This window comes from Allorhizobium sp. GW101-3B10, from assembly GCF_059424725.1.
Genome location: NZ_JBWKZR010000003.1, coordinates 1 through 112034 on the forward strand (window position 1 = coordinate 1; position 112034 = coordinate 112034).

The following is a 112034-nucleotide window of genomic DNA, read 5'->3' on the forward strand; positions in this document are numbered from 1 at the left end:
GTGAGTGTGGCAAAAAACGTGAACCGACACGCACTTCCTAGTGCTGATGAAACAATCGGTGAGCAGGCGGAACTGCTGACCTCGCAGCTTCAGTCGATGAGTGAAGCTCTGTTTCCACCGTCATCGCAAAAGGTGCTTCGTAAGTTCACGTCAGGCGAGGCTGCACGGCTAATCGGCGTGTCTGACTCAACATTGCGAAAGATGACTTTAGCAGGTGAAGGTCCTCAGCCCGAAACTACAAGCAATGGACGGCGACTCTATAATTTGGCCGAAATTAATCAGATTCGTCGTTTGCTGGCTCAATCGACGCGCGGCAGAGAGAGTATCGAATTTATTCCTCATCGTCGTTCTGGCGAGCACCTCCAGGTCTTGGCAGTAACGAACTTCAAGGGCGGCTCAGGGAAGACGACAACGACCGCACATTTGGCACAGTTTCTGGCGCTTCAGGGCTATCGTGTGCTCGCGGTGGATCTAGATCCTCAAGCGAGCCTGTCTGCGCTTCTTGGGGTGCTCCCGGAGCTGGACGTTGCGTCGAATCAAACACTTTACGCTGCCATTCGCTACGATGAAGAACGTCGTCCACTGTCTGAAGTGATCCGGCCCACTTATTTTGACGGCTTGGACTTGGTTCCGGGTAATCTTGAACTAATGGAGTTCGAACACACGACACCGAGAGCCCTTAGCACCGGGGCGTCGGGCGAAACCCTGTTCTTTACGCGTGTTGCCTCTGCGCTGGATGAAATCGCCGACAATTATGACGTCGTTTTGATTGATTGCCCCCCACAGCTCGGCTTTCTCACGCTAAGCGGGCTATGTGCCGCGACTTCGATGATCATTACCATTCACCCTCAGATGCTCGACATTTCGTCAATGAGTCAGTTTCTACTAATGACACGCGACCTCCTTGGCGTTGTGCGTGATGCTGGCGGGGATCTGAAGTACGACTTCATCCGGTATCTCCTCACGAGATACGAGCCGCAGGATGCACCTCAGACAAAGGTTGCGGCGCTCCTTCGAAACCTCTTCGACGATCATGTGCTCACCAATGCCATGGTGAAATCAGCGGCCGTTTCCGACGCGGGTCTGACGAAGCAAACGCTCTACGAAATAGGTCGAGAAAACATGACACGGTCTACCTATGATCGAGCCATGGAATCCCTGGAGGCGGTCAATTCGGAAGTAGAGGCATTGATCAAGCAAGCTTGGGGGCGGGCATGAGCTGCCGTCTTGGTCGCTTCCATCGTCAAGAGTGCGGTGTTGTTGGGAGCTCCCAACAATGAAATCGATCAAACATATGCAAGGTGCGGCTCTCTTTCAGTTGGGAGCTCCCAACAACGACAGAACGTCTGGCATATATCGCTCAGGAGAAGCGCCATGAGCCGCAAAGATTCGATTGATTCTCTGTTTCTCAAAAAGCCTATTGCTAGCGCATCATCGGCGGCGAAGTCGCCAGACCGAGTCCGCACTGGCGCGATCTCAGCGATGGGGTCCTCGCTTCACGAAATGGCGGAGAATGCGAAGCAAGCGACTAAGCTTCAGCAACAACTAGCAGAAGGCGAATCGGTTATTTCAGTCGATACATCTTCGATTGATAGCTCAAAAATTGTCGATCGCATCCCGTTCGATATTGATCCGGACTTCAATGCATTAGTCGAGAGTATCGCTGAACATGGTCAGCAGGTCCCTATTCTGGTTCGGCCGAACCCCCAAGTTTCAGGCCGCTTCCAGATTGCATATGGGCGTCGGAGACTTAAAGCAGCCGAGAAACTCGGCCTTCCGGTTCGAGCGATTGTTAGAAGCCTGTCGGACAGCCAGCTCTATATCGCTCAGGGTCGCGAGAATTTGGACCGCAAGGACCTCTCCTTCATCGAGAAGGCATTTTTTGCGAAGAATCTGGAGGATAATGGGTGCGATCGGGCCACCATAGTTTCGGCTCTTGTGACCGACAAGGCGGATGTCAGTCGCTATATCGCCATTGCTCGCCAGTTGCCCGAGAATTTGGTCAAACTCATCGGCCCCGCGCCTAAAGCCGGCCGCGCTCGGTGGATGGCATTGGTAGAACAATTGGCAACGTCGGCCAAGGTGACTACGGCTCACGAACTGCTGTCTCGCTATGCCGAAGAACAGTTGAGCAGTGACGCTCGGCTCGACGCGCTACTTCGCGCTCTCAATGAGAGCGGCAAGAAAAGTAAACGCGGCAAGGTCGAAGCATGGAAGACCCCCTCAGGCAAGCGCGGAGCCCGGATCGAGGCCAAGGAGGGCAAGACGACAATCACCTTTGAGGAAAAAGCCGTTCCTGACTTTGCCCTCTTCGTTTCCGGCAGACTAGACGCGCTCTATGAAGAGTTTCGAGAGCACGATACGGAAGGAGATAATCCCTGAACTGAGCCGTTCGACGTTTATCAAACAAAAAATAAACGGCAAAGAAAAAGCCCCCCGAAACGAATTCCGAAGAGCCTTCTCCACTTTGGTCAGTTGTGAGACTCGCACTTCCAAGAATCCACGTCAAGAGTTTTTGACGCCGTTTCGGTGAGGGTTTTTCTATTGCCTGACGAAAGGTAAGAGAAAATGCGGACCGAAAACGTATCGACGCCCTTTGGGCGGCGGCCGGCTGTGCTTGCTCTCGTGAAGAGACAGCTCCAGACGTCCGAGACGAAACCAAACCGCCCGGTCGAAAAATGGAAAGTGTTTCGCGACGCCTGTGAGGCCCGTGAACGCCTTGGCCTCCAGGACAGGGCGTTGACTGTGCTGGACGCATTGCTGACGTTTTATCCCGAGAGCGAGCTCAACTGCGATAGTGGATTGGTGGTCTTTCCATCCAATGCCCAGCTGTCTGTCAGAGCGCACGGCATTACCGGAACGACCTTGCGGCGGCATTTGGCTGCCTTGGTCGAAGCCGGGCTCATCCAGCGCAAGGATAGTCCGAACGGCAAGCGCTACGCTCACCGTGACAAGGGTGGCGATATCGAGCAGGCCTTTGGATTCGATCTTTCTCCACTTTTGGCTCGCGCTGCGGAACTTGCAGCACTGGCACAGGAAGTCGCTGCTGAGCGCCTGCAGTTCAGACGAACTAAAGAGGCGCTGACTATCTGCCGGCGTGATGTACGCAAGCTAATTTCCGCCGCGATGGAGGAGGGGGCTGACGGCGACTGGGAAGCCATCGAAGACATGTATGTCGGCATTGTCAGCCGACTTCCCCGCAATCCTGACCGTTGCCAGGTGGAGTCAATCCTCGACGAGATGCAGCTTTTGCGCACCGAAATCCTCAACCTTCTGGAAAATCAGTTAGATTCTCAAAATATGGACGGCAATGCTGTTCAAAATGGCTGCCACATACAGAATTCAAAACCCGAATCCATCCATGAACTTGAACCTAGCTCTGGAAAAGAGCAGGGCGGAGCCGTCGAGCTGGAAGTAGCACCCAAAGCGGTTGCTCAGCCGTTGGCAAAGCCGGAACAGATGAAGGCGTTCCCGCTGTCGATGGTCCTGAAAGCCTGCCCGCAGATTTCGAACTACGGGCCCGGGGGCACGATCTCCCATTGGCGCGAGCTGATGGGAGCCGCGGTGGTGGTTCGATCAATGCTTGGCGTTAGCCCGTCGGCTTACCAAGAAGCTTGTGAGGTGATGGGGCCGGAGAACGCGGCGGTTGCCATGGCTGCAATCTTGGAGAGGGCAGGGCATATCAATTCGGCAGGTGGATATCTCCGAAACTTGACAAAACGTGCGGCAGTTGGTGAGTTTTCTCTTGGTCCGATGATCATGTCACTTCTCCGCGCCAACTCAGAAAATGGCAAGCGAACGGCATGAGTGAGGCGTATGTTATCTACTCGGAAGCGCGGTCGGCCGCAGGGAGGGGCAGCGACAGCCTGAAACGCGCAAGACGGATAGGTCCTGCATTGGAGTCGGGACTCAGAAAGCTTGGGGGTAGGGAGCGTGGTCGTTCAGTAGTGGCGCGGCGTTTTTGCAGCTTTCGTCCCACGGTTTGTTGATCTGCTATGAGTTGAGAGGCACCAAGGACGTCTCAATAGCTTCTAGACCTGCCCTCAGTGTTGTCCCATAAGTCGAAAACCGACCTAAATGATACACTGATTGGTGTCTCACGGAGATTGTCTCAGTGGGTATGCCCTAGTGAAGCGTAAGCGGTGTTGCGCTCGCACCTTGACTGAGACTTGAGTTTCGATGCCTTGAACCTCAGCGTCGATGAGCGCGGTAACTCTAGGTCATTGTCGACGTAGTCATGTCAGCCAGCCAGTGCCAATCCTCCCTGACGACCGATGTCCCTCTCAATTTCTCTGACCAAGCTATCGAGTGCTGGATTTCTCGACTTGCGAGCCCGCCGGATAACGTATGCCAAGGACGGGGGCAGAGGCAGGCGGTCGGTCATTATCTGCATCTCCCCTCGGAGATGGCGGTCACTCAGCAACGCTACGCCCATTGTGGCGTTGACGGCGGACACGATCCCGGCCGCGCTTGAACACTCGAACGCGGTTTCGAGAATTGAGTTCTCCTGGCCAATGTCGAGTGCCCATTGTCGATAGAAGCATTCATCGTCGAACGACAAAAAGGGTATCGGTTCATCCTCCCGGATCAGCAACTCTGGATGCTTCACCCAGTGAAGGCTCTCTCTGTACAGGACCACGTCGTTCGGTCGCACCTCGTGGCTAAAGACCTGTACGATTGCAGCATCAAGTTCTCCGCGCTCCAGCATGGCGCGGAGGACCAAGCTCATGCGGACCTTGGTTCGGACCGCGACATTTGGGTGAAGCCGCTTGAAGCGGCCAAAAATGCGAGCGAGATCAGTACATGCAGTGTCTTCGGTGAGCCCCAGTAGAAGTCTCCCCGCGAGTGGTGTCTTGGACAGACTTATCAGCGCCTCGTCGTGCAGCCCAAGGATGCGGCCAGCGTAGTCCAGCAGGTCTTCGCCAGCGGCTGTGAACATCGGTCCTCCCGACCTCCGTCCGAGCAGCTCGCAATCCAGGCTAACCTCAAGCCTTTTGATCTTGTGGCTCACCGCTGATTGGGAGAGACCGAGTGCGGCGGATGCTTTCGTAATTCCGCCATGTTGGCGGATTGCGCAAAGCGCCCGCAAAGCGTCGATTTCGAGGCGGCGACTGTTCAGTTCGTTCATGGTCATATCCGTCTGATTGTCCGTGGAACGAGCCTACCACGAACCTTGTAAACCATGACAGGGATTCAAAGAATGTCATGCGTCCATCGATATTTGTCATGTGCGATTTCCGCGCTTTGCCCGTACCCGTAGATCGTGTTCCTCGCGATAGAGCCCCAATGACCGACACCTCTCTACCTTCCGTCTCTGCCAGTCGCCATCCTCTGTTATGGCCATTGCTCGCCACGCTTCTTATCATCGGATGGAGTTCCGGGTTTGTCGGTATTCGATATGCCAACCAGGAGGCGAGCGTCATGCTTCTGCTCTTCTGGCGGACCTTGCTCTCGGGTTTGATCCTCCTGCCCTTCGCGTTGGCCATCGGACCAAGGATATCGATGCGTGCGGTCAGGGATCAGGCGCTATTCGGCATCATGGCGGTCTTCCTTTATCTGGGAGGCTTCGCGCTTGCCATAGAGCAGAAAGTTCCAACCGGGTTGGTCGCGCTTATCGCCGACCTTCTTCCGCTCGCCATAGCCGCCCTTTCCCAGCCCGTCCTCGGTGAGCGGCTGACGCAACGGCAATGGCTGGGCACCGCGATTGCCGTCGTCGGCGTCTTGATCGTCTCCTTCGACAGCCTCAGTTTCGGCACCGCTCCGATCTGGGCGTACGGTCTGACGGCAGGTTCGATGCTGGTGTTCGCCGTCGCCTCGGTCCTGCATAGGAGACGCAAGACTCAACACATGCCGGTCCACCAGAGCCTTTGCATCCAGACGCTGATGGGGTCGGTTCTCTTCGGCCTGTGCGCATTGACGCAAGGGAGCCTTGCTCCCCCGATGACCCGAGACTTTGCAATCGGGATGGTCTGGCTAGTCCTGATCGCAACGTTCCTAGCGTATGCGGTCTACTATACCAGTCTTCGGCTGTTCCCGGTTGCCAAGGTGAGCGCCGCCATCTACCTCAGCCCACCCGTGACAATGCTATGGGCCTGGATGTTGTTCTCGGAGCCTCTGACCTTCGCGATGTTCGCCGGGCTGGCGGTGACCTTGGTTGGCGTATGGCTGACCTCACGGGGCTGACCACTGCGCAATCGGCGGCTACAATACAATTGGAAGAACATTGGTGGGCCTATCGCTGTCCCTGACAAACGTTACGCGGCCAGATGATTCCAGGGAAGCAGATCATCGATCTGTCTCTGCTTGTGCCCTCTGACGATGGCTGAGAGCGTGCGGGTCAGGTAGACTTGTGGGTCGACGGTATTGAGTTGGGGTCGGAACAAGAGCAGTGCAAAATCGTACGCTAAGGTCGAACGGACCGTGAACCCTCGCCGCGAACCCGCATAATGGTCTGCCGGCTGGTCCCGAATTTCCTGGCGATGGCCGAAACGCTCATCTCTTTCGCAAGATCGTCGCGTACATCCTGCTTCTGCTTTTCGTTGAGCGTCGAGGGGCGGCCGAGGGCCTTTCCTTCCGACTTGGCGCGCTTGAGGCCGGATTGTGTCCGCTCGATCAGCAAATCCCGCTCGAATTGGGCGACGGCATTGAGCACGTTCATGGTCATCGTGCCGGCCGAACTGGTGAGGTCCGCGCCGCCGAGCGCGAGACAATAGACGCGTACGCCCATTTCGGTAAGCCGCCTGACGGTGGTGCTGACGTCGATCGCGTCGCGGCCGAGGCGGTCGAGCTTTGTGACGATGAGAATGTCGCCGGACTCCAGCTTGTCCATGAGCCGGGAAAAGCCGCGGCGCTGCGCGATGGCGGTACTGCCAGAAACCGTCTCGGTGACAATCCGGCGCGGCTCGACATGAAAGCCGGCGGCTTCGATTTCCTGAATCTGGTTTTCGGTGGTCTGGCCGGTCGTGGAGACGCGGACATAGGCAAAGGTGCGTGGCATGGTGTCAATGTCGTCCGAATAGGATGTCCGAAATATCGCTGCTGTTCGAAAGCCTGTCAAGATAATTTGTGGACAGGGTGTTTTGCCCCTGTACGGAATCGTCCGTTTTCGGACAGAGGATCGGCCACCCAGCGCGTACTAAAGGAGTGAAACGGTGGCCCGACGAAAGCTTCTTCATGCACAGGATCGACGGGGGCTGTTTGATATTCCGACGGATGAGGAAAGCCTGATCCAGCACTACTCTCTGTCGCCAGCCGATCGGCTGGAAGTCGAGCTTCGCCGACGGGGACATAACCAGCTCGGGTTTGCCGTGCAGCTCTGCCTGATGCGTTATCCCGGTCGGACACTGCTACCAAACGAAACCCCGCCCGCTGCGATGCTCAATTATGTCGCTGGGCAGTTAAACGCCGATCCTCGCCTATTCGAATTTTATGCCCGGCGTGAGGAAACCCGCCGAGAGCATACTGCTTACCTTCTCGGATATCTCGGGATGAAAAGTGCAACGGCGCAGGACCGTCGCGCCGCCTTGCTGGCGGGGATCGAAGCTGCGGCGACAACAGATAAAGGAGTGACGATCGCCAAGGCAATTGTCGGTTCCCTTCGAGATCGTCGAGTTCTGTTACCGGCAATCAATACGATCGAGCACCTGGGTCTGACGGGTCGCCGCATCGCCCGTCGTCGCGCCGAGAGCGCATTACTTTCGGGTCTCGATCCGGAAAAGCTCGAAACCCTCGATGCATTGTTAGAAGTTGATCCTGCGATCGGGCAGACGCGCCTTCATTGGCTGCGGTCCGGTCCCGACGCTCCGGGCGCCGACAACCTGGTCGGATTGACGGAACGCATCGCGTTCCTGCGCTCGCTCGGGATCAATCCCCGGTTACAGGCCCGCATTTCCTCCGGGCGATGGGAGCAGATGGTTCGCGAAGGCGACGCAGCGCCGGCCTGGCTGGCCGAAGACTATAGCGCCAGCCGGCGGCGCGCGACGATCGTGGCGCAGATCATCAAGATCGGCCAGAAGCTCACCGACGATGCAGTGATGATGTTCATTAAGCTGATGGGCCGGCTGTACTCGAAGGTCAACAACCAGAAAAAGCAGCGCCATATGGACGTTCGCCTTGAAACATCCCAGGCACTCCGGTTGTTCCTCGACACGATTGTCGCCCTGCAGACTGCCAATGACACCGATGAAGATGCACTTGCGACGGTCAATCGGCAAGTTGGCTGGCATCGACTGCTTCAGATCAAGCCCGGTCTTGAAGCGATGGTTGAAAGTGCCGGTGCTTCGCCTCTCGTGCTGGCGGTCGAGCAGCATGGCAATATCCGAAAGTTTGCAGGGTCCTTCCTTCAGGCGTTCACATTTAAATCTCGCCGCCGACACGACCCGCTTCTGGCGGCGGTCGCCGCTCTGCAATTGCTTTATGCAGAGGGCCGGCGCCTTCTGCCGGATCGCGTGCCTGTCGGCCATCTCGGGCCAACCGAGAAAAAGCTCATCTTCGAAGAAGGAAAACCGGATCGGCGGCTTTACGAGATTGCAACGCTCACGCATCTGCGCGACCGACTGCATCGGCGAGACGTGTGGGTCGAGGGAAGTCGATCGTTTCGACCGATCGATGAAGATCTGATGCCGAAACCCACCTTTGCCGTCCTGAAGGAAGAAAACCAGCTCGGTCTTGGTGTTCCCAGCGATGGCGCTGCCTGGTTGGCAGAGGTTGGGCAGACGATGGACACCAACCTCAAACGCTTGGCCTGGCAGGCCCGTTTCGGGAAACTCGATGGTGTGAGGATGGAGAATGGCACGTTGATCGTGACGCCGCTTGCCAGCAATGTACCGGCCGCAGCCGCAGCCGCAGCCCTCAATGCCGAAATCACGGAGATGTATCCCCTGGTCGAGGTCCCCGATCTCTTGCGGGAAGTGCATGAGTGGACCGGGTTTGCGGACCAGTTCACCCACGTCCGAACTGGCGATGTGCCCCAAAACGTCGCTGCCATGCTGGCCGGTGTACTTGCCGACGGCACGAATCTCGGCCCAAAAAGGATGGCCGGAGCCTCGAAGGGCATCAGCGCTCATCAGATCGGCTGGATGCGTAGCTTCCATGCCCGCTCCGACACCTACCGGGCGGCACAGGCGGCCGTGACCGACGCCCACACCAGACATCCGCATTCGCAAATTTGGGGCGAAGGAAGGACCGCTTCATCCGATGGGCAGTTCTTCCGAGCCAGCGATCGGGCTGCCAGACGCGGCGACATCAATCTTCACTATGGCAGCGAGCCTGGCACGAAATTCTACAGCGGGCTTTCCGACCAATACGGCTACTACAGCATCCTGCCGATCAGCCCGACGGAAAGCGAGGCCGTGTATGTTCTCGACGGCTTGTTCGACCGCGACACCATTTTGGAGATCGAAGAGCTGTTTACGGATACCGGCGGCGCTAGCGACCATGTCTTCGCGCTGTTCTGCCTGATTGGCAGGCGCTTCTCGCCGCGTCTTCGCAACATCAAGGACCGGAAGTTCCACACCTTCGAGAAGGCCGATAGCTATCCGACGTTGGCAAATCATATCGGGGCGCCCATCAATACCGCGCTCATCATGGAGCATTGGGACGAACTGCTGCGCCTTGCGGCCTCGATCATGACGCGTGCCGTCGCACCATCGACGATCCTCAAGTGGTGCTCGTCATCGAAATCCAGTGAGTTGGCCAAGGCATTGCGTGAGCTCGGTCGCATCGAGCGCACCATGTTCATGATCGAATGGTATTCCAGCCCGGCGCTGCGCCGGCGTTGTCAGGCAGGCCTCAACAAGGGAGAAGCCGCGCACAAGCTGAAACGCGCCGTCTTTTTCCATGAGCGTGGCGAAATCCGCGACCGCTCTTTTGACAGCCAGGCGTACCGTGCCTCCGGGTTAAATCTGGTGGTCAGTGCCATCGTGCATTGGAACACCGTTTATCTCAGCCGGGCGACGGCCCACCTGCGTCAGCAGGGTCGGCATATTCCTGACGAACTGCTGAAACATGTCTCGCCGCTCAGTTGGGAGCACATCAATCTCACCGGCATCTACTCGTGGGACGCTGAGCAGCAAATGCCAGACGGCTTTAGAGAGCTGCGGTTTCCGGGAAGAATCCTGCGCGCCGCATGAAGTTCACGCTTCGTTCGACCTTAGCGTACGATTCTCCGCAAATCTTGTCCTGACCCCGAAAGGGGAGGGGACTGCCCAGCTCCTCGATCACCTGAAAAAAGGTGAGATGGCCAGTGAGGCCGAGCGCTTGCTGAAGGGCAGCGGCTGGTTGCCCGAGGTCCTGCGCCGGAACGATCTCGTGGCGCTGGACGGTGAGGACTGTGCCGAAGCGACTGACAGCGTCAGTGAAGCTGACCTTACTGCATTCCTGACGGATGACCTGCCTGCTGAAAGCGCGTCGATGCTGGCCGCCGAGTAACGAAGTCCAGCAGGGGGCGGATATTCCGCCCCCAATCACCCTATAATATAACAATATCAATAAGATGAGTGCGATTGCTCGCATTCGGAATGAGGAATCATGTCTGCAACAACCATCATCGACACCGCCCCCCTCGGGGCGCTCATTCGCTACACCGACGGTAGTCCCAAGCCGCCGGCACGCTTCACCAAGAAGCTGGCGGCCTGGGAGCGCTCGAACGGCGTTGGCCGTCTTGTGAAAAAGGAGCCACCCCGACCTTACCCGACATGGACGGCTCCCGCGTCGTTCACGCTGCATGAGGGCAATTTCTCCTCGGACGGGGTGATCCTCGTCACCATCATGCGCAGCCATTCGGCTGACAGCGCCCTGGTCTTCGAGGTGGCCGAGGAGCCGAAGCCCGGGCAGGTGCGCGTGCTCCTCGACTTCAGCGGCAACACCGAGCTGCTGCATCTGGCGGAATCTGTCACTGCGGCCGAGCTTTGGATCGCCAAGGAAGGATACCGCAATGCGCGACTTGAAATCGTTGGCGATGAAGAGGGCGAAAGGGCAGGGGGCGCGGACCTGGCCGCTTGAGCCCAACTGAAACCGAGGGGCCCGCCAAAGTTCGGGCCTCTCATCCATCACAACCCTGTCCTTTGAGTTCGCGGGGCACCAAAGGATCCATCCCCAAAGAAGAAGTCTTCAACCAAGAGCGTGGCCGGGAGGCTGGCGGCGTTCCAAGCATCAGCGGGACAACCGGCTCCTGATGTTGGGGGACCATCCCCCGCTCGCCATTCCCTTCCTTGGCCCGAATCCCGTCTTCGAGATCAACCCGCGAGGGGTCGGACTACGGGCAAGCCCGTGCCGCCGGATGGATTCGGGCAAGCCGAACGTACCCGGTGATGTCAGCCAGTATTCGGGCCTGCGGGGTCCTGTCGCGCGGGGGATGGTCCCCCGCCTCCAAGACAGGAGCCAAACAGATGTCCCGCAAAGATGCACACGCCTTCGCAGCCTCCCTCGCCGCCACGCTCATGGTCTCGATCGTCGTCTTCCAGGCAGGGGATGGAACCTTCGGCGCCGTCCCCGCCGATGAAATCGACGGCGACGAGGTCGTGATCGTCTCGGAATACGATCCCTTCGGGTGAGGCTTCGGCCTCACTTCCCGAGGGCTTGGCGCAAAAGCGGCTATCGCCGATAGCGGGCCTGCTCTACAGAGCAGTCCTAAGTGCAGAAAAAATATAAGAAAATAGCTCTCCTATAAGAAAGCTTTCCTACGTTTCTGCGATTTTCTTCAAACGATGACGTCGCCGGTGATGCGTCAGACTTCAAGGCCAATGCTCCCGATCTTTCACATGGGCATTTGGAGCATCTGTTGGCAATCTGACGGATGCCTGAAATCCAGAAGTTTCACCGGGACGTGGTGACTGGAGCAAGAGAGAGGTTTCGATCCGTTCTGCGATGGCTGAGACGATAGCGAGGCCAAGCCCGCTACCATCAGTTTTTGCATCTGCCCTCTCGAAGCGCCCTGTCAGGCGTTCGAGTGTTTGGGTTGCTACCGCGGGGCCCTCGTTCGCCACGATCAACTGCCCGTCGCTCGTGAGTGTAACCTCGACTGGGGCATTCTGCGCCCCGTGGCGTAGGGCGTTTTCCACCAGATTCCGGCACAGAATTCCCAATGCGTCGGGGTCGATATCAGACAAGACAGGCGTGTCCGGCAAGTTCAACATAAGGCGCCCGTTCTCTGTGCTGCGCGCAATATCTTCCACCACGACCCGAGTGATGGTTCTGACATCAGCGCTCTGGTCCATCCGAAGTCTACCGCCTTCCGCCCGCGCAAGCTGCAGGAGACGTTCGGACAGCCGAGCGAGACGCTTGAGCGTCGCCTCGATCTCGGCGGCGCGCGCGTCGATGGTCGGATCTTTGGTCTCTGACCGCAGTCGCTGCGCTTGGGCGATAGCGCCCGCCAATGGTGTCCTTAGTTCATGAGCCGCATTGGCTGCAAAACTTCGCTCAGCCTCGAACGCGTCGCGCAACCGAGCCAAAAGGCTGTTCAAGGTTGCAGCCAGCGGTCGGATTTCTGTCGGCAGGTCGGCCGCGGGTACTTCTGACAGGTCGCGCACGCCGCGCGCTTCAAGCCGCGTACGGAACCGATGGAGAGGGGCGAGGCTAAAGCGCACAGCGAGAATAATCGACGCGAGCGCCAACGGCAGCACAACCAGCAGCGGCAGGCCGAGGCTCATCTGGATTTCCCGAGCAACCGAAGCGCGATGCGCCAACGGTTCGGCCACGGTGATGCTGATCGTCCCCTGGAGCGCCGCGTCGCTGTAGAGGCGATGTGTGGCGTTCTGCCCAAATCCCGGACCATCGTATGGAGGAAACACGGCAGGGTCCGCCGCATGGGATTGCAGCAAAATGCGTCCCTCGGCATCGCGTACGATGTAGGTGAAGAACTCGTCATGCTCCCGGATCGGCGCGAGGCGCTGCGTCACACCCTGATCTTCTCGCCCGACGATGTCGGTCACGGCCAGCGGCAGGATGCGCTCGGCGGTTTCGCGTAGGGCGCTGTCGAAGACCTCATCCATCTCGCCCCGAACGATCACCGCGGTAACCGTGGCGGCGGCGAGCCAGAGGATCGTCAGCACAAGGCCGAGTGACAAGCCGAGCCGTACCTGAAGGCTGGATGGCCACATCATGGCTTGCCCAGCCGGTAACCCATGCCGCGCTCGGTCTCGATGATGGCGCTCCCCAGTTTCTTGCGCAGGCGGCTCACGTGCACCTCGATGGTGTTGCTCTCGACTTCGGCGTCGAAAGCGTAGAGCTTCTCCTCCAACTGCGCCTTGGACAGGAGCTGCCCGGGACGCGCCAGGAAGGCCTCGAAGAGCGCCCATTCCCGCGCCGTCAGCGGCACATGTCTGCCATCCCGATGGACGCTGCGCGCGGCAAGGTCGATGTCGAGCGGTCCGTGGGTCAGGATCGGGTTGGGGTTGCCGCTGTAGCGCCGCGCGACCGATCCGATCCGTGCCGACAGTTCCGACAGGTCGAAGGGCTTCACAAGATAGTCGTCAGCGCCCGCATTGAGGCCTTCGATCCTATCGGAGACCTGGTCGAGCGCCGTCAGGATGATGACCGGCGTCACGTCTCCACGCGTCCTGAGGCCCTTGAGGAACCCGATACCACGTCCGTCTGGTAGCATGAGGTCGAGCAGGAGCAGGTCGTAGGAGGTTGCGCTCATCGCGTCTGCCGCCGCGTCTAGCCGCGTGACCCAGTCTACTGACTGGCCATCAGATGCGATCTGGTCGCGCACGGCAGCGCCAAGAGTCGTGTCGTCCTCGATCAGCAATATGCGCATGGTCGTACCCGTCCTTTCCTGATGTCCCTCCATGATCCGTCTGGCTGACACGAAGCTGAAGCTTGTGGGTCGAGCCCCTTCAGGCTGCCGTCAGCTTCGCGGCGCATGAATGGCATCAAGAGGCGAGCCACTAGGAGTGTGCCCCATGAAGAAGACATTGACAATTATCGGCTTTCTCGCGGTCTTTCCGGTCGGCGCGGCGCTGGCTGACGACGATTGCTTCGTGCCGATGGCCGACTGGCAGCCGCGCGATGCTGTTGCCATGCTGGCTGAGGAAAATGGTTGGACGGTGCGCCGGATCAAGATCGATGACGGCTGCTACGAGATCGATGGGAGGGATGCCGAGGGGCGTGCGATCGAGGTGACTGTCCACCCGGCCACGCTGGAGATAATCGAGTTCGAATACGAGGACGACGAGGATGATCGCCGCGAGCGGGATCACGAGAGACGCGACGATGACTGATGCAGCGCGTCGCGACGGTAATGTCCCGGTGCCGGGCCTGCCGCCACTCTCCCGGCTTTCCCTAAACTCTCCTCTAGCTCTGACGGGCCCGGTGCTGGTTGCGTTGCCATGCCTGCTGGCGGCACTGATCGGGTTCAACACCTATGCGCCCTATGGCGCGGATGCAGCACTTGGCATTGCCGTCGGGGCCGCGGCAGTTGTCGCGATGGCACAGACCCTGATCCTCGCCGCACGGCCGCCGCTGGTAGAACCATTGTTCGGCGGTCTCGATCGCATGTACCGTTTCCACAAGTGGCTTGGTATTTCCGCAATGGTCCTGATGATCCTGCACCAGCAGATCGAGCCGGATTTCGAGCGTTTGGTGCGTGAAACCTCCCTTGGTGAACTTGGTGAAGAGGCGGGCGAACTTGCCTTCAACGCGCTTCTCGCCCTGGTTGCTGTCAGCTGGTTCCGGAGATTGCCCTTCACCCCACTGGAAATCCCCTATCAGATCTGGCGGTTCAGCCATCGTTTCATGGGGGCCCTTTTTGCAATCGTGGTCTTTCACCAGTTCTTCGTCGACCTGCCGACAGAGGTAGATCCATCGCTCTCGGTGCTTCTAAACACATTTGGCATCGCGGGAGTGATCGCGTGGATATTCACCGAGCTGGTCGCCCCGTACCTGCGGCGTAGAGAATTCACCGTCACAGAGATCAGCCAGACCAAGGACACCACCACGCTAACCCTCCGCCCCGAGGGGCGGGCCATGCGGTGGCGGCCGGGGCAATTCGCCTTCTTCCGCGCGCCAGAGGCAGGACTGTCCGAGCCGCACCCCTTCACGATCGCCAGCGCCCCGCGCCCTGACGGCACCCTGACGTTCTCCATCCGGGGCTTGGGTGGCTGGACACGAAGCCTGCCCGCCATCTTGCGGACCGGAACGCGCGTGCAGGTCGAAGGGCCATATGGACGGTTCAATTTCCGCAAGGGCGGTGCGCGCCAGATATGGCTGGCGGGCGGCATCGGTATCACGCCGTTCCTCGCCTGGGCCGAAAGCCTGAGCGAAGCGGATAGCCGCGACATTCACCTCATCCACTGCGTTCGGACACAAGAGGAGGCGATTGGGGTAGAGACGCTGCGCGCTGCGGCTGCCCGCAACCCGAGGTTCAGTTTCGAGGTGGTCGTTACGACGCGCGATGGCAGGCTCACGGCCGAGCGCCTGATTGGCGCGGTCCCTTTCGCGATCCGGCAAGCCGATTTGTGGTTCTGCGGCCCAACCGGTCTGAAGGACGGGATTCTCAAGGGCTTGAAAGCACAAGGCCAAACGCCTCGCCGTGTCCGCTTCGAGCAGTTCGAATTCACCTGAACGCGGGGCAGGGCGCATAGCCATGCCAGCCCTGTAGCCTGCGCTCGCATCTTTTTTTGGCCCCGCCCTCATCGGCGGGGCCATTTTCCTGACGGCAAGCTGAAGCAGGAATCGCTGGGGCGTCAGGATGCCCTCAGGTCGGGGTGCCAGATTGGTCTCATCAAACGAAAGGACCCCTTGCCATGAAAAAGACCCTGACCGCCCTTGCCCTGATCGCACTTTTGCCCGCCGGCGCTGCGCTGGCCGACGACGATGATTGCAATGCGCCCCGTGACCAGTGGCAGCCGCGCGAGGCCGCCATGCAGATGGCCGAACAGAACGGTTGGACGGTGCGCGACTTCGAGATCGACGACGGCTGCTACGAAATCGAAGGCCGAGACCAGGATGGCCGCGAGATCGAGGTGAAGCTCGATCCGGCGACGCTGCAGATCGTCGAGATGGACTACGAGGATGATGACGACGACCGCGGTGGCGCCCGCAATCCCGCGCCCGCTGGAACGGTCGCTCCTCCGCAGAACGGCCTCTTCGGAAACGGCGCCCCTCCGCAGGTTCAGGTGAACTGAACAGCTCCGAAGCACCCTGAACAAGGATCATTCCCATGAAATCACTTCTCGCAACGCTCGCGCTGACCACCGCACTCACGCTTCCCGGCCTCGCTATGGCACGGCCCGTGACGCTCACAACCACCCTCAACAACTATGGCGGCGACGGCGCTTACCTCGCGCTTTACGTTACCGACGCCTCGGGCGCCTATGTCGGCAGTCTCTGGATGGCTGGTGGCAAGTCCAAGTACTACGAGCATCTGAGCGACTGGTACCGTGCCACGGGCGGCGATACCGCGCAGGTAAACGGTATCACCGGCGCCAGCGTCGGCGCGGGCCGCAGTCTCGAGATCACGCTCGATCTGGCCGATGCGCTGTTCGATGCGGGCTACACGCTTCACATAGACGCGGCGGTCGAGGATATGCGCGACAGCCCGAACGAGGTGGCCGTGCCGCTGACGACGGCGGGCGCGGGTACGCCGGTGACCGGCCGGCGCTACATCGCCAACTTCTCCTACGACATGTGAGGGGCAGGGCCATGATCCGTACACTCCATCGCTGGCCGGGTCTACTGGCACTCGCGCTCGTCACGATCCTGAGCCTGAGCGGCGCTGCGCTCTCGGTCTTTCCGGCAGTCGAGCGCATCACCGCGCCGCAGGTGGAGACTGGTCAGACAGTCGCCACCCTCGCGGACCGCATCCAGGCCGTCTATCCGGGCGTCGAGCAGATCCGGCGGTCGCCCTCCGGTCGGATCACCGCCTATTGGTTCGATCAGGGCGCGCCGGGTGCTGCCGTGATCGACCCGGCGACGGGCGCGGGCGTTGCCTCGGCCGACCCGAACCAGGCCCTTCGCTGGCTCACCAACTTTCATCGCTCGCTCTTCCTCGGGGATGGCGGGCGCATCGCCATGGCCGCCGGGGCCGCGGCGATGCTGGTCCTCTCGCTCTCGGGTGCTATGCTGGTCGCGCGACGGGCGGGCGGATGGCGGCACTGGTTCGCGTCCTTGCGCGGTCCGTTCGCGGGCAGGCTGCATGTCGAGATCGCCCGGATCGCCGTCATCGGCCTCGTTCTGTCCTCCACCACCGCCCTCTGGATGACAGCCTCCACCTTCGATCTTTTGCCGGACGGTGGCGTCCTGCCGACTGATCCCACCGAAGTGAGCGGAGAGATTGGGTTCGCTCTCGATCAGATGGCCACGCTGCTGCAGACGCCCGTCGCCGAGCTGCGCGAACTGAGCTTTCCCTATCCCGGCGATGCGACGGACGTGTTCACACTGAAGACCGACCGGGGCACCGGCTATCTTGACCAGGGAACCGGCGCGCTCGTGGCATGGGCCGACCTGACCGGGTGGGAGCGCGTCTCGGAAACCATTTACATGCTGCACACGGGGCAGGGGGCCGCGACGCTCGGCCTTGTGCTCGGGATGATGGCGCTCGGAGTGCCGGCGATGGGCGTGACCGGCGTCCTGATCTGGTTTGCCGGGCGGCGCGGGCGGCCGCGCATCCGCGGCAACCAGCCCGCGGGCCGTGCCGAGACGATCCTTCTTGTCGGCAGCGAGGGTGGCAGCACCTGGGGCTTCGCCGCGACCCTGCATGCCTCGCTGACGGCAGCGGGGCAGGGCGTCCATGTTGGCCCGATGTCGGGCTTCGCGCCAGAGCGCTACGCCCGAGCCGAGCGCATCATCGTGCTCGCCGCGACCTATGGCGACGGGGCTGCGCCGGCCTCGGCGAAGGGCTTCCTCGACCGGTTGAACGCCCTCGACGGAGCGCCGGATATTCCCATGGCTGTGCTTGGTTTCGGAGATCGGAGTTTTCCGGCCTATTGCGCCTTTGCCAAGGACGTTGCGGCAGCAGCGCAAGCGAAGGACTGGCCGGAGCTTCTGCCGCTTGACGCAATCGACCGCCAGTCCCCGCAGGATTTCGCGCGCTGGGGCCGCGCTCTTGGCGAGGCGCTTAGCATCTCTCTCGAGCTTTCTCACCAGCCCGTCTCGCCGCGCACCGAAACATTGACCCTCGTCTCGCGGCGCAACTACGGGGCCGAGATGCAGGCGGGGGCCGCGATCCTGCGCTTCGCCTTGCCGCGCACGACGCTGTGGCAGCGGCTGACCGGGGCGGGTTTCGCACGGTTTCAGGCGGGCGACCTGATCGGTGTCCTGCCGCAGGGCAGCGCCGTGCCACGTCTCTACTCGCTGGCCTCGGGTCGCCGCGACGGCTTCGTGGAGATCGTTGTGCGCAAGCATCCGGGCGGGCTGGCCTCGGGCCAGCTGACCGCCTTGGAGCCGGGCGCTAGGGTCACGGCCTTCCTGCGCCGCAATCCCGGCTTTCACGCCGACCGCGGTCGCACCCCGCTGATCCTGATCGGGGCGGGCACCGGCATCGGGCCGCTGGCGGGCTTCATCCGCGGCAATGCGCGGCACAGGCCCGTGCACCTGTTTTTCGGGATGCGGCATGCGGACAGCGATTTCTTCTATGGCGAAGAGATGCCCGGCTGGCAGGCTGAGGGGCGGTTGACCCGGCTTGTCACCGCCGTCTCGCGCGGCGCGCGGCGCAGTTATGTGCAGGACGCCTTGCGCGCCGACGCGGCGCAGGTGGCCCGGCTTATCTGCGACGGGGCGCGTGTGATGGTCTGCGGCGGGCGCGACATGGCCACGGGCGTGAGCGATGCGTTGGCCGAGATCCTCGCACCTGCCGGGCTTACGCCCGCAGTCCTAAAGGCAGAGGGGCGGTATGTCGAAGATGTCTACTGAGCGCGCGCGCATCGCCCTGAACGGCCCCACCATGGGCACGCGCTGGTCGGCGCTGTTCTTCGCGGATCGGGGCCGCGACACGGATGCAATCCGTGCCGCCCTTCAGGCGGCTGTCGACGAGGTGGACAAGCAGATGTCGACGTGGAACGCGGAGAGCGCGCTCATGCGGATCAATGCGGCGCCGGTGGACGATTGGGTGGTGGTGCCGGAGCAACTGCGGGCGGTCCTGCGCCTCGGGCTCGAGATCGGGCGCGCCTCGGGCGGGGCCTTCGATATCGGCATGGGCGATGCGGTGACGGCCTGGGGTTTCGGGCCCGGGGCCGCCGCGCCCGAGGGTATCCGCGCCGTGATGGACGCCCCCCGCCGCCCGGCGCAGGAGGTGCTGGAGATCGAGGGGATGCAGTTGCGCAAGACCGCGCCCATTGCGCTGGATCTGAACGGCATCGCCAAGGGCTATGCCGTCGACCGGCTCGCCGAGACCTTGCGCGATCATGGGATTGCCGACGCCCTTGTCGGCATCGACGGTGAGATGCGTGCCATGGGCCTGCGCCCCGATGGCGAGGCATGGATCATCGCGGTAGAAGCGCCGGACCCTGATCGCCGGACGCCGCATTCGGTTCTGGCGCTGCAGGACGCCGCCGTGGCGACCTCCGGTGACTACCGCCATTGGGTCGAGGTTCAGGGGCGCCGCCTGTCGCATACCATGGATCCGAGACGTGGCGCGCCGCTGATCGCCTCGCCGGCCTCCGTCACCGTGGTGGCCCGCACCTGTGCCGAGGCCGATGCTTGGGCGACGGCGCTCATGGTGCTCGGTGCGGAGAGGGGTGCGGACCTCGCGAGACAACGTGGACTCGACGCCCTGTTTCTTCTGCGCGATGATGAAGGCAATGCAATGGGCGTGGGAGTCGGGCGTCTTTTTTCCGAAGAACCAGCGGCAATCGCCTCAGCCGGGGGAAGATGAGCCGCATGGAACAGACCCGTACCGATCGCTTCAAGACCGCACTCCTGCTGATGGCCGCAACCGGGCTGATCGTGGGACTCGCATTCTACCTTGCGGGCCAACCAGAGATCGCGAACCTGATCTGGATTGCAGGAGTTGTTCCCGCGCTCGCAGCGCTTGTGGTCGAAATCGTCCGGAGCATTGGGCGCGGCGAGGTGGGCCTCGATATCGTCGCCGCGCTCTCCATGACCGCGGCGCTCGTCTTCGGCGAGACGCTCGCAGCGGCGGTCGTTGCGGTGATGTATTCGGGCGGCACCTTCCTCGAAGCCTTCGCAGAGGGCCGCGCCCGTCGGTCGATGCAGGACCTCCTGTCCCGCGTGCCCCGGACCGCGACCCGGCACCGCAACGGTGCGCTGGAGGAGGTGCCGCTCGACGAACTCGCCCCCGGTGATCGCCTGCTGATCCGGCAGGGCGACGTGGTGCCGGTAGACGGCACAGTGGCCTCCGACACCGCCTTCCTCGACACCTCGGCGCTGACCGGCGAGTCCCTGCCAGTCCGGCTGGCGCGCGGGGCCGACGCCATGAGCGGCTCGACCAATGCGGGCGAGGCCTTCGACCTGACGGCGACGCGCGAAGCCAAGGACAGCACCTATGCCGGGATCGTTCGCCTGGTCGAGGAAGCGCAGGCCTCCAAAGCGCCGATGTCCCGGCTGGCGGACCGCTGGTCGCTGGGGTTTCTGGTCGTCACCGTCAGCATCGCCCTTGCGGCCTGGTGGTTCACCGGCGATCCGATCCGCGCGGTCGCCGTGCTGGTGGTCGCCACGCCCTGTCCGCTGATCCTTGCCGTGCCGGTCGCGCTGGTGGCGGGTCTCTCGCGTGCGGCGCATTTTGGCGTGCTGATCAAGGGCGCAGGGCCGCTCGAGACGATGGCGCGGATCCGCACGCTGATCCTCGACAAAACGGGGACGCTGACCGACGGTCGGCCGCAGATCGTCTCGATCGATAGTCACGACGGCATGGTCGAGGGCGACATCCTGCGCTTCGCTGCTGCGCTCGATCAGGCCTCCAAGCACCCTGTTGCGCAGGCCATTGTCGCGGCCGGGAAGGCGCGCGGCTTCTCGTTGCCCGTGCCATCCGAGGTTGCCGAGTTTCCGGGTGAAGGGGTCATGGGTCATGTCGAGGGCCACAGCGTGATCGTCGGTGGTGACGGTTTCGTTGTGTCCCGCGTTGGGCAGAGGGCGGGCGATCACCCCGCCAAGGGCGCCGGATCGGTCCTTGTCGCAGTGGCAGTTGACGGTCACCTGGCGGGGCATCTGGTGATGTCTGACCCGTTGCGAGAGGGCGCGGGGGCGATGCTGGACGGTCTGCGCCGTCAAGGGATCGTGCGCATCCTTCTGGCTACTGGCGACCGCGCGGACGTGGCCGAGCGCGTGACCGAGGGGCTGGGCCTCGACGGGCTGCGGGCCGGTCTGACGCCGGATCAAAAGGTGTTGCTGGTGCTTTCCGAGCGTAAACACGGGCCGGTGATGATGGTGGGTGATGGTGTCAACGACGCGCCCGCCCTGGCCGCAGCCGATGTAGGCGTGGCAATGGGGGCACGGGGCGCCGCGGCCTCGGCCGAGGCCGCCGACGTGGTGCTGCTCGTCGACCGGATCGACCGGCTGGGGCCCGGCATCGAGATCGCGCGCGCCTCCCGCCGGATCGCAGTCGAAAGCGTTGTCGCCGGGATCGGCCTGTCTGTCATGGGCATGATCGCGGCCGCTTTCGGCTACCTCACGCCGGTTCAGGGCGCGCTTCTGCAAGAAGTGATCGACGTTGCCGTGATCCTGAACGCCCTGCGCGCGCTGCGCATCGCGCCGCAGGAGCCAGCTACGGGCAAATCCCAGGCCATCATGTCAGAGCAAGCAGACATCGTTCAAGGAGCCAAGCCATGAGCCGCCTCTCACATTCTGAAATCCATATGGTGCATCGCATCGGCTGGTTGCGGGCCGCCGTTCTCGGAGCCAACGATGGTCTTGTCTCGACCGCGAGCCTCGTCGTCGGCGTCGCGGCCGCAGGCTCCGGCAAGCCCGAGGTCATGATCGCCGGGCTGGCCGGGCTTATGGCTGGCGCGATGTCGATGGCGGCGGGGGAGTATGTCTCGGTCAGCTCGCAAACTGACGCCGAACAGGCGGACCTCGCCCGAGAGAGCCGTGAACTCGAGGAAACGCCCGAGGCCGAGCTCGAGGAACTAACCCTGATTTATGTTGAAAGGGGGCTGGACCGCGACCTGGCGAAAAAGGTTGCCGTGCAACTGACTGAACGCGACGCGCTCGGATCGCATGCGCGCGACGAGCTCGGCATTTCGGAAACCGTTACCGCCCGCCCTATCCAGGCGGCTCTGGTGTCCGCACTGACCTTCGCAGTTGGGGCCGTGCTACCCCTGATCGTCGTGCTGCTGGTCTCGGAGGCGCAGATCGCTTCCCTGGTGGCGGGATCGACGATCCTCGGCCTTGCGGTTCTTGGCGGATTGGGCGCTTCGGCCGGCGGCGCAGGCGTCGTCCGTGGGGCCGCGCGGGTCACGCTATGGGGAGCGCTTGCAATGGCGGCGACAGCCGGGGTCGGTGCGCTGTTCGGGGTCGCCGTAGGCTAGGGGTCAATGGGGTGTAAACGTGTTGCGAGGCCACGGACACTCCTGGTGTGCAACAAGGTCATGGTCCTAGGGTCAGGATGCATTGATTTCTGTTGCGCTGCGTGATTCACGCCTCCGAAAACGGAGCGGTGACATGAGCGATCTTTTCTGGCTGACCGACGCGCAGATGGCGCGCCTGGCTCCCTTTTTTCCCAAGTCGCACGGGAAGCCCCGGGTTGATGACAGACGGGTGCTGAGCGGGATTATTTTTATCAATCGCAATGGCTTGCGTTAGGCTTTCCGCCAGTGCCGGTGTCAGGAATTCCAGCACGGCGCGGATGCGGGCGGTGTGGCGCAGATCTTCGTGGGTCAGCAGCCACAGATCAAGGCCGAAGGACTCAGGCAGTTCTGCGACGCGGATCAGGTCGGGTTTTTGTTCGGCAATGGCACAGGGCAGAACCGCGAGGCCAAGGCCCGCCTTGGCCAGTTGCACGGTGCAGGCGACCGAGTTTGAGCGGATGGCAGGCCGCACTCCGGGCAAGAGTTGCGCGAAAGGCCGGGTCAGGGCTGCGTGGCCGCCATCAAGGCCGATCCAGCTATGCGTTGCCAGATCGGGGTCGGTATGGGCGGCACAATAATCCGGTGCGCCATAGACGGCAAACTTCAACTGGCCAACGCGGCGCCCCACCAAAGTCTCGGGCGGGGTGTTGCCGATGCGCAGGGCAATGTCGGTTTCACGCCGCGACAGGTCCAGCGTCTGGTTGCCAACGGCGATGCCGACCTCAATCTTGGGATAGGCCGCGCGGAACTTTGCCAGATGGTCCGGCAAGAGCCAGAGCGCAAGCATATCGGTCGCGGTGATCCGCACGGTACCACTAAGCCGCAAATCTTGCCCCGTCACGGTGCGGTCAAGCGTGGCGACGTCTTCCTCGATCCGTTCCACAATGCCCAGCGTCTCCACGCCTGCCGGGGTCAGCGCATAGCCGGTCGGCATCCTCTCAAACAGCCGCACGCCCAGCATCTCCTCAAGCCCGGCGATACGGCGAAAGACGGTCGAATGATTGACCCCAAGGCTGCGCGCGGCCGCTGACAGGCCGCCCTTGCGCGCGACCGCAAGAAACACCCGCAAGTCATCCCAATTCGCAAGCTGTGTATTCATGCAAAGACGCCTTTCATTTTTAGCCAGTTCCTCTGCGCTGATTGTGTAGCCATATCATAAGCAGACGCAACCACGATCCCTTGAAAGGAACCAACCATGGCCGATACAAAAATCCACACAAAACTGCGCAGCGACGAGCTTTCCTGCCCATCTTGCGTGCCGAAAATTGAAAAGGCGCTGCTGGCCTTGCCGGGGGTGACAAAGGCTGAGGTGAAATTTGCCACTGGCCGCATTGAGGTCGAACATGACCCCGCGCAAAGCGATGTGGCCGCCCTCATCAACTCCATCGCCAAGACCGGCTACACCGCCAAAGCGTCGGCATTCTGACCCATAAATCACGCCGCCCCCACCCACCGCACACATGCGGTGGGTTTTTCTTGAAAGGAGAGAGCACATGTTTTCCGGGCTCATGGATATCTACCGACACCCCGCTGATCGGCGCAAATGGCTGACCATCGCCAGCGGCGTGTTCATCACCGCAGCACTGACCGCCTGGTACGGCTTCGGGATCGCCGCCCCCTGGGCACCGCTGATGACGATTGCCGCCGTGCTGGCCGGCTATGACATTGCCCTGCGGGCCTGGGCGTCACTGAAGCTGCGCCATCTCAGCATCGAGTTGCTGGTGATCGTAGCGGCCACCGGTGCGCTGTTCATCAACAACCACTGGGAATCCGCCGCCGTCACCTTCCTGTTCATGCTGGGCGCCTGGCTTGAGACCCGCACCATGAGCCGCACCCGTGGCGCGCTGAAGGCGCTGATCGACGCGGCACCGGCGACCGCAACAGTCCTGCGAAATGGCGAGACGGTTCAAGTGCCCGCCCATGAGGTGCAACTTGGCGAAACCGTTCTGGTCAGGGCCGGAGAGCGGCTGCCGGTCGACGGCGAGGTGGTTGAGGGCACCGCCGCGGTCAATGAGGCCTCGATCACCGGCGAGCCGATCCCGGCCGAAAAATCTCCCGGCTCAAAGGTCTTCGCCGGAACTCTGGCCGAAAACGGTCTGCTGCACCTGCGTGCCACCGGCGTTGGCGCCGATACCACGCTGGCCCGCATCATCACCCGTGTTGAGGAGGCGCAAGAGGCCAAGGCCCCGGCGCAGCGGATGATAGAATCCTTTGGGCGCTGGTACACGCCCGGCGTGTTCGTGATGGCGGTGGTCAGCTATATCGTCACGCGCAACGTCGAACTGGCACTGACGCTGCTGGTGGTTAGTTGCCCCGGCGCGCTGGTCATCTCGACCCCGGTTTCGGTGGTCGCAGGGATCGGCCGTGCCGCCCGCGCCGGTATTCTGATCAAGGGCGGCGAGCATCTGGAGAACGCCGGGCGCATCACCGCACTGGCGCTGGATAAAACCGGCACGCTGACCGAAGGCCAGCCGCGTCTGGCCGAAGTCATCGCGCTGGCAGGCCAAAACAAGGCCGATGTCCTGCTCTGGGCGGGTATCGCCGAGACTGGATCGAACCACCCGCTGGGCCGTCCGATCATCGAGGCCGCGCGCAAGCAGGGCCCGCTGCCCACTGCCGCGTCGCTTGAGGAAATCGCCGGCATGGGGCTGATTGCGCGCCATGACGGTCACGACATCGCCGTCGGCAGCCACCGCCTGTTCGATCACCTCAAGATCGCCTTCAACGCCGAGGCGAAAGACGGCATCGCCCGCCTGCACGGGCTGGGCCATACGGTGGTGATCGTCGCGCGCAATGGCGAAGTGGTGGGTCTGCTTGGTCTGGCCGATATGGCGCGCGCCAGTGCCAAGCCGATGATCGACCGGTTGCACGCCCTTGGGGTGCACCGCGTGGTGATGCTGACCGGCGATCAGCGCCCGGCAGCCGAGGCGATTGCAGCGGCGGTCGGCGTCGACGAAGTGCATGCCGGGATGATGCCCGACGACAAGCTGGAGCGCATTCAGGCAATGCGCGCCGAAGGCCTGCACGTGGCGATGGTCGGCGACGGTATCAACGACGCTCCGGCGCTGGCGGCGGCTGATATCAGCATCGCCATGGGTGCGTCGGGCAGCGACATCGCCATCGAGACGGCGGATATCGCGCTGATGACCGACGATCTGGGCAAGATCGCCGAGGCGATGGAAATCGCCCGCGCCACCTTGGCCAACATGCGCCAGAACCTTGTGATCGCGGTGCTGACGGTCGTGGGGCTGCTGTTTGGGGTCTATACCGGCTCGATCCACATGGCGGGCGGTATGCTGGTGCACCAGCTCTCAGTGCTGATCGTCATCCTGAACGCCATGCGCCTGCTGCGGGTGCCAGCCGCTACGAAAGCACACAGGGCTGAAGCCAAGGCCAAAACAGCCGTGGCATAGCGACACCACCATCAAGACCCGAAAGCCCGCGCCAGATTGGTGCGGGCTTTTCGACTCGTAGCGCGGCGTGTCCGGTCCATAAATGTTTGATGATATTCCAGCCTGCAATGATCTGTCGCAATGACATGAAAATTTCTTCCGATCACCCTTCTTGAAAACAAAATGCCCATAAAGTGGCTTTCCCAGGGGGGGATCAATATGCATTGGATAACCAAAACACTCGCGCCTAGCATCATCTTATGCGGCCTGATCGCCGTTGGCTTTTCGGCCACGGCACAGGAACAGAGAAAGCCCGATCTGGGGAAGATCACCGAGGCGTGGCTCTCCTCGCCCCATGCCGACCGAAGCGCGGAAGCCTTCAAGCACTGGAATGATGAGGACATCCGGATGGTGCCAAAGGAATGTTCGACCTGCCATACCAGTCGCGGGATCATCGACTATCTGGGCACGGATCTGCGCGCGGTGAATGTGATTGAGCAGCCGCAGCCGCTGGGCTCGACCGTGGATTGCGTGACCTGCCACAACCCGAAATCAATGGCGCTGCAAAGCGTGGTGTTCCCCTCCGGCGCGCGTGTTGATGGGCTGGGCAAAGAGGCGATCTGCGCCACCTGCCATCAGGGTCGCGCCTCGGGTACGGATGTAACGGCAGCGGTTGCGGGGCGCGAGGATGATGTGGTCGCGGGCGATCTGACCTTCATCAACGTCCATTACAAAGCGGCGGCGGCAACCCAGATGGGCAGCGTGGCGGCGGGCGGCTATCAGTATGAGGGCCAGACCTATGCCGGCATTTTCATCCATGTGAAAGAGGAACCATCGACCTGCCTGTCGTGCCACAACCAGCACAGCCTGAAGGTAAAACCGATTGACACCTGCGTGACCTGCCACAAGGGGGCGACCAAATATTCCGATATTCGCAGCACAGAAATGGACGTGACCGGAACAGGCGACACGGCGCAGGGTATTGCCCATTCGATCACAACATTGCACGCCATGCTGGGGGCCGCGATCCAGAAATACGCCGCCGAAGTTGCGGGGACGCCGGTTGTCTATGACCCGCACGCCTTCCCGTATTTCTTCATCGACACGGATGGAAATGGCGCAATCACCCCCGGCGAGGCGATCTTTCCGAACCGCTATCAAAGCTGGACACCGCGCCTGCTGAAAGCGGCCTATAACTATCAGTTCATCGCCAAAGACCCCGGCGCCTACACCCATAACCCGCATTACGCGATCCAACTGCTGCAAGACAGCATGGCCGATCTGGGCAAGGCGGTAGAGGTTGATATGGCCGGGATGGTCCGGCCGTAACCTGCGCTACCGTTGATGCTTGCGGCAAGGCTGCCAATCCCCGCCCCGGTTTACTTATCTGACCGGCGTGGGGTCTTCAGCGCCTTACAACAGTCCGTGTTCGCCAGCTTCTGACCATTCACCCTCTTTTGCCAAGCCCTCCGCCGCTTGACCAAACACGCGCCCAACAGGCATACTTCGAATGCTATCCGTATTGTCACGCAGCAAAAACAACGCGTCGAGCCTAAATTGTCGGGCAAGCGTCGCACCATCGTCCAAGCCCATAACCATCAGCGCGGTCGCCCAGGCATCGGCCTCGGCACAGGTCTGGGCAATGACGGTGACCGAGACAGGCGGGGCCAGCAATGGCGCGCCTTTGGTTGGGTCCATGGTATGCGACAGGCGGCGTCCCTGCACATTGACCCAGTGACGGTAATCGCCCGAGGTCGCAACGGCGGCGTCTTGCAGCGCCAAGATGGAATGCGGAGTGCGGCGCGTCATGTCGGGGGCCTCTACCGCGATCGTCCAGGGGGTGCCGTCCGGCCTTAACCCAAGCGCGCGCATCTCGCCGTCGATGCCGACAAGGGCGGAGGTAATCCCAAAACCGGTCAGCACCTCAGTCAGCCGGTCGACACCGTACCCCTTGGCAATCCCGTTCAGGTCTAGCGTGATCGGGGCACGCTTGCGCGCGCGCCCCGCTGCATCAAGGTCTAACACCTCATACGCAGGCAAGCGCGGCGCGCTCATCGCGGCGCGGATGTCTTCGGGTGTTGCGCATTGCGGACCAAAGCCCCACGCTGCCACGGCGTCGCCCATGCCAATATCAAACGCCCCATCTGTCGCCCGCCCAATTTTCAAGCCAAGGCGCAAAACCGTCATCAGCCGCGCCGGAACTGCCACCCATTCATCGACAGGTGCCGCGTTCAGACGCGTCAGATCGCTGGTGGGGTTCCATGTGGACATCTGATCATCCACCTCTCCTACCGCTGCTTGAAGTGCGGCCTGCACGGGTGCGGGGTCAAACCCCTCTGCCCTATAAAACAGCGCAGACCAGCGCGTGCCCATGGTGGGGCCGTTCAGCGCATGGCGCTGCAAGTCAGTAAACATCTTCGACATAACGCCCCTCTGCTTTCAGTGCGATTGGCGTCAGCCCAACGGGGGCGAGAATATCCGCCAGCGCATCGGCGACCCCGACGGCCATCTCTCGGCCGCCGCACACCATCACCCGCGCGCCATCTCGGATCAGTCGGGCAATCTCCGCCCCCTCAGCGCGCAACGCGTCCTGAACATAATGCGGCTTGGCCCCGCGTGATATGGCTGTGACCAGTCGGGTCAGGTGACCCTGCGCCTGCCAGACCCCGAAATCTTCGCCGTAAAGAAAGTCACTGTCGGGGTGGCGCATGCCAAAGAACAGGTGAATCGGGCGGTTGCGGGCATTGGCACGGGTGAAGCCTGCAAGCGGGCCGATGCCGGTGCCCGCCCCGATCAGAATCAGCGGTGCAGCGCTGCGGTCCGCGTGGAACCTGGGGTTGGGGCGCAGGAAGGCGGCCACGCTGTCACCGGGTTCCAACGCCATAAGCTGGCCGGAGCAAAGACCGCCGGGCAGTTTTCGGACCACAACCTCAACAAAACCATCCCGACGTCCCGAGGCCAGCGAATAGAAGCGGGGCAACGTCGCACCCTCGGGCAGGATGCCCAAAAGGTCGCCCGCCTGAAACCGACCAAAGCCACGGCCCGTCAAACGTCGCCAAAGCGAAATCTTCGGCAGGGCAAAGCGCAGGATTGCGGTCTGGGCCTGCACCTCGGCCCCGTAATCGCGGCGGGACATCAGCGTCAAAGGCTGCGATTGCGGCACAACCGGTAGGTGGGTGAGGGCAAGGGTGATGCCCATAGCGGCCCCAAGCGCCTGGCCCCAGCGGGCAAAATCCTGCGGCGATTGGCGGTCGACGGTATCAAAAGCAAGCAGCTCCTGCCAGCCTTTGGCCTCGGCGGCAGTAGATACCTGTAGCGGCTTGCCAACATAAGCGCCTCTGCTCGCAAACATCGGCATTTTCTGCTCGAATTATCTGACAATGGAGCGGGCGTCGTGCTCACGCTCTTTGCCAATGTGCTCGCAAACATCCGGGTCTGCTTGCAAACATCCGCCACGTGCTCAGATTAATTGCCAGCGACGGCATGGTCAAACCGGGACGCCTGCCTGTCGTAGTTGCTCGGTCAGCTGACGGGAATATTCGGGATCAAGGGTGCCCGCCAGGAAGGCGCGGATATACGGACATGCGCTGTGGCTTTCCCTCCTTGGCGCTTCGGGTGCAGGAGGTTCTGCAGCATGATCCGTTGTCAGGGCATCTCTTCGTCTTCAGGGGCCGCAGATCGGATATTTTGAAGATCATCTGGCATGATGGTCTGGGCGCCTGCCTTTTTACCCGGCGGCTGGAGAAGGGCCGGTTTATCTGGCCGAATATGGGATAGCATCCGTCAAGGTGGTGTAGAATTGGGACCGGGCCGTCATGATCAGGCGGCTCTGGGTGAAATTTCTCCATCGCAGCTACGCGAGGAGGTAGAGCTGAGTTTAAGTGCTGTCATTGAAGTTTCACGAGCCTGATAAACGGACGTCATATGTCGCCCATAGTGATGCAAATATTCAATCGATGCACCACTAACGATCAGGATTATTGTGATGCTGGCTCTGAACGGAGTTGCCGTGACCTATGCCAACGGCACCCAAGCTTTGAAGACAACGACATTGACGTTCAACCAGGGTCAGTTCGTCGTGCTCCTCGGTAGATCCGGCGCAGGCAAATCTACCCTCATCCGGACACTCAACGGCTTGGTTGCGCCGACGTCTGGTTCGATCACTTCTAACGATATTGGTGCTCTGGATGCGGAAACTAAGCTTCGCATTCACCGAAGGCGAACTGGGATGATATTCCAGCAGCACCAACTCATAGGGCGCTTGAGCGCGCTCGACAACGTCATGACGGGCCGCCTGGGCTACCACTCTGGCTGGCGTACGTTGTTCCCTATGCCGCGTTCGGATCGAAGGCTGGGGTTGGAATGCCTTGAACGCGTAGGCCTTCTTGATAAGGCTCTCGTCAGGGCGGATCAACTATCCGGCGGTCAGCAGCAACGGGTGGGCATTGCGCGCGCGCTGGTCCAGAAGCCCCAACTGGTCCTTGCAGATGAGCCCGTTGCAAGTCTGGACCCTGAAACGGCTGTCGAGGTCCTGTCGCAGCTTCGCGAAATATGCACAGCCGACGGCATCACTGCTGTGATCAGCCTTCATCAGATCGATCTAGCTCGCCGGTTCGGCGACCGGGTCATTGCTATGCGCGACGGGGAAGTGGTTGCGGACGCCGCTGTCGACGAACTGACCGATCAAATGTGTGCGTCGATCTACCGCAGCGCCCCAAGAAATCCGACCACAACACAAGATTTGTCCAACTACGAGTATGATCAACCTTTAGCTGCCATGGAGGCCGCATTATGAAGAAGCTTCTGTCCCTCGCATTCCTCGCCGTTCTTGGCTGGAGTTCGTTGGCGCATGCTGGCTCAAATCCAGAGACATTGCGCGTCGCGTTGCTACCGGACGAGAACGCCGCCACTGTCATCAAAAACAATCGTCCTCTCGAGGAGTATCTTGAGAAGACACTCGGTCGGGAGATTGAACTGATCGTAACGACCGACTACTCGTCAATGATCGAAGCGATGCGTTTCGGCCGGCTTGAGTTGGCTTATTTCGGGCCGCTCTCTTACACGCTCGCGAAAACCAAGGCTGATATCGAGCCTTTCGCAGCACTTATGAAGGATGGCGAAACTACCTATCGCGCTGTAGTTGTCGCCAATGCAGAGGCTGGCATCGAAAGCCTTGAAGATGCAAAAGGGAAAAAGGTCGCGTTTGGGGACGTGGCTTCCACCTCAAGCCACCTTATCCCGAAATCTATGCTGCTTAAGGCCGGAGTTGAGGCTGGAAAAGACTATAGCGAGAACTTCGTAGGGTCGCATGATGCCGTGGCTATTGCAGTGCAGAATGGCAATGCTCAGATTGGCGGACTTTCGTTGCCCATCTACAATTCAATGGTCGCTCGTGGCACCATTGATCCTAAGAAAGTTATCGCCCTCGCCGAGTCCGATCCGTTCCCGCAGTACCCCTGGACCATGCGGTCGGATCTTGACACTTCGTTGAAAGAGGCGATCACCAAAGCCTTCATCGACCTTAAAGACGAAAAGGTATTGGCATCCTTCAAAGCCGATGGGTTCGCTCCGATCGATGACAAAGCCTACGACGTCGTCCGTGAGCTCGGTAAAGTGCTGAACTTGGACCTGAGTCAGTAAGGCGCGTTCGAGACAGTTTCTCACCTTTCGACGCAGGCGCTGGCCTGCGTCCTTTCTTCCAGGATATGTGATGACACAGCCGTCGGCCGACTACGACTCTATCCTTCAACATCAAAACAAAGCTTGGACCAGAGCTGGCGTGATCGCGTTGGCAATTGCGTGTGTGATCATTGTTAGCAGTTATCACTCCGGTCTTCTTGATCTGGAGCGTCTGGGATCTGGGTTTCCTGCGCTCTGGCAGCTCGGTACGGAAATGTTTCCCCCGGATTTCAACCGAGGCTTGGAGTGGATCAGCCCTCTCATCGACACTCTGGCGATGAGTATAGCTGGGACTGCGATCGCGGTACTGATATCACTTCCAGTTGGCTTTTTCGCCTCAGGGAAAACAGCACCCAACGCTGTCATCTATATGATCTCGCGTGGATTGTTGAATGGTCTACGGTCGATCCCGGAGCTGATTATGGGCATCGTCTTCGTGGCGGCAGTGGGATTTGGAGCGCTCCCAGGCGTGCTGGCTCTTGGTCTTCACTCGGTTGGCATGGTGGGCAAGTTCTTTGCGGAGGCGATCGAGCATTGCGATAATGCGCCTATAGAAGCCGCACGCGCAGCTGGTGCGTCGCCGTTCCAGATCGTGACGCGGGCGATCTTGCCACAAGTTCTACCGCAATTGGCCGATGTGACCATCTATCGGTGGGAGTACAACTTCCGCGCCTCGACAATCCTGGGCACTGTGGGAGCTGGTGGTATCGGTTTCGAGTTGATGACATCCCTCCGGATCATGAATTATCAGGAGGTTCTTGCGATCATGCTCGTTGTCCTTCTGATGGTCACCATCGTTGACCAGGTCGGCGCTCTCCTCCGCCGCCAGCTGCAATAGAAGGATAAATTAAATGCTCCCAAAGGTAGTAATCACCCATCGCGTCCACGAGGAGATTATCTCAAAGCTATCTCCCCACGCTCGTTTAGTTTGCAACGATACTGATGATACATGGCCCCGCGAGAAACTGCTCGCAGAATTGAGCGACGCCAAGGCGATGATGGCGTTCATGCCGGACATGATCGACGCGTCTGTACTCGCGCACGCTCCCGATCTTCAACTTGTGGCATGTGCGCTGAAAGGCTTCGATAACTTCGACATCGAAGCCTGCACGCAGCGTGGAGTCCACGTCACGATAGTGTCCGATCTTCTCACTGACCCGACAGCCGAACTTACAATCGGTCTGATGATTGCTCTTGGGCGGCACATTCTGCCAGGCGACAAGAGCGTCAGGAGGGATTACAAAGGTTGGCGCCCTCGGTTTTACGGCCTTGGGCTGCAGGGCACAGCAATCGGCATTTTAGGGATGGGAGCGATCGGAAAAGCTATAGCACAGCGCCTAAGTACCTTCGGCGCCATTGTGTCGTACTGGGATCGTCAATCCCTGGACAAAGCCGATGAGATCAGACTGAACGTAAAGCCTCTTGAATTTGACCAGTTGATCTCGTCGTCTACCTTTCTTGTGTGTGCACTCCCGCTTTCGGCCGAAACGAAGCATCTCCTCGGCGCTGAACAACTCGCCAAAATGCCCAAAGGAGCACTTCTTATTAATCCTGCACGCGGAAGCGTGGTTGATGAAGAGGCTGTTGTCGCTGCATTGCAGGCGGGGCGCTTGGGAGGCTACGCCGCTGATGTTTATGAGATGGAGGACTGGGCCAGACCCGACCGGCCTGACAAGGTCCACGGGGGTCTCCTCAATCGCGAACATGATTCGATCTTGACACCCCACATAGGCTCAGCAGTGGCGAAGTCGCGTTTGGCTATCGAGCACGAGGCTGCTGACAACATTATAGATTTTGTCCAAGGCCGAAGACCTCGTGCGGCAATTAACGAGGTTCAACTAATTCCTTGATTAGAGAAAGTAATGTTTAGCCTTTCGCATGTCGCAGCATTCATAGAGGTAATCGAAACTGGCAGCTTTCACGAGGCGTCGCGACGGCTTCAGATATCCCAACCGACTGTCTCACATAATGTGAAACGATTGGAGGATATACTAGGGGTGCGGCTGGTCGAGAGGAGGAAGGACAAGTGTGTGCCGACTCGGCAAGGGCTCGTATTCTTGCCATTCGCACGCAGCCTTTTGACCGTCACGAAGAGATCTCTGGACCGCCTGCACAGCGGCCGGATTACGTTGGGTGCCAGTACTAACATCGGTACCTATATTTTGCCAGTCCACTTGAAGCGTTTACAGGATGCTCAAGGCCGGCCACCTGAGGTGGCCGTTGCCTCAAATCCTGAAATCATCGAAAAGCTCTTGAGGAAGGAGATTGATCTAGCCTTTACCGAATGGTGGGACGATCGAAAAGGATATCAAGCCCGCCTTTGGCGGAAGGAAAAGCTGGTAATAATCGTATCCCCACAGCATAATTGGAGGACGCGAAAAACAATTGAAGCGGCAGAGTTATTTCAAGAGTCCCTCATTGGCGGAGAACGTGGAACCGGTACCGGATCCGTGCTCCGCGAGGCCTTCGGCCAAGCGGCAGAGCAATTCCCAATCTCATTCAATGTCGGGAGCACTGAGGCTGTGAAGCATGCAGTTCGAGCTGGTCTCGGCATTTCGATCGTGATGAGGAGCACTGTCCTCGATGAGCTCGCGTCGGGTAGGCTTTATGAGGTTTCTGTTGAGAATGTGGTTCTCGAAAAGTCTGTGTGGGCTGTACATCCCGTACATATGGAGGATGGTTCACCGGAAGCAATCGCGCTTAAGGTTATACTCGATGCGAGCGCCCCTCTGGGTGACCTAGAGCACGTCCACATTACTCGGGGTCATATCCGCAAGATTTGAAGTAGTTGGCGCATTCCTGCGGCTCGAACATGGTAACGGCCTGGCCGACCGCATCCTTTGGTATCGCCGCCTCAATTCCCGGAGTATCCCATACAAGGGGGACAAGATCGGGGACCGCCCGATTTTCGATGCGTAAGGTTCCCTGCTCCATGTCGCGAATATTCGGCCGTCAGACACATAGTTGGTTTCCATGGATCGTTTGTCATAAACGAGGGTTTTTGAGCATGCCATAGCGCATGCCGTCACGCCCCTTGAATGGCGCGATGGAATCTTCTCAAAACTGTTATAGAAACGGTTGTCGCAAAATGCTATGTGTCCAACGACTTTCAAGAACATTTGGATGGCTATGCGGGTCGGGTACGCCAGGGTCAGCACGATCGATCAAAATCCGGAGCTTCAGCTTGAGGCGCTGAGACGCGCCGGTTGCGAGAAGGTGTTTACCGAGCGCGGGTCAGGCGCTCGCGATGACCGCCCGGAATTGGGCCGAATTCTCTCCGACGTGCTTCGCACTGGTGACACGCTCGTTGTCTGGAAACTCGATCGGTTGGCGCGATCGCTAAAGAAGCTCATCGCGACGGCGGAAGAGTTGGAGCGCGCGAAGATCGGGCTCGTGTCCTTGACCGAGAGCATTGATACGACGACGCCGGGCGGCATGCTGACCTTCCATGTCTTCGGTGCGATCGCCCAGTTCGAACGTGCTCTGATCCGCGAACGCACGACGGCTGGACTGGTCGAGGCGCGGCAACGTGGCCGCAAGGGTGGCCGCCCGCCCGCGATGCGCCCGGGCGATATTGCCGCGGCGCGCGCCCTGATGAAGGAAGGCAGCATACCGGTACGCAATATTGCGCAGCGCATGGGGGTTTCTGTTGCAACCCTCTATCGTCATATCGGCAAGAAGGGTGGCTCTCCCAAAACAGTGGAATCCGAGGACGTCCATGGCTGAGCGGAGAAAGCGGCCGCCCGGAGAGGCTCTTGTCGATCTTCGACGCCGATTGTCGCTGCTTTCTCCCCGTGATCCAGGCCGTACCGAGATTGTTGCTCGTGCCGCCGATGCCTACGGCATCTCGATCTGGACCCTGTATCGGGCGCTGCGGGAGTTGAACCGCCCGAAATCCGTACGGCGCGCCGATCACGGAACCTCCCGGATCGCCCCGCAGCCGGAGATGGAAACCTATGCCGAAATCATCGCGGCCCTGAAGATCAGAACGGCGAACCGGAAGGGGCGGCATATCTCCACGGCGCGCGCCATCAAGCTGCTTGAGGAAGACGGCGTGGTGACGCCCGATGGCCTGGTCCGTGCACCGCCCGGCATCTTGAAACGCGCAACGGTCGATCGGCTGCTGCGTGTTTCCGGCCTGGATTATGCGCGCGTCACCCGCCCGGTGGCTGCCGTCCGATTCCAGGCGCGGCGTTCCAACGAACTCTGGCACTTCGACATGAGCCCGTCCGACCTGAAGCAGGTGGAAGCGCCGCTTTGGGTCGAGGAAGGGCGCGGCCGGCCGACGCTGATGCTGTTCTCCGTGGTCGATGATCGCTCCGGCGCGAGCTATCAGGAATACCGCTCCGTCTACGGCGAGGACGCGGAGTCCGCCTTGCGCTTTCTCTACAATGCCTTCGCCGCCAAGCCTGAACCGGAACTGCCGCTTCAGGGGATTCCAACGACCATCCATATGGATAACGGGCCGGTGAGCCGCTCGCGCGTTTTCCAGTCCGTCATGGGTAGCCTTGGTGTCCGGGTTCTCACGCATATGCCCCCGTCGGACAGCGAGCGGCGCACGCCGGCGCGAGCGAAAGGCAAGGTCGAGCGGCCGTTTCGCACGATCAAGGAAGTGCACGAGACCCTCTATCATTTCCACAAGCCGAAGGACGAAGAGGAAGCCAACCTTTGGCTCAGGCGCGCCTTGGTCACCTACAATAACGGCGACCATCGCACAGAGTCTCATGCACGCATCGAGGATTGGCTGCGGCATCTTCCTCCTGACGGGGTGCGGGCGATGTGCTCCTGGGAGCGGTTCTGCGCCTTTGCGCGCGAACCGGAACGACGGACGGTTGCTGGAGACGCGACCGTATCGGTCGAAGGCGCATCCTATGAGGTCGAGCCCGAACTTGCCGGCGAAACGGTGACCTTGCTCTGGGGCCTGTTCGATCAGGAACTGTTCGTCGAGCATGAGGGCAAGCGCTTCGGTCCATTCCAACCTTCGCGCGGGGCGGTTCCCCTCTTTCGCTATCGCAAATACCAGAAGAGCAAGCTCGAAGAGCGGCTCGACAAGGTGGTGCGCCTGGCAGACCAACTTGGGCTCCCCCGCGCCGCGGTCACCGGCGGGGATCGTCCATTGCCTTCGCTGCCCCCGACCACGGCTGGGCTGAGTGTACGGCGGACACCGTTTCCGGAACCCGCAATAGAGACCGCTTATCCAAATGGCCTCGCAGCCCGTGGGGCCATCGCCGACCAGCTCGGCCGGCCGATCGGCGCGATGAATGCCGGTGACCGCGCCTTCATCAATGAACTGCTTGGAGAAACACTCGACAAAAAGATGATCGCGGCCCGTATCCGCGAACGCTTCCAGGCGCGAAGAAAGGAAGAATGATGCTCGCTGACGTTCAATCCAGTTACGGCCTCGACCGGCCTTTCCAAGGGGCCGGCAACTTTGAGACCGAGCATCAGCGCACGATCATCCGCGAGGTGTGTGCGGCCGTCCAGACCGGTCGGCTTGTCGTGGTCTCCGGCCTGGTCGGTTCGGGGAAAACCCACCTTTTGCGCCGCATCGAGGCCGAACTCACCAAAGCCGGCAAGGTCGCACTCGCCAAATCGCTGGCGGTCGACAAGCGGCGCACTTCGCTGCCATCGCTCATTGAAGCCCTGTTCTACGACTTGTCTCCCGGCGATCGTGCGCAGGTCAAGATCCCCAAGCAGGCCGAGCGCCGGGAGCGCGACCTGCGCGACATCATGAAAAAAGGCAAACGGCCGATCGTCCTCGTGGTCGACGAGGCCCATGACCTGCACCACAAGACCTTAACCGGCCTGAAGCGACTGATGGAGGTGGTCGCCGACGCCGGCGTGCTCCTTTCCGTACTTCTTGTCGGGCATCCCCGGTTGCGCAATGATCTGCGCCGGCCGCAAATGGAGGAGATTGGCTACCGCACGACCATTTTTGACTACGAGGGGATCGGCTCCGCGCGCCGCGACTATGTTGCCTGGCTGCTTGGCGCCTGTGCGGCCGAAGGCGTAAAGGTTGGCGAACTCCTCGAGGAAGAAGCCATCGACCTCATCGCCGAACGTTTGCGCACGCCGCTTCAGATCGAGATGCATCTCACCCTCGCATTCGAGCAGGGCTTTCGCCTCGGCGCCAAGCCGGTTACCGCCGAAATCGTCGAGCAGGTCCTGTCCCGCGCCATCGACGATCTCGAACCGACGTTGACCCGAAATGGTTACGATGCGACGGCTCTGGTCACGCACCTCAATGCTCGGCCGTCGGATATCCGCGCCTTCCTGGCGGGCACCCTTGATCCCGAATATTCCCGTCAGCTGACCGAGCAACTACGACAGGCAGGCGTCCCGGTTTGACCATGCCGTCGCTGGCAATTAATCTGAGCACGTGGGGGATGTTTGCAAGCAGACCCGGATGTTTGCGAGCACATTGGCAAAGAGCGTGAGCACGACGCCCGCTCCATTGTCAGATAATTCGAGCAGAAAATGCCGATGTTTGCGAGCAGAGGCGCTTATGTTGGCAAGCCGCTACACCTATCACCTCTCGGATCGTTCGATCTGCGTACTCGAGGCTCTGACGAGCTTCCACCAGGACAAGGAACTGGACGGGCGACAGCCGATCATCGTCTTTCCCTCCAATGCCGAGCTTTCCATCCGCACGCGCGGCATGTCGCCGGCGACGCTGCGGCGCCATCTGGCGGCGCTGGTCGAGGCCGGTCTGGTCTTTCGCCGTGACAGCCCCAACGGCAAGCGCTTCTGCCGGCGCGACGATCGCGGCGAGATCGAGACCGCCTTCGGCTTCGACCTTGCGCCGCTGGCGCTGCGGGCCGGGGAGATTTTTGCCCATGCCGAAGCCGCGCGCGAGGCGGCCCGGCGGATCGCCGTCGTGCGCGCCGAGATCACGCTGCATCTGCGCGACATTTCCAAGATCATCGAGGCGGGCCTTTCGGAGAACCGCGCCGGCGACTGGCTTTCCCTTGCTGCACGGCTTGCCGAACTGTCGGGACGCGTGCCGCGCAATGGCGCGCTTGATGATCTTGCGCATCGCCGGGACGGGCTGGTTCGGTTGCGTGCCGAGGTGGAGAATGCCTACCTCAATTCTCTCACAGAAGACGAAATGAGCGCCAATGAGTCCGATTCTGAGCGCCATATTCAGAATTCAAACACAGACCCATCTTTTGATATAAACGGCCAAAGAGTAAATGAGAGCGGGGCGGCCGAGGACGGTGACGACGGGCCGGCAAGGGCGCCCGAACGCAAGTCGGTCGGTATCAGCCTCAAGGATTTCCTCGCTGCGTGCCCGCAGATCGCCGATTATGCCCGGGGCGGGGTCAAGACCTGGCGGGATGTGGCGGTCGCGGCCGAAATCGTCCGCACCATGCTGGGTATCAGTCCGAGCGCCTGGCAGGCGGCCCGCATAGCTATGGGCGAAACCGCGGCGGCGGTCACCATTGCGGCGATCCTCGAGCGCGCCGAGGCTATCCGCTCGCCGGGCGGCTATCTTCGCGACCTCACCCGCAAGGCCGAGCAGGGCCGGTTCTCGGTCGTGCCGATGCTGAAGGCACTGGGACGATCATGACTTCGGTGCTCGTGGACGTCCCAACCGTGTCTGGGACAGGATTCTGTCGTGCGGTGGTCGGGTCGGTGTCCTGCCTCTGGATGCGAGGACTGGCGGAGCCGCAGGTCTGCCTGAACCGGCCGCGGAAAGGTGGTTGTCCGCGCGACTGGATTATGGAACATTTATCTCGTCGGTCCAACGGCTAGTCAGCCGTTGGCTTCGAACGATGGTGTTCGTCGTGGCATCGTTGCCGACGCGGTATCTTAGCGCGCGATGAGGTTGCCGGTACCGGTTTCCGGCCGAAGTCCTGCCGGAGTAATTGCAGCAAGGCGTGACGTAGGCTGCTCCCATCGCTCGCCTGCTACGCTCGACGAGCCATCAGATCGTCACTTGCGGTTGATTCCTTTGCCGGGAGAGGCGGGGGCAGTTTGTCGGCGACAAGGCGCGCGTTTCGCTGTAACGCCCGGCAGCGAACGGTATAGGAGCAAGAATCACCGCAGCAGGCTGGCCGCCCGACCGCTCCGTCTCTGGGCACTGTTGTAGTAGCTCGAAGCCTGCTGGACGGAGCGATGTCGTGACTGTTCAATGGCTTCGGGGAGCGGGATGCCGCGATTGGCGGCTTCGGTCAGATAGCCGGAGCGAAGGCCGTGGGCCGAAAACTCCTGAGGCTCGAGACCGGCCAGCTTTGCGCGCTGTTTGACGATGTCACTGATCGCCTTGGGGTCCAGAGAACGAGGCGAGACATTGCCCCACCGATCGATGGCGCGAAACACGCTGCCAGTTTCAATCCTCGCCGCAGTCAGCCAGGCATTCAGGGCGTCGACCGGCCGGCCTGTAATGTAGACGATCTCGTCGTTTTCGGCGCCGCTCGTCTTCGTGCGGCCGAGATGAATGGACAGCGAGGGGAGGGGAGTTTCGCCGTCGACAAGGATCGGCTCCTCCTGCGTCAACTGCTCCTTTCTCAAGGCCGCGATCTCGCTGCGCCGGCGGCCACCGGAGGCAAAGGCGACCATCAGGATTGCGCGGTCTCTGATATCGCGCAGGCTGTCGCTATGGCAGGTGGCAAGAAGTCTGGAGAGGATATCGCCGGTGACGGCCTTGGCGCTCTTGCGCTTCCTCGGCCGGGGCGTGGCACGCACGGCCAGCCGGATCGCGGATTTCAGCGCAGGGGAGCCGAAAGGGCCTTCAAATCCGCGCCATTTCGTCAGCGTCGACCAGGTGGCAAGCCGACGGCGCACGGTGTCGGGCGCATGCGGGCCGGATGATCGCAGGAACCGCTGTGAGCGGAGCTTGTCCTCGACCTCGGCGGGCATTCCATGATGGGGATCGGTCAGCCGCTTCTCGACGTCCCAGAGGTGATGGGCGACGAATTTCAGCGCCAGGGCTTCGGGGGCCGGCCAGGGCAGGCTCATTCCCGTGGATGCCAGAGACCAGGCCTGCAGATAGGCGAGATCGGAGGTGAGCGCGCGCAGCGTATTGGCGCCCATGCCCTCGTTGACCAGATGGCGAAGCGTCTCGATGTCCTGGTCCGTCAGCAGCTCGGCCAGCTCGTCGCGCCGGTCCATGGGCAGGACCGAGGCGATCGTGTCGAGTTCGTTGGCACGGCGCGACATGCTTTTTGTGCCTGAGGATGGGTCTTCGGACTTTTTCGTCACGTCATCCGTCCCGGATGCGTATCGGCGGCCTTGTTCAGGCCACCATGCGCCGCCGTGTCGATCTCGCGGGTGAGCCCGGGGCGGATAGACCTGTGGTGGTGATTGCGGCTTGGCAGATGGCGTGTCTGGCCCAGAACGAGCGTGCGCGATGACATTCACATCACCGATGATGACGGATGCAGTTTGAGGTCGGTTTGCGAAAAATCCCGCCCCTTGAACAGGAGGGGAGCCTTGGCGACGGCGGACACCGCATAGGAGAAGCAGTCACCCATGTTGAGACCTGCTGGATGACGCCCTTTTCCAAACCGCTCGAACGCAAGCTCCGCGGCGTGATAATGGCGCTCACCGAACGCGACGGCAGTCACGTTGGGCAGCGCGACCAACTGGGCAATGACGGCTCCAGCACTCGGAAAGTTTTTCCCCGTCAGCACCATTCTCGTCTCCAGGAGGGTCGGCCAACCGACAAGGATTTCTTCGCGGCTGACAAGGGCGTGGAAAAGCTCAGCCTCGGGCTCGCCCAGCGCCGTGGCCACGATCGCTGAAGTATCAAGAACGATCATTTTGGCAGGCCGTGCTCGTCATAGAGGTCATCATGTGCCGATGTCGTGCCTGGCGGCACAGAGCGGCGGCCTTCTGCCATCAGTTCCCAAAGCACATCAGCCGGCGTTTTCGCTTGTTTTTGGCGCAGCTCCTGATCGTAGCGCTCAAGCGCCTGCTCGACGAGCGTGTTAATGGGCTGGCCGGTCCGCCGGGCGAGCGCATGGGCCAGGTCGCGGGCCTTGGTGCTACGAATGGAGAGTTGCGGTTCGGACATGGTTTCCTCGTGGCGTTTGCGTGCCAGATATAGCAATCCGGACGCTAGATAGCAAGGATGGCAAGCGAGATGGCTAATCATCGATAAGCAATACTTATCGATGGTTAGACTTCCAACCCTCAATCATACCATGTGAGGAACTGTAATATTCCAATAGAGTTCGTTTAAGAAATCATTTACCATGATTTCAATGTCTTATGATCTCGCGAAATTGCCCATCCAGAGCCTGCTCAAGGGTAAGCGGGGCTAATCCGGTGGCAGTGCGCGAAAACAAGCCGATCCGTGGGCATCTGGTTGTCTGCCGATGTGCCGATTGGCATGGTGGCGTTGACGATCAACAGGGGAGTGGGGCGGAGCAAATGCGGCAGATCGATATCGACAGCCTTGACGAGGCAACCCTCATCGAACTCAACGCGCGCATCGTCGAGCGTCAGCAGTATTTGCATCACCAGCGAACCACCGCGGCCCTTCAAGACATCAGGGTCGGAAGCGGCGTGGAGTTTGAAGGCCCCGGCGGTGTGCCGGTCCGTGGTGTCGTCATCCGCCGCAACAAGAAGACGGTGACGGTGCATGCCGATGATAACCGTCAATGGAATGTATCGCCGACCCTGCTGAAGCCCACCGGCGTCCACGTGCTCGACACCGCGGATCAGATCCAGTCCGACGACGGCAAGGTCGTGTCCTTCCCAAAGCCAGAACGTCGGTGATGCGCTCAGGACCTGGCAACGATCATGGTGGCCAGTGGGGGAATGGCTGGGTGCGATGTGCTGACCCCCAGCCGATCACCGAGATAGTGCCAGAACGACAGGCCGAGCTTCTGGCAGGTCTTCGAAAGGCCCAGCATGCTGTCTCGCGCTTGGCGTCCGTTTCTACTGACCGTGCCCCCGGAAATCTTCCGCTTGATGACAAAGCCGCGCAGATCGCGCTCCGACGCATTGGTGTGAAGCGGGATCTCCGGCCGCTCGAGAACCCGCAGCAGTTCCGGTTTGCGACGCCTCAGCCGAAACAGCAATTTGTCGAGATCGCCATAGCCGGTGCGGATCGAGAAAATCCGGTCGAAGCGCGCCTGCAGGCCCAGTGCCGCACGCGCGTCAGGCCTTCGTCGATAGGCTTTGAGAGCCTTGTAGAAGTGCCAGATGAGCTCGCGCAGGGTCTCGACGTGCTTCACCTGGCCGGGCGTGGCCGGCATCAGCTTCTGCAGCAGCCGTTCGGCATGGACCCAACACAGCGCGTGTGTACCAACCCGAAACTGCCCGGCATCGTCGGAGACGATCACCGCGTTTCCGACCAGGCCATGATGGCGGATGGCGCCCCATATGCCGGCCTCTGCGAATGGCCGAAGCGTCTCCGTGTCGAAGATGTCGATGCCATGTTCAGCGAGGTGCTGGAGGAAGGGCACCCGGTTGGCAAACCGCAGCGGTTCATGGGTGTTCAACCGGGCAGCAAGGGCAGGGTCGACCTGCCGGTCTTCCAGCAGCGCAAAAGCGGCGTCGTTGAGAACGTAGTCCTGATAGTTGCCGCGCAGCAGGGCGAGGAAGTTCAGCCGCGACTTCGAAGACGCCGTGCGAAAGGCGGTGAAATGCTCGCCGCCAATATGCGTTGTATGGAAATTGCGGTTGGCGTGACGGGCACCAGTATCGTCGACCGTCACGTAAGGCGCAGACACGAGGCCGGCGTGGAGGACGGCTGCATCCTCGGCGTGGAAACCATCCAGCCTCTCTGTCAGGAACCGCACCACCTGGCGCTTAGAGATCTCGACACCGACGTCGTTGAGCAACGTCGTCATTCGCTGCGTCGTGACCTGCCCATGCGCATGCAGCATCAGACAAAACCGCTGCAGGTTGGGCCCAAAGCCACCTCGTATCCCCGCAGGCAGCTGTGCTGTGATGGTGTCTCCGTCCGGCGTCACCCAGCACTCCCGCCGGTAACGAACCACCTCGACCTGCAGAACCAGATCCCGAACGAAGCAGTCCTTGTAGCCCTTGAAGCGCGATCCGGGCGGTACACTGACAGGCAGCACCTCTTCACGCGTCACCCGCTTTGTGTCGTTCTTCGGCCCTCGCGGCCGGGGCGCCGGATCCTTGGCCGAGAGCGGCTTGTCACCCGTTGCTTTCTCCATACCCGACGGTCTGAAGGGTGGACGGGGCGGCAGATTTTTAAGCCGCGCAATCTCGTCGCGCAAAAGCTGGTTGTCGATTTTCAGCCGGGTGTTCTCGAGCCTGAGCTGATCGTTCTCATCGCGAAGCCTTTGGTTTTCAGCTTCGAGCTTCTCAATTCGGGCGTCTGCCCGATCAGCCCTCTCCACCAGGCCGGTCACGAGCTCGCGCAGCGCCTTCAGCGACAGCGTGTCGGCATGCTCGACCATAGGCAGGCGGCGCTTCGTCATCACGGGAGTGAATCATGAATTACCGGAAACAGGAATCCCTGGTGCCACCGGATTTGCTCCAGGTACTGCTCAAGGTAAGCGGGGCTAATCCGGTGGCAGTGCGCGAAAACAAGCCGATCCGTGGGCATCTGGTTGTCTGCCGATGTGCCGATTGGCATGGTGGCGTTGACGATCAACAGGGGAGTGGGGCGGAGCAAATGCGGCAGATCGATATCGACAGCCTTGACGAGGCAACCCTCATCGAACTCAACGCGCGCATCGTCGAGCGTCAGCAGTATTTGCATCACCAGCGAACCACCGCGGCCCTTCAAGACATCAGGGTCGAAGCGGCGTGGAGTTTGAAGGCCCCGGCGGTGTGCCGGTCCGTGGTGTCGTCATCCGCCGCAACAAGAAGACGGTGACGGTGCATGCCGATGATAACCGTCAATGGAATGTATCGCCGACCCTGCTGAAGCCCACCGGCGTCCACGTGCTCGACACCGCGGATCAGATCCAGTCCGACGACGGCAAGGTCGTGTCCTTCCCAAAGCCAGAACGTCGGTGATGCGCTCAGGACCTGGCAACGATCATGGTGGCCAGTGGGGGAATGGCTGGGTGCGATGTGCTGACCCCCAGCCGATCACCGAGATAGTGCCAGAACGACAGGCCGAGCTTCTGGCAGGTCTTCGAAAGGCCCAGCATGCTGTCTCGCGCTTGGCGTCCGTTTCTACTGACCGTGCCCCCGGAAATCTTCCGCTTGATGACAAAGCCGCGCAGATCGCGCTCCGACGCATTGGTGTGAAGCGGGATCTCCGGCCGCTCGAGAACCCGCAGCAGTTCCGGTTTGCGACGCCTCAGCCGAAACAGCAATTTGTCGAGATCGCCATAGCCGGTGCGGATCGAGAAAATCCGGTCGAAGCGCGCCTGCAGGCCCAGTGCCGCACGCGCGTCAGGCCTTCGTCGATAGGCTTTGAGAGCCTTGTAGAAGTGCCAGATGAGCTCGCGCAGGGTCTCGACGTGCTTCACCTGGCCGGGCGTGGCCGGCATCAGCTTCTGCAGCAGCCGTTCGGCATGGACCCAACACAGCGCGTGTGTACCAACCCGAAACTGCCCGGCATCGTCGGAGACGATCACCGCGTTTCCGACCAGGCCATGATGGCGGATGGCGCCCCATATGCCGGCCTCTGCGAATGGCCGAAGCGTCTCCGTGTCGAAGATGTCGATGCCATGTTCAGCGAGGTGCTGGAGGAAGGGCACCCGGTTGGCAAACCGCAGCGGTTCATGGGTGTTCAACCGGGCAGCAAGGGCAGGGTCGACCTGCCGGTCTTCCAGCAGCGCAAAAGCGGCGTCGTTGAGAACGTAGTCCTGATAGTTGCCGCGCAGCAGGGCGAGGAAGTTCAGCCGCGACTTCGAAGACGCCGTGCGAAAGGCGGTGAAATGCTCGCCGCCAATATGCGTTGTATGGAAATTGCGGTTGGCGTGACGGGCACCAGTATCGTCGACCGTCACGTAAGGCGCAGACACGAGGCCGGCGTGGAGGACGGCTGCATCCTCGGCGTGGAAACCATCCAGCCTCTCTGTCAGGAACCGCACCACCTGGCGCTTAGAGATCTCGACACCGACGTCGTTGAGCAACGTCGTCATTCGCTGCGTCGTGACCTGCCCATGCGCATGCAGCATCAGACAAAACCGCTGCAGGTTGGGCCCAAAGCCACCTCGTATCCCCGCAGGCAGCTGTGCTGTGATGGTGTCTCCGTCCGGCGTCACCCAGCACTCCCGCCGGTAACGAACCACCTCGACCTGCAGAACCAGATCCCGAACGAAGCAGTCCTTGTAGCCCTTGAAGCGCGATCCGGGCGGTACACTGACAGGCAGCACCTCTTCACGCGTCACCCGCTTTGTGTCGTTCTTCGGCCCTCGCGGCCGGGGCGCCGGATCCTTGGCCGAGAGCGGCTTGTCACCCGTTGCTTTCTCCATACCCGACGGTCTGAAGGGTGGACGGGGCGGCAGATTTTTAAGCCGCGCAATCTCGTCGCGCAAAAGCTGGTTGTCGATTTTCAGCCGGGTGTTCTCGAGCCTGAGCTGATCGTTCTCATCGCGAAGCCTTTGGTTTTCAGCTTCGAGCTTCTCAATTCGGGCGTCTGCCCGATCAGCCCTCTCCACCAGGCCGGTCACGAGCTCGCGCAGCGCCTTCAGCGACAGCGTGTCGGCATGCTCGACCATAGGCAGGCGGCGCTTCGTCATCACGGGAGTGAATCATGAATTACCGGAAACAGGAATCCCTGGTGCCACCGGATTTGCTCCAGGTACTGCTCAAGGTAAGCGGGGCTAATCCGGTGGCAGTGCGCGAAAACAAGCCGATCCGTGGGCATCTGGTTGTCTGCCGATGTGCCGATTGGCATGGTGGCGTTGACGATCAACAGGGGAGTGGGGCGGAGCAAATGCGGCAGATCGATATCGACAGCCTTGACGAGGCAACCCTCATCGAACTCAACGCGCGCATCGTCGAGCGTCAGCAGTATTTGCATCACCAGCGAACCACCGCGGCCCTTCAAGACATCAGGGTCGGAAGCGGCGTGGAGTTTGAAGGCCCCGGCGGTGTGCCGGTCCGTGGTGTCGTCATCCGCCGCAACAAGAAGACGGTGACGGTGCATGCCGATGATAACCGTCAATGGAATGTATCGCCGACCCTGCTGAAGCCCACCGGCGTCCACGTGCTCGACACCGCGGATCAGATCCAGTCCGACGACGGCAAGGTCGTGTCCTTCCCAAAGCCAGAACGTCGGTGATGCGCTCAGGACCTGGCAACGATCATGGTGGCCAGTGGGGGAATGGCTGGGTGCGATGTGCTGACCCCCAGCCGATCACCGAGATAGTGCCAGAACGACAGGCCGAGCTTCTGGCAGGTCTTCGAAAGGCCCAGCATGCTGTCTCGCGCTTGGCGTCCGTTTCTACTGACCGTGCCCCCGGAAATCTTCCGCTTGATGACAAAGCCGCGCAGATCGCGCTCCGACGCATTGGTGTGAAGCGGGATCTCCGGCCGCTCGAGAACCCGCAGCAGTTCCGGTTTGCGACGCCTCAGCCGAAACAGCAATTTGTCGAGATCGCCATAGCCGGTGCGGATCGAGAAAATCCGGTCGAAGCGCGCCTGCAGGCCCAGTGCCGCACGCGCGTCAGGCCTTCGTCGATAGGCTTTGAGAGCCTTGTAGAAGTGCCAGATGAGCTCGCGCAGGGTCTCGACGTGCTTCACCTGGCCGGGCGTGGCCGGCATCAGCTTCTGCAGCAGCCGTTCGGCATGGACCCAACACAGCGCGTGTGTACCAACCCGAAACTGCCCGGCATCGTCGGAGACGATCACCGCGTTTCCGACCAGGCCATGATGGCGGATGGCGCCCCATATGCCGGCCTCTGCGAATGGCCGAAGCGTCTCCGTGTCGAAGATGTCGATGCCATGTTCAGCGAGGTGCTGGAGGAAGGGCACCCGGTTGGCAAACCGCAGCGGTTCATGGGTGTTCAACCGGGCAGCAAGGGGCTCCGTGGGAATCTCTGCAATATTACCCGCTAAGAGATTTTTGGCGTGACGGAAAACGGATGATTTCCGCGTAGCGGTTCGGCGGGTCGAAATCGACGGGGTGACTGGGCAATTATTTGCGCGACAAACCCTGTCGGAATGTGAGACTGTGCGGCAACACGGAATTTGAGGTTTGTCGTGCATGTTGATCGGTTACATGCGGGTATCGAGCGGTGATGAGCGGCAGTCGGTTGCCTTGCAGCGCGACGCCCTGCTCGCGGCCGGGGTCGATCAGCGTCACCTGCATCAGGATCGCGCTTCGGGCGCGCGCGACGATCGGCCGGGGCTGAAGGCTTGCCTTGCGGAATTGTGCGAGGGTGACGTGCTGGTCGTTTGGAAGCTCGACCGTCTGGGCCGATCACTCTCCCACCTGATCAGAATCGTTGAGGATCTGAAGATGCGCGGGGTCGCCTTCCGCTCTTTGACGGAAGCTATCGACACGACGAATTCGCACGGTGCGTTCCTGTTCAACCTGTTTGGCACGCTCGCCGAATACGAGAGAGTGCTGATCACGGAGCGGGTCAACGCTGGACTGGCGGCGGCACGCCGGCGCGGTCGCAAGGGCGGTAGGCCACCGACGATCGACACCGAAAAGGTTGAGCAGATTCTGGCGGCGCTGGAAGCCGGCGCCAGCAAGGCGTCGGTGTGTCGGACATTCAAGGTGCCGCGCTCGACTCTCATCGATACATTGCGGCGAACCGGATGGACCGGACCGGGCAAAGAAGATGAGCCTGCTCCCCCAGTTTGAGAGCGGGTGTGACCGATGGCCTTCCTCGACGCGCAGTCGCGCACCGTTCTGTTCGACCCACCCGATGTTTATGAAGAGGCCCTCGCGCGCTATGCGCTGTCCGCTGAGGACATCGCTTTCGCCAGGGCGCATCGCCGATCGCATAATCGTCTGGGTTTTGCCATCCAACTCGCCCTGGTGCGTGATCTCGGTCGTCCGCTCCGCGCTGGGGAAGTTCCGCCTCAGGCAGTCGTCTCCGTTGTCGCCGACCAGTTGGGCATCGACGCTGCGGTGTTCGCACTCTATGCCCAGCGGGAGGAAACCCGTCGAGAACATACGCGGGAGATTGTCGTCGCACTGGATCTCCGGCCCGTCCGGGCGAGCGATTATCGATCCCTGATCACCGCGGCGGCACGCGAGGCAGCCGCTACCGAACAAGGCGAGCCGATCACCAAGGCCGTGATCGAAGCCCTGAAGGAGAGGAAGCTGCTCGTTCCTGTGCCGGAACTGCTGATACGTCTGGCGATGGCGGGCCGGGCGGCAGCGCGACGACAGGCTTATCGCGGCTTGATCCGGGGCATGGAGCAACCGTCCATCGAGGCGCTTGATCAGCTTCTCATCGATCGGTCCGGCGATCGGAGCCATCTCGGCTGGATTGCGGAAGCGCCGGAGGGGACGAAACTGAAAAACCTCAAGGGCCTGATTGCCCGGCTTGAGGTTCTGCGTTCGGCGGCGATTTCCGATGAGCGACGTAAAACGATCCATGCCAACCGCTATGGCATCATCGCCCGGGACGCCCGCATTCTGCATGCCCGTGAGATACGACGCCTTACATCCGAGCGCCGCTACGCCACGCTGACGGCGTTCGTCATCGAGAGGCAGGCGGCAATCACCGACCTTGCGATCGACATGTTCTGCAAACTGATCGGCAGCACCCGGCGCAAGGCTGAACTGAGCCGCACAGAACGCCGGCTGAAAGAAGCCGAGATTCTTGATGGGGTGGCGCTCGATCATCTCAAGCTTGGCGAGGCGCTTCTGGCCGCCCGTGAGAACAACACCGATCTCGCATCCGCAATTGCAGTCTCACTCGGCTGGGACGGATTGACCGCCAGCGTGGCCGCAGCCAGGTCCGTCGTGCGCCCCGATCGCAGCGACGAATTCGATGAGCTCATAGAGCGGCACAAATCGCTGCGAAAGCTGGGCAGGCTCATGTTCGGCGCGTTCTCTTTCCGGTCGTTTCGTCCCGATGATCCGGTTTTGAAGGCAGTGGATCATCTGCGTGCGCTCTACAGTGGCAGGAAACTACCCGCGCAGGTGCCGTTCGCGTTCATGACGCGCAAGTGGCGGCGACGTGTGCGCTCGGACGGTGTCACCATCGACCTTCGGGCTTGGGAAGTGGCGGTACTCATTCACCTTCGGGAGCGCCTGCGGGCCGGTGACATATGGGTTGATGGCAGCCGAGCATGGCGCAGTTTCGAGGATTATCTTCTGCCTCGACCGATCTTTGCCCTGATGCGCGCCGAAGGCCGGCTCGGGCTTGCCATCCCTGACAGCTTTGCCGAATGGCGAGCCGAACGCACCGCCACGCTCGACGCGAAACTCAAAGAGCTGGCAAGGGCGGCGGCCGCCAACGCCATTCCGGATGCGGCTATTTCCGACAAGGGTTTGTCGGTCTCCCCGATCCGCGAGGAGGAGCGTGACGGGATCGTCGCGCTCAGCCGGCGTCTTTACATCCTCGTTCCCCGGATCAGGATCACCAGCCTGCTTGCCGAGGTCCACAGCTGGACCAGGTTCCTTGACAGCTTCACACACTATCGCACCGGCGAGACGGCGAACGACGAGCCGGCGCTGATGGCCGCTATCCTTGCCGACGCCACCAACGCCGGTGCTGAACGCATGGCGGAAAGCTCACGCGGCGTCACGATCCACCAGATGATGCTGATGGTAGATAGGCATCTGCGCTCGGAAACCTATGCTACGGCGACCGCCGTGCTGGTCGATGCGCAGCAGGCTCATCCCTTCGCCGCGGTCTGGGGCGACGGTCATATCTCCTCCTCGGACGGGCAGTTCTTTCCGGCAGGCGGGCGCGGTGAAGCCAGCCTCGAATACAATGCAAAATACGGCAAAAGACCAGGTGCTTCGGTCTATGGCTTCCTGTCCAATCGTTTCGCCTCCTTCTTCTCCCGGATGATCCAGGCGTCCGAGAGCGAAGCGCCCTACGTGCTCGACGGCCTCCTTCACAACGAAAGCTCCGTCGAAATCCATGAGCATGCAACCGATACCGCCGGCGCGACCGAAACGACATTCGCTATGTTCCATGGCTTCGGCTATAGGCTCATTCCTCGTATCCGCAATCTCGGCAATCGCAGGCTCTTCGTCATCGATCCCGACGCGGCGTACGACCCGCTCGGGGCGCTGATCTCGGGAGCCGTCAACATGGATGTCATCGAGCAGCACTGGGATGAGGTCTTGCGGCTGAAGTCATCGATTGGCGCGGGCCTCGTGCCGCCGTCCGTCATCCTCAAGAAGCTTGCCGCATCGCCTCGGCAAAATCGGCTCAATCAGGCGCTACGCGAAATGGGCCGGATTGAACGCTCGATCTTCATCTGCGACTGGTTGCTCGACACCAAGCTCCGGCGCAGATCGCATGCCATCCTCAACAAGGGTGAAAGCCGTCACGCCCTTGCCCGGGCGGTCTTCCTCCACCAGCTTGGCGAGCTGCGCAACCGCGTGGCGGAAACCATGGCCTATCGGGCGTCAGGTCTCAACCTCGTCGTCAACGCCATTATCCTGTGGAACACCGTCTATCTCAGCCGCGCTGTCGATTATGTCCGCACCCAGGGCATCGATATTCCCGCCGAGCTGCTCTCCCAAGTCGCACCACTTCCCTGGGCTCATATCGCACTCACCGGCGACTATCTCTGGAACGAAATTGACCGACCCCTCGAACGCTTCAGGCCGATCCGCGCTAACCGTTTCAATCCAAACAACTTCGCTTTCCCTTAGCGGGTATTATTGCAGAAATGCCCACGGAGCCCCGTGTTGAACGTCCAGAGGTTGAAGTCGGTCATTTCCATGATCCGGGGCACGTATGTTCCCGGATCGATGTCATAGGCGCTGAGCAGGAAGACGAAATCCCGATCCACCGGCATGAACTTCGGGTCCCGGGGATGGATGACGAAGAAGCCCATCATCCCCATCGCCATCTGTACCATCTCGTCCGAGTGCGGGTGGTACATGAAGGTGCCGGATTTCACGAGATCGAACTCGTAAACGAAGGTCTTGCCAGAGGGGATGTGAGGCTGCGACAGCCCGCCAACACCATCCATCCCCGACGGCAGGATCATACCGTGCCAATGAATGGTCGTGTGCTCCGGCAGCTTGTTGGTCACGAAAATGCGAACCCGGTCGCCTTCGACTGCTTCGATGGTCGGACCCGGTGACTGGCCGTTGTACCCCCAAAGATATGCGGTCATGCCTTCGGCCATCTCCCGCTCCACCGGCTCGGCAACGAGGTGGAATTCCTTCACCCCGTTGTTCATTCGGAACGGCAAGGTCCAACCGTTGAGGGTGACGACCGGATTGTAATCTGGGCCGACCGTCGGCTTTACCGGGGTTTGCGTGGCCGCCGAGTCCATGAGAGCGGCTTCCGGCAAGCCCATGTTGGACGTTTGCGCCCAGGTCTTACGATAACGCTGCAATGGTGGCAACTAAACCACATATGTGCTAATGTGGGTCCGTCACTTCGGGAGTATGTGAAATGAGCCGCTTGACGATCGACATAACGGACAAACAACATCAAAGCCTCAAAGCGCTAGCCGCTCTGCAGGGCAAGACAATCAAGCAGTACGCACTTGAGCGCCTGTTTCCCGGCGACGTCGAGGGAGAACGGGCCTGGGAAGAGTTAAAGACGTTGATGAATACGCGCATCAGTGAGGGGCTCGCCGGAAAACTGTCGACCAAAACCGTAGGTGAGATCCTCGACGAGGAGATTGCCGAAGGTCGCGCTTGACGGCTTACATCCTGACCGCAGAGGCAGAATCCGATCTTCGCTCGGTAATCCGTTACACACGGGCACAATGGGGTGCCGCCCAGGTACGTCAATACGTCTCGGCTTTGGAGCGAGGAATGGAGGACATTGCCGCGGGCAAAGTTCCCTTCAAGGATCTGAGCGCACTCTATCCGGCGCTGCGGATGGCGCGATGCCAGCACCACTACTTCTTCTGTCTGCCTCGAGAACATGCGCCCGCTCTCATCGTAGCGATTCTTCACGAACGAATGGATCTCATGAGGCGTTTGGCTGACCGTCTAAACGAGTGATGTTTTCACGACGGGAGGAACTCCTGCGCGCGTGCTAGATAAGGGGTCGGTTCCGGTATGGGGCGAAATGACACCCTAAGCGCCCGTCAAGCGGCGAGCGCGTTAAGGATCGGGCATTCCGGCACGTCTTCGCCAGAGCATTGCGAGATCATTGTCACGAGCACCGCTTCAATGCGCTGGAGGTCGGCAATCTTGGCGCGAACCTCGGCTAGATGCGGTTCGGTCCGGCGCTGCACCTCCGCGCAGGTCTGGCTTCTGCAATCGACAAGATGAAGCAGGCCGCGGACCTCGTCGATGCCAAAGCCGAGTTCGCGCGCCCTGAGGATGAAGCGCAGGCGGCGGACGTCGGTTTCGTCATAGATGCGATAACCGCTGGCGCTGCGCGGCGGGTCGGGTAGCAGGCCGATCTTCTCGTAATAGCGGATGGTCTCCAGATGGCAGCCGGTCGCACGGGCCAATTGGTGGCGCTGCAGTCCCTTGGCGGAAAGAAGAGAATTCATGGTGAAAATACCTCTTGAGTCTGTACTGGCTACAGAGCCTATCCTGTTTTCAGTCAGAAATCGAGGATGGTTTGCGATGAACGAAATTGGTAGCAAGACATTGAATTCTTCGAAGGCGGCCGCCGAACCGGATCGGCGCGAGGGCGGGCTCGCGGCGATAAGCGTTATCGGCGCTTTTCTGGCATCGGCCTGTTGCATCGTCCCGCTGCTCCTGGTGACACTCGGTGTATCGGGCGCATGGATCGGCAACCTGACGATGCTCGAACCCTATAAGCCCTATATCGCGGCGGCGACACTCGTGCCGCTCGGGTTTGGCTTCTGGCAGGTCTATTTCAAGCCCAAAGCCGCGTGCGAGCCGGGTTCCTACTGCGCCCGTCCGCGCTCCGCCATCATCACCAAGACCGCGCTTTGGATCGCAACGATCCTCATCGTGCTCGCCAGCACCATCGGCTGGTGGGCGCCGCTGTTCTATTGAAACGAGGAGATAACCACGTGAAATACCTGTCGAAACATCTGGTCGCCGCGGCTGCGCTTGGCTTGAGCGGTACTATTATGCTGCCACTTGCCCTTCCCGCGTCCGCACAATCCGCGTCGGAAACGGTTACCGTCAAGGAGCTGACGCAGACCTTCGCAATCGAGAACATGTATTGTGCCCTTTGTCCGGTCACCGTGCGCAAGGCCATGGAAGGCGTTGCGGGCGTGAAGTCGGTCAAGGTGGATTTCGAGGCCAAGACGGCGACGGTTGCCTATGACCCGTCGACCGCGACGGTCGCGGCCATTGCCGCTGCTTCCACCAATGTTGGCTATCCTGCCAAGGCGATCGGGAGTTGAGTCCGTGCCTGACCGGTCCATGCTTGGCGTCGGAGTGGTTGGCGTCTTGATCGCGGCGCTGTGCTGTCTGGTGCCGATCCTGCTGGTGGCGGCAGGTTTGATCGGCGTGGGAGCGCTGACAACAGCGGTCTACGGTCTGGTGCCAATTCTCATCCTCATCATTGCCGCAGCCGGTTACCTGCTGTGGCGACATCGTTCACACATCGATACCAGGAAACATTAGGAGATTTTCATGTCTGACTGCTGTGCGCCCCAAAAAGGCAATGGCCGCTACGATCTTGCGGTGATCGGTGCCGGTTCGGCCGGGTTCTCGGCCGCAATCACGGCCTCTGAGCAGGGGGCGAATGTCGCCCTGATCGGCCACGGCACGATCGGCGGCACCTGTGTCAATGTCGGCTGCGTACCGTCGAAGACGATGATCCGCGCTGCCGAGGCGCTGCATGGTGCACGCGCCGCGCATCGCTTTCCCGGTCTTGCCGGGGAAGCCAACGTCGCTGACTGGGGCCGTTTGGTCGCCGCCAAGGACGACCTGGTGACCACGCTCAGGCAGAAGAAATATGTCGACCTTCTGCCACAATACAACGGCGTCGCCTATCTGGAAGGGAAAGCGCGCCTGAATGGTCAGGGCGCTCTGATTGTGAACGGCGATCCGATCATGGCTGGCAAAATCATCATTGCTACCGGATCAGCGCCGGCCCTGCCGGACATTCCCGGCATTGGGGATGTGCCTTACCTCACCAGCACGACCGCGCTCGAGCTTTCCGAGCTGCCGCGTTCGCTGCTGGTGATCGGCGGTGGCTATATCGGCTGTGAACTGGCGCAGATGTTCGCCCGTGCCGGGGCGGAAGTGACACTTGTAACCCGCCGCCGCCTGTTGCCGGAAGCCGAGCCGGAAATCTCCGCAGCATTGACCGGTTATCTTCGCGACGAGGGCATTACCGTCCTAACCGGCCTCTCCTATCGCCGGATCGCGCGCACGGACCGCGGTGTCGAACTGACGGTCGCCATCGACGGAGCGGACGAAGTGATCGCGGCCGAGCAGGTGCTTTTGACCACTGGGCGGTCCCCGAACACCGGCGGTCTTGGCCTTGCCGAGGCGGGAGTTAAGCTATGCGGTAATGGCGGCGTCTTGGTTGATGAGCGGATGCGCACCTCAAAGCCTGGCGTCTATGCGGCAGGTGATGTCACCGGTCGCGACCAGTTCGTCTATATGGCAGCCTATGGCGCCAAGCTCGCTGCCCAAAACGCACTGAACGGTGACAGCCTTGTCTATGACAATGCGGCCATGCCGTGGGTGACGTTCACCGATCCGCAGGTCGCGGGCGTCGGCCTGACCGAACAGGCGGCTCGCGACGCCGGCTTCGAGACCAAGACTTCGATCGTATCTCTTGACCAGGTGCCGAGGGCGCTGGCCGCGCGCGACACGCGCGGGCTCATCAAACTGGTTGCCGACGCCAAAAGCGACCGATTGCTTGGTGGACAGATCCTCGCGCCCGAGGGCGCCGACAGCATCCAGACGGTGGTGTTGGCCATCAAGCACGGCATGACGGCGAAGGCGCTCGGCGAGACAATCTTCCCTTATCTCACCACGGTCGAAGGGTTGAAACTGGCGGCGCAGGGCTTCGGCAAGGACGTGGCGAAGCTGTCATGCTGCGCCGGATAGGAGGCTTCGATGGAACCTTCGAACGGATACGGCCTTGCGGGATTGCTCGCGGCTAAGATCGTCTGCTGCGGCGCGATTGTACTGGCAGCAACAGGCGCGATCAGCTTTGCCGGCCTTGCCAGTTGGCTGGTCGGCGGCGGCTACTTCTGGCTGGCAGCGGCCGTCTTGGCCATTGTCGGAATCTACTTGTGGCGGCACCGCGCGCGGGCAAATGGCAAGACCGACGGCAAAGGCCCCGTCGGTCAACCGATATACGGTCGGCGCAAGTAGTTCTGCTCAAAAGCGTCGCCGGATGTCATGTTGAGAAGGGTATTATTGCAGGCAGGGCGTTGCAAACCTTGCTGTGGGGGTTAGGTTTTTTGTCAGGGGGAAAAGTAGTCTTTTAGGAGAGGAGAATTGCATGAGCGATAACAAAAGCTTCGATCTGATCGTGATCGGAGGTGGGACGGGTGGAAATGGTGTCGCCCGGATGGCCGCTGACGCTGGCTGGAAGGTCGCCAGCATCGACGCCCTTCCTTTCGGCGGCACCTGTGCATTGCGAGGCTGCGATCCCAAAAAGATGCTGATCGCCGTGACTGAGGGCATTGACTGGGCCCGCAACTTGAGCGGCAAGGGGCTGGAAGCACAGACATCCGTCGACTGGGCGGACATGATCGCCTTCAAGCGCACGTTCACCGACGCGATGCCTGGTCGCATCGAGGGCGGGCTGGAGAAAGCCGGTATCACCGTGTTGCATGGCGAGGCACGCTTCACCGGGCGAGACAAGATCGAGGTGAATGGCGAGATCTTGTCGTCCCGGAACTTTCATATCGCCACCGGCGCTCGGCCAATGACGCTGAATATCCCCGGCGAGGAGTTGCTGGCGACTAGCACCGACTTTCTCGAGCTGCCCGAACGGCCGGACCGGGTCGTGTTCGTCGGCGGCGGATTCATTGCGATGGAATTTGCCCATATCTCCAAACGCGCAGGGGCGCGGGAAGTCACGGTTCTGGAGATGATGGAGCGACCGCTGGGCAATTTCGACCCCGACCTGGTCGGTATCCTTTCCGAGGCGACCGCCGATCTGGGGATTGACCTGCGGACCGAGGCCAAGGTTCTGAAGATCGAGAAAGACGGGTCGGATTTCACCGTTACCTATAAGACGCCGGAAGGAAAGCAGACGATCAATTGTGATCTGGTGGTTCATGCCACCGGGCGCGTGCCCAACATCGAGCATCTCAACCTGGAGGCCGCGGGCGTGGAATACGGCCGCAAAGGCATCAAGGTCAGCCCCTACATGCGGACCACAAATTCCGCCATTTTTGCAGCCGGCGACTGTGCCGACAGTGGGCCTAATCTGACCCCGGTTTCGGCCAACGAAGGCCGGATTGCAGGCAAGAACCTGCTCGCAGGAAAGGATGAGCGCGCGGTCAGTTATCCGCCGATCCCAAGCGTTGTCTTCACGCTGCCGCAGCTTTCCTCGGTCGGCCTGTCCGAAGCCGCAGCACGCGACAAGGGGCTGGCCTTTGACACGCATTTCGAAAAGACCGCCGGCTGGTACTCGTCGCTGCGGGTCGGGGCGCGCTACAGTGCCTACAAGGTTCTGGTCGAGAACGGGACCGGCCATATTCTTGGTGCACATCTGATCGGCCCCGGAGCGGAGGAACAAATCAATCTCTTTGCCATGGCTATGGGCGCAGGGCTGACCGCGAACAGGATCAAGGGCATCATCTTCGCCTATCCCAGCTATGCGTCGGACATCAGTTCGATGGTGTAGCTGATGCGGCAAGGCTGGCATTTCGATTGCGGGCGTCTCTGAAAACGCTCGACGCGACGGGGAGCAGAGTTTGGGAGGCGCCCCACCGGCAGACACACGATCGTTTCGAACGGCCAACGGCCTTACCATCGAGGACAGCATGAGCAAAGGAATGTCCCCCAGTCAGCGATTCCCGACGGTCGAGCGTCTTAGTCCTGCCCGTTCAGCAGGATTACGCCCATGACCAAGCGCCGGGTCTGTGATTCCGAGGCACCCTACGGCGATCCGGGCATGCATCTCGGCCGCCTCGCACTCGGTCTCTCCGACAGCGCCGCTGCGTCGACCGACGCGCGTGCGGTGATCCGCGATATCGGACGGTTGCTGTCCGCGGCAACGCTTCGCGTCGATCGCATCTTTGTGAGCGCGCAGCCGCTGCATCCGGCCTTCCGTGCCCGGACCTATCTCTGGCTTGCTGACGACGACAGAGTTCGTGTCATCGATTGGCCGCATGGTCTGAAGAACCGACCGGGCTATCTCGCTTCCCCGGATCATCATGTGCACACGACGCGCACGGAGCTCCGCGTTCCTCGCCTGCAGGACGTCCGAGCGTTTCGGTGCGACCTCTACGGCGAACTTAGGGCTGACGGCTTTACCGACTATCTTATCGTTCCGCTGCGCTTCGGTGATGGCACGATCAATACTCTCTCCATCGCGACACGCCGGCGGAACGGCTTTCCGGAGGTGGCTTTGGAGGGTTTTCGGCGGCTGGTCGGTCTTCTGACCGTGATACTGGAGCGCCTGGTCGCGCTCGAAAACATCGATATTACCCTGAGGACCTATCTCGGCGGGGCATCCGGCACCCGGCGGAGCGTCGGGCGACCCGGCGCCGTAACGATCCGGCGATAGAAGCAACTCGCCCGGCCGGTATGGCAACATCCGCCGTCTCCGCCAGCGCGCACCTTGAGCCACACCGCGTCCTGATCACAATCGATGCGCAGTTCCTCGACCTGCTGGACTTGCCCACTCGTCGCGCCCTTATGCCAAAGACACTTGCGGGACCGGCTCCAGTACCAGGCCTGACCGGTCTCGATCGTCTTTTCCAGCGCCTCCGCATTCATCCACGCCAGCATTAGCACCACACCGTTCGCCGCATCCGTGGCGACTGCAGGAATGAGCCCATCCGCGTTGAATTGCGGCGTCAGAATGGAGTTTTCTTCGATCGTTTCCGCGAGGTCCGCGGCCGGCGTGGTCATGGGCAAGGGCGTATCTCCGAGTGTACGGGGTATTTCGCGATTGGAGTGTGCCGGCTCAAAGGATGGTTGGTGGTTGGCGGCTGCCGGGCCGTGCTTTGGGCTCGTCACATGTGCATGTCGGGGAGGCATCTTCCCGACGAGATGAAGCCCGGCGCCAGCGCATGAGGGCATAGCCGGCGGCTCCAGCCAGGAGTGTCAGCACACCCCCTATCACGAGACCTTGCCCGCTGAACCAGCCCAAAACGCCGCCCACCGCCGAGCCGATGACTACCGGTCCAAGGCAGCAAAGCGCGACTAAAGGCGCGATGATGATCGCGGTCACGATGCCGGCGGTCGGTTTGTCGTCCAAGGCGCTCTCCGTTCTGATCGCAGATCCATAGCATCGCTGCGGCGCGGTCCATTAATCACAAGCACGACCGCGTCGGGTATCCCGATGACGCGATCGCTGCCAAAGAGATTCGTTACACCCTGTACTCGGTACAGGGTCAAGACAAAATCTTGATCGCTTGGCCACGTAGGCACTGCGGAAACAGAGATTGGTAGCGCCACGGTTCATGATGCTTGAAAACCCCAGCTACGGTCTTCAGACGACAGCGACTGCTCAACGGGTTCCACTTTCCAACGCCCTCACAGAAGCGTGATCGCAAATCGTTGAAATCCCCCTTGAGTCTGTAGTGACTACAAGGCGTAGGCTACTTCGCAAATCGCTGTTCAACGATGCAGAAAGTGAGCAATTATGGAGGCATCATCAGGTCTCAAAGGATCCCGAACGTCGGCGACCGCCGCCATCCACGTGACATCGGAACACCAGCGGGGCGGACGCCAGCAACTGCTCGCCGCCGGCGGCATTCTCGGGGCGATCGCCGTCTCGAGTTGCTGCGTCATCCCGTTTGCCCTGTTCACCGTGGGCATCGGCGGAGCCTGGATCAGCAACCTCACCGCCCTCGAACCGTATCAACCGATTTTTGCCGCCATGACGTTCGGTATCCTCGGCTACGGGTTCTATCTCGTCTATCGCGAGCCAAAGGTCGCCTGCGCTGAGGGCTCCTATTGCGCCCAGCCCAAGTCGGGACGGATCGCCAAAGCCGGCCTCTGGGTTGCCACCGTCCTCGTCATCGTCGGACTAGGGTTCCCGAGACTTGCGCCCCTGTTCCTCTAAGCCAAAGGAGAATGATCCCATGATCCGCCCTGTCGCAGTTGCCGTTCTCCTCGCTCTGCTTTCCCCGCTCGCCGCCGTGGCCGGCGAGAAGACTGTTATACTGAACGTTGACAACGCCACCTGCGCGCTCTGCGCCCCCATCGTCAAAACGGCCCTCTCTCGTGTCTCGGGTGTCACAGCGGTCCAGGTAAAGGAAGCCGACGCAATGTCGGGTGCTGTCGCCACGGTCTCTTTCGATGACGCAGTCACCGGCGTACCGACCCTCATTGCTGCGACGACCAACGCCGGCTATCCGTCGCATGTGGCGCAATAGCCGCCGGCTGATTGGCGGCGGCGGGCGGAGAGCGGTATCACCTCTCTTCGCTGCTCCACATCGGCACGCTGCTGCCTCAAAGGGTGAACGGCGCCGTCGAAAATATCCACCCGGCGGGTGCGAAGTTGCAGGTGTGTAGGAGACTGCAGCTATGGCCGCGAACACCATCGAGCAAAGTACCTTTTGGAAACGGCACCTGGACAAATTCGGGGCCGCCGGATCGGTCTTCGCGGCGCTCTGCTGCCTCGGTTCCCCGGTACTCCTTTCGATTGTATCGGCCGTCGGGCTTGGCTTCATCAAAAGAGATGCGATCCTGTTCCCATTGTTAGCAGCGTTTCTGGCCGTCACCCTACTCGGGCTATATCTTGGAACACGCAGCCATCATCAACCGTGGGCTCTCATCATCGGGGGGCTCAGTACGCTGGCGATAGCGGTCGTGTTTCTCGGTCTCATGCCAAGCCTTGTCCTGGCCTACGTCGGCATCTCTGGTTTGATCGCCGCCAGTTTTCTCAATGTCTGGCTCAGAGTACGCCAGCTAAGGAGCCGGTAACACCGAAACAATCAGTTCGCTTTTGGCGAACGGGAGACGATGTAGGCGTATCTCTGGTCATGGAGCCGGCGTTGCCCGGCGATCAACCGGCGTTCCGGTTCTCGCTCGATGTCATCGGGACCTTTATCGGGCTCAACGATTTGGCTCGCGAGCGACGATAGCGTTGCGGTTACGTTGCACGATATCGGAGACGGTGTTCTTGCTGAGCCCAAGTTCGCGACCAATGAGCCGATAGCTGCGGCCTTCAGCAACGAGCGCCAGAACTCGCGGAGCCAGACGGTCCGACTTCGGGCGCTGCCCCCGCTGTCGACCGAGTTTCTTGCCGCGCGCTTTGGCAACGGCCAAGCCCGATTTGACCCGTTCGCTGATAAGATCGCGTTCGAATTCAGCGATACCGGAGAGGAAAGTCGCCAGCATACGGCCATGAGGAGATGACAGATCGAAGGTCATGCCGTTCATGGCGATGACTGAGACCTTCCAGCTTTCCAGCTCGCGCAACGTGTTGAGGAGATCGATCGTCGAGCGTCCCCAGCGGGAGAGTTCTGTGACCAGGATGGCGTCGATATGTCTGGCCTGAGCGAGCGCCATGATCTTCTTGCGCTCGGCCCGGTCCAGCTTCACGCCCGAGCCCGTCTCTTTATATATGCCGGCAATTTTATATCCGGCACGTCCGGCGAAGGCGGTCAGATCTCGCTCCTGTCGTTCGCAGGACTGATCAGCCGTCGAAACCCGGCAATAGATGGCCACGCGCTGTCCCAATTGAACCCTCGTGGTTTTGTGGCTCGCAAAGCCTTGATTTGCATGGGGCGATTGTTGTCCAAAACAGACTGTACTTCAACAGGGACAACGCGCGCATGCCAAGACGACATATTCTCGCCGAGCGACAGCGCTCGGCGTTGCTCGACCTGCCGACGGACGAGTTATCACTGCTGAAGCATTACACATTGGGCGACGACGATCTGGCAAACATTCAGGAACGCCGCAGACCAGAAAACAGGCTGGGTTTCGCCCTGCAGCTTTGTGCACTACGCTATCCAGGGCGCGCGCTGGCTCCGGGCGAAATGATTCCGCATGAAGTCCTTTCCTTCATCGGAGCTCAGCTCGGCGTTCCGGCCGATGCGCTTCTCACCTATGCCGCCCGGCGTCAGACCCGCCAGCAACATATGGAGGCGTTGCGCGAGATCTACGGCTACAAGACATTCACGGGGCGCGGGGCCCGTGATCTGCGGGATTGGCTTTTCGATCAGGCTGAAGATGCCAGGTCGAACGAAGATCTGGCGCGGCGCTTCGTCGCGCAATGCAGGAAAATGGTGACCATCCTGCCGGCGGCGTCAACGATCGAGCGTCTGTGCGCCGATGCCCTTGTTGCCGCCGAGCGATGCATTGAGACACGGATAGCGGAAAGGCTCGACTTTAGTGTGCGCGAGCAACTGGACGGGCTTCTGACCGAAATGGTTGACGGAAACATCAGCCGTTTCATCTGGCTTCGCCAGTTCGAAGTCGGCAGCAATTCCGCATCAGCGAACCGCTTGCTTGATCGGCTGGAGTTCCTGCGCGGTCTGGAAGTCGATCCCCAGATCCTCCTAGGCGTACCGCCACACCGCATCGCGCGCCTGCGTCGGCAGGGCGAGCGTTACTTCACGGATGGCCTGCGCGACATCAGTTCGGATCGGCGGTGGGCGATCCTCGCCGTTTGCGTCGTCGAATGGGAAGCCGCGATCGCCGATGCCATCATCGAAACCCACGACCGCATCGTTGGGAAAACTTGGCGAGAGGCGAAACGGCTACATGACGAGCGGATTGCCGGTTCCAAGGCCGCAGTCACCGATACGCTTCGCGCTTTCACGGCATTGGGAGCCTCTTTGCTGGAAGCTCGCGACGATGGTGTTCCGTTGGACAATGTGTTGGCACGGTCGGCCGAATGGCATCAGCTTGAACAGCTGGTTGCCGTAGGGACGCAACTCACCAGTACATTGGCAGACGAGCCGTTGGCTCACGTCGGACAAGGGTATCATCGTTTTCGCCGATATGCGCCGCGGATGTTGCGATGCCTGAAGCTCAAGGCTGCGTCGGTGGCGGAGCCATTGATTGCAGCCGCGAAAGCCATCGGCGAAACACGTGCGCCGACATCAACAGGTATATCATTCCTGCGGCCGAATTCGAAATGGCATCGCCATCTCCGAGCGCAAGACCGAGGCGATGGTCGTTTATGGGAGGTCGCGGTGCTGTTTCATCTTCGCGATGCTTTCCGGTCTGGAGACATATGGCTGGATCATTCCCGCCGCTACGGCGATCTCAAGCAGGTGCTTGTTCCGATGACCTCGGCGCAGGCGAATGCCAGGATGGCTGTTCCTCTCGATCCTCAAGCTTGGCTGGCTGACCGCAAGGGTCGCCTTGCGGATGGTCTGAAGCGGCTGGCACGTGCCGCTCGCGACGGGACCATCCCCCATGGTAGCATTGAAGATGGAACGTTGCGGATCGACCGGTTGACCGCAGACGTTCCCGAAAGCGCAGAGGAACTGGTCCTCGATCTTTATCGTCGAATGCCGCCTGTGCGGATCACTGACATCTTGCTGGAAGTTGACGCGGCGGTCGGATTCTCGGACGCCTTTTCCCATCTCAGAACCGGAGCGCCATGCAGCGATCGGGTCGGCTTGCTGAACGTTCTGCTCGCCGAAGGGCTGAACCTAGGCCTTCGAAAAATGGCGGAAGCCTCGAACACGCATGATTACTGGCAGCTCTCGCGCCTTGCCCGCTGGCATGTCGAAAGCGAGGGCATGAACCAGGCGCTGGCGATGGTCGTGGCCGCGCAGGGCAAGCTGCCGATGTCCCGGTTCTGGGGCATGGGAAAAACCGCATCAAGCGATGGTCAGTTTTTCCCTTCGGCACGACAGGGCGAGGCCATGAACATGATCAACGCCAAGTACGGCAGTGAGCCTGGGCTCAAGGCTTATACCCACGTCAATGACCAGTTCGCGCCGTTCGCCTCACAGACTATTCCCGCAACCGTCAGTGAAGCTACGTACATCCTCGATGGCCTGCTGATGAATGAAGTCGGCCGGCAGGTCGGCGAGCAATACGCCGATACGGCGGGGTTTACCGATCATTTGTTCGGGACCAGTGCCATGCTCGGCTACCGGCTCGTCTTGCGCATCCGCGACTTACCGTCGAAACGGCTTTATGTCTTCGATCCCGCGGGGACACCCAAAGATTTACGCAAGCTGGTGGGCGGCAAAATCCGCGAAGAACTGATTGTGTCAAACTGGCCTGATCTCTTCCGCTGTGCTGCCACGATGGCCGCCGGAAAGATCAGACCGAGCCAGTTGCTCCGGAAACTCGCATCCTATCCCCGACAGAACGATCTTGCGGCCGCGCTTCGGGAAGTCGGCCGCGTCGAGCGCACTCTCTTTATCATCGAGTGGATCCTCGATACCGATATGCAGCGCCGCGCCCAGATTGGCCTCAACAAGGGCGAAGCCCACCATGCCCTCAAGAGTGCCCTGCGCATCGGCCGTCAAGGTGAAATCCGTGATCGAACCACTGAGGGGCAGCATTACCGGATCGCCGGGCTGAATCTGCTGACGGCGATCATCATCTACTAGAATACCGTCCACCTTGGCCACGCCGTCGCCGAACGGCGAAACGAAGGCCTCGATGTGCCACCCGAACTTTTAGCCCACATCTCTCCTCTGGGCTGGGCGCATATCCTGCTGACCGGCGAATATCTTTGGCCCACGGAGGCAAACGCTTAGGGTGTCATTCCGCCCCCAGCCGGAACCGACCCCGATAAGCCCTTGTCTTCGAGCGATCAAAAAGGTGTCGTCGGTTCGGATCCCTTCAAGAGCTGAGGCCATGATCGTCCCATTCACTTTCCCCGTTCTACTCTCGTTGAGGTACGGGTCACGCTCCCTCCACTCGGTGGCGCTATGGCGCTGGCAATGTATCTTCTGTTTTGATAGGCCCTCTTGGGAGCATATGCACTGAAGACGCTGCTTCGCTAAGGTGCATCAGAGAATAACGCAGGTTCGAACAGTTAGGATAACGCCAAAGAATAATGCCAGCATGAATGCTAGACGAATAAATGCGTGCGTTGCCTTACGAATTACCGCAGGCCTTGCACTTCGTCTCATGCGCCGTCGATAGGAAGAGATAAATGTGCTCCGTTGTTACTTCATACCTGGATCAGCATTTTGTGTTCAGTCACCCTGACCAGTAGATATAATAGCTGATAAGGCTCCGCTGATACCGTGGAGGATTGCGAAATGAAGCAAGCCAAGGTGAAGAATGTTCTAGCAGATAAACGAGTGCTTTCCTGCGGTTCCGTTGAGTCCCTTCCGAGAGGGCCGGTACGTTGGACAAAAGTCAAGGGTTTACCCATCGATTTCCAAGCTAGGGAAAGCAATTTTAACCGTGAGACCCGGGGGGATCCCAACAATACACGGCCGTGCAGCATGAAGTTCTGCGATTGCCTTGACCATACTGAGACCCAGCCCGGAGCCGGATGTAGTCCTGCTTTTCTCAAGACGGTAAAACCGTTCAAAGACCCTTTCATGCTCACCCTGTGGTATACCCGGGCCATTATCAGAGACGGTCAGACAGATTGTGTCCGTTTCACGCTGGACTTTCACCGAGATCGTCGTACCAGCTGGGGTGTGCCTCATGGCATTTGTGAGTAGATTTGCTAGCAACTGCCGTATGAGAGCCGGATCACCGAGTATAAAGCATTCACTTTCGTCGTTGACGATAGACAGGCTGTAGCCAGATTCAACTGCAATGGCCTCGTACGCCTCGTAAAGTTCAAATGTCAGAGCTTTGAGATCAAAATTGATAAAATTTGTGGTGCGATTTTGGGCTTCAATCTGCGCTATTCGAAGCAGCGCATCGAAGGTGTCGGCAATAGACTGCAGCTCAGATAGTGCCAGTTCTATGCCTGCTCTTATCTCTTCCGTCTCGGTGAGCTGCAGCGCATCGTCCAGAACTAGAAAGGTACGAGCGATGGGGGTTTTCAGGTCGTGCGCGACATCTGTGGTGACCTGTTTCATAGCGAGAACGCTGGCCTCCAGACGAGCCAGTGCCACGTTTACTTCTGTCGACAGGACATCAATGTCGTCCATCCGGGTCGAGACAGGAAGCCGCTTGGAAAGCTCGCCATGCCCTATTTCGTGAGCCGTGCGGCAGAGGGCAAATATCCTTCTGCGGGTGGTGTAAGCCAGAAATGCAGCTCCAGGTATGCCTACAACGACGATCATGGCAGTTGCCCAGCCGAAGCTTTTCATGACAATTCCGGACAAGTGGTCAGTATCGCCATAGCTGATACCGACCGTCAGATCATAGTCTCCCAGTGATCCGCGAAATAACTTATAATGGGAGGTGGTAGCACGTAGTTCATCAGGAGGTTGAACTGACAACCCAAGGGGAACATTCACCAACTCAGCGTTACCAGCGATCGATGAACCAGATGGATCTCGCAGGGTGTAGACTGTTTCTTCACCTCTTATGGCTGGCCCGTGGCTCTCAATCATTTCGATGGCGCCGTTGATTCCTCCTCCCTCATAAGCTGAGGAAATCTCCCGATAACGTTCCATTACATTTGCGTTCAGCCGATCATCCAGAAAACCCATCACCATCTGGTACGCTATCGTGTTGGCGACCAGATAGGCGGCTGCGAAAAGCCCAATGTAAATGGTAGCAAGCCGTACAGCGGTGCTTTTGAAAAAGTTACCCGCGAGCATGCAGGGTGTACCCGGTATTTTTGATCGTGTGCAGAAGCGGTTTAGGGAACGGCTTGTCTATCTTTGCCCTCAGGCGGCTAATGTGGGTCTCAACTACCGAGCTTTGCGGGTCGAAATTAAAATTCCAGATCTTCTCCAGAAACATTGTTTTGGTCAGAACTCGACCTTCGTTGCGCATCAACAGTTCCAACAATGCGAATTCGCGGGGCAACAGTTCTATGGTCTGGCCATCACGGCACGTGGTTCTTGACACTAAGTCCATCTCTAGATCTCCCACTCGCAACCTCGTCTTTTCTGTCGCAATGGGTGGGCGTCGCACAAGTGCATTGATCCGAGCAGCTAATTCAGAAAACGCAAATGGCTTGATGAGGTAGTCGTCACCGCCAGCATCAAGCCCCTCTACTCTATCGTCTACACCGCTCATCGCCGTCAAAAACAACACTGGTGTGCGAACGGATGCAGCACGCAAACTTCGGACGAGGCTTAATCCATCGAGTCCGGGTATCATACGATCGACGACCAGCGCATCGTATTCGGTGTCTAAGCCGGCCGAAAGTGCGTCGCGGCCGTTTGTAAGCCAGTCTACTGAGTGCCCGGAACTAGTAAGCCCCTTTTGGATGTAGCTACCGGTGATTTGATCGTCCTCAATCAATAGGATCTTCATTCGATTAAGGATCTCCATGAGCTATCCGGCTAGAATAATAGCCGTCAGGTCTGATTTCGGCATTCTTGCGGCAGCCTTTCGGTATGGCGATTACAAATTTGTATAGCAGATGACAGACCCCGGACAACAACGCGGTTTATGTTTCATTTGCTGCAAGTCGCAGTGATTCAGACGAGGATAAAATGATGAAACGTATCATATTCGCAGCCGCCGCCTTTTTCCCCCTTACCTCCGGCGCATTCGCTTTTACGCTTCTTAGCGAAACCGCATCGCCGATCGCGCAGATCACCCAGGGACATGGCAGCCCAGGCGACTCGGCGACGTCACAGTCGGACCCGAACGTGACTTTCCGGGTGTTGGACAACGGCTGGGTCGAGCGTACGAACAGTCGATACGGATCGAGGTCGATCATTGACCCTCAAGCCGAGTACCTTCGCAACAGCAAGACGCGGTAACTTTAACCCGGGTCGGCCTGTGTCGTGGGCGGTGGCTGGGAGGCTCCGAGCGTGGTTGATCTGCAACACGGTCATCATGAACGGATAATGCTTGGGGAATCCAGTTGACAATGGTCAAGCAGACAGCAATCTTTTCTCTCATGAAAGAACGTGGTCGATTCACATCGGCGTTATTGCTGACTTTCCGTCTGGTGATCCTCGTATCACTGGCGGGATACAGTTTGTCCACGGTCAATGCGGCCATGCATCCAGAGAGTCCGTTCAACGAGATGCAGGTCGAGGCCGGTCACCCGGCCTCGCACAAGGGCGGGCCCGCTGCGCTGTCTGACATGAGCGTTCACAGCGATCACCATGAGCGTGGTGAGTCGAAGGTCGCAGACAAAAACTGCTGCCAAGAGTTCTGCGTGGTTGCAGCTATTGAATGCGATGCTGCCGGCCTCCTCCATCTGATCCCGGGGCGGGTCAGTGGGAGCCGTGAGGACGCGCTCTATCTAGGCGTGGCGCCGCGCGTTACTCTGCCGCCGAATATCTGAGCCCTAGTGATCCCCTAGAGGGGTTGTGCTGTGCCTTAGCGCGACCTAGCGCTTTGGCACCTTTCTCTGTCGTATTCGGAATCCAGCCATGAGACATATGTTCCTGGTGGTTGCCATGCCGCTCCTCGCGAGCGGCTGCGCATCCACGCTACCAGAAGTGGTGGCATCTTCTAGCCAAGCAGACTCGGTCGCCGATGTCGTGCCCGTCGCTTACCAGAACCCGGTGGGTGCGTACTCCCATCGTATCCCTGTGGACCCCAAGCCGTGGCGCGGTTTGAACGATGCTCAAGCTCCGAATGGAGGCGCGTGATGGTCGCGCTGAAGATTAAATTGATCTCCACCCTGGTCCTCCCTTTGTTCGCGACTGGGTGTGTGACCACGGGCTATTCAGCCAAGGATGCAGGCTTCGCAGGGTCGTCCGTGAAAAGCGCGGAGGCTACCGGCAAACAAACCGTGTGGGTGCAAAATCGCCAACAAGCAGAGCAGACACGTGAACGGGTAAAGGCTTTGATGGCGAAAAAAACCATCGACGTTGAGACGGCCGTGCAGGTAGCACTACTGAACAATAAAGGACTGCAAGCATCCTACGCGGATCTAGGAGACAGTGCCGCTGATGTTTGGCAGACGCAGCTTGCGGTTCTTCCATCGTTTTCGGTAGGGCTGTCAGGAATCGGAACACCAGGCCTCGAAGCATACCGTGTACTCGAGGGCGCGATTGCTGCAAACATCTTGGCATTGGCCACCTATGACAAGAACATGAAGCTTGCAGAAACGCGGTTCCGCCAAGCCCAGCTCAACGCGGCGCTAGCTTCGATCTCACTTGCCGCTGAGACCCGCGTGGCATGGATCAACGCCGTCGCTGCCTGGGAGAACGTTGCTTACCTCAACCAAGCTAAATCAACGGCAGACGCCGCATCAGACTTGGCCAAGAAGCTGGGTGAGGCGGGGTCTCTGCCCAAGGCAGATCAGGCGCGAGAACATGTGTTCTACGCCGAATTGGCGGGGGAGACAGCGAAAGCACGACTTGCTGCCAAATTGGCGAAAGAAGAGCTTGTTCGGTTGATGGGGCTTTCTGGTTCTGACGTAGAGTTTCAGATACCAAACCGCTTGCCGTCGCTACCGAAGTCTCTGATCAAACGTGACGCTATTGAGGCGGAAGCCATCCAGAAGCGTATCGACCTGCAACTCGCACGCTTGGAACTTGATGCGACAGCTCAGACATACAGGCTGGAAGATGTCACCCGATTTGTTACTGACATCGAACTGGTAGGTGTGCTTGAGCAGGAACGCGAACTGGAGGATGGCAAGATCCATCGCAGCATTTCGCGAACGGGTTCATTGGAGTTCACTATACCGATCTTCGACTCCGGACAGGCTCGGATGCGTAAGGGTGAACTGGCCTACATGCGTGCTGCTAACCAGCTTGCGGAAAAGGCGGTCAACGTTCGTTCGGAGGCGCGGTCTGCTTATATCGCCTACCGGTCAAATTATGACATTGCTCGTCATTACCGAAACAGCGTTCTTCCGTTGCGAAAGGCGATCGAAGACCAGTCCCTGCTCACCTACAACGGAATGATCACCAGCACGTTCGAACTGATCTCAGATGCCCGAGAGAAAATCGATTCAACTATGCTGGCGGTAAACGCGAAACGAGATTTCTGGATAGCCGAGGCAAACCTCGCTCCCGTCATCTATGGCGGAAGCACTGGATCGGCTGCAGCAGAGTCCGAGGTCGCATCAGCTGAAGAAGCGCCTGCAGGCGGACATTGAGAAAGGACATGACAATGTTCAGTAGAAGACAGCTACTTGGGGCCGGCGCGGCGGGTGCGGCGCTCGTTTCATCCAATTCCTGGTCCCAGACCTCAAATATGGGGCTGCCGGAGGCGGCTCTGATGGATTCGGCCGCTACCCAGTCACCAGTCAGACCTTCCACAGGTCCAGACTACAATCCTGTAGTCACACTCAACGGATGGACCCTGCCATTCCGGATGAATAACGGTGTGAAGGAATTTCATCTTGTTGCCGAACCCGTCGAGAGAGAGATGGCGGAAGGCATGACAGCCTATCTCTGGGGCTACAACGGTCAGTCTCCCGGGCCCACCATAGAGGCAGTTGAGGGCGATCGCGTCCGCATTTTTGTTACAAACAAGCTACCGGAGCACACGACCATCCACTGGCACGGAATGATACTGCCGTCGGGCATGGACGGAGTGGGAGGCCTATCTCAGCCGCACATCCCTGTCGGTAAAACCTTCGTCTACGAGTTCGACCTCGTGAAGTCCGGTACCTTCATGTATCATCCCCACTCGGACGAAATGGTCCAGATGGCGATGGGTATGATGGGCTTTTTTGTGATCCATCCAAAAGATCCAACGTTCATGCCCGTGGATCGAGATTTCGTGTTCCTCCTGAGCGGATACGATATTGATCCTGGCACCTATGTGCCGCGGGTAATGGAGATGACTGACTTCAACCTCTGGACCTGGAACAGCCGGGTCTTCCCTGGGATCGATCCGCTCGTCGTTTCGAAAGACGATCGAGTCCGCGTGCGGGTGGGCAATCTCACAATGACCAACCATCCAATCCATATGCACGGCTATGATTTCGAGGTGACCTGCACTGACGGTGGCTGGGTACGGCCAGAAGCTCGGTGGCCTGAGGTTAGTATCGACATCCCCGTTGGTGCGATGCGAGCATACGAGTTTGACGCCAAGTATGTAGGCGATTGGGCGATCCATTGCCACAAGTCGCACCACACTATGAATGCCATGGGCCATGACATCCCGACTTTCATTGGCGTCGACAAAAAAGAGGTCGCAAAGAAGATCCGGCAATTCCAACCAGAATATATGCCTATGGGCACCGCAGGCATGGCCGATATGGGCGAGATGTCCATGGAAATCCCGGAGAACACGGTGCCCATGATGACCGGTTGGGGTCCGCATGGCCCAATCGAAATGGGTGGTATGTTCTCGGTGGTGAAGGTCCGCGAAGGCATATCCGCGGGCGATTACTCAGATCCAGGCTGGTACGAGAACCCACCCGGTACTCAGGCTTGGGAATGGACGGGCGAGCTGCCCGATGTTCCGAAAGCTAAGGATGCAAAGACAAAGCTCACTCCGAAGCACTCGGATCACGGCTGAAAATCAACCCAAGAAAGGACTGAAATCATGAAGACTGCACTCATCGGCCTTATAGTGGCCACTCTCGCGACCCCTGTATTAGCTGCCGGCGAACACGCGGGCGGACATGGCGAGATGGCTGTTGGAGAGCCCGGCGACAAGGCAAAGGCAACACAGACCATCCGTGTCACTATGACCGAAACGGATGACGGCAAGATGCTGTTTACCCCCAGTAACTTCAAGGTCCGAAAAGGCCAGACAGTCGTGTTCGCGGTGAAAAACGCGGGTGAGATTGACCACGAATTCGTCCTCGACCAAGAGGACAAGGTTATGGAGCATAAGGCCGTCATGGAGAAGTTCCCAGAGATGGAACATGATGATCCGAACGCGATCCGCTTGGCTCCAGGCAAAACAGGTGAAATAGTTTGGAGGTTTACCAATGACGGTGTTTTCAAAATCGCTTGTTTGGTGCCGGGTCACTACGACGCCGGCATGCACGGCGACGTGACTGTGGCACAGAAGTAAGATTTAGGAGCCAAACGATGAAATACATGATTCCGTTAGCAGCTGCCTTTGCTGTTCTCGCCACTGGCGCCCTCGCTCAAGAATTCACGAAGGGCACCGTCAAAAAGGTCGATGCAAAGGCGAATAAGGTGACGTTGATTCACGAAGAACTGAAGAGCCTGGACATGCCTGCAATGACAATGGTGTTCAGCGTGTCAGACCCCGCAATGCTCGACAAGATGAAAGCGGGTGCCAACGTTGAATTCGTGGCAGAGCGGGTGAACGGCAAGCTGACCGTCACCCAGCTTAAGTAACAACAGCGGCCGCCCCAAATTTAGGCGGGGCGGCCATTGTCTATGAGGGGAACGCGAAAGTGAAGCGAAAACAGTTTGTTGGTTTTGTACTTGCAGCCGCTCTCGTGCCGCGGATCGCATTTGCAGAAGGTGCGGCTATGACCGTTCACAAGGATCCGGGTTGCGGCTGTTGTGTTGCATGGAGCAGCGACATGACTGAGGAAAATTGCGATTTTCTTCGCCACTTGCCTTGAACCTCAAGCTACTAGAGGGATTAGGACTACTCTAAGAGGTTCTTCAGGGTGAATGTCGGCAGGGAATTAGATGAAAGCTCTCAGAGCGTTTCGACTTGTGGCGTGGTGTGTGGTTGCGATCGTCACATTGCTACTGATTATAGGTTACTTGCTCCAATCGAGTGGCGGCAAACGTGGTGAGCCAGACACGTCCTCTACCCCTTCGATCGGTCGCCCATTTGAGTTGGTTTCGCACCGGGGCCAAGTGATCGATAACGCTGTCCTCAAGGGAAAGCCGTATTTGGCGTTCTTTGGCTTTACCCACTGCCCTGACATCTGCCCCACAACGCTGTTCGAGCTGAGTGACCTGATGAATGAACTCGGGCCCGCTGCGAGCGGTTTCAACGTTGTTTTCATCAGCGTTGACCCAGAGAGAGATACTCAGCAGTTGCTCAACGAGTACATGACATCCTTCGACCGTCGAATCCTTGCCCTTCGGGGAACGCCGGAGCAAACAGCGACGGCTGTCAAAGCTTTCTCCGCCTACGCACGCAAGGTTCCGACCGAAGATGGAAGCTACACAATGGACCATACGGCTGGCGTATACATGATGGACGCCAATGGTAGCTTCAAAGGAACGCTCGACATGCATGAATCCCGCGAGGTTCGCATGAAGAAAATCCGAAATCTGATGACCGGCTCGTAAGCCAGAACTTCAACCGTCGAGAGGAAATACATTGCAGTCTGGCAAATTGACACGACGAGGCTTCGTTATCGGGGGGGCTGGGGCAGCGGCGGCTGTATTGACTGGCTGCTCGGCAACGACCGCAGAGACGACACAGTCTGAAATCGTACCCATATCCCATCCAGTTCTGGAAACCACCTATGGACCGATACTGAACGAACAGTTCCCGCTGCCTGCTATACCCTACCAGAAGATCGCCAAGCGCTATTACCGGCAGATGGTGAGTGATCCGACTGGAGAGCGGCCAGGCACATTGGTCGTGGATACGGCCAACTATTTTCTCTACCTGACTTACGAGGGCGGACAGGCGATGCGATACGGGGTCGGTCTCGGCCGGCAGGGGTTCGAATGGTCGGGCAAGGGGGTCATTCAGTACAAACGTCAGTGGCCGCGCTGGACGCCACCTGACGAGATGGTCGTTCGACAGCCGGAACTTGCGCCCTACAGCATTGCCAATGGCGGTATGCCACCTGGCCTCAAGAATCCATTGGGCGCGCGTGCGCTTTACATTTTCCAGAATGGCGAAGACACGCTTTACCGCATCCATGGATCGCCAGAATGGTGGACGATCGGCAAGTCGGTATCCTCAGGGTGTGTCCGGATGATCAATCAGGACGTGGTCGACTTGTATGGTCGAGTGCCAGGCAAAACCCCCATCGTCGTTACCAGCCTGCCTCGCTTCTCTGAGGCATAGGCGGAGAAAACCGTGAAGTCCCCACCGACAGTTCAGCGGCCTGAAGTCGTGAGGCCAGGCATGCGAGGCCTGTGCCCTGTAGGAGCTGACTCCGATTATCCGCATTCCCCTGGCGCTGTCATGTAGAGGCTGTCGGAAAACACCGGAAGCCTCAGCTCGTGCCCGGGCTATGCCAAACTGAACCAGATGTCCGATGGTCGTGCACTCACCAGGCAGGCCATGAGACGGAAAACATCCGATAGATCGTGTAGATCGTACACAAAAGAGTTTCTGTTTGTGCCTGCGATTTGATTTGGTGAAGCGATATGGACGGTTTGTCTGATCTAGTACGAGAATACGGGACATGGATGTACATCCTGCTTTTCGCATACTGCATGCTGAAAAGCGGTAGTCTCCCGTTGTTCGCGGGCTATGCGGCTCAAACACAAGCTTTGGACTTGTCCCTTGTTTTAGCGGTGACCTTTGCCGGCGGCTATCTCGGGGACGAAGCACGGTTCTTTATCGCGAGACGATACGGGGATGCGTGGTTAACGAGGTGGCCTTTTGCCGAAAAGGCCTATGCGGCCGCGAAAATCCTAGTTGCAAAGTACGGCTGGGCCTACATCTTTCTTTACAGATATCCCAAGGGTATGCGGACCATCGGCGCGCTTCCGGTTGGTCTCGGATCAATGTCATGGGCAAAGTTTACAGTTCTGAATGCAGCATCCGCAATAGTTTGGACCGCCTGCCTGGTTTCGGCGGGCTTCGTTTTCGGCGCACAGATAGAGGAGGCGGTGGAAACCGGCTGGGGCTTTGCAAGTATTGTCTTACTTGCCGCAATGTGAGAGCGGCGGTGCAAAAGTCGGCCACGGTAACGGCGCGATAGTCTCGCCGTAGGGGCGGAGTAAAATCCGGCCACCTATCTTCCTTCTGCATTAAACGCAGGAGGGACAAGGGGATCTACACCGTGGAATTGTATCTCAAGGTTCGCTTGGCCGTCTCGGAAGGGATGAGCCGGCGTCAGGCTGCAAAGCATTTCAACATATCGCGCGACACCGTTGCCAAGATGGTGTCGTATTCGACGCCTCCGGGCTATCAGCGTCAGTTGCCGATCAGGCGACCCAAGCTGGATGCGTTCGTCTCGACAATCGATCACTGGCTGGATGAGGATGTAAAGGTGCCGCGCAAGCAGCGCCATACGGCCAAACGAGTGTTCGACCGTCTCCGGGACGAGCGCGGGTTCACCGGCGGCTACACGATCATCAAGGATTACATGCGCGAGCGAGATCAGCGTCGCCAGGAGGTGTTCGTGCCTCTATCGCATCCGCCCGGCCATGGGCAGGCGGACTTCGGTGAGGCGATGGTGGTGATCGGCGGTGTGGAGCGCAAGGCGCACTTCTTCGTGCTCGACCTTCCGCACAGCGACGGCTGCTATGTGCGGGCCTATCCGGCGGCAGTGGCCGAGGCCTGGGTCGATGGCCACGTCCATGCGTTTTCCTTCTTCGGCGCCGTGCCGCAATCGATCGTCTACGACAACGACCGTTGCCTGGTGGCGAAGATTTTGCCTGACGGCACCCGCAAGCGCGCGACGTTGTTCAGCGGCTTCCTGTCCCACTACCTTATCCGGGATCGCTATGGCCGTCCCGGCAAGGGCAACGACAAGGGGAACGTCGAGGGTCTCGTCGGCTATGCCCGGCGCAACTTCATGGTGCCGATCCCGCAGTTTGCGACATGGGAGGCGTTCAACACCTTTCTGGAGGAGCAGTGCCGGAAGCGCCAGCGCGACAGGCTGCGCGGCGAGAGCGAGACGATCGGCGAGCGCTTGCGGCGCGATCTGGCTGCCATGCGCGCCTTGCCAGCCTCGCCATTTGATGCCTGCGACCAGGCAAGTGCCAAGGTGACGGCGCAGTCGCTGGTGCGCTACAAGACCAACGACTATTCCGTCCCGGTCGCCTATGGCCATCAGGATGTGTGGGTGCGCGGCTATGTCAACGAAGTGGTCATCGGTTGCCGTGGCGAGATCATCGCCCGCCATCCTCGGTGCTGGGAACGGGAAGACGTCGTCTTCGATCCTGTCCATTACCTGCCGCTGATCGAGCAGAAGATCAATTCGCTGGATCAGGCAGCGCCCCTCCAGGGCTGGGACTTGCCGCAAGAGTTCGCTACGCTGCGCCGGTTGATGGAAGGCCGCATGGCCAAGCACGGCCGGCGTGAGTACGTGCAGGTCCTCCGCCTGCTGGAGAGCTTCGAACTCGCCGATCTGCATGCGGCGGTGAAGCAGGCGATCCAGCTTGGCGCCATTGGCTTTGACGCCGTCAAGCATCTGATCCTGTGCCGGGTGGAACGCCGGCCGCCCAGACTGGACCTGTCCATCTACCCCTATCTGCCGAGGGCGACGGTCGAGACGACCTCGGCGAAGGCGTATATGCGTCTCCTGTCGTCGGATGCGGGAGAAGCCGCATGAACACCGAAGCACCCGAGATTGTCAACGGCGGAGTAAAATCCTGCCACGCGGCGGCGCAAAAGTCGGCCACTTGTGGCGCGCGCATGAGACCGCCGGGAGGGCTTAGGCCCGAGCGGGGGTCTCATGTGCGCGTTGCGATTTTCGAAGGGCGTCAGCCGGCCTTTCGGGCGCGGCTTTGGGCGAGACGATAGCTGTCGCCGTTCATCTCGAGGATGCTGACGTGATGGGTGATGCGGTCGAGCAAAGCGCCGGTCAGGCGCTCGGACCCCAAGGTTTCCGTCCATTCGTCAAAAGGAAGGTTGCTGGTGATCAGGGTCGCGCCTCGCTCGTATCGTTGCGAGATCAGCTCGAACAGCAATTCCGCGCCGGTCTTTGACAGCGGCACGAAGCCCAGTTCATCGATGATCAACAGCTGGTAGGCGGCCATCTGCTTCTGGAACCGGATGAGACGCCGCTCGTCGCGCGCCTCCATCATCTCGCTGGCCAGTGCGGCCGCTGTCGTGAACCCAACGGACAGGCCCTTCTGGCAGGCGGCCAGGCCGAGGCCGAGCGCCACATGGGTCTTGCCCGTGCCGCTGGGGCCGAGAGCGATAACGTTCTCCCTGCGCTCGATCCATTCGCAGCGCGCCAGTTCCAGCACCTGCATCTTGTTCAGCTTTGGGATGGCGGCGAAGTCGAAACTGTCGAGGCTTTTGACGACCGGGAACCTGGCCGCCTTGATGCGACGCTCGACCTTGCGACGGTCCCGTTCGATCATCTCCCGCTCGGCAAGTCGGGTGAGGTATCCGACATGATCGACGCCTTCGGTGGCGCACAGCCGGGCCAGCTTCTGGTACTCGCGCTGGAAACTCGGCAGCTTCAGGGTTTTGAGATAATGGGTGAGAAGGATCTCGGGTGCTTCGGTGTTCATGCGGCTTCTCCCGCATCCGACGACAGGAGACGCATATACGCCTTCGCCGAGGTCGTCTCGACCGTCGCCCTCGGCAGATAGGGGTAGATGGACAGGTCCAGTCTGGGCGGCCGGCGTTCCACCCGGCACAGGATCAGATGCTTGACGGCGTCAAAGCCAATGGCGCCAAGCTGGATCGCCTGCTTCACCGCCGCATGCAGATCGGCGAGTTCGAAGCTCTCCAGCAGGCGGAGGACCTGCACGTACTCACGCCGGCCGTGCTTGGCCATGCGGCCTTCCATCAACCGGCGCAGCGTAGCGAACTCTTGCGGCAAGTCCCAGCCCTGGAGGGGCGCTGCCTGATCCAGCGAATTGATCTTCTGCTCGATCAGCGGCAGGTAATGGACAGGATCGAAGACGACGTCTTCCCGTTCCCAGCACCGAGGATGGCGGGCGATGATCTCGCCACGGCAACCGATGACCACTTCGTTGACATAGCCGCGCACCCACACATCCTGATGGCCATAGGCGACCGGGACGGAATAGTCGTTGGTCTTGTAGCGCACCAGCGACTGCGCCGTCACCTTGGCACTTGCCTGGTCGCAGGCATCAAATGGCGAGGCTGGCAAGGCGCGCATGGCAGCCAGATCGCGCCGCAAGCGCTCGCCGATCGTCTCGCTCTCGCCGCGCAGCCTGTCGCGCTGGCGCTTCCGGCACTGCTCCTCCAGAAAGGTGTTGAACGCCTCCCATGTCGCAAACTGCGGGATCGGCACCATGAAGTTGCGCCGGGCATAGCCGACGAGACCCTCGACGTTCCCCTTGTCGTTGCCCTTGCCGGGACGGCCATAGCGATCCCGGATAAGGTAGTGGGACAGGAAGCCGCTGAACAACGTCGCGCGCTTGCGGGTGCCGTCAGGCAAAATCTTCGCCACCAGGCAACGGTCGTTGTCGTAGACGATCGATTGCGGCACGGCGCCGAAGAAGGAAAACGCATGGACGTGGCCATCGACCCAGGCCTCGGCCACTGCCGCCGGATAGGCCCGCACATAGCAGCCGTCGCTGTGCGGAAGGTCGAGCACGAAGAAGTGCGCCTTGCGCTCCACACCGCCGATCACCACCATCGCCTCACCGAAGTCCGCCTGCCCATGGCCGGGCGGATGCGATAGAGGCACGAACACCTCCTGGCGACGCTGATCTCGCTCGCGCATGTAATCCTTGATGATCGTGTAGCCGCCGGTGAACCCGCGCTCGTCCCGGAGACGGTCGAACACTCGTTTGGCCGTATGGCGCTGCTTGCGCGGCACCTTTACATCCTCATCCAGCCAGTGATCGATTGTCGAGACGAACGCATCCAGCTTGGGTCGCCTGATCGGCAACTGACGCTGATAGCCCGGAGGCGTCGAATACGACACCATCTTGGCAACGGTGTCGCGCGATATGTTGAAATGCTTTGCAGCCTGACGCCGGCTCATCCCTTCCGAGACGGCCAAGCGAACCTTGAGATACAATTCCACGGTGTAGATCCCCTTGTCCCTCCTGCGTTTAATGCAGAAGGAAGATAGGTGGCCGGATTTTACTCCGCCCCTACGGCGAGACTATCGCGCCGTTACCGTGGCCGACTTTTGCACCGCCGCTCTCAAGTGTTCATTCCCGGCGGTGTCATCGAGCTCGGCGACTGCGACACGCTTAATCGTCTCGAGGCTTCAGTGAAGTTCCATAATTATGCTTATGCAATTTTTGATAAGATATTGAAATAATTCATATAAAACCACCTCTCCGTCATTCGGATTTTGTGGTGACTTGCCTCTATCGCCACCGGTCTCGAGAGATAGATGATCGGCTTCCTCAGACGATGGCTCGCACATCGCCGGGCAATACGGCGGCGATGGCAGGCTGATGCCAGGCTTCTCGCAATATCGGATCCAGCCGGGTCCTACTACGAAGCACAGCACCGTGCGTCCCATAGCCAGTCCAGTGGTAATATCGACGAGTTCTGGCACTGGTCGAAAGTCGCCAGCGAGATAGCCCGGATAGAGCCACGCGCTGAGATGGACTTCGCTGTTCTCAAAGCCTTGTCCGATCAGGAGAAAGCCGGCCGTCGCTGACTCGTGGGCTGGTCAAACAGATGCTCGGCAACAAATGCTGAGCTGGCTTCTGTGAACCATCTCCGCCGGATACCTCAATTCCCGCCGAAGCAAACCAATCCCGCTCTTTATGGATGGCGTCCTGGACCGTGTCCGGATCTCCGTCGATCAACCCACTATGGGGTCGGCAGCCTGCTGCCGCCGCTTGACTTCGCCTTCGCGGTGATCGCGACCGTCCCCGGTCCTTTGAGGAGCCATCGAGCGGGATCGGCCCGCTCCGGACGGAGGTTTCTCACATGGCACAGGATCTTGCACTCGCCCAAAGCCACGCATTTTCGCTTTCCCGCATCCTCATGGTTCCCGTCACCCTGTTCAAATCCGGCGACGAATTCGGCGTCCTTCCGTCCGACGAACTCGATGACGAAGACGGTCTTGAGATCGTGCACGAGTATTTCCCGCGCGGGTCTCATTGAGACCCGAATGTTCCTGCCGCTGGCGACTTGTTGGCCGCAAGGGAAGCTCCGCCGCGTCCCGGTGCAAATCTGCACCTTGATTGCCGCGCCCTTGCCCCCTCCATTCTTCGCGGCGGAAACGAGGATAGCCGCAGGTATGCGGATTGGAAAAGAAGGGCGATCGACAAGTGATCGGAAAACAATGAAGAGAGAAGAGTTGGAGGCGCTGCGCGCAAAGGTGAGTTGCGAAGCCGTGCTGGAACGAGCCGGTTACGAAATCGATCTGAAGGAAAGCACGCGACGCGCCGTCAAATACCGGCGTAGCGGCAGCATTGTCATTGTCACGCATGACGGGCGCGGCTGGTTCGATCCGCTCAGCGACGAGAAAGGCGATGTCTTCGGCCTTGCCATGTTCCTGGAAGGAATTCCATTCCCGTCCGCGATGGAAGCGGTCGCGTCAATTGTCGGGTATCAACTCTCCCGGACGGAATGGAGGTCATCGCGTTCTTCAGTGCCAGCAAAAGACATTTGCGACCGTTGGCGCAGCCGGCCCACGCCTTCGCCCGGATCCAGTGCCTGGCGCTATCTGTGCTGGGCGCGCTGGATCCCGACGGCCATCGCCCGACAGGCTAATCGAGAGGGTGTCCTGCGGGAAGGGCCCTTCGGCAGTATGTGGGCGGCCCATGTCGATAGCCAGGGACGCGTTGTGGGTTGGGAGGAGCGCGGTCCCGACTGGCGTGGCTTTGCCACCGGGGGCTCGAAGGTTCTCTTCCGTTTTGGACCAAGCGATGCCTCTCGACTCTGCGTTACCGAGGCCGCGATCGACGCGATGAGCCTTGCGGCTCTCGAAGGTCCGCGCGAGCGAACTCTCTATCTCAGCACTGGCGGTGGGTGGTCTCCGGCGACAGATGCGGCGCTTGCCGAACTTGCTGTGCGGCCGGGACTCACACTAGTGGCCGCGACCGATGCCAATTCTCAGGGTGATGTATACGCCGAGCGACTGCGCGCGCTCGCCGAGGCGTCCGGCTGCGACTGGCAGCGGCTCCGTCCGCCGGCGGAGGATTGGAACGAGGTTCTTCAAAACAGGGAAAGTGAAAAACGGGAAAGGAAAACCGCAGGGAATAACGGGGCTTGCCGCATGCGCGCCGGCCGCATCAAGGGAGGCTCCGCCCGGCATGCGCCGGCCCTTGACCCGGTCGGACACGAGGCCGGCAGCGCGGAGGGGGTCATGAAGGACTGAACAGGATGGCGAGGTCGGAACGACTTGTGCTGCCTTCGGTCCAAAACCCCGAAAGGATCAAGCTGATGACCTCGAGAGTCCTTCCCCGCAAAATCTTTCAGGGAGCGGCCAAGCGCGCCGACATGTTCCGGATGTTCGACAGGCACGCGAAGCGCCCCGACCGTTTTGATGGTGACCAGTCTGCAGTCTATGCCGGCGAATGGTTCGAGATCGATGAAACCTCCTATTCCTATATGCTCGACATTCTGCCGCCGCTCTGGATGCGCGGGCCGATCTTTGCGATGCGGGAGTTCATGACCGGTTCGGTGACCTCGGTGTTCTACGCGGTCCGGATCGATGAAGCGGTTCGCTACTTTCACACCTACTGCGACCTCTCGGACCCGAACTCTGTGGAGGCGATGCGGACCGCGATCATCGACCGTGAAACCCGACCGGTCCGGGCCATGAGCCGCGAAGAGCGGCTTGAGCATATCTGGAGCACGACCACCGACGACTATCGTGGCTATGCCGGCGATAGCTGGCCAACGCCGATGCAAGGACATCGCACGGTGATGCTCTACGGTGGCAGTGAAGGTACATTCCTGAAACTGCTCGACACTCTGTCTGACGACGAGATCGCGGCCAAGCTGCCGGTCCATCTACGCCACCTCCCCTCAGCCCTGGCCGCCTGAGCGAGATCATCATTCGCAAACTCCGCGCCGAAAGCGGCCTTTTCCGTGGCCGAGCGATGGCGCACGCCCTCATTTCAAGGAGCTTTCCCATGAGCAACGATCCCTTTACATCAGACATGTTCGGCTCGAGCGTACTTTCGTCGGGCCTCGGACTTGGCGTGACAGCGTTCGGCGGGTTCTCGCCTGATGCCGCCAATGACGACGATCCGGATCCCCTGCCGCCAGCACCTGCACCCGCCCTCCCCGTCGCTGCCACGCCTGCCCGGCGCGCGAGGCTTCGGGCAAACTTCTATCTCGACGGCGACCGCGGGCTGGCCGCCGCCTGGAAGGATCGCGCCCGCGCCAATGTCGCGGCGATCCTTATCGCCGACGGCATTGCCAAGCAGGACCGGCCGGCGACGGCCAAGGAACAGGCGCAGTTGATCCGCTTCATGGGCTTCGGCGCCGGCGAACTGGCCAACGGTATGTTCCGTCGGCCGGGTGATGTCGATTTCCGCCAAGGCTGGGACGATATTGGTTCTTCGCTCGAGAGCGCGGTTTCCGAGAGCGATTATGCGTCGCTTGCCCGCTGCACCCAATATGCGCATTTCACGCCGGAGTACATCATCAGCGCAATCTGGGCTGGGGTCCAGAAACTGGGCTGGCGCGGTGGCCGGGTGCTGGAACCGGGTATCGGCCCGGGGCTGTTCCCGGCCCTGATGCCGGAGCCATATCGCGATGCCGCCTTTGTGACCGGGATCGAGCTTGATCCGGTCACCGCCCGCATCGCCCGCCTGCTTCAGCCGAAGGCACGGATCATCAATGGCGACTTTGCCCGCACGGATTTGGCTCCGATCTACGACCTCGCCATCGGCAATCCGCCCTTCTCCGATCGCACCGTCCGCTCGGACCGCGCTTACCGATCGCTTGGCCTTCGTTTGCACGACTATTTCATCGCCCGGTCGATTGACCTGTTGAAGCCCGGCGCGCTCGCCGCCTTCGTCACCTCGCATGGTACGATGGACAAGGCCGATACCACGGCACGCGAGCATATCGCCAAATCCGCCGACCTGATCGCAGCAATCCGGCTGCCCGAGGGCAGCTTCCGTCGCGACGCCGGTACGGATGTCGTCGTCGACATCCTCTTCTTCCGCAAGCACAAGCCCGGAGAGCCGGAGGGAAATCAGCTGTGGCTCGATGTCGATGAGATCAGGCCGGCCACCGACGACGAAGGCGCCATCAGGGTCAATCGCTGGTTTGGTCGGCATCCGGACTTCGTGCTCGGCACACACGCCCTGACCTCCGGCCCGTTCGGCGAGACCTACACATGCCGGCCCCGCGATGACGAGGATCTCGACACCGCCCTCGCCGCTGCAATCGATCTATTGCCCGCCGATCTCTACGACGGCGAGCCGACGCCCATCGATATCGATCTGGAAGACGAGCTCGGCGAGATCGCCGCCTTGCAGCCCAGAGGCAGCTCCGTTCGCGAGGGCAGCTTCTTCCTCGACCGGTCGAAGGGCCTGATGCAGATGCTCGACGGATCGGCCGTGGCGGTCACCGTCCGCAAGGGTCGCACGGGTGATGGGGTCCCGGAAACGCACGTCCGGATCGTCTCAAAGCTTATCCCGATCCGCGACGCAGTGCGCGAGGTCCTGAAGGCGCAGGAAACCGATCGGCCATGGCGCGATCTCCAGGTGCGATTGCGCATCGCCTGGTCGAGTTTTGTGCGCGATTTCGGGCCGATCAACCACACAACAGTCTCGATCCAGGAAGATGCCGAGACGGGTGAGGTCAAGGAGACCCACCGCCAGCCGAACCTCGCACCGTTCCGCGACGATCCCGATTGCTGGCTGGTCGCCTCGATCGAGGACTATGATCTGGAGACCGACACGGCGAAGCCTGGGCCGATTTTTTCGGAACGGGTGATTGCTCCGCCGGCCGCACCGACAATTACCTCGCCTGCAGATGCACTCGCCGTCGTGCTGAATGAACGCGGCCACGTCGATATCGACCATGTCGCCGAGCTGCTGCACAGCGATCCTGCTGATGTGGTCGACGAGCTGGGCGAGGCCATCTTCCGTGATCCGGCCGATGGATCGTGGAAGACGGCAGACGGATATCTCTCAGGGGGCGTCCGCACAAAGCTCGCCGCCGCGCAGGCCGCAGCCGAGCTCGATCCGACGTATGAGCGCAACGTGCGCGCCTTGGCAGTCGTTCAGCCGGCAGACTTGCGCCCCTCCGACATCACCGCCCGTCTCGGCGCGCCCTGGATCCCGGCCGCCGATGTCGTCGCCTTCGTCAGGCAAAAGATGGAGGCGGAAATCCGCATCTATCATATGCCGGAACTCGGTTCCTGGACGGTGGAGGCACGACAACTCGGTTATAGCGCCGCCGGCACATCGGAATGGGGAACGAGCCGCCGCCATGCAGGCGAGCTGCTTGCTGATGCGCTCAATAGCCGGGTACCTCAGATCTTCGACGTGTTCAAGGATTGGGATGGCGAACGCCGGGTCCTCAATGTCGTTGACACCGAAGCCGCGCGCGATAAGCTGCAGAGGATCAAGCAGGCATTCCAGGACTGGGTCTGGACCGATCCAGATCGAACCGACCGGCTGGCCCGCGATTACAATGACCGTTTCAACAACATCGCGCCGCGCAAATTCGACGGCTCCCACCTGAAACTCCCTGGCGCCTCTGGCGCCATTGTTTTGTATGGGCACCAGAAACGCGGCATCTGGCGGATCATTGCCGATGGCTCGACCTATCTTGCCCATGCCGTCGGCGCCGGCAAGACGATGACGATGGCGGCGGCCATCATGGAGCAGCGCCGGCTTGGACTGATCGCCAAGGCCATGCTGGTCGTGCCCGGCCATTGCCTGGCGCAGGCCGCCCGCGAGTTTCTAGGCCTCTATCCAAATGCCCGCATTCTCGTCGCTGACGAGACCAACTTCACCAAGGACAAGCGTGCTCGCTTCCTGTCACGGGCGGCAACCGCGACCTGGGACGCGATCATCATCACGCATTCGGCCTTCCGCTTCATCGCCGTGCCGTCTGCCTTCGAACAGGAGATGATCCAGGACGAGTTGCAGCTCTATGAGGATCTGCTGACCAAGGTCGACAGCGAGGACCGCGTCTCGCGCAAGCGCCTCGAGCGGTTGAAGGAGGGACTGCGGGAGCGGCTCGAAGGTCTGGCGACCAGAAAGGATGACGTTCTGACCATCTCCGAAATCGGTGTCGATCAGATCGTTGTCGACGAGGCGCAGGAGTTCCGAAAACTGTCCTTTGCCACCAACATGTCGACACTGAAAGGCATCGACCCTAACGGCTCGCAGCGCGCTTGGGATCTCTACGTGAAATCACGCTATATCGAGACGAAGAACTCCGGCCGGGCGCTGGTACTTGCCTCCGGCACGCCGATCACGAACACATTGGGTGAGATGTTCTCGATCCAGCGTCTGCTTGGGTATGCAGCACTTTCTGAGCGCGGGCTGCACGAGTTCGACGCCTGGGCATCGTGTTTCGGCGACACGACCACCGAACTCGAAATCCAGCCATCCGGCAAATATAAGCCGGTCAGCCGCTTCGCTTCCTTCGTCAATGTGCCCGAACTGATCGCCATGTTCCGCTCGTTTGCGGATGTCGTCCTGCCTGACGATCTCAGGCAATATGTGAAGGTCCCCAACATCTCGAGCGGGCGCCGGCAGATCCTGACGGCCAAACCGACGGCTCTGTTCAAGACCTATCAGCAGATGCTCGACACGCGGATCAAGGCGATCGAGCAGCGCGAAGGCCCCGCCAAGCCCGGTGACGACATCCTGCTGTCCGTCATCACTGATGGGCGCCATGCGGCGATCGACCTGCGCTTCGTCATGCCGGCGGCCGACAATGAGGAGAATAACAAGCTCAATCTGCTCGTCCGCAATGCCTACGGGATCTGGAAGGATACCGGCGAGGTGATCTATCGACGCCCCGACGGGAAAGACTTCGATCTACCAGGAGCTGCCCAGATGATCTTTTCCGATCTCGGCACGATCAATGTCGAAAAGTCCCGCGGCTTCTCGGCCTACCGTTTTATCCGCGACGAGCTGATCCGGCTCGGCGTGCCGGCCTCGCAAATCGCCTTCATGCAGGACTACAAGAAGACCGAAGCCAAGCAGCGATTGTTCGGTGATGTCAGGGCCGGCAAGGTTCGTTTCCTGATCGGCTCCTCCGAGACGATGGGCACCGGTGTCAACGCCCAGCTTCGGCTGAAGGCGCTCCATCACCTCGATGTGCCATGGCTGCCGTCGCAGATCGAGCAACGGGAAGGCCGGATCGTCCGCCAGGGCAACCAGCACGACGAGGTCGATATCTTCGCCTATGCAACGGAAAGCTCGTTGGATGCCAGCATGTGGCAGAACAATGAGCGTAAGGCTCGGTTCATTGCCGCGGCCCTGTCTGGCGACACCTCGATCAGGCGACTGGAGGATGTTGGTGAAGGGGCGGCCAACCAGTTCGCCATGGCCAAGGCGATCGCATCTGGCGATGAACGGTTGATGCAGAAGGCAGGCTTAGAGGCCGATATCGCACGGCTCGAACGGCTGCGGGCCGCCCACGAGGACGATCAATACGCCGTCCGTCGGCAGATGCGCGATGCAGAGCGCGAAATCGAGGTCTCGACCCGGCGGATTGACGAAATCGGCCAGGACATCGCGCGGCTACAGTCGACCACCGGCGAAGCCTTCACCATGACGGTGCTCGGTACAGTATATGCCGAGCGCAAGGAGGCCGGCCGGGCGCTGATGAAGAAAATCCTCACGCTTCTACAGCTTCAGCATGAGGGCGATGTGCATCTTGCCACGATCGGCGGCTTCGATCTCGTCTATGAGGGTGAGAGGTTCGGCAAGGGTGACAGCTATCGCTACGAGACGCTGCTCCAGCGCACCGGGGTAGAGTATGAGATCGACCTTTCGATCACGGTCACACCACTGGGCGCCATCTCACGGCTGGAGCACGGACTCGACGGCTTCGAGCAGGAACAGCTTCAGTATCGCCGGCGGTTGGAAGAGGCCGAGTGCCGGCTGGCCTCATACCGTTCGCGAGACGGAGGAGCGTTTGCGTTCGCTGACGACCTGAAACGGAAAAGGCGTGAACTACGTGACATCGAAACGCAGCTGGCGGCTGACCTCGGCAATGAGACCAACGCACTGGCCGCATAGCTGCATTGCACGATAAATGTTTTCCGATTGGTCAAAAATCAGGCATAAAGCCTACAGCTGATGCATATGGCGGTCTCCTCCCAGTTCCGCCGCAGCAGCTGTTCCCCTCTGGAGGTCAAAGATCTCCACACTTTATGGGCCGCGGGTTACTCCGTCGGCCCTTTTTTCTTACATATTATCATCGAAAGATATCTCATTCTGGCCAGGCTGACGAGCACGGTGCTGGTCTTCCTTGAGAGAAAGACTGTCGAGATAGCGCTCGCGCATCGTACGCATGTCGATGTCGCAACTGATCCATGCATCCAGCAGAGCCATAAAGATTGGGTCCTCATTGATTGGCGTACCACGGGACCTCGCGCGATCGATGGCGCGTTGTGCGATGGCCCTCCGGGTTGCGGGATCTGTATTCATCTTTCCTCGACTGGCACTCTTGGACGGCGGCGACATTTATCAGCGGGTGTTCACGGTCGCGACTTGAATTTTCCCGCCATCAACAATATCTGAGCATCACTTCCCGTTCAGATGATGTCCTGCCGCCGCAATCGCTGTGGCTTTCGACGTCGTCCGGGATCTTAAAGGGCGCTCCCCTCGCGGGTCGAGCGCCCTTTTTCGTTTCTGTTTCCGGTCGAGGTTTTTGCATGTCGTTTGCGCCTGCCCGTGCGCGAGCCGGCTCTCCGGTAGAGAAGAGGAAATGAAGGAGGGAAAGAACCGATCGCCGATCGGTCCTCCTGCCGACGCGTGCGCTCAACCGCCGCCTGCGCCATCCCGGCTATTCGTTCTTCGCAGGGCTGTCAGCCCCGCTCGTCCTTCACAGCAGGGATGCTCGGCCGCAGTTGCGTCAGTCCGGCCGCTTGGCAGTCCGGGAGGTGTCTTCGGGAAAAATGAAGACAGGAAGGGCTGGCATGGCGCCGGTCCGAAACCCTCTAGACAAGGACAAATCCCATGCAGATCATCAAGGTTGACCCGCGCGCGCTGAAGGAAAACCCCGACCGGTTGCGCCAGTCGAAGTCGTCGCCGCAGGCCGATGCGCTGATGCTGGCGACCATCAAGGCCGTCGGCATCGTCCAGCCCCCAGTGGTTGCCCCAGAGACGGATGGTGGCAACGGCTACATCATCGACGCCGGGCATCGTCGGGTGCGCCTCGCCATCGCGGCCGGTCTCGAAGAAATCGAAATCCTCGTCGTTGATGCAGCCAACGACAACGGCGCGATGCGTTCCATGGTCGAGAACAGCGTTCGCGAAGCGCTCAATCCGGTAGACCAATGGCGAGGTATTGAACGCCTTGTTGCACTAGGCTGGACAGAGGAAGCGATCGCCGTCGCTCTTGCTCTTCCCGTCCGCCAGATCCGCAAGCTGCGCCTGCTTGCCAATGTCCTGCCAGCTATGCTGGAGCAGATGGCGCTGGGCGACATGCCGTCCGAGCAGCAGCTACGGGTCATCGCGGCCGCGGGCCAAGTCGATCAGAAAGAAGTCTGGAAGGCGCACAAGCCAAAGAAGGGTGATACGGCGCCATGGTGGCAGATCGCCAATGCGCTGACGAAAAAGCGCATGTATGCCAGGGACGCGAGCTTCGGTGACGATCTGGCTCAGGCCTACGGCATCGAATGGGTGGAGGATCTCTTCGCACCGGCCGACGAGGACGGCCGCTACACCACCAATGTCGAAGGTTTTCTTGGCGCCCAGCACGAATGGATGACGAGCAACCTGCCGAAGCGCGGCGTGATCGTCGAGGTCAACAGCTGGGGCCAGCCGGAACTGCCGAAGAAGGGATCCCAAGTTTACGGCAAGCCGTCCAAGTCCGACCATACGGCGCTCTACCTCGATCGTGACGGCAAGGTCCAGACGGTGCATTACCGCATGCCCGAGGCGGCGAAGCCGAAGGGTGCTGTTGGCGACGGATCGGTCACTGGCGGCGATGACACCGACGCAGTCGCCACGCCGAAAGCCCGGCCCGACGTCACGCAGAAGGGCCACGACATGATCGGCGATTTCCGCACTGATGCCCTGCACGATGCGCTCGGTCGCGCGCCGATCGAGGATGATATGCTGATGGCGCTGATGGTCCTGGCGTTCGCCGGCCAGAATGTCCGCATCGACTCCGGCGCAGATGGCACCTTCTACGGCGGCAAGCGCTTCTCGCGTCATGCCGTCGGACTGTTTGACGAGCATGGCAAGCTCGCCTTCGATCAGGACACGCTTCGGGTCGCCGCCCGCTCGGTGCTGATCGACGTCCTCTCGTGCCGGCGGGGCATGTCGAACAGCGGCATGGTCGCGCGCATCGCCGGCGAGGCGATCGGCGCCGACGCGTTCCTGCCAAACATGGGCTCGGAAGATTTCCTCTTGTGCTTGTCGCGCCAGGCACTGGAAGCCTCTTGCGCTGAGGCATCGATCCAGCCGCGCCCGAAGGTCCGCGAGACGCGTACAGCGCTCGTCGAGCATTTCGCAACTAAGCACTTTGTCCATCCGTCGGGTCGCTTCGCACCGCCGGCTGACGAGTTGCTGGACTGGATCCGGGCAGGCGCCGCCACGGATGTCATTGACGCGGGGTCCCAAAATCACGGCGACAGCGATCTCGATGATTTATCAGTAGATCAGCCAGAACACGATACCGACGATGCGGTCGATGGCGAGCCGCAGGATGCGGATTTGCCCGGTCATGATGATTATGATGAAGATGTCGATCTGAGGGATGCAGCATGACCGCCGCCCTCCAGTCGAACATTGCAAACTCCACCCCCGATCTTTCGGGGGTGGAGTTTGCCACCAGCGCAGACGGCCTGCCCCTGGCCCGCATCGGTGACCTGGTCCTTGCCATGGTCACATCACCCAGCGGCTTTGCTTTTGTTGCAAGCGCCGGTGCGATCCGTCGGCCACTCGCCGATCTGACGCGGGCAGAATTCATCGGGCATGACGGCCGGGTTGCCGATGAAGCCGAGTTCCGGGCGCGCGTTGCCGAGACTGCTGGTCACAAACGCGAACTGGCCAAGCTGCACCGCGTGCAAACCCGCATGTCGGTAAGCACACCATGGGGCGGATCGCAGACGGCGGTTGTCTATGCCGAGGGCGTCGTCGCTCACATGACATCAGGGCATGGCGGTTTCCATCTGTCGACAGAGCGTAATGCCAAGGTCCATCCGCTGCTGCGCAAGGATATGCCCTGGTACGAGGAGGACTGCGAATGGGCGATCGTCGCGGTAAGTTTCCCGGACCTCTTCACCGTCTACGAGCGGTCAACGGCAGAAAAGACCATCCGCAATATCTGGCCCGACGCCTGGGAGAAAATCCATGGCCGCACGCTCGCCGAGGGCGAGAGCTGGGCCAAAGATCGCCGTGCGTTCGATCAACGCCATGCGGCGGACTACATCGTTATGTCGGCAATCTTGTCCGATCAGCGCCCCGGCATGACGGAGGTCGTGGCGAAGATCGGCGGAGGCCAGATCCGCGGTGGTGAAGAACGCCGCTTTCTGGTGGCAAGCGACGAATATGCGGGGCGGGGGCGGTTCGGCTTCGTCATCGATCTCGCTCGCCACGCTGCATATGACGGGCCGTCTTCCTTCATCGGCTGGCGAAACCGGGGGAATGGGTCATGATCGACATCCGCACGTCGAAACCGCTGGCCAAAGCGATCGGCGCCCGGCGCGAGACCCAGCAGCATCTCGATTGTCTGAGCCGGCAGATTGCGGCGCGCGCCGGAAGACAGGCGACCACAGTGAAGGTCCGGAGCCGCGCGCGGCGCCGGTCCGGTCACCGAAGCCACTATCTTGAGCTTGTCGACCGCCTTGCCTTCGAGCGCTGGGTCGAACTCGACATGATCGCCTGCAGGCTGGCGATGCAGGAACAGGTCATCGGGGCGTTCCAGCATCGCGACCGCGAGCCTGTGCTGCATCCGGCGATATAGGAGGACCCGAGGCGAAAGGACCTGGCGATGTCCCACCCGGCTTCGATGTCATCGTCATGGGGGGGCTTAGCCATGTCTGTCGCTTGCCTTTGGGTTTGATATCGGACCCGTGCCGGACTGCCCTTCTTGTTCGCTGCGGTCTGAACCGGCAGCCGGTCGTTTCAAGGCCGCTTGCGCGCCGCGGGGCGGCCGATCAGCCTCTCTGCGCGAGGGCAGGCTCGCGGTCTGCTCAGGTCAAGACCTGCTGGCCCGCAACCCTGCCCTGCTGGCTCAGCCGGATCGGACCTGTGAAGCCGCCCGTCCCTTGCCGGTTCTTGGTCGTCCGCATCGAAGGGCAGACCGGCACGGGCCGGAACCGCTTCGGAAACCAAGGAAGGAACAGACATGGCCAAGCCCTCTACCCCCAATCGCTCCAACACCAGGTCGTCGCAATCTCGCCGCGGAACCACCCTCGAAATGGTCCGCCTCTCCTGCCCCGACGCCACCCAGGCGTCCAAGATCGCGACAAGCTTCGGTACGGCAGTCGTCGACAGCGATGGCATCCGCAGCCTTCACGAGCGGCTGATCGTCGAGACAGCCGAAAGCCTGTCCGAAGGCCTCGGCGAGAAGGCGATGCAGATCCACCTGCAGCGCATCGTCGGGGCCTTTGTCGGATCCGCGCATGGCGCCGGGCAATTCTACTCTCGCGCCGTCACCGAGGCGCGTGACGCGACGGCCAAGGCGTCGAATGATGCCCGCGACGAGGATCTCGACGGTCCGGTCGGCTATGACAGCGCCGCCCAGCGCAAGCGGGAGTTCGCGGCCGACATGGGTGTCCAGTCGCACGCGCTGCGCATGGCAGCCGAAGGCGCAGTCGCGGCTTACGAACAGGTCGTCGGCGAGACCTGGAAGCCTTTCGACCGACCCGTCGAAAACCCGGGCGCATCGCTCGACCGCAAGGCGGCCGAAGCTCAGTTGGCCGCTCTCGGATAATACGAACGGCGGGGTCGCACCCCGCCCCTTCCTTCTTGTTCCCTAGCTGGCGCCTGCATGCGCCTGCCTTTTCTCATGTCAAAAATGAACGCTGGGTGCGCGCCTATCGCGGCCCGTCCCGCTCGGCGGTCCTGCAGGAGCCGGGCGCCCATGCAACGGCTTCGCCGTCCTCCACGCTGTTGCGGCCGTTCCGGTGCATGGCCGCACCATCGGCCCCTGACTTCGGACCTCCGTGACGGACCGCGATAGGCGCGGTCCTTAGAAAAGGAGAAGAAGTTATGACGAGGAAAGCGGAATCGAACCGTATCGACATCTATGCGCGGATCACCGATCGGATTGTTGAAGATCTCGAACAGGGCGTGCGTCCCTGGATGAAACCATGGAGTGCCGCCAACACGCATAGTCGCATTGCACGGCCGATGCGCCACAATGGCCTACCCTATTCCGGCATGAACGTGCTGCTCCTGTGGTCGGAGCAGGTATCGCGCGGCTTCTCCTCCTCGATGTGGATGACCTTCAAACAGGCCCTCGAACTGGGCGGGGCCGTGCGAAAGGGCGAAACCGGCTCGACAGTCGTCTTCGCCAGCCGGTTCACAAAGTCGGTGGCCGACGGAAACGGTAATGATGTTGATCGGGAAATTCCGTTCCTAAAGGCCTATTCGGTGTTCAATATCGAGCAGATCGACGGTCTGCCCGACACCTATTATGCTCCGCCGGCCAAGGTCCGGGATCCTGTCGAGCGGATCGAGATGGCCGATCGCTTCTTCCGCAACACCGGCGCGGTCATCCGGCACGGCGGCAACCAGGCCTATTATTCGCCGATCATGGATTACATCCAGATGCCGCCCTTCGAGGCGTTCTGTGATGCTGCCGGATACGCGGCCGTCCTCAGCCATGAGGCGACCCACTGGACGGCGGCGGAACATCGCGTCGGACGTGACCTGTCGCGCTATGCGAAGGACCGGACGGATCGCGCCCGCGAAGAACTTATTGCCGAGCTTGGCAGTTGCTTCCTCTGTGCCGATCTCGGTATCGCGCCGGAGCTCGAGCCGCGGCCGGATCATGCATCCTACCTGCAGTCGTGGCTATCGGTGCTCGCCAACGACAAGCGGGCGATCTTCCAAGCGGCGGCTCATGCGCAGCGCGCTGTAAGTTTCCTGCATTCCTTGCAGCCGGAAGCGGAAGCCAAGGCTGCAGCCTGACGCTCAGTCGCGGTTGTCACCGCCTGTGGCGACCGCGTGATCCTCATCCCGTTCGTCCTTGAGACCTTGTGCGATGTCAGCATCCAGCCTTCCCCAGATTGACGGTTTTTGAGCGTCGGGTTTGGGTTTGCGGGTCGGTCTACGTTCGACAATGAACGGCTTGGTCTGCTGGCGCATTGATCCTCCAGGCTGCGATTCGCGAGTGCAACGATATCGCACAGGGTAAGTTGGGCAAGCGGGCCTATTATGTGAGGTGCTCGTGTCCCCGACTGAAACAAGCAACGACGGTCGAAGCGGGGGATGGCGCAAGATGCCATTCGTGCCTGGGCGAGTGCGGCGGAGCACCATTGCTGTATCCCTTCACGTCAGAGTTTCCGGCAACCCATCTGCGAGCTCGATAAGGCATGTCTGACCGGAGACCGGCTGCGCCTCGATCGTTTTCCCGCAACGGCAAGCCGCAGATTTCTTACCCCGGAAGGCTGCGCCTTCCTCCTCGCCCACTAACAAATCTGCGACTTGCCGCCCTCCATTTCATTGCGGCCCTATTGGGTGCGGTCCGATCGTCACCGGTCTTTTGACAGCTATCGAGGCCGCGATGGGCGCGGCCCGAATAATGAAAGGAATACGACAATGGCAACCATCGGCACATTCACCTCCACCGAAAATGGCTTCACCGGCTCCATCCGCACGCTCGCCCTCAACGTCAAGGCCCGCATCGCCCGGGTCGAAAACCCCTCCGACAAGGGCCCGCAGTTCCGCGTCTACGCCGGGAGCGTCGAGCTAGGTGCCGCCTGGCAGAAAACCTCCGAACAGGGCCGCGACTACCTCTCGGTCAAGCTCGACGATCCCAGCTTCCCGGCTCCGATCTACGCAACGCTCGCCGAAGTTGAAGGCGAGGATGGCCTCCAGCTCATCTGGTCCCGCCCGAACCGGGACTGATTGACATCACGGGGCTCCGCCACCGGCGGAGCCTCTCCTCTTCCGAAAATCAAAGCCGGACCCGGCATCGAGCCAGGTCCGGCTTTTTTGGTGGCATACGGAAAGCGGAGAAGCTGCTCAGAATGAGCGATCATACCAAGCGGGAATCGCGGCCTCAAGGATGAGCGGTTCCCCCATGTGTGGACGGCCCGTGGAATGCAAGACTTTTGTATCGATGGGATCGGTCAGGTTCAGTCATGTGTCCGGCCTTCTATCGTGGCATTGTAGCCACTGGCCCTGATGAAGTCCGCGGATGGAGAGCCAATCAATTTGTCGAGCTCAAGGCTCTGGGGGAACCTAGGCTTTGCTCCATCCCCGGTCCAACCGGTTCGCCATCATTACTCAGTCCTTCATTCCTCCGGTCGACGATTGCCGAGCCGGATTCCTTCAAACGGCTGCGTGCCGGTAAGTCTCCTCTCTTCTCAGAAGAGCCCACGCGACGCGGGCGGTCTTGTTTGCGATCGCTACCGACACCATGCGTGCCGGTTTGCGCTGCAAGAGCTTCGCGATCCATGGGAATGATGGGGCATCAATGCGCGCCCGTCGTATGACGGCAGTGGCGCCGACTACCAGCAAGCGTCGGATTGTCCGATCGCCCTGCTTGCTGATCCGCCCTAGCCTCTCCTTTCCGCCACTACTATTTTGTCGCGGCGTTAAGCCAAGCCAAGCCGCGAACTGTCGCGCTGATTTGAATTCCTCGGCATTGCCGACCGAAGCCGCGATTGCTGCCGCGGTGAGAAAGCCGACGCCTGGGATGGTCATCAGCCTCCGAGCGGCAGCTTGGTCCCGGCACCACTGCATTATGGTGCGATCAAGCTCGGCGATCTTATTGCTCAGCTCTTCTAGCTGCATCTGAATGTGCTTGAAGGGTTGCCACGACGGTTCAGGAAGATGGTCTTTCGCGACGTGTAAGGCTTCGAGAGCAGCTTTCAGCCCGAACTTTCCTTGAGGCGTGATGATACCGAATTCGGCCAAATGGCCTCGGAGTGCGTTGATCAGAGCCGTTCTCTGCCGCACGAAAAGATCTCGGGTCTTGTGCTGCATAAGAAGAGCCTGACGCTCGCAATTTTTCACCGGTACGAAGCGCATGGTGGGACGGGTGACTGCCTCGCAAATCGCTTCGGCATCTGCTGCATCGTTTTTCCCACGCTTCACATACGGCTTTACATATACCGGAGGCATAAGCTTCACATCGAAGCCTAAGGCACCGAGTTCCCTCGCCCAGTAATGTGAAGTCGAACAAGCTTCCATGCCGACCAGGCAGGGTGGCAACTGCTCGAAGAAATGCAGGAGCTGGTTTCGGCGAAGCTGCCGCCGGACAATAACATTGCCGACGTCATCGATAGCATGAACTTGAAACACGTTCTTGGCCAGATCCAGGCCGACGACAGTGATCTTCTCGAAAGTCATGACACGGTTCCTTCTCTGAGTTGCGCAGAATGATCTTAGCATCTCGCGCGACGGGTTCGGAGGGCCGTCCACATCATCAATTTGCTCCACCTTCCCGAAGGGCAGCTTGCGCAAATCGGCTCCCCCACTCCCCGGCTCTGCCGGTCGCTTGCGCGATCCCTGACCCCGCCATCCCCTCTCGGACTCGTCGGTCATCGTTCACAAACGTCAAGGAGACGAAGATGACCTACGAACTCGAAATCCAGATTGAGGAATTGCGGGCTGAACTCAAGAACGCTTTTGACGCTGATGAGCGCCGAGAGATCGCGGCCGAACTCGAGCTGGCCGAGGCCGAGATGATCGTTGCCATGGCCGAACAGCACGGCCTTCTCCACGCCGAGCCGCCCTTCTGAGGGCGGTATATAACGACAGCCAGGCTGGCGGTTTGCGGTGTCGAAAGGAGTTGGACGCGCCATGGCGTTCTTGCCGAGCGAGGTCACCGATATCCAAAAAACTGTCACCGCCAGGTGCGGTCACCATATTCAGCATTTACATCAATGCTGTATTTGCTGTATTTTGCCCCCAACCGAACTATCTATCCTATTCACTGTGATTTTACTGCGAGGAGATGCTCAAATGACCAGCAGCACCGGTTCCTACACCACGAGTGACCTCTCGCGGAAGTCAGGCGACATTATAGCCGAGGCCTTGCGCCATCCAGTTACCATCACTCAGCGCAACAAACCGCGACTGGTGCTGCTGAACATCGAGGACTACGAACGGCTGATGCGCCAGTCCGATATGCGTGCCGCAGGCACGCTTGAGACCATGCCCGACGCATTGCTCGCCGAGTTTGAGAGTGCTGTCGACGCTTACGCCGACAGCGATGAGACAAGCCGATGAGTGGATATGACGAGGTCCAGACGGCTGCCGTCGTCCGGTATCCTTACCTGTGGAGCCGCGAGGCGGGCAAGGGAGAAACGGAGGGACGCAAGAACCGGCCGGTGGCAGTCGGCGTCAGGATCGCGAGATCGGATGGGGACCTCGTACTCTTTTTTCCTATCACGACGAAGCAGCCGGAGCCAAACCGGTTCGCGGTGGAAATACCAGCGATCGAAAAACGCCGCGCTGGCCTCGATGTCGATTTGCGTGTCTGGATCATCTTTGACGAGTTCAATAGCGACATCATCGGACGGTCGTTCTACCTGGAGCCCGAACCGCCACTCGGTCGCTTCAGCAAGGCATTCTTCCTGCCCCTTTTGAAGGAGTTCATTGCGCGCCGGAGATCTTTTCCCGAGATAAGCCGCTCTCGATAGCCCTCGTCCCGAGACGCGGAGCTCATCATCGACCTGGGCGGCGCCTGGTATCATGGCTCTTCAGGTGACATCGGGTCTGCGGAAGTGCTTGTTGCGGCGTCCAGGAGCGGCCGGTCGATACCCTCTTGCGCGCTTCTGACGAAGGAGATCGAGAAACAGGTCCACTGCTTCCTCTTCTTGCTCGAAATGATGGCTGATACATTGACCGCGTTTTCCGATGCGGCCCCACGAGCGGGTCAGACAAGTTTCACCAAACAATGTCGTCGAGATTTCCATGGCGTAATAGCGCGCCATGTTCTTCGACGCGTCGGTGCGTTCGATATAAAGATGATAGGGCTGCGCGATCATGTTGGTAGGATCGGAAATTCTCCAGTCCGCGTCCAACGAGAGTTATGAATCGGTCGAGCCTCATAGATTCAAATCGGTGATGATATTCTTGGCTATCCGGCTGCTGGATACGGCCCTATTCGCTGGGGCGAACAACTCGCTCGCTTGGTCGTTTCCAATCCCGCAAGCGCTCTACCGGCTCACTGTGGGCGCGACCAGCTGCGCATATTTCATGATCAACTCCTCAAAATCATTTGCCAGCTTCGTGTAATATCGCAGCCCCATAAGTTGCTGGACGATTTCATCGACGGATCTGCTCCGTGCAATCCGTCGACGGAGGTTTGAAACACGGTCGTGCTGAACCAACATGATCCAGCCACGATGAGCTCCCCTTTGAATCTCAACCATGGTCGTGGCGTCCTCCCCGATTGCAATCGGGTGTGCGAAGGGCGTAACTTCGTAATCGTGAAAGGTCATGGTCGGTGCGAGGATTTCGAGATCCAGATCGGGGTTCTCGTTGCCGATCCCGAAGAAGACATTCACATATGCCAGCCAGCCGGCTGTCAGCTTCTCGTCCGGCATCCGCTCTGCGGCGGTCTCCAGATCCAGCGTGTGCTGCAAGCCGTTCTCTCTGCTGAGGAACTGGACGTAGCTCTCTGAGAACTCCAACCCGTACTTCGCCTCGTAGGCCCGTATGCGATCCTTGCTGCCGACGAGATAGCGGAGATTGACATCGGGCGAGGTGACAAACCGAGTGATCGGATCTGGATCCTCAGACGGCTGGTGCGGATTGCTCATATTGGCCCTTTCGATGACTGTGTGTGAGGGAGTTCCTCTGTTGAAGGAAACGGCGGGCCGCTGGTTGAACTAAGCGCCGGCCTCCATGAACCGATTGGCATATTCGCTGAAGCGAACGAAGCCCACCTGTGGTCTTCGCCGATCCCGGTAACGATCCTCCCGCGATAACCGACTTCCATTGATCAGTATCCCAGGTAACCGAGAATATCGGCGCCACGATAGTCGGCATGCTTGTCTGGATGAGCGATGACTTCGCCGGTCGTGACATCCACCAAAGCGCTATCACTTTCGCGAACGATTGCCTCAATTTGATGGATGCGGCATTCTTCGATGGCCTCTTCTGCCGTGACCTGTGCCTCGCAGGCTTCCCAATATCTCATCGCTCGATCTCCAGGTCCGGGTTGTCCCTCAGACCTTCATTTCCAAGGTCCAGTTCTCCATGAAAGCGGTTCTCGCCAACGCAGGACTTCATGTCGGCTCGCCGGAACCACATCGCGCGACCGCATCGAAGTGGCGCATTTCCCCCGGTAAACACAATCTGCTCATCGGCGCGCATGCGCAGGACTTCGTGCGGCTGGATCAGCGGACGGCTGGCCAGTTGCTTCGATCGGGTTCGGGACGAACCCCTCGCCTGGACGCTGCGGCTGACCTGATCGATTTCGACTGTCGTTGTTCCACAACGCCGGGAGATATAGTCCGCGGTCTCTGGATCGTTGATCGCTGAGAAACTGATCCAGCTCGCGCTCTCGAACCACTTGCTGGTGGCGTCGCGCCCGCCATAGGTTTCGCGCATCTGACCGATCGACTGATAGATCATCAGAAGCGTGATCCCGTACTTGCGGCCGGCATCGCGTGCCGTCTCAAGGATCCTCATGAAACCCAGGCGAGCGACCTCGTCGAGAAGGAACAGAGCGCGTCCCGGCATCGCCCCGTCACGATTATAGATGGCGTTCAGGAATGAGCCGATGATCACCCTTGCCAGACCACCATGGGTCTCCAGCGTCTTAAGATCCAGCGCGACGAACACGTCGGTCTTTCCCGATGCGATGTCATCGGTCGAAAAGGTCGAACCAGACACGAGACCGGCATAGTTCGGATAGCTCAGCCAATGTGTTTCCTTGATCGCATTGGCATAGACACCGGAAAATGTCTCCGGCGTCATGTTCACGAACGCTGCCACGTTCTCCTTTACGAAATCGGACTCGGAGTTGTCGTAGATTTCCTGAAGCCGCGCCCGCAGCTTCGGCTCCGGTTCCGAGAGGTTCATGCGCACGGTCCGCAGCGTCTGATCCTTCTTTTCCGTATGACCGGAAAGGCAGACATCGGCGATGATCGCAGTCAGCAGCTGCAAGCCGGACGCCCGAAAGAAATCGTCCCGTGCGCCGCTGGCGCGGCCGCTTTCGCTCATGATCCACGAGGCGACCGCAGCGATGTCCTCTTCCTTCGTCCCGCCATGCTGACCGATCCAGTCGAGGGCATTAAACCCGATATCCGGATCCTTCGGGTCGAGCACGATCACATCTCGGCCGGCCTTAATCCGGTGCGCCTTGACCATCGGCGCCACTTCATTGGATGGATCAAGTACGATCAGCGTGCCGCCCCATTTCAGTGCCGTTGGAATTGTCACCGACGTTGTCTTGAAACCGCCGGACCCGGCGAACACGATGCCATGTGACGATCCGAACGAACCGTCGAAGCAGAGCAGCGGTGACTTTCCCCCGGCGCCCCATGTCTCAGGCATATCGGCGCGAAAAGAGAGTACCGCCGTGCTGTCGCGATCGACACGATATCGCTCGCCGATGACGATGCCGCCGTCCTCTGCGAACAGCTTCCCTGCCTCCGGCAGTTTCATCCATTCCGCCTCGCCATGCAGTGCGCGTTTACCGCGGATGCGTTTCGGCTCGGAACGCGAGAATGCGGCGTTGCCGATCACCGCTACGCGCAGCGCGAAGATGCCGGAGAACAGAGCGGCCGTAGCACCTGTCATTGTTGCCGGGTCGATATAGGACAGGATCGACCGGATCGCATTCAACTCTCCGGCAAATTGCGAAAGCCGTATTCCTTCCCGAACGATGGCGAGTGCAATGACGGCCACCGATCCTGCCACGCCGCCCCACCCTGCGGTCTTGATATTGACCGATCCCTGGGCACTGAGGAGAAAGATCAGCCCGATCGCAGCGCTCGCGATATAGGGCAGCGACAGTCCGATTCGGCCGAGCGTCAATTTCGCCTCCGCCGTTTTTCCGAACGTCGCAAGCCATTGTTCGATCCCCGGCAACGCGAGGGCGATGGCAATCATCATCAGCGGCGGGACAACGGCGAGCAGGATCCTAGTCGCTGTCATTGCCGAATGCCTCCGCGCCGATTGCGGTCAGACGGGATCGCTCCGCCTCATCGCCCTTGATTTTCTTTTGCGCTTCGATCAGAACACCCAACAGAAGTGCGCGTTTCTCATAGCGTAACCCGGCTTTGACGATCAGGCCGCCCAACTCGATCTTCTCGCGAGCGTCCTTCTTTCTGGCCTCTGCTGTGGTCAGCCGCTGCATCCGCTCAAGCCTCGCCAGCCTGGCTCGTAGCCGCGCTAGCGCTGAGCGACGTGGCCGACGATGTTCCGGTCGCTCCAGCGGCAGTCTTTCCCTTTCCGTTCGATCCGGCGTTGGTTCCGCGAAACCGCTTCGCCACGTCCTCGAACGCCGCCTGAAGGTCGGCGTCGTCGATTTCGATCTCTCCGAGCCCCGCCTTCAGCGCAATGCGGCCGATGCGTTCGGCGTCGCGTGTTTCCGCCTGCTTCAGCTGTTCCTGCAAACGGGCAAGTTCTTCGCGGATTTTTGACGTTGGCTTCTTCATCGGGATGCAATCTCCAGTGATATCCGTGGAATGGTGGGATGAGAGTCCTCGATTTATCCCCGGCAGGACAGGTACAAATTTGTACCTCGCCAAAGCGTCAGCATTTGGCGAATGATCCCGCCGCTCGACAAGAGCGGATCCAAGGGCGCAATTATACGTCGCTGACGCGACGTTCTGCTTTTGCCCCCTGGCGGGGCCACCTCTTGCGATCAACCAGTTGATTTCATTCGTAAGAAGGAGTGCTCCGCCCGTGGCCGTCCCGCATTTCTCAGTCAGCATCGTCGCCCGTGGCTCTGGCCGCAGCGCAGTGCTGTCAGCGGCCTACCGGCACTGCGCGAGGATGGACTATGAGCGGGAAGCACGCACAATCGACTACACGAGGAAGCAGGGGCTTCTGCACGAGGAGTTCGTGATCCCTGCCGATGCGCCAGACTGGCTACGCGTCATGATTTCCGATCGATCGGTCTCGGGAGCCTCGGAAGCGTTCTGGAACAAGGTCGAGGTGTTCGAAAAGCGGGTCGATGCCCAACTCGCCAAGGACGTCACCATCGCTCTGCCGATCGAGCTGTCCTCCGAGCAGAACATCGCGCTGATGCGAGACTTCGTTGCCGAGCACCTTACGACGAAGGGTATGGTCGCGGACTGGGTCTATCACGATGCACCCGGCAACCCGCATGTCCATCTGATGACAACGTTGCGGCCTCTGAGCGAGGATGGGTTCGGTGCCAAGAAGGTCGCTGTTCTTGGACCAGACGGCCAGCCCATGCGCAATGACGCCGGCAAAATCGTCTATGAACTCTGGGCGGGTGGCGCCGAGGACTTCAATGCCTTTCGTGATGGATGGTTTGCTGTCCAAAATCGGCACCTGGCGCTTGCAGGGCTCGATATCCGCATCGATGGCCGATCCTTCCAAAAGCAGGGTATCGACCTGACACCGACCATTCATATCGGTGTCGGCGCCACAGCCATCGAGCGAAAATCGGAAACGCAAAACGGGCTGGCCACGGCCGGGTCACGGAAGCTCGAGCGGATCGAATTGCAGGAGGAGCGGCGCGCGGAGAACGTCCGGCGCATCCAGCGCAATCCCGGCATCGTGCTCGATCTCATCACCCGTGAGAAAAGCGTGTTCGGCAACCACGACGTAGCGAAGGTCCTCCATCGCTATGTCGACGACGCAGCTCTCTTCCAGAACTTGATGGCGCGGATCATGCAACATCCGGACGTGCTGCGCCTCGATCGCGAGCGGATCGACTTTACCTCCGGTGTCAGGACGCCAGCCCGCTACACGACGCGTGAGATGATCAGCCTTGAGGCCGAGATGGCAAACCGGTCGATCTGGCTGTCCCAGCGATCGTCACACCGCGTCCGGCAGAAGATCATCGAAGCGGTGTTCGCGCGCCATGAGCGCCTCTCGGATGAGCAGAAAACGGCCATTGAGCGTGTCGCAGGTCCTGAACGGATTGCAGCCGTGATCGGCCGCGCCGGCGCCGGCAAAACCACAATGATGAAGGCGGCGCGCGAGGCCTGGGAAGCGGCCGGCTATCGTGTCGTTGGCGCCGCCCTGGCGGGGAAGGCGGCCGAAGGATTGGAAAAGGAAGCTGGGATCGGCTCGCGCACATTGTCGTCCTGGGAACTGCGCTGGGCTCAAGGTCGCGACCATCTCGATGACAAGACCGTTTTGGTTCTGGACGAAGCCGGCATGGTCTCTTCGAAACAGATGGCACAGCTTGTTGAAGAGGCAATTCTGCGCGGGGCAAAGCTCGTTCTCATCGGTGATCCCGAACAGCTGCAGCCGATCGAGGCAGGTGCCGCCTTCCGCGCCATCGCTGATCGCATCGGCTACGCCGAACTCGAAACCATCTATCGCCAGCACGAGCAATGGATGCGCGACGCTTCGCTCGATCTCGCCCGCGGCAACATCGCCAAGGCTGTCGCATCCTACAGCGCAAACGGTCGGATGATGGGATCGACCTTGAAGTCGCAAGCCGTCGAAAACCTAATCTCCGATTGGAACCGCGACTACGATCCGGCCCATTCCTCTCTAATCCTCGCCCACCTTCGTCGCGACGTGCGGATGCTTAATACCCTGGCGCGCGCCAAGCTGGTGGAGCGCGGACTTGTCGATGACGGTCACGCCTTCAAGACGGAAGACGGTATCCGTCATTTTGCCGCTGGCGACCAGATCGTCTTCCTCAAAAATGAAAGCTCGCTTGGCGTCAAGAACGGCATGCTGGCCAAGGTCGTGGAAGCCGCCCCGGGGCGTATCATTGCCGAGATTGGCGAGGGCGAGCGCCGGCGGACGATCAGAGTAGAGCAGCGGTTCTACAACAACGTCGATCATGGTTACGCGACGACGATCCATAAGAGCCAAGGCGCGACCGTCGACAGGGTCAAGGTTCTGGCCTCGCTTTCCCTCGACCGGCACCTGACCTATGTGGCGATGACCCGTCATCGCGAGGATCTCGGCGTCTATTATGGCTCGCGGTCCTTCGCCAAGGGGGGTGGCCTGTCCGAGCTTCTATCGCGCAAGAACTCCAAGGAAACGACGCTCGATTACGAAAAGGGCGCCTTCTATCGCGCGGCCCTTCGCTTCGCCGACGCGCGTGGCCTGCATCTGGTCAATGTCGCGCGCACCCTCATTCGCGACCGCCTCGACTGGACCGTTCGCCAGAAACAGAAGCTCGTCAATCTCACCGCCCGCCTGGCGACGATCGGCGCACAGCTCGGTCTCAAAGGCCCGATTACCCAAATGACCCCGAACCCCGTCATGGAGGCAAAGCCAATGGTATCAGGCATCACGACGTTCCCGAAATCGATCGACCAGGCCGTTGAGGATCGCCTAGTCGCCGATCCCGGTCTGAAGAAGCAATGGCAGGAGGTCACGACACGCTTTACCCAAGTCTTCGCCGAGCCGGAGACCGCGTTCAAGGCGGTCAATGTCGATGCCATGCTGAAAGATCCGGTAAGAGCGCAGACAACGCTTGCGAAGATCGCAGCAGAGCCGGAAAGTTTTGGAGCGCTTAAAGGCAAGACCGGCATCTTCGCCGGAGCGAACGAGAAGGCGGCGCGCGACACCGCGCTTGTCAACGCGCCTGCCTTGGCGCGAAACCTCGAGCGATATGTGACGGCGCGGGCCGAGGCAGAGCGTAAGCATGAAGCGCAAGAGCGGGCAATCCGTCTCAAGGTCTCCGTCGACATCCCTGCCCTCTCTCCGTCGGCCAGGCAAACGCTTGAGCGGATCCGCGATGCGATAGATCGCAACGATCTTCCCGCCGGTCTCGAATATGCGCTGGCCGACAGGAACGTCAAAGTGGAACTGGAGGGCTTTGCCAAGGCTGTGTCCGAGCGTTTCGGAGAACGCAGCTTGCTGCCGATCTCGGCAAAAGATGCAAACGGCGAGACCTTTCCCAAATTGACGGCCGGGATGAGCCCTTCGCAGAAAAATGAAGTGCAGTCGGCGTGGAACAACATGCGCACAGTGCAGCAGCTCGCCGCGCACGAGCGCACCACGCTGGCGTTGAAGCAGGCTGAAACAGCGCGGCAAACCCAGATCAAGGGGCTTTCCCTGAAATGATTATGGCGATGCCTGAAAGCACTGCGATGTCTCGTCAACGAAGCTCCGCATTGGTCACGCTTTTCGTGGCTACCGGCCTGTTGATCGTCCTCTTTGCGGCAGGTTGGATTGGTGGTCTGCGCATCAACACGACGCCGAGTGAGCCGCTCGGCCTCTGGCGCATCGTTCCTCTCAATCGCTCCGTCTTGGCCGGGGAAACGGTTTTCGTCTGCCCGCCTGAAAATACCGCTATGCGCGTGGCGAGGCAGCGCGGATATCTCCGTCCGGGTCTTTGCCCCGGTGGGTTCGGACCGTTGATCAAGACCGTCATCGCGGTGGCGGGACAGCGCGTGGACGTCACCGATCGTGTCGCCATTGATGGCGTGCCGATCCCCGGATCCCGCATCATAAAGAAGGATGCACAGGGGCGATCTCTACGGCCCGATCAAAGCGGGATGGTGCGGCCCGGAGAGGTGTATTTGCACTCCGACTTCATGGGCTCATGGGATTCCAGGTATTTCGGGCCGGTACCTGTTTCAGGTGTGCTCGGTCTGGCGCAAGAGGCGTTGACCTATGCGCCGTGAGGTCATGATGACTGCCGTTCTCGTCTCGCTTGCCGTGGTCGCCGGGGCGGTCGGCTGGAGCGGCCGGGCGTCCCTTCTACCTGCGGCAACCTTCTTCCCGCTTCTGTGGGCGCGATCACCGACGCGGATCGCCGCGGCCCTCGTCGCAGCGGGCTATTTCCTGGCGGCGTCGCGAGGATTGCCTGCCGGCGTTGCCCAGTTCTTTTCCGCCGACCTCTGGGTTGGCCTCCTCTTCTGGATAGCGGCGGCATCGTCCTTCATTGCCGTCCATGCGGTATTCTGGACAGCACGATCGGGCTTGGTAAAAGCGGTGCGATATCTCCTCATCTTGGCTCTCACCGGTCTGCCCCCGCTCGGGATCACAGGCTGGGCGCATCCTTTGACGGCGGCGGGAATTCTGTTTCCTGGATGGGGATGGTGGGGGCTTCTCGTGTTGTCAGCCGACCTAATCGGTCTGGTAACCCGGATTGGGCCGGCGATCGCCATTGCCCTGTCAGGTTTATGGCTTTGGTCCGCCGCATCGGGGACAAATCAGATTCTACCGGAGGGGTGGCGTGGTATCGACCTTGAAATGGGCGCGAGTCTGGGCCGCGATCAATCCCTTCAACGTCAACGTGACCTGATAACCTTCGTTCGGGCGGCTGCGGGGGCCGGCGCAGCCGTCGTGGTTCTGCCTGAAAGCGCGCTGGGCTTCTGGACCCCAACGCTTGAACGTCTCTGGCGGGAGGAATTGCGAGGCACCGGCGTGACGGTAATTGCCGGTGCGGCCGTGGTCGATGCGAATGGCTACGACAATGTGATGATCGCTGTTGATGGGAGTGGCGGACGTGTTCTCTATCACGAGCGCATGCCCGTGCCGGTTTCGATGTGGCGCCCATGGGAGCGATGGACAGGAGAGACCGGCGGCGCCCGCGCCAGCTTCTTCGCCAATCCCGTCGTCGAGGTTGCGGGCCGAAAGATCGCGCCGCTCATCTGCTACGAGCAGCTCGTACTTTGGCCCATTCTCCAGTCGATGCTTTATCGACCAGATGCGATCGTTTTGATCGGTAATGGCTGGTGGACGACAGGTGGCAACATCATCGCTATCCAGCGCGCAAGCGCCAGAGCCTGGTCCGCCCTGTTCGGCGTCCCCCTTGTGATTTCCTTCAATACCTGAACTTTGGAGCCTTCGTCATGGATGCTGCCTTTATCGCGGAATGCGCCGATCCCTCGCTGAAACCCGCCATCGTCGAGCAGTTTGTAGCCGCTGTCGGTCTTGGCGATCCGCTGGCTGTCACGGTCAAAGCCGGAGGGCGGCTCATCCTTGTACCAAAACCGAAGACCTCCGACGAGGCGATGGAGATCATACGCCATTATGTCGGACAGGCCGTCGTGCGTGTGGGCCTTACACAATTCCCGGCGGGTGTCGGCGTGAAGGACGCATCCGAGCTCAAAACAGGTCTGGTCGACCCTTGCGAAAATCTTCGCATGGGGACGAAGATGTTTTCCAAGATCATGCGCATCGTTTCAAAGTGGTATGGCAACCCAACGAGCAGTGAGGTGCTTCCGCAGATCTTCGAAGATGCCGTTTACGCCTGGAACACCGGCCAATTCGAGGGGCAAAGCGTGTTTCAGGCGCAGGATCCAGGAGGAACAATCGTTGATCGGAAGGAAGTTTCTTCGGATGCCGCGGACAAACCTGCGGATGCTAACCCCTCCCAGAGCGAAGGGGAGCCCCTAGACGAAAAAGAGGTTGGGACTGCGGGAATTCGGGTCGATCTGTCCCGGATCGGTGGGCAGAAGTAGTGCTGGATCCGACGTCGACGACAGGCAAATATCAGCGATCAGGTTCGACAATTGCGACATTGAGGTCGTTTAGTATATCAGCCAGACCCGGCGCGCGGATCAGCTTCGTCGTGCGGACCGCCTTCAGTTTTTCAATAGCTCGATCGAACAGTGCAAGGTTGGTGTGGCCGTTGAGCCGAGACGGGTAGATGATGCCGTCGACCTGGCTGTCGTGTTCATTGAAGGCGACCGCCCACTTCCGTGCGAGGGATTGCTTTGAGCCCTTCGCGACATCCGTCGGCACACCCATCTTGATCGGCCCGTCGTCTCGAAGATCGACCATCATCAGCGGATTGATGACCTCGATCTCTGCGAAATTGCGGTCGTACAATTCGGATTCAGCTATCGGCAGGTCGCCGAGGACCCCATCGCGTTGATCGCGCAAGACGGCTTCGAGAAAGCACACCTTCACCGTATCGCCCAAATAGAGCACCCCGAACCGATTAGCGAATTTGCGCCGGCGTGGATCGCTGAAACGGCTCGGCGTTTTACCGAAGCCCAGTGGATCAGGGTAGGTGCCCAGATAGATGCGACCGAACCGAAGTCCGGCTGCGACCGTATGCAGGTGAAGGCTTGCATTTGCAAAGCCGGGAGGCGGCAGAGTACGTGCCATTCAGCGGAAATCTCGACCAATGCTCTCGACAACCTCGAGCGCTTGCTCGGTCCGTCCCCGCTCCAATGCCTCGCGACCTGTCAGTCCGTCCAGCTCTCCGTGGGGCTGGACCAGGAACCGGTAAACCGCCCAGGCTCCGCCCAGTCGCTCGTGGAGCGTTGCAAGCGCTGCAAACGGCTTGCCATCGGCATCGATCTGCCAATCCGGGAAGCGAAACCCGCGTTTCGCGCCATCCAGCCCCAATACCAGTCCGGTCTGGCGCTTTGAATTCACCGTTACGCGTGTTGTGCCAAGCAGCTTGGCGAATTCGTCGGCATTCAGCATGTCAGTGCCGCTGAGGACCTCAGCAGCCTTTATGCGCCCCCGCGCCCGTGCGGCCATCAATGCCTGCTCCAACTCCGGATCCAGTGCATCGTTTTCCTCTACGACAGGCACCGTTGTCATTTCCACCGCCTCAACGGGAGTGACAACCATCTCACCTTCGGAATCGACATCGACACGGAAGCTGACCGGGTGGCCAGCAGAACGGCTTTTTGCGATCGCCTGACCGTATTCCTGGAGGAGCGCCTTGACGCGATTGGGATTGCCGGTCAGGGCTTTTGATGCATTGTCCGGGATCTTGATCTTGAAGGCGGCTCTCCCCTTCGCCAGCGGGGCGGCGCCTGTGGTCAGGAAAAAAGCCATGGATTCAGCGCCCGGTTTTTCGCGCCCGCTTGCACCGTCACGTATGCTGGTTTTGGACTTCAGAGATGCCATCTCTCACCCTCCGTTCGGAGAGCTATATATGGCAAGGTTGGTTAAGTTCGTCAAGTTGGTAAAGCCGTAGTGCTCCTGATCTTCTGTGTCCTGATTGCGGCTACGTGGACGACTGCGGAGTGATCGACGACAATCATGGTTGATGCAGGTCGTCGAGGATTTCTTTCGGGGATGATGTATCAAGCAGCGGTAGGGCAGAAACCTTTTCCCCGATCGCTGTCATCTGTTCGACGGTCATGCGATGTCTCACAGGCAGGTCGCCGAAAACCCCGAGGGCCTGAGCTTCACGTTTGAGGGCAGCGCGTATGATATCGTCCGGTCTGCGCCCGACACGGGCCGCAATTTCCCGGGCAAGCTGTTCGGTGTCGTGGGTAAGCTGCAACATGGGTTCGCTCTAAATGGGTCCTTCCATGTAAAGCATTTCGCAAAACAATGACAGATTTCTGCCCAGGGGCCATGAAGCTGAGATCGCTTGGCCAATTGTGAGCTGACACGTTTTCCGCGAGTAAGCAAAATCCGTGGTTTGCAATTCCGAGAAAACGATTTAGAAAACCATTCCATCATGGTCAACTTACGCGATTGAATATGCTTCATTCTTTACCAGGTCACTGTTCGCGAGCGTCGTGGTCCTTCTGACTGCCGACGCATTTCGCCACCGCGCAACGGGTGCGATTTACAGGGAGAGTATGGATGTCAAACTGGGTCGAGAAACTGCTGGATATCACCGTGATCGGAAACGATCAGTCCATGGTGAAGGGCGCCCTGGCCAATCTTGCTGATCGGTTCGATTTTGTGGGCTATGCCTTCGTAAACATTCGTCCCGGGCAGACCTATGCGGTCTCCAACTACGATATCGACTGGCAGAAAATCTATGACACGCTGGACTATCGGTTCATCGATCCGGTCATGCGGCAGGCCCAGCTTATAAGGCGCGCTTTCGCCTGGTCCGGCGAAGCCGACAAGAGCTCGCTGTCAAAAGAGCAGAAAAACTTCTTTTCGAAAGCCGCTGATTTCAACATTCGCTCGGGCGTTTCCATCCCGGTCGCCACCGCCAACGGTGCGATGTCCATGCTGACCTTTGCATCTGCGAAGCCTTCGCTTGCCAGTGATACGGAGATCGATGCCATTATGGCCGCATCAGCGGTCGCCCAGCTTCATACGCGTCTTGAGCACATGCGCGTCACGCCCTCCATCGAGGAAAAGATTGTCCTGACGCCGAAGCAGGCGAACTATATTCGCTGGCTTTCACTTGGCAAAACCGTCGAGGTGATCGCTGAGCTGGAGCAGGCAAAGTATGCTGGCGTTCGCTCGGCGATTGACGATGTGAGAACACGCTACAATCTGGCGAACCATGCCCAGGTCGTGGCGTTGGCCATTCGGCGAGGCTTGATTTAGGCTGAACCAGCGGGTCAGGCTTTTGGCGTATAGCCCAGAATGTGCAGCAGGGTGGTCAGCGCCGACATTTGCGCGTGCATCCTGATGGTTGCTTCGAGATAGGCAATATGGGTATCGCTAACAAGCTCCTTGCCGGCTTTAACGTCAGCCGGCAGTTCATTGAACAGATTTTCTGCCCGCTCCAATAGATCCCGATGTTCGCGGATTGCATCGATCGTGAGACGCTCAACGAGCGGTGACGGAAGCCCATGCAAGAGCCCTATCAGCGGCTTCAGATCGACTGCCTCGCCATTCAATCGGTCGTCGGCGTCCATGTTCAACTCCCAAAACAGGAATGCGCGGTGCGCCCCCGCATAGTTCCTGACCCCTGGCGATCGGGGAGTTAGTAACCGAGCATGCGCCGGCCCATAGACCTTTAGTTCCGAGGAACCTGGACATACGTCCATGGCTCCCCGACCATAGGTCGAGGAATTCGGCGCCCTAACGGCGGACGCCAAACCGGCATGCGTCGGGTTACTAAGCCCGGAGGCAGCGCGTACTGCCTCACCAGCGCTTATAGCGACCTAACCTCATCCGCGCCACCGCAGATTTGTTTGCGTCCGAGGTCGGCTCGCGGCCAGCGATTGAAGAAGGAGCCTAGAGTCGCTGTCGTTTTGGTGTCCAAACTGAAACGAAGGATCGTCCAATCGTCGAACGAAATTAACCTCCGCATAGCAATGCCTATCCTCGCCGGGAAGTTGCGTTTGAACCGAGAAAGCAATCAGGTTACGGCACAATCCCATGAAGTTCTGCATCGCTGCCGAACTCCTTTGGCTGATCATTCGATCTCTGTGGCCGATTGTCAGGCCGCAGTGCTTAGGAAGCGTATATTGACAGGACCTCTCGCCGATTTTTCTGACGTCAAGGAGCGCCTTGCAAAGGCGGGCACGGTGACCGAAGCACTCCATTTGATACAGTCGGTTTATCGCGTCGATTTCATAACCTACCATCTCGCTTCGACTGTGATCGGCGATTTTGATGCCCCGTTCGTGCGCACGACCTACCCGGATGCGTGGGTATCCACCTATTTGTTGAAGGGCTATGTCACCATCGATCCTGTCGCGCGCGAGGGCTTTCTGCGCCAGCTGCCTTTCGATTGGCGAGAACTCGAAGTCGCGCCCGAGATGCTGATGTTTCTGGAAGACGCAATACGCCATGGGATCGGCCGCTTTGGCTTTTCCATCCCGATATCGGATAAAGCCGGCCGACGGGCCATCCTCTCTTTGAATTCGAACGCCTCCGCCGAAGACTGGGAGGATCTGGTCGATGCTCATCGGAGTGAATGGGTCGATCTCGCGGATCTCGTCCACCAGATGGCAGTGTTCGAGCTACATGGCGCGAGCGATCCGATCCCGGTCTTGAGTCCGCGGGAACGTGAGTGCCTCTACTGGAGCGCGCTCGGCAAGGATTACAAGGATATCGCGCTTATTCTCGGCCTTTCCCATCACACGACCCGCAGCTACATCAAATCGGCCAGGACGAAACTTGGTTGCGCCACCATCTCGGCGGCGGCCACTCTTGCCCTTAAGCTACGTGTGATCGCGATATGAGCCGATCGCCCGGATACCTCTGAGCAATACCCGCATATGGGCTTGAGCATATGCGGGAATATCTGGCTTCCCCGTGAGGCGGCATCTTCCAGCCAAGATCAACAGCTGGAGATAAACCTTGTTCATTCTGGTTCAGGCGCATCAGTACACCCGTTATAAGCCTCTCATGGATCAGGCATTTCGCCTTCGCAAACGCGTCTTTCACGATCAACTCGGTTGGGCCGTGACAATCGACGATGATTGCGAGCATGACGAGTACGATGCTCTGCGGCCGGCTTACCTGATGTGGTGCAATGATCGCGCGGATCGCCTTTATGGAACGCTGCGGCTGATGCCCACCACCGGCCCGACGCTTCTTTACGACGTCTTTCGCGACACGTTTGCGGGTGCCAGCCTGATCGCACCCGGTATCTATGAGGGGACACGAATGTGCCTCGATGAGGAAACACTCTCCGAGGACTTTCCGAGCCTGGAAACGGGCAAGGCTTTCGGCATGCTGTTGCTGGCATTGTGCGAATGCGGATTGTCGCACGGTATCGAGACGCTGGTCTCGAACTACGAGCCGCAGCTGGCGCGCGTCTATCGTCGGGCGGGGCTCGCGGTTGAAGAGGTTGGCCGCGCAGACGGCTATGGTCGCTCTCCGGTTTGCTGCGGTGTTTTCGAAGTTTCAGAGGAAGTTCGCACGCGCATGCAGCAGGCGCTTGGTGTCGCGACACCCCTTTATGCAGGATATCGGCCGCGCAAAATTGCGGACAGCGAGACCGTGCGCGTATCGGCCTGATCCAGGAGTTGTCCAAAGGGCGGTTGCGACAACGTGTGCCTCAACCGCCATAATTGCCGGGAAAGACAATATCTTGGTCTACGAGAACGTTGAACTTGTAGCCCGGCCGGATTTGGATGGTGGGCTGAACATTCAAGTTCTTGGAAATCGTCTGCTCCGCGACGCGGCCGAAGGTCTCGGCAAAGTTTCTACGCGCCGCGTCTGAAGCCGTATCCTGTGTGGCGAGGGTCGAACTCTCCGGAACCGCCATATCGATGCCGGTACCTATAAGTGCAACAAGCGCCGCCGACCCAAAGGTTCGAAAATAGTGATTGTTGACCTTGTCCGAGAAGCCGCCATAGCCCTGCGAGTCCGTTCCAGCCATGCCGCCGATCTGCAGTGTCGAGCCGTTCGGGAAGATGACATCCGTCCAGACCACCAGAACGCGGCTTTGGCCAAACGAGACCTTGCTGTCATAGCGTCCGAGTAACTTGGTACCCTGCGGAATGAGAAGAAAATGTCCTGTGGCGCTGTCGTAGATGTGCTGGCTCACCTGCGCTGTAATCCGGCCCGGCAAATCGGACATGATGCCGGTAATCATGGTCGCGGGGATGACGGAGCCGCGCTTCAGTTCATAGCGTGACTGCTGAGGTACAACCTGGTTCGGCAGGTAGCCGAGATCCTTGATGTCGGCGTTGAAGAAATCTTCTTTCGCAATCTGCCCATTTGGATCAACATTCTGCCCCACCAAACCTGATTTCAT

Annotated in this window: 110 protein-coding genes and 8 pseudogenes (1 of these 118 running past the window's edge); 80 read left to right on the top strand and 38 right to left on the bottom strand. The window is 60.1% G+C overall.

All coding sequences use genetic code 11. The features are described 5' to 3' along the window. The 3 genes from repA to repC (AC07Y0_RS25465) all read left to right on the top strand — a co-directional run. A partial coding sequence (gene repA / locus AC07Y0_RS25455; RefSeq protein WP_498680556.1) for a plasmid partitioning protein RepA occupies positions 1–1218 on the top strand: 1218 nt, incomplete at its 5' end. 156 nt (positions 1219–1374) lie between these two features. Then, entirely contained in the window at positions 1375–2382 is a 1008-nt protein-coding gene (gene repB / locus AC07Y0_RS25460; RefSeq protein WP_498680557.1) for a plasmid partitioning protein RepB, read from the top strand. A 186-nt stretch (positions 2383–2568) separates the two neighbouring features. Next, positions 2569–3807 carry a plasmid replication protein RepC gene (repC, locus tag AC07Y0_RS25465; RefSeq protein ID WP_498680558.1) on the top strand — a complete coding sequence of 413 codons (1239 nt, stop codon included), beginning with the start codon at positions 2569–2571 and terminating at the stop codon, positions 3805–3807. A 433-nt stretch (positions 3808–4240) separates the two neighbouring features. Here repC (AC07Y0_RS25465) and AC07Y0_RS25470 read toward each other — a convergent pair whose 3' ends face one another. Further along, positions 4241–5128 (bottom strand): LysR family transcriptional regulator, encoded by an 888-nt coding sequence (locus AC07Y0_RS25470; RefSeq protein WP_498680559.1) that lies wholly within the window; start codon positions 5126–5128, stop codon positions 4241–4243. Between the two features lie 158 nt (positions 5129–5286). Here AC07Y0_RS25470 and AC07Y0_RS25475 point away from each other — a divergent pair, with 158 nt between their 5' ends. Then, positions 5287–6183 (top strand): DMT family transporter, encoded by an 897-nt coding sequence (locus tag AC07Y0_RS25475; RefSeq protein ID WP_498680560.1) that lies wholly within the window; start codon positions 5287–5289, stop codon positions 6181–6183. A 71-nt stretch (positions 6184–6254) separates the two neighbouring features. Here AC07Y0_RS25475 and AC07Y0_RS25480 read toward each other — a convergent pair. Both AC07Y0_RS25480 and AC07Y0_RS25485 read right to left on the bottom strand, forming a co-directional pair. After that, positions 6255–6368, bottom strand: a pseudogene (locus AC07Y0_RS25480) (transposase domain-containing protein); the annotation flags it as partial. A 35-nt stretch (positions 6369–6403) separates the two neighbouring features. Continuing rightward, a complete protein-coding gene (locus AC07Y0_RS25485; protein ID WP_312361635.1) occupies positions 6404–6997 on the bottom strand; it encodes a recombinase family protein in 594 nt (197 codons plus the stop codon). A 154-nt stretch (positions 6998–7151) separates the two neighbouring features. Between AC07Y0_RS25485 and AC07Y0_RS25490 the strand changes: the two genes are divergently transcribed. From AC07Y0_RS25490 to AC07Y0_RS25505, 4 genes and pseudogenes are all read left to right on the top strand, one after another. After that, entirely contained in the window at positions 7152–10130 is a 2979-nt protein-coding gene (locus AC07Y0_RS25490) for a Tn3 family transposase (protein WP_498680561.1), read from the top strand. A 58-nt stretch (positions 10131–10188) separates the two neighbouring features. Then, positions 10189–10428, top strand: a pseudogene (locus tag AC07Y0_RS25495) (DNA-binding protein); the annotation flags it as partial. A gap of 99 nt (positions 10429–10527) precedes the next feature. Beyond that, positions 10528–11001, top strand: coding sequence for a UCP036055 family protein (locus AC07Y0_RS25500; RefSeq protein ID WP_498680562.1), 474 nt, complete (start codon positions 10528–10530; stop codon positions 10999–11001). Between the two features lie 386 nt (positions 11002–11387). Further along, positions 11388–11552 (top strand): hypothetical protein, encoded by a 165-nt coding sequence (locus AC07Y0_RS25505; protein WP_007803240.1) that lies wholly within the window; start codon positions 11388–11390, stop codon positions 11550–11552. Between the two features lie 180 nt (positions 11553–11732). Here the strand turns inward: AC07Y0_RS25505 and AC07Y0_RS25510 are convergent, their stop codons facing one another. Together AC07Y0_RS25510 and AC07Y0_RS25515 are read right to left on the bottom strand one after the other, a co-directional pair. Next, positions 11733–13100: a sensor histidine kinase gene (locus AC07Y0_RS25510; protein ID WP_076535544.1), complete on the bottom strand. Its 1368-nt coding sequence runs from the start codon at positions 13098–13100 to the stop codon at positions 11733–11735. Then, positions 13097–13756 carry a response regulator transcription factor gene (locus AC07Y0_RS25515; RefSeq protein WP_076535543.1) on the bottom strand — a complete coding sequence of 220 codons (660 nt, stop codon included), beginning with the start codon at positions 13754–13756 and terminating at the stop codon, positions 13097–13099. The genes AC07Y0_RS25510 and AC07Y0_RS25515 overlap by 4 nt, the downstream gene beginning before the upstream one ends. 145 nt (positions 13757–13901) lie before the next feature. On the opposite strand from AC07Y0_RS25515, the gene AC07Y0_RS25520 reads away from it, so the two are divergent. The 9 genes and pseudogenes from AC07Y0_RS25520 to AC07Y0_RS25560 form a co-directional block, all read left to right on the top strand. Beyond that, the gene (locus AC07Y0_RS25520; RefSeq protein ID WP_009503874.1) at positions 13902–14219 is read left to right on the top strand and encodes a PepSY domain-containing protein; all 318 of its coding nucleotides are present in this window, start codon (positions 13902–13904) and stop codon (positions 14217–14219) included. Beyond that, on the top strand, positions 14176–15561 hold the full coding sequence (locus tag AC07Y0_RS25525) for a ferredoxin reductase family protein (protein ID WP_108693376.1): 1386 nt from the start codon (positions 14176–14178) through the stop codon (positions 15559–15561). Before AC07Y0_RS25520 ends, AC07Y0_RS25525 begins: the two co-directional genes overlap by 44 nt. A 182-nt stretch (positions 15562–15743) precedes the next feature. Further along, the gene (locus tag AC07Y0_RS25530) at positions 15744–16124 is read left to right on the top strand and encodes a PepSY domain-containing protein (RefSeq protein ID WP_009503876.1); all 381 of its coding nucleotides are present in this window, start codon (positions 15744–15746) and stop codon (positions 16122–16124) included. Between the two features lie 35 nt (positions 16125–16159). Beyond that, complete coding sequence (locus AC07Y0_RS25535; protein WP_069301738.1) at positions 16160–16630, top strand: DUF2271 domain-containing protein; 471 nt, start codon at positions 16160–16162, stop codon at positions 16628–16630. An 11-nt stretch (positions 16631–16641) separates the two neighbouring features. Further along, positions 16642–18849 carry a PepSY domain-containing protein gene (locus tag AC07Y0_RS25540; RefSeq protein WP_498680563.1) on the top strand — a complete coding sequence of 736 codons (2208 nt, stop codon included), beginning with the start codon at positions 16642–16644 and terminating at the stop codon, positions 18847–18849. Further along, positions 18830–19810, top strand: coding sequence for an FAD:protein FMN transferase (locus AC07Y0_RS25545; RefSeq protein ID WP_159964028.1), 981 nt, complete (start codon positions 18830–18832; stop codon positions 19808–19810). The genes AC07Y0_RS25540 and AC07Y0_RS25545 overlap by 20 nt, the downstream gene beginning before the upstream one ends. A 5-nt stretch (positions 19811–19815) precedes the next feature. Then, the gene (locus AC07Y0_RS25550; RefSeq protein ID WP_305682868.1) at positions 19816–21723 is read left to right on the top strand and encodes a heavy metal translocating P-type ATPase; all 1908 of its coding nucleotides are present in this window, start codon (positions 19816–19818) and stop codon (positions 21721–21723) included. Then, complete coding sequence (locus AC07Y0_RS25555; protein WP_150297411.1) at positions 21720–22421, top strand: VIT1/CCC1 transporter family protein; 702 nt, start codon at positions 21720–21722, stop codon at positions 22419–22421. Before AC07Y0_RS25550 ends, AC07Y0_RS25555 begins: the two co-directional genes overlap by 4 nt. A 133-nt stretch (positions 22422–22554) precedes the next feature. After that, positions 22555–22692, top strand: a pseudogene (locus AC07Y0_RS25560) (transposase); the annotation flags it as partial. Between the two features lie 27 nt (positions 22693–22719). Here the strand turns inward: AC07Y0_RS25560 and AC07Y0_RS25565 are convergent. Next, positions 22720–23559, bottom strand: a pseudogene (locus AC07Y0_RS25565) (LysR family transcriptional regulator); the annotation flags it as partial. Positions 23560–23655: 96 nt separating this feature from the next. Between AC07Y0_RS25565 and AC07Y0_RS25570 the strand changes: the two are divergent. The 3 genes from AC07Y0_RS25570 to AC07Y0_RS25580 all read left to right on the top strand — a co-directional run bounded on the left by AC07Y0_RS25570 (position 23656) and on the right by AC07Y0_RS25580 (position 27181). Beyond that, on the top strand, positions 23656–23886 hold the full coding sequence (locus AC07Y0_RS25570) for a heavy-metal-associated domain-containing protein (protein WP_305250397.1): 231 nt from the start codon (positions 23656–23658) through the stop codon (positions 23884–23886). 67 nt (positions 23887–23953) lie between these two features. Then, a complete protein-coding gene (locus AC07Y0_RS25575; RefSeq protein WP_305250398.1) occupies positions 23954–25873 on the top strand; it encodes a heavy metal translocating P-type ATPase in 1920 nt (639 codons plus the stop codon). A 198-nt stretch (positions 25874–26071) separates the two neighbouring features. Then, positions 26072–27181: a polyheme membrane-associated cytochrome C gene (locus AC07Y0_RS25580; protein ID WP_305250399.1), complete on the top strand. Its 1110-nt coding sequence runs from the start codon at positions 26072–26074 to the stop codon at positions 27179–27181. Positions 27182–27265: 84 nt separating this feature from the next. Here AC07Y0_RS25580 and AC07Y0_RS25585 read toward each other — a convergent pair whose 3' ends face one another. Together AC07Y0_RS25585 and AC07Y0_RS25590 are read right to left on the bottom strand one after the other, a co-directional pair. Continuing rightward, on the bottom strand, positions 27266–28276 hold the full coding sequence (locus tag AC07Y0_RS25585; protein ID WP_305250400.1) for an FAD:protein FMN transferase: 1011 nt from the start codon (positions 28274–28276) through the stop codon (positions 27266–27268). After that, a pseudogene (locus tag AC07Y0_RS25590) lies at positions 28257–29162 on the bottom strand (hypothetical protein); the annotation flags it as partial. The pseudogene AC07Y0_RS25590 and the gene AC07Y0_RS25585, both read right to left, overlap by 20 nt. A 272-nt stretch (positions 29163–29434) precedes the next feature. Here AC07Y0_RS25590 and tnpB point away from each other — a divergent pair. From tnpB to repC (AC07Y0_RS25640), 10 genes are all read left to right on the top strand, one after another. Continuing rightward, positions 29435–29629: an IS66 family insertion sequence element accessory protein TnpB gene (gene tnpB, locus AC07Y0_RS25595; RefSeq protein ID WP_006473174.1), complete on the top strand. Its 195-nt coding sequence runs from the start codon at positions 29435–29437 to the stop codon at positions 29627–29629. A gap of 208 nt (positions 29630–29837) precedes the next feature. Next, positions 29838–30647, top strand: a complete 810-nt coding sequence (gene phnC / locus AC07Y0_RS25600) for a phosphonate ABC transporter ATP-binding protein (RefSeq protein ID WP_006473175.1) — start codon at positions 29838–29840, stop codon at positions 30645–30647. Beyond that, complete coding sequence (gene phnD / locus AC07Y0_RS25605) at positions 30644–31492, top strand: phosphate/phosphite/phosphonate ABC transporter substrate-binding protein (RefSeq protein ID WP_003501103.1); 849 nt, start codon at positions 30644–30646, stop codon at positions 31490–31492. Before phnC ends, phnD begins: the two co-directional genes overlap by 4 nt. A 70-nt stretch (positions 31493–31562) precedes the next feature. Beyond that, the gene (gene phnE, locus AC07Y0_RS25610; protein WP_006473411.1) at positions 31563–32369 is read left to right on the top strand and encodes a phosphonate ABC transporter, permease protein PhnE; all 807 of its coding nucleotides are present in this window, start codon (positions 31563–31565) and stop codon (positions 32367–32369) included. Positions 32370–32382: 13 nt separating this feature from the next. Next, positions 32383–33381: a phosphonate dehydrogenase gene (locus tag AC07Y0_RS25615; protein ID WP_003501101.1), complete on the top strand. Its 999-nt coding sequence runs from the start codon at positions 32383–32385 to the stop codon at positions 33379–33381. Between the two features lie 12 nt (positions 33382–33393). Further along, positions 33394–34314 carry a LysR family transcriptional regulator gene (locus AC07Y0_RS25620; protein ID WP_003501100.1) on the top strand — a complete coding sequence of 307 codons (921 nt, stop codon included), beginning with the start codon at positions 33394–33396 and terminating at the stop codon, positions 34312–34314. A 340-nt stretch (positions 34315–34654) separates the two neighbouring features. Next, positions 34655–35257 carry a recombinase family protein gene (locus tag AC07Y0_RS25625; RefSeq protein WP_003501098.1) on the top strand — a complete coding sequence of 201 codons (603 nt, stop codon included), beginning with the start codon at positions 34655–34657 and terminating at the stop codon, positions 35255–35257. After that, complete coding sequence (locus tag AC07Y0_RS25630; protein WP_003501095.1) at positions 35250–36902, top strand: IS481 family transposase; 1653 nt, start codon at positions 35250–35252, stop codon at positions 36900–36902. Before AC07Y0_RS25625 ends, AC07Y0_RS25630 begins: the two co-directional genes overlap by 8 nt. Then, positions 36899–37879 (top strand): ExeA family protein, encoded by a 981-nt coding sequence (locus AC07Y0_RS25635; protein ID WP_003501092.1) that lies wholly within the window; start codon positions 36899–36901, stop codon positions 37877–37879. Before AC07Y0_RS25630 ends, AC07Y0_RS25635 begins: the two co-directional genes overlap by 4 nt. A gap of 157 nt (positions 37880–38036) precedes the next feature. Beyond that, positions 38037–39101, top strand: coding sequence for a plasmid replication protein RepC (gene repC / locus AC07Y0_RS25640; protein ID WP_498680564.1), 1065 nt, complete (start codon positions 38037–38039; stop codon positions 39099–39101). A gap of 470 nt (positions 39102–39571) precedes the next feature. Here the strand turns inward: repC (AC07Y0_RS25640) and AC07Y0_RS25645 are convergent, their stop codons facing one another. The 4 genes from AC07Y0_RS25645 to AC07Y0_RS25660 are packed head-to-tail and all read right to left on the bottom strand — an operon-like array spanning position 39572 to position 41549. After that, entirely contained in the window at positions 39572–40693 is a 1122-nt protein-coding gene (locus AC07Y0_RS25645) for a site-specific integrase (protein WP_498680565.1), read from the bottom strand. 38 nt (positions 40694–40731) lie between these two features. After that, positions 40732–40890, bottom strand: coding sequence for a hypothetical protein (locus AC07Y0_RS25650; RefSeq protein ID WP_498680566.1), 159 nt, complete (start codon positions 40888–40890; stop codon positions 40732–40734). Continuing rightward, positions 40891–41295, bottom strand: a complete 405-nt coding sequence (locus tag AC07Y0_RS25655) for a type II toxin-antitoxin system VapC family toxin (RefSeq protein ID WP_498680567.1) — start codon at positions 41293–41295, stop codon at positions 40891–40893. After that, a complete protein-coding gene (locus tag AC07Y0_RS25660; RefSeq protein ID WP_498680568.1) occupies positions 41292–41549 on the bottom strand; it encodes a type II toxin-antitoxin system VapB family antitoxin in 258 nt (85 codons plus the stop codon). Before AC07Y0_RS25660 ends, AC07Y0_RS25655 begins: the two co-directional genes overlap by 4 nt. Before the next feature lie 359 nt (positions 41550–41908). Between AC07Y0_RS25660 and AC07Y0_RS25665 the strand changes: the two genes are divergently transcribed. Further along, entirely contained in the window at positions 41909–42256 is a 348-nt protein-coding gene (locus AC07Y0_RS25665; protein WP_498680569.1) for a hypothetical protein, read from the top strand. Positions 42257–42261: 5 nt separating this feature from the next. Here AC07Y0_RS25665 and AC07Y0_RS25670 read toward each other — a convergent pair whose 3' ends face one another. Next, positions 42262–43935 (bottom strand): IS66 family transposase, encoded by a 1674-nt coding sequence (locus tag AC07Y0_RS25670; protein WP_498680609.1) that lies wholly within the window; start codon positions 43933–43935, stop codon positions 42262–42264. A gap of 14 nt (positions 43936–43949) precedes the next feature. On the opposite strand from AC07Y0_RS25670, the gene AC07Y0_RS25675 reads away from it, so the two are divergent. Both AC07Y0_RS25675 and AC07Y0_RS25680 read left to right on the top strand, forming a co-directional pair. After that, the gene (locus AC07Y0_RS25675) at positions 43950–44336 is read left to right on the top strand and encodes a hypothetical protein (RefSeq protein ID WP_498680570.1); all 387 of its coding nucleotides are present in this window, start codon (positions 43950–43952) and stop codon (positions 44334–44336) included. 2 nt (positions 44337–44338) lie between these two features. Then, positions 44339–44479, top strand: a complete 141-nt coding sequence (locus AC07Y0_RS25680; RefSeq protein ID WP_498680571.1) for a hypothetical protein — start codon at positions 44339–44341, stop codon at positions 44477–44479. Positions 44480–44484: 5 nt separating this feature from the next. On the opposite strand, the gene AC07Y0_RS25685 is transcribed toward AC07Y0_RS25680, so the two are convergent. After that, complete coding sequence (locus AC07Y0_RS25685) at positions 44485–46158, bottom strand: IS66 family transposase (protein ID WP_498680609.1); 1674 nt, start codon at positions 46156–46158, stop codon at positions 44485–44487. 14 nt (positions 46159–46172) lie between these two features. On the opposite strand from AC07Y0_RS25685, the gene AC07Y0_RS25690 reads away from it, so the two are divergent. After that, complete coding sequence (locus AC07Y0_RS25690; RefSeq protein ID WP_498680572.1) at positions 46173–46703, top strand: hypothetical protein; 531 nt, start codon at positions 46173–46175, stop codon at positions 46701–46703. A gap of 5 nt (positions 46704–46708) precedes the next feature. Here the strand turns inward: AC07Y0_RS25690 and AC07Y0_RS25695 are convergent. Continuing rightward, positions 46709–47443: pseudogene (locus tag AC07Y0_RS25695) on the bottom strand (IS66 family transposase); the annotation flags it as partial. A 184-nt stretch (positions 47444–47627) separates the two neighbouring features. Between AC07Y0_RS25695 and AC07Y0_RS25700 the strand changes: the two are divergent. Continuing rightward, positions 47628–48233: a recombinase family protein gene (locus AC07Y0_RS25700; protein ID WP_055971942.1), complete on the top strand. Its 606-nt coding sequence runs from the start codon at positions 47628–47630 to the stop codon at positions 48231–48233. 15 nt (positions 48234–48248) lie between these two features. Next, positions 48249–51218, top strand: a complete 2970-nt coding sequence (locus tag AC07Y0_RS25705; RefSeq protein WP_498680574.1) for a Tn3 family transposase — start codon at positions 48249–48251, stop codon at positions 51216–51218. A 32-nt stretch (positions 51219–51250) separates the two neighbouring features. On the opposite strand, the pseudogene AC07Y0_RS25710 reads toward AC07Y0_RS25705, so the two are convergent. Beyond that, a pseudogene (locus tag AC07Y0_RS25710) lies at positions 51251–51922 on the bottom strand (multicopper oxidase domain-containing protein); the annotation flags it as partial. Between the two features lie 50 nt (positions 51923–51972). Here AC07Y0_RS25710 and AC07Y0_RS25715 point away from each other — a divergent pair. Both AC07Y0_RS25715 and AC07Y0_RS25720 read left to right on the top strand, forming a co-directional pair. Then, positions 51973–52224 carry a type II TA system antitoxin, ParD family gene (locus AC07Y0_RS25715; RefSeq protein WP_080843319.1) on the top strand — a complete coding sequence of 84 codons (252 nt, stop codon included), beginning with the start codon at positions 51973–51975 and terminating at the stop codon, positions 52222–52224. Continuing rightward, on the top strand, positions 52221–52532 hold the full coding sequence (locus tag AC07Y0_RS25720; RefSeq protein WP_080843318.1) for a type II toxin-antitoxin system RelE/ParE family toxin: 312 nt from the start codon (positions 52221–52223) through the stop codon (positions 52530–52532). Before AC07Y0_RS25715 ends, AC07Y0_RS25720 begins: the two co-directional genes overlap by 4 nt. A gap of 86 nt (positions 52533–52618) precedes the next feature. Here the strand turns inward: AC07Y0_RS25720 and AC07Y0_RS25725 are convergent, their stop codons facing one another. Continuing rightward, positions 52619–53032: a MerR family transcriptional regulator gene (locus AC07Y0_RS25725; RefSeq protein ID WP_052642499.1), complete on the bottom strand. Its 414-nt coding sequence runs from the start codon at positions 53030–53032 to the stop codon at positions 52619–52621. On the opposite strand from AC07Y0_RS25725, the gene AC07Y0_RS25730 reads away from it, so the two are divergent. The 7 genes from AC07Y0_RS25730 (at position 53031) to AC07Y0_RS25760 (ending at position 58167) form a co-directional block, all read left to right on the top strand. After that, on the top strand, positions 53031–53507 hold the full coding sequence (locus AC07Y0_RS25730) for a mercuric transporter MerT family protein (protein ID WP_245292648.1): 477 nt from the start codon (positions 53031–53033) through the stop codon (positions 53505–53507). The two genes, AC07Y0_RS25725 and AC07Y0_RS25730, sit on opposite strands and share 2 nt — an antisense overlap. 17 nt (positions 53508–53524) lie before the next feature. Next, positions 53525–53863, top strand: coding sequence for a heavy-metal-associated domain-containing protein (locus AC07Y0_RS25735; RefSeq protein WP_225246255.1), 339 nt, complete (start codon positions 53525–53527; stop codon positions 53861–53863). 4 nt (positions 53864–53867) lie between these two features. Then, positions 53868–54086, top strand: coding sequence for a hypothetical protein (locus tag AC07Y0_RS25740; RefSeq protein WP_125302879.1), 219 nt, complete (start codon positions 53868–53870; stop codon positions 54084–54086). A 60-nt stretch (positions 54087–54146) separates the two neighbouring features. Beyond that, positions 54147–55526, top strand: coding sequence for a mercury(II) reductase (gene merA / locus AC07Y0_RS25745; RefSeq protein ID WP_425359071.1), 1380 nt, complete (start codon positions 54147–54149; stop codon positions 55524–55526). Positions 55527–55535: 9 nt separating this feature from the next. Beyond that, positions 55536–55796 carry a hypothetical protein gene (locus tag AC07Y0_RS25750; protein ID WP_052642507.1) on the top strand — a complete coding sequence of 87 codons (261 nt, stop codon included), beginning with the start codon at positions 55536–55538 and terminating at the stop codon, positions 55794–55796. A 130-nt stretch (positions 55797–55926) separates the two neighbouring features. Beyond that, the gene (locus tag AC07Y0_RS25755) at positions 55927–57282 is read left to right on the top strand and encodes a dihydrolipoyl dehydrogenase family protein (RefSeq protein WP_052642509.1); all 1356 of its coding nucleotides are present in this window, start codon (positions 55927–55929) and stop codon (positions 57280–57282) included. Positions 57283–57501: 219 nt separating this feature from the next. After that, positions 57502–58167, top strand: coding sequence for a hypothetical protein (locus tag AC07Y0_RS25760; protein WP_052642511.1), 666 nt, complete (start codon positions 57502–57504; stop codon positions 58165–58167). On the opposite strand, the gene hisI is transcribed toward AC07Y0_RS25760, so the two are convergent. Then, positions 58098–58514 (bottom strand): phosphoribosyl-AMP cyclohydrolase, encoded by a 417-nt coding sequence (hisI, locus tag AC07Y0_RS25765; RefSeq protein WP_077472851.1) that lies wholly within the window; start codon positions 58512–58514, stop codon positions 58098–58100. The two genes, AC07Y0_RS25760 and hisI, sit on opposite strands and share 70 nt — an antisense overlap. Positions 58515–58569: 55 nt before the next feature. Then, complete coding sequence (locus AC07Y0_RS25770) at positions 58570–58863, bottom strand: hypothetical protein (protein ID WP_077472850.1); 294 nt, start codon at positions 58861–58863, stop codon at positions 58570–58572. Positions 58864–59250: 387 nt separating this feature from the next. Between AC07Y0_RS25770 and AC07Y0_RS25775 the strand changes: the two genes are divergently transcribed. From AC07Y0_RS25775 to AC07Y0_RS25785, 3 genes are all read left to right on the top strand, one after another. Next, positions 59251–59673: a mercuric transporter MerT family protein gene (locus AC07Y0_RS25775; protein ID WP_052642515.1), complete on the top strand. Its 423-nt coding sequence runs from the start codon at positions 59251–59253 to the stop codon at positions 59671–59673. Between the two features lie 19 nt (positions 59674–59692). Next, the gene (locus AC07Y0_RS25780; protein ID WP_052642517.1) at positions 59693–59986 is read left to right on the top strand and encodes a cation transporter; all 294 of its coding nucleotides are present in this window, start codon (positions 59693–59695) and stop codon (positions 59984–59986) included. A 151-nt stretch (positions 59987–60137) separates the two neighbouring features. After that, entirely contained in the window at positions 60138–60536 is a 399-nt protein-coding gene (locus AC07Y0_RS25785) for a MerC domain-containing protein (RefSeq protein ID WP_052642519.1), read from the top strand. Between the two features lie 132 nt (positions 60537–60668). On the opposite strand, the gene AC07Y0_RS25790 is transcribed toward AC07Y0_RS25785, so the two are convergent. Further along, a complete protein-coding gene (locus AC07Y0_RS25790; RefSeq protein ID WP_245292647.1) occupies positions 60669–61283 on the bottom strand; it encodes a recombinase family protein in 615 nt (204 codons plus the stop codon). Between the two features lie 107 nt (positions 61284–61390). Between AC07Y0_RS25790 and AC07Y0_RS25795 the strand changes: the two are divergent. Then, positions 61391–64288 (top strand): annotated as a pseudogene (locus tag AC07Y0_RS25795) (Tn3 family transposase). A gap of 618 nt (positions 64289–64906) precedes the next feature. Here AC07Y0_RS25795 and AC07Y0_RS25800 read toward each other — a convergent pair. Together AC07Y0_RS25800 and AC07Y0_RS25805 are read right to left on the bottom strand one after the other, a co-directional pair. After that, on the bottom strand, positions 64907–66268 hold the full coding sequence (locus tag AC07Y0_RS25800) for a sensor histidine kinase (RefSeq protein ID WP_154722825.1): 1362 nt from the start codon (positions 66266–66268) through the stop codon (positions 64907–64909). Then, positions 66255–66932 carry a winged helix-turn-helix domain-containing protein gene (locus AC07Y0_RS25805; RefSeq protein ID WP_154722834.1) on the bottom strand — a complete coding sequence of 226 codons (678 nt, stop codon included), beginning with the start codon at positions 66930–66932 and terminating at the stop codon, positions 66255–66257. The genes AC07Y0_RS25800 and AC07Y0_RS25805 overlap by 14 nt, the downstream gene beginning before the upstream one ends. A 185-nt stretch (positions 66933–67117) precedes the next feature. Between AC07Y0_RS25805 and AC07Y0_RS25810 the strand changes: the two genes are divergently transcribed. The 11 genes from AC07Y0_RS25810 (at position 67118) to istA (AC07Y0_RS25860) (ending at position 75954) form a co-directional block, all read left to right on the top strand. Beyond that, entirely contained in the window at positions 67118–67387 is a 270-nt protein-coding gene (locus tag AC07Y0_RS25810; RefSeq protein ID WP_232365655.1) for a hypothetical protein, read from the top strand. A gap of 110 nt (positions 67388–67497) precedes the next feature. Beyond that, entirely contained in the window at positions 67498–67920 is a 423-nt protein-coding gene (locus tag AC07Y0_RS25815) for a hypothetical protein (protein ID WP_154722827.1), read from the top strand. Between the two features lie 88 nt (positions 67921–68008). Beyond that, on the top strand, positions 68009–68230 hold the full coding sequence (locus tag AC07Y0_RS25820) for a hypothetical protein (RefSeq protein ID WP_232365656.1): 222 nt from the start codon (positions 68009–68011) through the stop codon (positions 68228–68230). Then, complete coding sequence (locus AC07Y0_RS25825; RefSeq protein ID WP_154722828.1) at positions 68230–69690, top strand: TolC family protein; 1461 nt, start codon at positions 68230–68232, stop codon at positions 69688–69690. Before AC07Y0_RS25820 ends, AC07Y0_RS25825 begins: the two co-directional genes overlap by 1 nt. Positions 69691–69704: 14 nt before the next feature. Then, a complete protein-coding gene (locus AC07Y0_RS25830) occupies positions 69705–71063 on the top strand; it encodes a multicopper oxidase family protein (RefSeq protein WP_154722829.1) in 1359 nt (452 codons plus the stop codon). A gap of 27 nt (positions 71064–71090) precedes the next feature. Further along, positions 71091–71567 carry a cupredoxin domain-containing protein gene (locus AC07Y0_RS25835; protein WP_154722830.1) on the top strand — a complete coding sequence of 159 codons (477 nt, stop codon included), beginning with the start codon at positions 71091–71093 and terminating at the stop codon, positions 71565–71567. 17 nt (positions 71568–71584) lie between these two features. Continuing rightward, the gene (locus AC07Y0_RS25840) at positions 71585–71860 is read left to right on the top strand and encodes a copper-binding protein (RefSeq protein ID WP_154722831.1); all 276 of its coding nucleotides are present in this window, start codon (positions 71585–71587) and stop codon (positions 71858–71860) included. 303 nt (positions 71861–72163) lie between these two features. Continuing rightward, the gene (locus tag AC07Y0_RS25845) at positions 72164–72778 is read left to right on the top strand and encodes an SCO family protein (protein ID WP_154722832.1); all 615 of its coding nucleotides are present in this window, start codon (positions 72164–72166) and stop codon (positions 72776–72778) included. Between the two features lie 31 nt (positions 72779–72809). Continuing rightward, positions 72810–73511, top strand: a complete 702-nt coding sequence (locus tag AC07Y0_RS25850; RefSeq protein ID WP_083532141.1) for a L,D-transpeptidase — start codon at positions 72810–72812, stop codon at positions 73509–73511. Between the two features lie 347 nt (positions 73512–73858). Continuing rightward, entirely contained in the window at positions 73859–74335 is a 477-nt protein-coding gene (locus AC07Y0_RS25855) for a DedA family protein (RefSeq protein WP_498680576.1), read from the top strand. A gap of 122 nt (positions 74336–74457) precedes the next feature. Then, complete coding sequence (gene istA / locus AC07Y0_RS25860) at positions 74458–75954, top strand: IS21 family transposase (RefSeq protein WP_498680577.1); 1497 nt, start codon at positions 74458–74460, stop codon at positions 75952–75954. Between the two features lie 151 nt (positions 75955–76105). Here istA (AC07Y0_RS25860) and istB read toward each other — a convergent pair whose 3' ends face one another. Together istB and istA (AC07Y0_RS25870) are read right to left on the bottom strand one after the other, a co-directional pair. Further along, positions 76106–76864, bottom strand: coding sequence for an IS21-like element helper ATPase IstB (gene istB / locus AC07Y0_RS25865; protein WP_498680578.1), 759 nt, complete (start codon positions 76862–76864; stop codon positions 76106–76108). After that, on the bottom strand, positions 76861–78357 hold the full coding sequence (gene istA / locus AC07Y0_RS25870; RefSeq protein WP_498680577.1) for an IS21 family transposase: 1497 nt from the start codon (positions 78355–78357) through the stop codon (positions 76861–76863). The genes istB and istA (AC07Y0_RS25870) overlap by 4 nt, the downstream gene beginning before the upstream one ends. Positions 78358–79223: 866 nt before the next feature. Here istA (AC07Y0_RS25870) and AC07Y0_RS25875 point away from each other — a divergent pair. From AC07Y0_RS25875 to AC07Y0_RS25890, 4 genes are all read left to right on the top strand, one after another. Next, positions 79224–79400 (top strand): hypothetical protein, encoded by a 177-nt coding sequence (locus tag AC07Y0_RS25875; protein WP_498680579.1) that lies wholly within the window; start codon positions 79224–79226, stop codon positions 79398–79400. 7 nt (positions 79401–79407) lie between these two features. Further along, entirely contained in the window at positions 79408–80619 is a 1212-nt protein-coding gene (locus AC07Y0_RS25880) for a DUF3991 and toprim domain-containing protein (RefSeq protein ID WP_498680580.1), read from the top strand. Between the two features lie 65 nt (positions 80620–80684). Then, entirely contained in the window at positions 80685–81290 is a 606-nt protein-coding gene (locus AC07Y0_RS25885) for a DUF1419 domain-containing protein (protein ID WP_498680581.1), read from the top strand. 89 nt (positions 81291–81379) lie between these two features. Beyond that, a complete protein-coding gene (locus AC07Y0_RS25890; RefSeq protein WP_498680582.1) occupies positions 81380–86470 on the top strand; it encodes a helicase-like domain-containing protein in 5091 nt (1696 codons plus the stop codon). Positions 86471–86638: 168 nt separating this feature from the next. Here AC07Y0_RS25890 and AC07Y0_RS25895 read toward each other — a convergent pair whose 3' ends face one another. After that, positions 86639–86881 carry a hypothetical protein gene (locus AC07Y0_RS25895; protein ID WP_498680583.1) on the bottom strand — a complete coding sequence of 81 codons (243 nt, stop codon included), beginning with the start codon at positions 86879–86881 and terminating at the stop codon, positions 86639–86641. A 531-nt stretch (positions 86882–87412) separates the two neighbouring features. Here AC07Y0_RS25895 and AC07Y0_RS25900 point away from each other — a divergent pair. The 5 genes from AC07Y0_RS25900 to AC07Y0_RS25920 all read left to right on the top strand — a co-directional run bounded on the left by AC07Y0_RS25900 (position 87413) and on the right by AC07Y0_RS25920 (position 92542). Beyond that, complete coding sequence (locus AC07Y0_RS25900) at positions 87413–89170, top strand: ParB N-terminal domain-containing protein (protein ID WP_498680584.1); 1758 nt, start codon at positions 87413–87415, stop codon at positions 89168–89170. Further along, the gene (locus AC07Y0_RS25905; protein ID WP_498680585.1) at positions 89167–90060 is read left to right on the top strand and encodes a DUF7007 domain-containing protein; all 894 of its coding nucleotides are present in this window, start codon (positions 89167–89169) and stop codon (positions 90058–90060) included. Before AC07Y0_RS25900 ends, AC07Y0_RS25905 begins: the two co-directional genes overlap by 4 nt. Beyond that, entirely contained in the window at positions 90057–90368 is a 312-nt protein-coding gene (locus AC07Y0_RS25910; protein WP_498680586.1) for a hypothetical protein, read from the top strand. The genes AC07Y0_RS25905 and AC07Y0_RS25910 overlap by 4 nt, the downstream gene beginning before the upstream one ends. Before the next feature lie 384 nt (positions 90369–90752). Then, positions 90753–91340: a hypothetical protein gene (locus AC07Y0_RS25915; RefSeq protein WP_498680587.1), complete on the top strand. Its 588-nt coding sequence runs from the start codon at positions 90753–90755 to the stop codon at positions 91338–91340. 278 nt (positions 91341–91618) lie between these two features. Then, positions 91619–92542, top strand: coding sequence for an ArdC family protein (locus tag AC07Y0_RS25920; RefSeq protein ID WP_498680588.1), 924 nt, complete (start codon positions 91619–91621; stop codon positions 92540–92542). Positions 92543–92545: 3 nt separating this feature from the next. Here AC07Y0_RS25920 and AC07Y0_RS25925 read toward each other — a convergent pair whose 3' ends face one another. Then, positions 92546–92719, bottom strand: coding sequence for a hypothetical protein (locus tag AC07Y0_RS25925; RefSeq protein ID WP_498680589.1), 174 nt, complete (start codon positions 92717–92719; stop codon positions 92546–92548). Between the two features lie 453 nt (positions 92720–93172). Between AC07Y0_RS25925 and AC07Y0_RS25930 the strand changes: the two genes are divergently transcribed. Beyond that, positions 93173–93481, top strand: coding sequence for a DUF736 domain-containing protein (locus tag AC07Y0_RS25930; protein ID WP_018326263.1), 309 nt, complete (start codon positions 93173–93175; stop codon positions 93479–93481). 426 nt (positions 93482–93907) lie between these two features. Here the strand turns inward: AC07Y0_RS25930 and AC07Y0_RS25935 are convergent, their stop codons facing one another. Further along, on the bottom strand, positions 93908–94930 hold the full coding sequence (locus AC07Y0_RS25935; RefSeq protein WP_036567425.1) for an IS110 family RNA-guided transposase: 1023 nt from the start codon (positions 94928–94930) through the stop codon (positions 93908–93910). A gap of 221 nt (positions 94931–95151) precedes the next feature. On the opposite strand from AC07Y0_RS25935, the gene AC07Y0_RS25940 reads away from it, so the two are divergent. The 3 genes from AC07Y0_RS25940 (at position 95152) to AC07Y0_RS25950 (ending at position 96225) form a co-directional block, all read left to right on the top strand. Beyond that, a complete protein-coding gene (locus AC07Y0_RS25940; protein WP_498680590.1) occupies positions 95152–95322 on the top strand; it encodes a hypothetical protein in 171 nt (56 codons plus the stop codon). A gap of 223 nt (positions 95323–95545) precedes the next feature. Next, positions 95546–95812: a type II toxin-antitoxin system prevent-host-death family antitoxin gene (locus AC07Y0_RS25945; RefSeq protein ID WP_290885480.1), complete on the top strand. Its 267-nt coding sequence runs from the start codon at positions 95546–95548 to the stop codon at positions 95810–95812. Next, positions 95809–96225: a hypothetical protein gene (locus AC07Y0_RS25950; RefSeq protein WP_498680591.1), complete on the top strand. Its 417-nt coding sequence runs from the start codon at positions 95809–95811 to the stop codon at positions 96223–96225. The genes AC07Y0_RS25945 and AC07Y0_RS25950 overlap by 4 nt, the downstream gene beginning before the upstream one ends. A gap of 60 nt (positions 96226–96285) precedes the next feature. Here AC07Y0_RS25950 and AC07Y0_RS25955 read toward each other — a convergent pair whose 3' ends face one another. From AC07Y0_RS25955 to traC, 6 genes are all read right to left on the bottom strand, one after another. Continuing rightward, positions 96286–96573: a WGR domain-containing protein gene (locus AC07Y0_RS25955; RefSeq protein ID WP_498680592.1), complete on the bottom strand. Its 288-nt coding sequence runs from the start codon at positions 96571–96573 to the stop codon at positions 96286–96288. Between the two features lie 171 nt (positions 96574–96744). Further along, a complete protein-coding gene (locus AC07Y0_RS25960) occupies positions 96745–97350 on the bottom strand; it encodes an SMI1/KNR4 family protein (RefSeq protein ID WP_498680593.1) in 606 nt (201 codons plus the stop codon). A 182-nt stretch (positions 97351–97532) separates the two neighbouring features. Beyond that, complete coding sequence (locus AC07Y0_RS25965) at positions 97533–97730, bottom strand: hypothetical protein (RefSeq protein WP_498680594.1); 198 nt, start codon at positions 97728–97730, stop codon at positions 97533–97535. Beyond that, complete coding sequence (gene traG, locus AC07Y0_RS25970) at positions 97727–99694, bottom strand: Ti-type conjugative transfer system protein TraG (protein WP_498680595.1); 1968 nt, start codon at positions 99692–99694, stop codon at positions 97727–97729. The genes AC07Y0_RS25965 and traG overlap by 4 nt, the downstream gene beginning before the upstream one ends. Beyond that, entirely contained in the window at positions 99681–99896 is a 216-nt protein-coding gene (gene traD / locus AC07Y0_RS25975; RefSeq protein ID WP_024897929.1) for a type IV conjugative transfer system coupling protein TraD, read from the bottom strand. Before traD ends, traG begins: the two co-directional genes overlap by 14 nt. A gap of 4 nt (positions 99897–99900) precedes the next feature. After that, the gene (gene traC, locus AC07Y0_RS25980) at positions 99901–100197 is read right to left on the bottom strand and encodes a conjugal transfer protein TraC (protein WP_024897930.1); all 297 of its coding nucleotides are present in this window, start codon (positions 100195–100197) and stop codon (positions 99901–99903) included. A gap of 250 nt (positions 100198–100447) precedes the next feature. On the opposite strand from traC, the gene traA reads away from it, so the two are divergent. Genes traA through AC07Y0_RS26000 form a run of 4 tightly spaced genes read left to right on the top strand, consistent with a single transcriptional unit; the run spans position 100448 to position 106119 of the window. Then, positions 100448–103771 (top strand): Ti-type conjugative transfer relaxase TraA, encoded by a 3324-nt coding sequence (gene traA, locus AC07Y0_RS25985; protein WP_498680596.1) that lies wholly within the window; start codon positions 100448–100450, stop codon positions 103769–103771. After that, positions 103768–104334 (top strand): conjugative transfer signal peptidase TraF, encoded by a 567-nt coding sequence (gene traF, locus AC07Y0_RS25990; RefSeq protein ID WP_498680597.1) that lies wholly within the window; start codon positions 103768–103770, stop codon positions 104332–104334. The genes traA and traF overlap by 4 nt, the downstream gene beginning before the upstream one ends. After that, positions 104324–105490, top strand: a complete 1167-nt coding sequence (locus tag AC07Y0_RS25995; protein WP_498680598.1) for a conjugal transfer protein TraB — start codon at positions 104324–104326, stop codon at positions 105488–105490. The genes traF and AC07Y0_RS25995 overlap by 11 nt, the downstream gene beginning before the upstream one ends. Positions 105491–105507: 17 nt before the next feature. Further along, the gene (locus AC07Y0_RS26000; RefSeq protein ID WP_498680599.1) at positions 105508–106119 is read left to right on the top strand and encodes a TraH family protein; all 612 of its coding nucleotides are present in this window, start codon (positions 105508–105510) and stop codon (positions 106117–106119) included. A gap of 31 nt (positions 106120–106150) precedes the next feature. Here the strand turns inward: AC07Y0_RS26000 and AC07Y0_RS26005 are convergent, their stop codons facing one another. The 3 genes from AC07Y0_RS26005 to AC07Y0_RS26015 all read right to left on the bottom strand — a co-directional run bounded on the left by AC07Y0_RS26005 (position 106151) and on the right by AC07Y0_RS26015 (position 107912). Further along, complete coding sequence (locus tag AC07Y0_RS26005; RefSeq protein ID WP_498680600.1) at positions 106151–106771, bottom strand: RES family NAD+ phosphorylase; 621 nt, start codon at positions 106769–106771, stop codon at positions 106151–106153. Continuing rightward, on the bottom strand, positions 106772–107527 hold the full coding sequence (locus AC07Y0_RS26010; protein ID WP_498680601.1) for an XRE family transcriptional regulator: 756 nt from the start codon (positions 107525–107527) through the stop codon (positions 106772–106774). It abuts the gene before it with no gap. A gap of 133 nt (positions 107528–107660) precedes the next feature. Further along, entirely contained in the window at positions 107661–107912 is a 252-nt protein-coding gene (locus tag AC07Y0_RS26015; protein WP_498680602.1) for a type II toxin-antitoxin system VapB family antitoxin, read from the bottom strand. 305 nt (positions 107913–108217) lie between these two features. Here AC07Y0_RS26015 and traR point away from each other — a divergent pair, with 305 nt between their 5' ends. Next, on the top strand, positions 108218–108922 hold the full coding sequence (traR, locus tag AC07Y0_RS26020) for an autoinducer-binding transcriptional regulator TraR (protein ID WP_498680603.1): 705 nt from the start codon (positions 108218–108220) through the stop codon (positions 108920–108922). Positions 108923–108936: 14 nt separating this feature from the next. On the opposite strand, the gene AC07Y0_RS26025 is transcribed toward traR, so the two are convergent. Then, positions 108937–109236 (bottom strand): transcriptional repressor TraM, encoded by a 300-nt coding sequence (locus AC07Y0_RS26025; protein ID WP_133036883.1) that lies wholly within the window; start codon positions 109234–109236, stop codon positions 108937–108939. A gap of 555 nt (positions 109237–109791) precedes the next feature. On the opposite strand from AC07Y0_RS26025, the gene AC07Y0_RS26030 reads away from it, so the two are divergent. Further along, entirely contained in the window at positions 109792–110511 is a 720-nt protein-coding gene (locus tag AC07Y0_RS26030; protein ID WP_498680604.1) for a helix-turn-helix transcriptional regulator, read from the top strand. A 118-nt stretch (positions 110512–110629) separates the two neighbouring features. Then, positions 110630–111292, top strand: a complete 663-nt coding sequence (locus tag AC07Y0_RS26035; protein WP_046797665.1) for an acyl-homoserine-lactone synthase — start codon at positions 110630–110632, stop codon at positions 111290–111292. A gap of 40 nt (positions 111293–111332) precedes the next feature. On the opposite strand, the gene trbI is transcribed toward AC07Y0_RS26035, so the two are convergent. Further along, positions 111333–112034: the 3' portion of an IncP-type conjugal transfer protein TrbI gene (gene trbI / locus AC07Y0_RS26040; RefSeq protein ID WP_498680605.1), read on the bottom strand. 594 nt of this gene lie beyond the right edge of the window; 702 of the gene's 1296 nt are visible here — the last part of the coding sequence; the start codon falls outside the window, past its right edge; it ends in the stop codon at positions 111333–111335.

Coding starts and splice junctions, on each gene's coding strand:
- repB (WP_498680557.1), top strand. CDS start 1,375: ATGAGCCGCAAAGATTCGATTGATTCTCTGTTTCTCAAAAAGCCTATT.
- repC (WP_498680558.1), top strand. CDS start 2,569: ATGCGGACCGAAAACGTATCGACGCCCTTTGGGCGGCGGCCGGCTGTG.
- AC07Y0_RS25470 (WP_498680559.1), bottom strand. CDS start 5,128: ATGAACGAACTGAACAGTCGCCGCCTCGAAATCGACGCTTTGCGGGCG.
- AC07Y0_RS25475 (WP_498680560.1), top strand. CDS start 5,287: ATGACCGACACCTCTCTACCTTCCGTCTCTGCCAGTCGCCATCCTCTG.
- AC07Y0_RS25485 (WP_312361635.1), bottom strand. CDS start 6,997: ATGCCACGCACCTTTGCCTATGTCCGCGTCTCCACGACCGGCCAGACC.
- AC07Y0_RS25500 (WP_498680562.1), top strand. CDS start 10,528: ATGTCTGCAACAACCATCATCGACACCGCCCCCCTCGGGGCGCTCATT.
- AC07Y0_RS25505 (WP_007803240.1), top strand. CDS start 11,388: ATGTCCCGCAAAGATGCACACGCCTTCGCAGCCTCCCTCGCCGCCACG.
- AC07Y0_RS25510 (WP_076535544.1), bottom strand. CDS start 13,100: ATGATGTGGCCATCCAGCCTTCAGGTACGGCTCGGCTTGTCACTCGGC.
- AC07Y0_RS25515 (WP_076535543.1), bottom strand. CDS start 13,756: ATGCGCATATTGCTGATCGAGGACGACACGACTCTTGGCGCTGCCGTG.
- AC07Y0_RS25520 (WP_009503874.1), top strand. CDS start 13,902: ATGAAGAAGACATTGACAATTATCGGCTTTCTCGCGGTCTTTCCGGTC.
- AC07Y0_RS25525 (WP_108693376.1), top strand. CDS start 14,176: ATGATCGCCGCGAGCGGGATCACGAGAGACGCGACGATGACTGATGCA.
- AC07Y0_RS25530 (WP_009503876.1), top strand. CDS start 15,744: ATGAAAAAGACCCTGACCGCCCTTGCCCTGATCGCACTTTTGCCCGCC.
- AC07Y0_RS25535 (WP_069301738.1), top strand. CDS start 16,160: ATGAAATCACTTCTCGCAACGCTCGCGCTGACCACCGCACTCACGCTT.
- AC07Y0_RS25540 (WP_498680563.1), top strand. CDS start 16,642: ATGATCCGTACACTCCATCGCTGGCCGGGTCTACTGGCACTCGCGCTC.
- AC07Y0_RS25545 (WP_159964028.1), top strand. CDS start 18,830: ATGTCGAAGATGTCTACTGAGCGCGCGCGCATCGCCCTGAACGGCCCC.
- AC07Y0_RS25550 (WP_305682868.1), top strand. CDS start 19,816: ATGGAACAGACCCGTACCGATCGCTTCAAGACCGCACTCCTGCTGATG.
- AC07Y0_RS25555 (WP_150297411.1), top strand. CDS start 21,720: ATGAGCCGCCTCTCACATTCTGAAATCCATATGGTGCATCGCATCGGC.
- AC07Y0_RS25570 (WP_305250397.1), top strand. CDS start 23,656: ATGGCCGATACAAAAATCCACACAAAACTGCGCAGCGACGAGCTTTCC.
- AC07Y0_RS25575 (WP_305250398.1), top strand. CDS start 23,954: ATGTTTTCCGGGCTCATGGATATCTACCGACACCCCGCTGATCGGCGC.
- AC07Y0_RS25580 (WP_305250399.1), top strand. CDS start 26,072: ATGCATTGGATAACCAAAACACTCGCGCCTAGCATCATCTTATGCGGC.
- AC07Y0_RS25585 (WP_305250400.1), bottom strand. CDS start 28,276: ATGTCGAAGATGTTTACTGACTTGCAGCGCCATGCGCTGAACGGCCCC.
- tnpB (WP_006473174.1), top strand. CDS start 29,435: ATGCGCTGTGGCTTTCCCTCCTTGGCGCTTCGGGTGCAGGAGGTTCTG.
- phnC (WP_006473175.1), top strand. CDS start 29,838: ATGCTGGCTCTGAACGGAGTTGCCGTGACCTATGCCAACGGCACCCAA.
- phnD (WP_003501103.1), top strand. CDS start 30,644: ATGAAGAAGCTTCTGTCCCTCGCATTCCTCGCCGTTCTTGGCTGGAGT.
- phnE (WP_006473411.1), top strand. CDS start 31,563: ATGACACAGCCGTCGGCCGACTACGACTCTATCCTTCAACATCAAAAC.
- AC07Y0_RS25615 (WP_003501101.1), top strand. CDS start 32,383: ATGCTCCCAAAGGTAGTAATCACCCATCGCGTCCACGAGGAGATTATC.
- AC07Y0_RS25620 (WP_003501100.1), top strand. CDS start 33,394: ATGTTTAGCCTTTCGCATGTCGCAGCATTCATAGAGGTAATCGAAACT.
- AC07Y0_RS25625 (WP_003501098.1), top strand. CDS start 34,655: ATGGCTATGCGGGTCGGGTACGCCAGGGTCAGCACGATCGATCAAAAT.
- AC07Y0_RS25630 (WP_003501095.1), top strand. CDS start 35,250: ATGGCTGAGCGGAGAAAGCGGCCGCCCGGAGAGGCTCTTGTCGATCTT.
- AC07Y0_RS25635 (WP_003501092.1), top strand. CDS start 36,899: ATGATGCTCGCTGACGTTCAATCCAGTTACGGCCTCGACCGGCCTTTC.
- repC (WP_498680564.1), top strand. CDS start 38,037: ATGTTGGCAAGCCGCTACACCTATCACCTCTCGGATCGTTCGATCTGC.
- AC07Y0_RS25645 (WP_498680565.1), bottom strand. CDS start 40,693: ATGTCGCGCCGTGCCAACGAACTCGACACGATCGCCTCGGTCCTGCCC.
- AC07Y0_RS25650 (WP_498680566.1), bottom strand. CDS start 40,890: ATGTCATCGCGCACGCTCGTTCTGGGCCAGACACGCCATCTGCCAAGC.
- AC07Y0_RS25655 (WP_498680567.1), bottom strand. CDS start 41,295: ATGATCGTTCTTGATACTTCAGCGATCGTGGCCACGGCGCTGGGCGAG.
- AC07Y0_RS25660 (WP_498680568.1), bottom strand. CDS start 41,549: ATGTCCGAACCGCAACTCTCCATTCGTAGCACCAAGGCCCGCGACCTG.
- AC07Y0_RS25665 (WP_498680569.1), top strand. CDS start 41,909: ATGCGGCAGATCGATATCGACAGCCTTGACGAGGCAACCCTCATCGAA.
- AC07Y0_RS25670 (WP_498680609.1), bottom strand. CDS start 43,935: ATGACGAAGCGCCGCCTGCCTATGGTCGAGCATGCCGACACGCTGTCG.
- AC07Y0_RS25675 (WP_498680570.1), top strand. CDS start 43,950: ATGAATTACCGGAAACAGGAATCCCTGGTGCCACCGGATTTGCTCCAG.
- AC07Y0_RS25685 (WP_498680609.1), bottom strand. CDS start 46,158: ATGACGAAGCGCCGCCTGCCTATGGTCGAGCATGCCGACACGCTGTCG.
- AC07Y0_RS25690 (WP_498680572.1), top strand. CDS start 46,173: ATGAATTACCGGAAACAGGAATCCCTGGTGCCACCGGATTTGCTCCAG.
- AC07Y0_RS25700 (WP_055971942.1), top strand. CDS start 47,628: ATGTTGATCGGTTACATGCGGGTATCGAGCGGTGATGAGCGGCAGTCG.
- AC07Y0_RS25705 (WP_498680574.1), top strand. CDS start 48,249: ATGGCCTTCCTCGACGCGCAGTCGCGCACCGTTCTGTTCGACCCACCC.
- AC07Y0_RS25715 (WP_080843319.1), top strand. CDS start 51,973: ATGAGCCGCTTGACGATCGACATAACGGACAAACAACATCAAAGCCTC.
- AC07Y0_RS25730 (WP_245292648.1), top strand. CDS start 53,031: ATGGTGAAAATACCTCTTGAGTCTGTACTGGCTACAGAGCCTATCCTG.
- AC07Y0_RS25725 (WP_052642499.1), bottom strand. CDS start 53,032: ATGAATTCTCTTCTTTCCGCCAAGGGACTGCAGCGCCACCAATTGGCC.
- AC07Y0_RS25750 (WP_052642507.1), top strand. CDS start 55,536: ATGGAACCTTCGAACGGATACGGCCTTGCGGGATTGCTCGCGGCTAAG.
- AC07Y0_RS25755 (WP_052642509.1), top strand. CDS start 55,927: ATGAGCGATAACAAAAGCTTCGATCTGATCGTGATCGGAGGTGGGACG.
- AC07Y0_RS25760 (WP_052642511.1), top strand. CDS start 57,502: ATGACCAAGCGCCGGGTCTGTGATTCCGAGGCACCCTACGGCGATCCG.
- hisI (WP_077472851.1), bottom strand. CDS start 58,514: ATGACCACGCCGGCCGCGGACCTCGCGGAAACGATCGAAGAAAACTCC.
- AC07Y0_RS25775 (WP_052642515.1), top strand. CDS start 59,251: ATGGAGGCATCATCAGGTCTCAAAGGATCCCGAACGTCGGCGACCGCC.
- AC07Y0_RS25780 (WP_052642517.1), top strand. CDS start 59,693: ATGATCCGCCCTGTCGCAGTTGCCGTTCTCCTCGCTCTGCTTTCCCCG.
- AC07Y0_RS25785 (WP_052642519.1), top strand. CDS start 60,138: ATGGCCGCGAACACCATCGAGCAAAGTACCTTTTGGAAACGGCACCTG.
- AC07Y0_RS25800 (WP_154722825.1), bottom strand. CDS start 66,268: ATGCTCGCGGGTAACTTTTTCAAAAGCACCGCTGTACGGCTTGCTACC.
- AC07Y0_RS25805 (WP_154722834.1), bottom strand. CDS start 66,932: ATGAAGATCCTATTGATTGAGGACGATCAAATCACCGGTAGCTACATC.
- AC07Y0_RS25810 (WP_232365655.1), top strand. CDS start 67,118: ATGAAACGTATCATATTCGCAGCCGCCGCCTTTTTCCCCCTTACCTCC.
- AC07Y0_RS25815 (WP_154722827.1), top strand. CDS start 67,498: ATGGTCAAGCAGACAGCAATCTTTTCTCTCATGAAAGAACGTGGTCGA.
- AC07Y0_RS25820 (WP_232365656.1), top strand. CDS start 68,009: ATGAGACATATGTTCCTGGTGGTTGCCATGCCGCTCCTCGCGAGCGGC.
- AC07Y0_RS25825 (WP_154722828.1), top strand. CDS start 68,230: ATGGTCGCGCTGAAGATTAAATTGATCTCCACCCTGGTCCTCCCTTTG.
- AC07Y0_RS25830 (WP_154722829.1), top strand. CDS start 69,705: ATGTTCAGTAGAAGACAGCTACTTGGGGCCGGCGCGGCGGGTGCGGCG.
- AC07Y0_RS25835 (WP_154722830.1), top strand. CDS start 71,091: ATGAAGACTGCACTCATCGGCCTTATAGTGGCCACTCTCGCGACCCCT.
- AC07Y0_RS25840 (WP_154722831.1), top strand. CDS start 71,585: ATGAAATACATGATTCCGTTAGCAGCTGCCTTTGCTGTTCTCGCCACT.
- AC07Y0_RS25845 (WP_154722832.1), top strand. CDS start 72,164: ATGAAAGCTCTCAGAGCGTTTCGACTTGTGGCGTGGTGTGTGGTTGCG.
- AC07Y0_RS25855 (WP_498680576.1), top strand. CDS start 73,859: ATGTACATCCTGCTTTTCGCATACTGCATGCTGAAAAGCGGTAGTCTC.
- istB (WP_498680578.1), bottom strand. CDS start 76,864: ATGAACACCGAAGCACCCGAGATCCTTCTCACCCATTATCTCAAAACC.
- AC07Y0_RS25875 (WP_498680579.1), top strand. CDS start 79,224: ATGGCACAGGATCTTGCACTCGCCCAAAGCCACGCATTTTCGCTTTCC.
- AC07Y0_RS25880 (WP_498680580.1), top strand. CDS start 79,408: ATGTTCCTGCCGCTGGCGACTTGTTGGCCGCAAGGGAAGCTCCGCCGC.
- AC07Y0_RS25885 (WP_498680581.1), top strand. CDS start 80,685: ATGACCTCGAGAGTCCTTCCCCGCAAAATCTTTCAGGGAGCGGCCAAG.
- AC07Y0_RS25890 (WP_498680582.1), top strand. CDS start 81,380: ATGAGCAACGATCCCTTTACATCAGACATGTTCGGCTCGAGCGTACTT.
- AC07Y0_RS25895 (WP_498680583.1), bottom strand. CDS start 86,881: ATGAATACAGATCCCGCAACCCGGAGGGCCATCGCACAACGCGCCATC.
- AC07Y0_RS25900 (WP_498680584.1), top strand. CDS start 87,413: ATGCAGATCATCAAGGTTGACCCGCGCGCGCTGAAGGAAAACCCCGAC.
- AC07Y0_RS25905 (WP_498680585.1), top strand. CDS start 89,167: ATGACCGCCGCCCTCCAGTCGAACATTGCAAACTCCACCCCCGATCTT.
- AC07Y0_RS25910 (WP_498680586.1), top strand. CDS start 90,057: ATGATCGACATCCGCACGTCGAAACCGCTGGCCAAAGCGATCGGCGCC.
- AC07Y0_RS25915 (WP_498680587.1), top strand. CDS start 90,753: ATGGCCAAGCCCTCTACCCCCAATCGCTCCAACACCAGGTCGTCGCAA.
- AC07Y0_RS25920 (WP_498680588.1), top strand. CDS start 91,619: ATGACGAGGAAAGCGGAATCGAACCGTATCGACATCTATGCGCGGATC.
- AC07Y0_RS25925 (WP_498680589.1), bottom strand. CDS start 92,719: ATGCGCCAGCAGACCAAGCCGTTCATTGTCGAACGTAGACCGACCCGC.
- AC07Y0_RS25930 (WP_018326263.1), top strand. CDS start 93,173: ATGGCAACCATCGGCACATTCACCTCCACCGAAAATGGCTTCACCGGC.
- AC07Y0_RS25935 (WP_036567425.1), bottom strand. CDS start 94,930: ATGACTTTCGAGAAGATCACTGTCGTCGGCCTGGATCTGGCCAAGAAC.
- AC07Y0_RS25940 (WP_498680590.1), top strand. CDS start 95,152: ATGACCTACGAACTCGAAATCCAGATTGAGGAATTGCGGGCTGAACTC.
- AC07Y0_RS25945 (WP_290885480.1), top strand. CDS start 95,546: ATGACCAGCAGCACCGGTTCCTACACCACGAGTGACCTCTCGCGGAAG.
- AC07Y0_RS25950 (WP_498680591.1), top strand. CDS start 95,809: ATGAGTGGATATGACGAGGTCCAGACGGCTGCCGTCGTCCGGTATCCT.
- AC07Y0_RS25955 (WP_498680592.1), bottom strand. CDS start 96,573: ATGATCGCGCAGCCCTATCATCTTTATATCGAACGCACCGACGCGTCG.
- AC07Y0_RS25960 (WP_498680593.1), bottom strand. CDS start 97,350: ATGAGCAATCCGCACCAGCCGTCTGAGGATCCAGATCCGATCACTCGG.
- AC07Y0_RS25965 (WP_498680594.1), bottom strand. CDS start 97,730: ATGAGATATTGGGAAGCCTGCGAGGCACAGGTCACGGCAGAAGAGGCC.
- traG (WP_498680595.1), bottom strand. CDS start 99,694: ATGACAGCGACTAGGATCCTGCTCGCCGTTGTCCCGCCGCTGATGATG.
- traD (WP_024897929.1), bottom strand. CDS start 99,896: ATGCAGCGGCTGACCACAGCAGAGGCCAGAAAGAAGGACGCTCGCGAG.
- traC (WP_024897930.1), bottom strand. CDS start 100,197: ATGAAGAAGCCAACGTCAAAAATCCGCGAAGAACTTGCCCGTTTGCAG.
- traF (WP_498680597.1), top strand. CDS start 103,768: ATGATTATGGCGATGCCTGAAAGCACTGCGATGTCTCGTCAACGAAGC.
- AC07Y0_RS25995 (WP_498680598.1), top strand. CDS start 104,324: ATGCGCCGTGAGGTCATGATGACTGCCGTTCTCGTCTCGCTTGCCGTG.
- AC07Y0_RS26000 (WP_498680599.1), top strand. CDS start 105,508: ATGGATGCTGCCTTTATCGCGGAATGCGCCGATCCCTCGCTGAAACCC.
- AC07Y0_RS26005 (WP_498680600.1), bottom strand. CDS start 106,771: ATGGCACGTACTCTGCCGCCTCCCGGCTTTGCAAATGCAAGCCTTCAC.
- AC07Y0_RS26010 (WP_498680601.1), bottom strand. CDS start 107,527: ATGGCATCTCTGAAGTCCAAAACCAGCATACGTGACGGTGCAAGCGGG.
- AC07Y0_RS26015 (WP_498680602.1), bottom strand. CDS start 107,912: ATGTTGCAGCTTACCCACGACACCGAACAGCTTGCCCGGGAAATTGCG.
- traR (WP_498680603.1), top strand. CDS start 108,218: ATGTCAAACTGGGTCGAGAAACTGCTGGATATCACCGTGATCGGAAAC.
- AC07Y0_RS26025 (WP_133036883.1), bottom strand. CDS start 109,236: ATGGACGCCGACGACCGATTGAATGGCGAGGCAGTCGATCTGAAGCCG.